This is a genomic window from bacterium (genome assembly GCA_036382775.1).
Taxonomy (GTDB): Bacteria; Hydrothermota; Tepidihabitantia; order SM23-42; family JAOAFX01; genus DASVHD01.
The window spans coordinates 1-115,343 of sequence record DASVHD010000035.1 but is presented as its reverse complement, the minus strand read 5'-3'; the positions used below and the strand labels follow the sequence as shown (position 1 = coordinate 115,343).

Here is a 115,343-nt window from a genome sequence, read left to right as displayed (position 1 = left end):
GCGGTTATTACCTGTATACCGGGATGATTACACCGTTCAATGCATCATCGGGCGTGAATTACTGGATCGAATTCGAACCGACCCTCATATTCCCTCCACAGTGGGGCAATAACTCCTCATGGCCGGCGAACAGCCCGGGATGGGGCGATGGCCAGCAGTTCTATTTCAAAAGCGCCTACTTTGGCTATCCGCAATGGGTTCCTGCGTACACTGTTTTCGGCAATTACGCGGAGTCATCTTTTGAGATCTTCGGCTTCCCGGCGATCACCAGCTATATCTGGGATTTCGAGCCAGACCTTCAGGGCTGGACTCACACCAATGGTATTGCATTCCCGGGTGGTTGGGATAGGGTGGCTTATAATTATAAAACGACTTATCCACCTGATCCTGATCTATGGTGCTTGTGGATCGACGCGGATGCGGCAGGAGTAGCTACCGATACGGCTCTATCACCAAGAGTAATGACCCCGGCGAATATGTACCTGTTCAAATGGGGTGCATATAATTATGGCGGTAGCGGATCGTATATTAACGAGCTGAACATGGGGATCAAGTACAAGACCGGTGGGGTCTGGACCGCGGTTCAGCTCAGGCATTATCCGAACGGTTCGACATTCGTGGGCTGGGATTCAGTCGATGTTTCGGCATACGCATCGGCTGATAGCGTCCAGGTTTACGCTTACTTCACTGACTATGATTCCTGGGGCTATTACGCGGCGATCGACAACCTGGAACTCAGGGGCGCGATCGGGCTGCAGCATGACGCGCGGGCCGTTGCGATCAGCGCACCGCCGGCGACCGTTTTCCCGAATACTTCTTGGGCGCCTATCGCCTCCTACCGGAACAGCGGTCAGAACCCAGAGACGTTTGACTGCCGTTTCATCATTGACTCGGCCAACGTCATAATATACAACAACGTGTTCAATGTTTCCCTGGCTGCCGGCGCAGAGACGACCCTTGCTTTTCCTAACTGGGTTGCCGGTCCGGGCGACGGAATCGTCTATGACCTGGCAGCGGTAACGGTTCTTGCCGGCGATTTGAATCCGGGGAACGACTCAACCTTTGGTCAGACCATCACGACGATCGTTTCCAACTGGATCCAGTGCGCCGATATGCCTTCGGCCGAACTCGCGCATGGTACCGGTTATGATCCCGACAACGACATGATCTACACGTTCTGCGGCACTCCGGATGGCGGCTACACTTACACCAACTTCGTGTACCAGTACGACCCGAACACCGACACCTGGGCGACCATGGCCAATGCACCGTACGCGCTCGACTGGATCGATGCGTCATACGTGAACGGCAAGATCTATTGCTTTGGTGGGTTTGCTGGCGGCTCAGCCTTTAACTACAACATGATCTACGACGTTGCGGGTAACTCATGGGCGACCGGTACTGCCATGCCTTTGGCGCGCATGTGCGGCGGTCAAGTTACTTACAAGGATTCGTTGGTTTACATGTTGGGTGGTTCCACCAGTACCGCCCCGACCAATAACGTACAGATCTACAATACCTATACCAATGCGTGGACGACCGGTACGGCATTACCATCCAATTTCCAGATGGGCGGCGTCGCCATAACCGGCGATACTATCTGGCTAGTCGGTGGTTACAATGGTTCATCCGCGTTCTCCAACCTGTACATGGGCGTCATCAATCCATCTGCCTGCGAGACCATTACCTGGTCAACAGGCGTCGCCCTGCCGGTTCCAAACTGCATCAACGGCGCGACCCAGCTGTACCGCAATGGCCAGTGGTATGTCTACCTGGTCGGCGGATTTGAAAACCTGGCGACCGCGACCGCGGCAGCATGGGAATACAACGTCGCGACCGCGACCTGGGCTTCACTACCCGACTACACGTTCCCGGTGGTCAGAAATGACTTCCTGGTCGGACGCGAAGGGAATGCTGAGATCTACGTTTGCGGCGGCGATGATGGCGGTGATTGGACAGGCACGGCTCAGACCTGGAAACTTCAGTGGATGCTGCCTGGCGTGACGGAAAATCCTGATCAGGGCGGTTCAGTGGCGATATTCGGGTTTGCACCCAACATGTCGAACCTGACAAACGGGTACACGCCTATTGCCTATACGACCACGGTCAGCAGCCGGGTATCGTTGAAGGTCTATGATGGTACCGGAAGACTGGTCCGGACCCTGGTTAACAGTCCACGCGAACCGGCAGGCAGCCGTATCGTGTACTGGGACGGCCGGGACGACGGTCAGCGCAGTGTTTCCAATGGCATTTACTTTGTTCGGCTTGAGGCTGAAGGACAGTCAGCGAGCACCAAGCTGGTCGTGATAAAGTAAACAGAGCAAATACACAGGAAGCATAAGACATTCCGCCCCGCATTGTAAAATGTGCGGGGCGGTTTTTTATTTGATCATGACCATTGACATCATATCATATTTTTTTATAATACTATAATCAACCAAAAGGAGGTTGCATGAAAAAAATAGCATTGGTTTTATTGGTGGCCATGATCGTACCCATGCTGTACGGGTATAAGGTCATGCCCGGCGTTACCCGGGGGACCACCGGGACCGTTAACAGCGGTCACGACCTGCCGATATACACGCCGGCCGCACGGCAGAATGTCGTGCTCTTTGTCGAGGACTGGAACGGCACGTTCGGCGTGGCTACCCATCCTGACCCGAACTGGGACGGCGTTCTGACCACGCTGATACCCGGAGAATACGGATGGTTTCAAACCACCGCCTCTCCTCAGGACGGCCCTGACCTGGCGACGATGCAGACCTACCAGATCGTGATCTGGAACTGCTATGATGACTTTTGGACCGATGACGCGCTGACGGCCAATGACCAGACCAATATCGCCGATTACATCACCGGCGGCGGCAAAGTCTGGCTGATCGGCCAGGATATCATATACAGCGGCGTACAATTGTCATGGCTAACGCCGAATTTCCACCTGGCCAGCTATGTCGAGGATTATAACTATAATATCGCGACCGCAGATCTTCTGGGAGAGGCGGAGATCGCCGGCTGGACTTTCATTGCCACCTCGGATTATGTATCCAATCCTTTCTTCTGTGACGATCTCACGCCTGATGCAGAAGCGCATCATGTCATCCTCGACCAGGGCTACAGCGCTTATCCTTCGATCGCGTCGCCGAATACACTGCCGTTGAACACTTCGTTCTGGACGGTTGACGGCCGCAGTCCGAGCTCGCAGGCCGATTGGGAAGGCATGGTCTTGGGCATGCTCACGGCGTTCGGCTATACCGGCGTTCAGGAAAAACCCGTTGACGTAAGAGCATCAGCTTTCGGGTTTGCGCCGCAAACACCGGGTCTGGCAAAGGGATCCACGGTTATTTCTTACGTTGTGATTGAGCCGGGCCGGGTGACGCTTGATGTGTACGACGGATCAGGCAGGCACGTGATAACCGTCATTGACGGCTATCAGGATGCCGGTGTCAGGTCTGCCGATCTTGACGCAAACCAGCTTTCTGACGGCGTTTACATCCTGCGGTTGACCGCGGGAGAAATGACGGCAAGCCACAAGCTGGTCGTCGCGAAATAAGCAAATAATTTAAGATCAAAACCATAGGTAACCGCTTCGCACTATGATCGAATGGATCTGGTGCGGGGCGGTTCATCTCTTTACAAACAGCCGATTTTACGTATAATGTCTTGATGAGAAGGGCGATCGTGTTGATCCTTGACGGAGTGGGTATCGGAGCCCTGCCTGATGCAGAGCGATACGGAGACACCGGCAGCAACACTCTGGCCAACCTGGCCAGCGCCAGCGGCGGTCTGAAACTACCCGTGCTCGAGAACCTTGGACTGGGGAATATCGCGTCCATTGACGGTGTCAAGCGTGTTCCCAGACCGCTTGCCTCTTACGGTAAGATGGCGGAAATATCTCCAGGCAAGGATTCCACGACCGGTCACTGGGAGCTGATGGGGCTCGTTCTTGACCAGCCCTTTCCCGTTTATCCGGATGGTTTTCCGGCCGAGATCATCAAAGAATTCGAGGCACGTATCGGGCACAGGGTGATCGGCAATGTACCGGCATCAGGCACAGAGATAATCAAGACCATGGGCGAGGAACACATTAAATCAAAGAGGCCGATCGTGTACACCTCGGCGGACAGCGTCTTTCAGATCGCCTGCCATGTTGACGTTTTCCCTTTGAAAGAGCTGTACGGGTTCTGCGAGGTCGCCCGGAACCTGCTGCAGGGCGAACACGCCGTGGCGAGGGTCATTGCCCGTCCGTTCACCGGGAAGCACCCTGATTTCTACCGCACACCGGACCGCCGGGATTTTTCGCTGCCGCCTTTTGGTCCCACGCTCCTTGACCTGGCTAAGGATCAGGGATGCGAGGTCATCGTGATCGGCAAGGTCGACAATTTATTCGGGAACCGCGGCTATACCGAGACCTATCACTCGGTCAATAATTTAGAATGCATGGATCATGTTTGTCGCGTGATGGACAGGACATTCAAGGGATTGATCATCGCGAATTTCGTGCAATTTGACATGGATTGGGGACACCGCAACAATATCAAGGGTTTCAAGGATGGCCTGGTTGAGATCGACCGGTCCATCGGAAGATCGGTAGAAATGGTGCGCAAGGACGATATTTTAATGATCACGGCCGATCATGGGAATGACCCGACGACAGTTTCCACCGACCACTCGAGGGAGTTCGTTCCTTTGCTCGCCTATATCCCCGGCCAGGATGGTCGGGACCTGGGCGTCAGAAGCTCCTTTGCCGATATGGCAAGAACGATCGCGCAGTACCTTGGCATCGATGGTATCAAACATGGCGAAAGCTTCCTCCGGTAACGCTGGTTCCTTTCAAAAGGCCGCGAAAGCTCTGGTCAGGGCGGTCAAGAGATCGGACCGCTACTGTTACGCTCCCTATTCTAAGGTGCGTGTGAGCGCCGGATTATACTGCTCGAGCGGCGCGATCTACACCGCGGTCAATGTTGAGAACAGTTCATATTCCCTCAGCATGTGCGCCGAACGGGCAGTTTTGTACAAGGCCTGGTCTGAAGGCGAACGTTCGTTCATGCTCATGCTTGTTTGGTCGCCGCAGATCGATTTCATCACACCGTGCGGCGCGTGCCTTCAGGTATTGGGCGAGCTCGCGCCCGATCTGATGATCGCCACGGTAAATAACCAGGATGAATTCATGTTCTATCCGCTGGCGACCCTGATCGCAAAACCATTCCGGCTGTGACCATGGATTATTTTGTCAGCATCCTGGTGCGCGAACTGACCGAGGACAAGTTCAAGGACCTTGTAAAGCTGCTTGAGAAATTTTCCACGCTCATCGTGCAGGTTGAAAAGGACACGATCGTAGGGCAGACCAATGATCTTAATGCCGTCTATTACATGTTCAAGCTGAAAGAAATATATCCGGAAGCACGTTTTGGATTTTCACAATATCTGGGCCTGGCCAAGGGACTGTCCAAGATCGCAAATTTCGGCGAGATCCTGATATCCGAGGAAATGGAACCGAAGATGATCGAGCTTTTCCAGTTGACATCGCTGGGGATGCTCTCGATCGAGGGTATGAAAAGCCAGATCCTGGTGTGCCGTGTCGATGTGCCGGCAGGCGAGAAAAAATTCCCCCAGCCCCGCGCCCTGGTGTCGCCGATCAAATATGCGCGGTCGATCGAGGGGCTCAAAAACCTCCTGAGCGTCAGCAAGACGGTATTGGTGTACGGGGCCGCGGGCATTGGCAAGACAGTGTTCATCGATCAGCTCATCGAGGAACTGCCGGACCGTCAGGTTTTCCGGACGTGCTGCCCGTCTTATCCAGCCCAGCAGCCGCTGCGGGCGATCCTCGAGATCTGTTCGCAGGTGCTGGGTCTTACCGGGATAAAATCGATCGACGAGCGGCATCAGCATATCAGCAGGAGATTGAAATCACTGGGGATCAAGGACATCGGCACCACGTATCTCGCGATCCTTGATTTCCTCGGCCTCGAAGATGAAGAATCGATCCTGGAGAAACTCGATGTTAAAACGCGCCAGGAGATCATCATCAAAAGCGTCGTTGAAGTGTTAAGGCTGGCATCCTGGGAAAAACCCGCGGTGGTGATCATCGAGGACATCGATACGATGGATGTGTCGTCCGCGGGTTTTATCCAGAGCATGCTGCCGCAGTTGCTCGACGAGGGCGTTGTTTTTATCTTCACCTCGTGCCGCGTGCAGGTAGGAATTGCCGGTTTAAGAGAGTATGAGTTCTCCGAGATCGACCACAAGGAGCTTGAGAATTACGTCGAGAAATCGATCGGCGAGCGGATCAATCTGCCGCCCACCGGACCGCTGCATGTCAGTCAATACATCTCCCTGTACCAGGAAGAAAAACAAGCGTATTCATTTAACCAGTACCGCGGGGAGATGTCATTGGTGAATTTCAGCCTGCCCTTCGCCGACTTCAAGTCGATAGTCAAACGGCGCGTCGAACTGCTCAATGAAAGGAAGGATGCGCTATACGCCCTGGCGATGTTCGGCATTGAGATCGATCCACAGGAATTCCCCGGCGAATACAAGGAACTGCAGCGGTTCGAATATTTTGTCGATAAGAACTATCTCAAGAAGTACGGCACCAAATATATTTTCGTCTCGTCGTTGCTGCACGAAGCCCTATATGAAATGATCCCGGACCGTGAATCACGGCATGCACGGAATGCCGATTACTACCGCCGTCTGGAGGGATATGAAGGGCAAACGGCGTTCCATTATCTCAGGTCCGCCAACTACAAGAAAGCGGTCGAATACCTGCTAAAAGCGGCAAAGGCGGTTTTGAAAAAAGGAGCCTGCAGTTCGGGGATTGCCTATTATGAGCAGGCCCTGGACCTATGCCGCCGGCAAAAAGAGGTTGCGGACCTGGAGATCCTCGTGGCTATTAACGAAGGCCTGGCCGATATCTACCGGGCGCTCGGTGACGAGGAAAAAGCATTGAAATACTACAAGGTAGTCCTGGATAGCTACAAAGAAATCCTACGGGAATGATGTTTTTCCTTGTCTGGCTCATCAGCCAGGACACGATCCAGACCGATTCCTCATCAACGATAACTTACCAGGCGCGCCAGATCACCTTTGACCTTAATAAATCGTTGGTGATCCTGAACGATTCATCGATCATCACCTATCAGGATATCGTCCTGTATTCGGACAGCGCCCATTACTTCATCGACAGCAATCAGCTGCGGGCGTTCGGGGCCTGTCACCTGCGGCAGGTCGATGATTCGATCAAGGGCGACTATCTCGTATACAACATTGAAACAAAGAAGGCCATGATGGAGACGGGAGCCACGCAGATCGACAAGGGATTCATGGCGGGCGAGAAAATATGCTGGGTCAGCAATAAGGAGGTCAATGCGTATGAAGGCCGGTACACGACCTGCAATGATTCGCCGCCCCACTACTATTTTTACTCGCCCCGGATGAAAGTGTACCTCGGCGACATGGTCATTGCCCGTCCCATTTTCCTGTTCATCTATAACATGCCAGTGCTGGTAGCGCCTTTCTGGTTCGTGCCGATCTCGAATAAGCGGAAATCAGGGTTGCTGCCTTTCAAGGTCGGCAATTCTCGCGTGTACGGCAAATACATACGGAGCTTCGCCTATTATCATGTCCTGACAGATTATGCCGATATGACCCTGCAGCTCGATGCCTACGAGAAGAAAGGGATCATGCCGCAGGCTGAAGCGGTCTGGGATTACAATCCTTTCAGCGTTGGTTCCGCACTCGTGACCTATATAAAAGAGACCGATACTGACCGAGTGCGGTACAGCATTGCGGCACGGGATAATTCGCCATACTTCCTGCTTGGTTCCTCATTCAACTGCGATATCAAGTATTCCAGCGATAACCAGTTCCGGTCCGACTACGCTGAGACGACGACCATCTGGGTCGAGCGGGAGATGACATCCACGGCAACGATCAGCCGGGACATCGGCAGTATCAAGAACACGCTCTCGCTGGAACGCCGGATCATATTCCAGTATGACTCGACTTACGATCGATTACCGCACTACACGATCGCCACGCCGTCGCGCAGTTTATTGTCATTTATCACTTACTCGGTAACCGGCCACATGAACCGCGACCGCGCTGCGTCCGGCGATAGCGGGCAGGAAGTCAGCGGCGCCAATCTGCACGCGACCCCGACCGCGCAGCAGAATATCATGGGTTTGTTCACGGTCTCGCCGAGCATTGACATGGATGCGGCGGTCTTTGATGAGGACACTGCGGGCAGCAAATACCCGACCAGATTCGGGTATTCGTGCGGGTTGGGCGTGAACACGACCTTATTCCGGTTGTTCCCGGTCGAAGCCATGGGTATCCACGGGATCCTGCACAAGATCACGCCGAGCGCGGCTTTTTCCTGGACGCCCGATTTCACCGACTACGGGAGGTTCCCAGCGGTTTCCGGTATTCCGCAGTACCGTAAGCAGAACCGCGTGAGTTTCGACCTGAACCAGGAATTTGAGGCCAAGGTCGGCGAAAATAAAAACAAAAAAAACTTCTTAAGAATAACCGCGGGCAGCGCCTTTGATTTTTACCGCGACTCGTTAGACCCGGTCGCATTTAGTGTGAACCTGCCATTGAATCCGTTCCCCAAACCGGTAACGGGTTTTACCAATCGTCTTGAGGGATCATACAATATCTACACCAGGGATTATACTTACACGGCAACGAACGGGCTGCAGATCAAGACCGATAATCTGTCATTGACCATAGGTCAAAGTTACACAAAAGGCGGCCAGTACCAGTTATGGTTCAATGGCGACATAAAACCGACCAGGAACTGGCTGGTCGCATATTCGGGTCGGTATGACTACGAAACCAGAAAGCTCGTGGATTACAGCATCGGCCTGACGAGGAACCTTCACTGCTGGGAAGGCGTGTTCACGTTCAGCCAGCTGGCCGACAGCTGGCGCTACGATTTCAAAGTCCGCATAAAGGAAATACCTGATATCCAGATCGGCCGGGGATTGCTTGGTTACCTGCTGGAGTGACGAAAAAGGTGATCTTTAAGGGGACTATTCGAAAAATTTATCCCGATTATCGACGATCTTCTTTGGCGTAAAAATACTCTGACTCAGGACTTGCAGGCGCATTTGCCGCGCCATCTGCAGGTACCCGGCCATGGATGAATCAAAAGGCACCGCAGTCCGGGCGTCGCAACGAATGATGTATCCGGCCCAGTCTGTTATGAGCGGTTTCGAGGTCTGATTAGGCTCAAGAGCAGCAACGGTGCCGGCAAATTCAACACCGTATTCCCGCTGGATCTGAAAAACATTCTTTACGTCCTTCTGAAATAGGAGAACCGTGTCCTCCGCGGCGACCTGATCCAGCGTTCTGCTGGGTGACAGCAGTGCATAGGTCCGGTCCATGTACTGGGCCAGCTCAGATTTCAATTTTTCACGTTCGTACCGCGCTTTCACGACCAGAAAATTCTGGTTTAAGTCCAAGGTCTTGGCCGGGATCACGGAATCCTGCATGAAGAGATAATATCCGGCCATGCTGTTCATCGGTCCCGCGATCTGCCGCAGGTCATTTTTTGAGAGAAATTTTGACAACTCCTCGGGATCCCGGATCGGAAAGGTGACTTTCGCCGGATTCAATGGATAGCTCTTGTGAACTTCTAAACCGTATTCCTCGGCGGCATTTTCAAATCCATTTGCTTTGACCGCTTCCTTGAACGCCTCGATCCGATCATAGATGTCACCGATCGTTGACGGGGATACCCTGATCATGGATTTAGCTTGGCGGAGGAGCCCTTTTTTGACCCGCTGTATGACTTCAAATCCGGCTGGTCCGGCAATGATGCCTGAGGTCTGACCGTCCTTCAGTTCCTGGTACGGTCCGGCCAGGTGGCCGGGTAATTCGCCGGTATTGTTGAACGAGATCTCGACAATAGTATCATCGGATACTTCACGCGCGACCGAATCAAAATTCTCGCCTTCGTTCATCCGGAACAGGAAATCATCCATCTGCGCTCGCGCATCATTCGTATCGCCGTTTGACGGCACCCGCTCGAAAAACACGTACTTAACGATCTTTGACTCCGGGGTCGTGAACTCATCGCTGTGTTCATTGTAATAGGTGACTACTTCCGCGCTGTCGGTCTTAACGCGAACGCGGAGCTTGAATATAGGCATGCTCACCATGGAAAAAGCGCAAGTTGTCGTTTGTTTTACCGCCGCCATGCTGTCCTCAAAGGGAGATACCCATCCCATGGTCGAAACCAGGGAACGGATCTTCTCCCGCGGCAGTTCACGGCGAATGTTCATTTCGTATTCCTGGAGCCATATCTGGCTTTCCGGCGCCCTGAGCAGGGCGATGTATTTGTTGTAGTCAAATTCCCCTTTTTCATTCCTGAGGTATTCAGACTCGTAGATCTGTCTTGGCGGGTTATTCTTGATTATCGCCCAGACCTCTTCATCCGTGATGAATGCGCGTTCTTTCTGGATCAGTTTATTCCACATGATATCATCCAGCAGCATGGTCCAGATCTCATCGCGGGTGATCCCTTTTTGCGTATTTTCTTTGCCCTGCACGTAACGCGTATAATCGTTGTAGGATATCGGAGAGCCGTCGACAACCACGATGTTGGTCTCGGGGGCGGTCTTGATGCCGGTAATGTCCAGTCCCCACTGGAAGAATATCAGGAGCGCGAACGAGGCCAACGCGACGAAAAGGATCAAGCGCATATTTTTCCTGAAAGTCTGCATCATGGGTGCCTCCGTAGCATGGGGTTATTGTATTCAGATCGCCGCTAAAGTCAAGACGATCCTTGACCGGATGTCCTCACGATAGGTACGTGAAAAAGGGTTAGTCGCCGGGATATTTCTGGTTAATGAGTTTTATGAATTCTTGCTGTTCTTCAGGTGACAGTTCGTATACTTCCTCGTAGGGATCATACTGCTGGGAAGACGGGGTCGGTTTCACGACCTCTTTCGGGGCCGGCCTGAAGAACAGGATATAGCATATGCCGGCGGCGCTGAGCACGGTGGCAGCGATGGGGATGATGATCCGGTAGGGGATGATCCGTACTGGTTTGCACTGGCATATCTTTTCATGGATCGATATTTCGAATTCCTCCCAGTAGGTGGCGGAGAACCTCTCGGTTTCCGCCGGGCTCCAGCATTGGACGCATTGGCTTATGAACTCGTACTCCTCGCTGCACATCGGACAGCTTTCGATATGCTCGCGGATCATCATTTTTTCCTCGGGCGAGACATCCCCGGAAATGAGATCTATTATCTTTTCCTGGATTTCCTGACAGTTCATACTTTCCCCTTAAGTATCGTCTTAAGGTTCTTCACGGCCAGGTGATAGTTCACCTTGACCGTGCTGAGAGGTTTTTTCAGGATCTCACTGATCTCCTGATAGGGCAGATCTTCAAATGCCCGGAGCGTAAAAACCGTCTTCTGAACATTCGGCAATTTCCCGACCGCTTCATAGACCAGTTCCTTCGCGCGTTTACGTTTGTAGATCTCGACCGGATTGTTTTTCGGCGTCTCGATGATATTCTCCTGGATCTCCTCGGTCGGTTTCTGGCGCTTGAGGAAATTAAGGCAGTTATTGACCGCGATCCGGTATAACCAGGTTGAGAATTTGGACCGTCCGTCGAACTTGTTTATGTTCCGGTATGCTTTTAAGAACGTTTCCTGTGCCATATCCCGCGCGTCATCATAATTTTTTACCATCTTGTAGCAAAGATCGTGGATCTTGACCTCGTTTCGCCGAACCAGCTCGTCGTAAGGCTCGACCTCGCCGGTCTTGACAAGTTTAATGATCTCTTCATCGCTTAGCTCCCTGTATTTAGACAAAGTCAGCGTCAATTTGTTTACCTTTTAAGGCCGGGCAATCTGGATGTCACATACCTCAGCAGATCTTCCCGGAGTTTAATGATCGACGCGCCGGTTTTTTGGGCGATGCTCTTGATGTCGCGATATTCCAACGAAAACCGGGGGGCGCGCCCATGATCAGCGATCTTAATGTGGATCGGACCGTAAGGCGTGGACATTTTCAGGAGCCGGCGCGACAGTTTTATCCGTTTTGTAAACCTGAGCCTGATCCCCAGGGTCGTCGTATCGGACAGGAGGATGTCCATGATGCGTTGGTCATACCGTTCGCACAGGATATTGAGCAGGACACCGGGCCGGCTGTTTTTCATGATCACGGGCGTCAAAAAGACCTCCAGCGCACCCGCCTGATAAAGGCGCTCAAACAGGATCTCGTAGTCCTGGGGATTCATATCGTCAATATTGGTCTCGATCGCCAGGCATTCATCACCGATGGTATCCGTTGTCCTGCCCAGAAAAGTGCGCAGCACGTTGGGATAGCCTTTGATCGTTCTCGAGCCGGCGCCCATACCGACCCTGTCATACGACATAAAGATTAGATCATCGGTCGGTTCGGCGATGGTCGATAGGATAGCGGCGCCGGTGGGTGTTACGAGCTCGGCATTGACCGGCATGAATTCCACCGGGAAACCGCGCAGCAGATGGGCGGTGGCGAAATTGAATGCCGGCATCGATCCCTCGCGGGTCTGGATAAATCCCCTTCCCGCTTTGATCGAACGCGTGTACACATGCTCGACCTTCAAGAAATCAATGGCGACAAGGGCGCCCACGATGTCCAGCAGGGTATCGGCATCCGCGAGTTCATGAAGATGAAGATGACGGGTATGATGTACTTTCCTTTCGACGGCAAAGATCCGCCGGATGATAGTGATGGCTGTTTTTTTGATGTGTTGCGGCAGGCGGCTGCGAGTGACCAGGGGAATAAAACGGTTTTCGTTTATCTTCATCCGTATCTCGAACGTGCACATTTTCGCGCTGACTCCTGAACGGTTCACGTTTTTCACGACCAGGTCGAAATCCCCGGCGAACCGCAGTTTCTGCGCGAGGTATTTTTCTGCCACACCGAGGTCAATTAGCGATGCCAGGATCATATCACCGCTGACACCGAGGATCGGATCAAAATACAGCACCTTCATAAGTTGAGGTATTGTATCCATATTCGACCGGATTTCAAGGGATGAGTAACCTTCACATCGATGTCCGCTTCATCATTCGTGATCATCCGCTTCACTGCGGGGGAGACGATAAGGGCGCCCGCGATCCTGGGGCTCGTTTTGATCGTGGCCGGGATCATGATCCAGCGTTATGACCGCCGGGTATCAGGCTAGTATGGTTATTTGAATATCAGGGAAAGAATCAGCAGGATGCCAATGGCGCCGGCAAGGCCGATGATGATGTAGATGTTGCGCGTGAATTTTTTCTCTTTTGTTTCCTGGGCCGCGATGAACTTGATCAGGGAACCGTTAAGCGTCAGGATCCCGGTTTTGGTGTCTTCGAAAAGTTTGATGAGCGATGTATTGCATTCTTTCGTTTCGCTCAGGCTGCAGACCATGTCGTTCGTCGCTTTTTCATAGTGAGTCATCATGGATTTGATCTCTTGCATGCTTCGGTCCGCGGTTGTATTGAAGCTGACGCTCACCTTTTCCAGGTTGCGCGAGATCTCCTGGGACAGGTATGTCTGGTTTTTGTTGAGAGTGGCCAGGGCCGCTTCCAGGTCTTTGAACAACTGCTGCTGCTCGTGGCTGCTCTTTTCGGCGCTCTGCTGGTGCGAGCTGACAGATTTTTGCAGTGTCTCGATGTTACTGCTCAGTGATTTTTGGAGGAGAGCGATGGTTTTTTTCTGTTCATCGGAAAAGATCGTAAGGGATTTGTCCAGGGCTGAAATGATCTCGTCAAGGCGCATGGCCTTGCGGAGCTCGAGGATCACCCTTTCAATATCCTGGACCGTGCCGCCCAGTTTTTCCACCGTGCCGGTGAGCAGCCTTTCGTTCCGATTCAGATCGTCGAGAACCGGCTGAAAATCATATACTTCCGCAGAATCCCTTTTTTCTTCGGATAGAAGCGGGGGCGTCATTACCTCGTGGATCTCATGAACAGGCTTTGCGGCGGGAGCGGGTTTGACCGGTTCTTTTTTCACATCCGCTGCCTTAGCTGGCTCACCGACTTCTTCATATATTTGCGCCATCTTGTCCGAAAACCTTCGGTCTGCCAGCTTTAGTTCCTTAAGGTACTCAATAGCCTGCATGACTTCTTTTTTCTTGCCCAATGCCATCTGCCGCTCGATATAAGAAAAAAGGTAGATCGACGCGTCGCTTTTTTCATCCAGTTCGACCAGCAATTTCGCGATGATAAGGTTGATCTCGAGATTGCCCGGATCGTACCTTAACACCTTTTTGCAGATGCCCAGCGCGTTGCGGTAGAAATTATCATTACGGAAAATATCAATGCCTTTCATGTAGGCATCAACGGCTTCCTTGATGCGGTTGACCTTGATGTACAGATCGCCGAGGTGGTTGAACAGGTTGCCGTCGGACGGGCAGACCTTCACCGCCCGTTCATACTCGACGATCGCTTCCTTGGTTTTCCCCTTGATCTCAAGATCACCCGCGTTCTTTACGATCTGAGTGATCTCCTTGCTCGTTTTATCCGGGATCATTACCATAAATATATTCAAAAAGCCTTATCTGTCAATCGATAGCGTGTGATCAACGGATCTTCATGAGGGATATGATAAAAGCGAATTCATAAGCTCTTTCCCGGAACCGCTCATACCGACCGCTGACGCCGCTGTGTCCGGCACCCATGTTCGTCTTGAAGAGCAGAAGGTTGGTGCCGCTCTTTTGAGCTCTCAGCCGTGCCACCCATTTGGCCGGTTCCCAGTAACCTACCCGGGGATCGTTGAGGCTGGCGGTCACCAGCATGTGGGGGTAAGCCTGAGCGCTTACGTTGTCATACGGCGAGTACGATCGGATATAGAAATAATTCTTTTCGATATGCGGATCTCCCCATTCTTCGTATTCAGTGACCGTCAAAGGGATCGATGGGTCGAGCATGGTGTTGAGGACATCGACAAAGGGGACCTGGGCCACGGCCTGGAAAAACAGATCCGGTCTCATATTGAGCACGGCTCCGATCAACAACCCCCCGGCGCTCCCGCCTTCGATCACCAATTGCCGGCGGGACGTATATCCGCTGTCGATCAAGTGCTCGGCGCAGGCGATAAAATCAGTGAAAGTATTTTTTTTATTCAGGATCTTGCCGTGCTCGTACCATTGCCTTCCCATTTCGCCGCCGCCTCGAACCGCGGCGAGCGCGCAGATGAAACCGCGGTCCAGCAGGCTCAGCTGGGCAGAAGAAAAATAGGGGTCTTCAGAGCTGCCATAGGCTCCATACCCTTCAAGCACCAGCGGGCTTGGTCCATTGCCGCGCGATCCTTTCTTATAGACCATCACGATGGGGATGCCCTTACCGTCCGGTGCGCGGGCCAGGATCCTCTCCGTGATGTATAGTGATCGGTCATATCCCCTGATCAGATCCTCCTTTTTTACCGTTGAAGTTTGATCGGTCATGTCGTAATCGATCACCGTCGTCGGCGTGACGAACGACGAGTAGGTATAACGCACCACGCTAGTGTGATACTCGGGGTTCCGGTTCACCCAGCACGCATAAGCCGGTTCATTGAACTTGATGTAATGCCGGCTGCCGGTCTTAACGTTTATGACCAGCAGCTGCGGCAATCCCTGAATGCGTTCCGAAACGACAACGAAATTCTGGAAAGCATTAATCGCTTCAATGAATATGGAATCGCTGGCCGGCACCATCTCGCTCCATGGGGCGCTGCTGCCGGTGATCGGCGTCCTCATGATCTTGAAGTTCGGCGCCTGGTCATTGGTCATGATATAGAAAAATTTGCCCTGATGTTCAACATAACATTCAATGCCATGCCGGCGGGGTACTATAGTCTTTAAGTATCCTTGCGGCAAATCCGTGCTCAGGCAGCGGATCTCGGTCGTTGTCTTGCTGCCCAGGGTCATCAGCAGGAACTGCCGGCTTCTTGTGATCTTGATGTCCATATAGAACATCGCGTCATCTTCCTGATATAAAAGGCGGTCTTTGCCGTGGCTGAGGATCTGGTGGCGATACAGACGGTAGGGGCGATAAGTCTGATCGCAGGTCATGTAAAAGATCGTGCGGTCATCAAGCGCCCATTCAACATTGTATTCGATCTCCGGGAGCTGATCATGGATCAGGCTGTCTCCGGTCAGATCCTTGATATACATTGTGTACTGCTCGTTCCCCGTGGTGTCGACCGTATAGGCGATCATGGCGTTATTGGGGCTGGGCCGGACCACGCCCAGATCGAAATAGGCATGACCCGCGGCCATTGTATTCTGGTCAAGAATGATCTCCTCACGAGCATCAAGCGAACCTTGTTTACGGCAATAGAGTGGATATTGTTTGTCTTCCACGGTACGGGTGTAATAAAAGCAGTCGCCAAATTTCTCGGGCACGGATTGGTCGGTCTCCTGGATCCGGCCGACCATTTCCTGGAACAAAGCTTCCTGCAGCGATTCGGTTGGTGCCATCACCTGCTGGGCATAAGCATTTTCCGCTTCCAGATATGCGCGGACGGCGGGGTCATCCCGGTCGCGGAGCCAATAGTAATCGTCGGTCCTGATATCGCCAAAAAGCGTGTCCACCTTCGGTGTCCGCTTGGCTACCGGGGCAACGGGACTGCCCTGGTCGCCACCCGCGGCGGTAATGGCCAAGATCATCATCAGGATATGCATGGTGCCTCCTACGAGAGTTTTTTAAAAAAATAAAAGATCAGTGCTGTCGATACCAGATACAACAGGCTCGTGCCGAAAAAAGGAACGGCATAAGTGTAGCGTTCGATCAGCAGTCCGCCGAAACTGGCGCTCAAGCCCCGACCGGCGGTCCAGGCGATGACCAGCAGCGCGTTGGTCAGCGGCTGCTCCTCGCTCCGCACGCGTTCCATCGCATAGTTCGTGAACAGCGGTTGAGCCATGTTCATAAGCGACGCGCGGACGAGAAAAGCCGCGACGGCGAAAGGAAGGCTATGGGTGAGCCCCATGATAATTAAAAAGGGGATGGAAAAAAGCTGGGATAGGACGACCGTCATGATCTTGCCGATCTTTTCAGCAAAGAGGGGAGCCATCAGCAGACCCATGATCATAGCGATCTGCGATAAACTGTAAAAGATACCGATCAAATGCGTAGATAAAGAAAAAACGCTTTTGAAATACAGGTTGATGAACGGTATGCTCAGACCCGCGCCCAGACCGGTGACCAGATTGGGGAGGAACAGCTTGATGATCGTGGCACGATCGGTCGTCAACGGCGCCAAAATGCCGGCATTCCTGACCGCCTGGTTAAGGTCCCTCTGTGACACGCTGGAATCCGGCTTTACATCTCTCATGAGCAAATAGGGGATGATCGCCACAAAAACGAGACCGCCGAATATGTACAACGTGAAACGGTAAGTCGTGATCACCGAAAGGCCTGTGCTTTCGATCAGCCCCGGCAAATATCCGCCAAGAAAGCTGCCAATGACACCGGCGATCAGTGAAGACGCGAAATTTAAACTGAACAGATAGGGCCGTTCCTGGGGGGTCGAATGGCGCATGAAAAACGGCGCCGCGGCGACCTGGAAAAAGGACGTGGCTAGTCCGGATACCAGACCGCCGGTCAACAGGATCGAGTAGCTGGTCGTGGTTACGATCAGGGCATAGGAAAGGACCGAGATCGGGGTCGCTATGATCAGGATCTTTTTTATGGAAAACGACCGGATCAGGGCGGATGCCGGGACCGCCATGATGAGCGTACCGAGCGTCGAAGCGGTTATGATATTGCCGATCCGTCCTTCCGGGAAACCAAGGGCTTTGAGATACAGGTTGAACAGCAGCATGAAACCGGAAAAACCCATCCCCATGAAGAACGTACCGACAAGGAATAATCGGGCGTTCAGTGAGAACAGTTTGAGGTTCTGCCGATAGGTCGCTGAAGCTTTGGTGGTTTTACGAAGGATGTTGTTTAGCAAGGATCAGTCACATACCGCAGTATCGAGGAAGTATATTATGACTTACGGCCGGGATTCTTTTCTCATAACACGCCGAAGCGGGCTCCGAACGAGAGCCGGAAAATGGCATTAGTATTGTCTCCAAGGTCTTCGACGACGATGCCTGGTTCAACGAAAAAATTGGTACGGTTATTGATTGGGAACAAACCACCCATGCCAAAGCGCATCGTGAACGACGTACTGCTGCCGGCAGAGCCTTCATTATCGACGAACATGAATCCCACACCGCCGTGGACATATGGTTCGAACCCACGCATGGGTATGTAGAACAAACCATCAAGTGATGAATTGCAGTTTAAGTAAAATATAGTATTGCCGCCAAAACGTAATTCTGTGACATCCAGTCTGATGCCTATATTCCGGACGGGGTTGCAGACCAATTCGGCGCCGATACCCAGCGCAATATCATTCGAAATATACAGGCTCGCCTTAGGGCCGATCTCAAGCAGGGGCAGCGTTGACCGTCTCAGACTTTTGGCTTCAAGGCACACAAAAGTCGATATTAGTATGAACAATACGATGTATTTTTTCATGGCATCTCCTTGTGGATTATTGTATCCAGAAAATCCCTGATTGCAAGACGGTTCCATCGGGGATCGCGTACTACAGCGCCAGGTACACGGTTGACAGCAAAGCGGCATTACATATAATGGAATATGCCCGGTCGGAAATGGCCGTCCCATCACGGCGCGGAGACGTTGACGCGCGGAACGTGCCGTGATCAGACCGTCAGATCGCTAATGGAACGGGCAAGCTGCCGCAGTTTTTTAAACAGAAAAGTTCCGGCCCGGGTTATCAAGACGATACTCATGGCGGGTACTCACGCGGCGACCGGCGGCAACCTGCAACCTTACTCTATCATCAAGGTGACATCGGCTTCATCCAAGCGGGAGCTGGCGGACCTCTGCGACCAGGATTTCATCGCCCGCGCTCCGGTCGACCTTTTATTCTGCATTGACTGGAACCGGATCAGGCAATGGGCCCAGATCGAATGCGCGCCGTTTTCGGCAACAAGATCATTCCGCCATTTCTGGATCTCTTTCCAGGATACGGTGGTCTGCGCGCAAACGGTTTGTACCGCGGCCGACGCCATGGGTTTGGGTTCAGTATACATCGGCACGGTGCTGGAATGTTTCAGGAGGCTGCGGACCATGTTCCGGCTTCCCCGGTGCGTGTTCCCGGTCGTTCTGGTGTGCCTGGGTTATCCGCGGGGAACCTTGCATCCGCGCAAGAAACTTAGTCCGGAAGTCATCGTCCACAATAACAAGTACCATCGGCTTAAAGCGCGGGAACTAAAGGACGCATTCAATGAAAAATATTCCAACCTGAAGGTGGATATTACCAGCGGCCGTTTAAAGACCATCTATGAGGTATGCGCGAAAGTTGAAGGTGAGCGGTTCGCCAAAAAGTGCATTGAACGTATCCGCAAAACCGGTTATATAAACGCGGCGCAGCGCTACTTTGGACTTCATTACCGGGCGGATATTATGCCTGACAACAACGATGAGTTCATGACGATCATGGAAGAATACGGATTTAAATGGTTCCAGAGCCATTTCTTAAAAAAAACTCAAGCCCGCCAGCCCCGGTTTTCATGACTGAATCCAAACCGCTGGTTCTGACCAAATTGCAGCCGCCGTATGCCCGGGGCCGGATCCTGCGCCGCGAGCGGCTGCTGAACATTCTCAGGAACAACACCGACAAAAAGCTGATACTGGTCTGCGCGGACGCGGGTTACGGGAAGACGACGCTCTTGTCGCAGTTCTGTGAGGAACTTTCTTCTCCTTTTTTCTTTTATAATCTTGATACCCATGACAATGATGTGGCGACATTCCTGCGTTACGTCGCCGAGGGCATGAACCGCCATGCCAGCGGTTTCGGGGAAAGGCTGGCGAGCATTATCCCGTACACGAGGGATGTCCAGATAATCGTGGGCACGTTCATCAATGTGTTCATGGAGAAATTCAAAGATGATTTTTTCTTCATCCTTGATGACTACCATCATATTCTGCATAACCGTGAGATCGCGAGCATGATCGATTATCTATTGCACAACGCACCGGTTAATCTTCACGTGATAATCGCATCCCGCGCCACGCCGCGGCTGAATCTCGACTATTTATCGGCCAAACAGGAGCTCTTGAAGATCGAGAAGGAACAATTGCGATTTACGACAAAAGAGCTGCAGTCCCTGCTGTGGGATGTCTATGGGCTCAAGATCCCGGGCGACACGGTCGGGCACATTGAAGAGCACGCCGAAGGATGGATCACCGCCATTCAGCTCATCCTGCAGAAGCTCAGCGCCATCGGCGGGTCGAGAGCAAGCGAAGCTTTCAACAATTACATAACATCGGGCGAAGATATTTTCAATTATTTCGCGGGTGAAGTATTTGAAAGCCAGCCCGCGGAAATAAGAAAATTCCTCATGCACACCTCGATCCTCGATTTTCTGAGCGTGGACGTGTGCAATCGCCTGCTGCAGACGAGAAGGTCGGAAAAGGTGCTCGGGTATCTGGAACATGAACACATCTTTGTCACGCGGGTCGGCAGCCGCTACACCTGTCATCCGCTGTTCCATGATTTCCTGCTGCGCCGGCTGAGGGAATACTATCCCAGCCGGACGATCAAAAGGCTGTATTATACCCTGGGGAATTTCTATCTGACAAATCGTGAACTTACAACGGCGGTGAGCTATTTCCTGAAAGCCGAGAATTACGGCCGAGCCGCCGGGATCCTGGAAAAGAATTACCGGGTATGGCGGTTCTCCGGCGAATACTCATCATATGTCAGCTTGATCGACGGTTTTCCCGAAACCGTGATCGCCGATTATCCCGGTCTTATCCTGAAAAAAGCCCGGATGCTTCTTTACCTGGGCCGGATCGATCAGGCGATGAAGATCATCAAGCCGATCATTGCGGTCTTTCACCGTCGGGGGAATGTCAGGATCCTCAGTGAGGCTTATTATATACTCGGGTCGCTCTACCTGTATATCGCAGAACCGCAGAGAGCCCTCATCTTATTCAAGAAGGCACTGCGGCTGACGTCCAAGAACGACATCAGGCGCAAGATCGAGATCCTTGTCAGTTTCGGGAACTCATACCGGCTGCTGTCAAAATTTTCCATGACCCAGAGATATCTCGGCGACGCCCTGGCCATTGCCCGCCGCATCGGCGATTTTGAACTTGAGATCCAGGTCCTTAAGAACCTGGCGTACCTGTACTGGGCGATGTGCAATTACAAGAAAGCGGAAGAAGTCTTCCGGGAGATCTTCTCGCAATTCGAGAGCGGCAAGATCTTTTTTGAACTGGGGAAAATGTACGCGGACGCGGCAATGGTGAACATTTACAATTACCACCTCATGGAAGCCGATGCCAATCTCGGACGGGCGCGGGAATTCGCCGACCGCTACAATGACCATTCACACGACATTTATCGGCTTTTCGCACAGGGCGACCTGTACTACGCGCAGCGGAATTATATCAAGGCGATCGAGTGCTACCGCGGCATACTGGGGATGGTGCCGTCAAATGAAAAGCTGTTCAAAATATCGATCCTGCTCAGTATCACCATGACCTATCTCCAGATGGGACGGATCGCCGAGAGCGAAAAGACCATGCGGGAACTGGAACCGCTGCTGACGGCCAGGACACCGCCCGCACCCATGATCGAATATTACCTGGTCGGCGGCGATATCCAGCAGGCAAAAGGGCAGCATCGCGATGGACTGCGATATTATGACAAGGCGTTGAAAAAGGCCGTGCGCTTTGACCAGGCGTACATGCGGATGCGCGCTTTTTACAAGATGTGTGGTACATACCTTGTCCTGAATGACCGCAAGGAGGCCGCCAGCGCACTGGGAAAAGCCGTCACCATCGCCCAGGGCCAGGAATACGATGCGTTCTTGATCTACGAGGGCCATATCGATATTGCGCTTATCGAATTCGGATTGAAAAACGATATCGGCAAGGAATATCTGACGGGCATCGTTGGATCCATAGATAGTTACGAGGCAAAACGGCTGCTCAATACGATCAGCGCAGCCAAAGGAACGGTCGACCTGGATTGCAGTTTTCTCGGCGATCTTACGCTTCGCGACGGGCAGGGCAGGACCGTGACGCCGAACTGGCGTACGAGAAATGCGCGGACCATGTTCGTCTTCCTCGTGGTCAACCAGCAGAACGGTTGCACCAAGGACCAGTTCGTCGACGCGTTCTGGCCGGACAAGGATCTGCATGACGCATCACATAGCCTGCAGGTTGAAATATCGTCATTGAGGAACCTGATCAAGGAAATTAGCAAGACCGTTATCCCGGCGAAGCAGCTGATCGTATACCGGAACCAGCGCTATTATTTCAACCCGGCGTTTATCGTTAAAACCGATCTGCAGCGATTCGACGCGATCGTCAAGGATGCGGAGATGCATGAGAAACTAGACCGTACTTACAGCGTAAGGCTGTATGAGAAGGCGCTGGAAATGTACCGGGGTGATTTCTGTTGCGAGACGATCGATGACTGGACCAGTAATATCCGGTCCTATTACCGCGAAGCGACACTTAAGATCTGCAAAAAAATAGCCGTTTATTTTTATGAAGCCAGAGAATACAATAAAAGCGTCCGTTATTATGCCCGTGCGCTGCAATACGACCCTTATGATGAGACCACCCATATCGGGATCATGAGGTGTTACTCAGCGATGGGTGACAGGAAGGGTATTAGAAAGCAATTTGAAATGCTGTCCAGCAACCTGAAAGAACTGGGTATCGATAAACCATCGGATGAAGCGGCGCAGATCTACCAGAAATCCCTGAAATAACCGCCACTACCTGTTAATACCGTAAAATCCCGAAATTCTGCCCAGTCATGACAATCCTGTGATTATTCTGTGAGGTTCCGATATACAGTAGATCGGAGGTGACACATGATACGATTCATCGCTTGCCTTTTGATCATCAGCATGCACCTTTTTGGTGCCGAGTATGGAAAAATAACAGGTCGAGCCGTGGATAGTGAGACGGGAGATCCCCTGATCGGCGCTAACGTGATAGTTGAGGGTACGGAACTGGGCACCGCGACCGACGAGAAGGGTGTTTATTCCGTGCTGTATGTTCCGGCGGGGACCTATGCGGTTATGGCTTCATACCTTGGATATGATCCCTTTACGTACACGAGCGTGGTGGTGAACGCTGACCAGACCACGGTCCTTAATTTCCGCCTAAGACCGACCATTATCCAGGTCGAAGGCGTGACCTCGATCGCGGTAAGAGAGCCGATCGTCGTTTCCCAGACCCAGACTTCTCGTTCCGTGACTTCGCAGGACATTAGCCGCCTGCCGGTCACGACCATCAATCAGGTGATATCACTGCAGGCCGGAGTCGTGCAAAGCAATCTGGGCACGCATATCAGGGGCGGCCGGAACGAAGAGATCACATATTTTGTCGATGGGATAATTACGAAGGTACCGCAGACCGGCAACGTGTCGGCTGACATGAGCCCGTCAGCGATCGAAGAGGTATCGGTGATCAGCGGCGGATTTGACGCTGAATACGGAGACGCGCTTTCCGGCATCATTAATGTCGTAACGCGAGAAGGCGGTTCAAAACCGTCGGGCAGCGTGCGCTATCTTACGGACCAGTTCCTGGTATCGGACAAGCTTGACAAGTTCAATTGCGGGTACAGCCTCTACGATTTATCAGTGGGCGGTCCATTCCCGCTGACCAGCCGTCTCAGGTATTTTCTGTCCGTCGAACTCATGTCGACCAAGTCCTACCAGGCAGCGCAGTACAAGGTGGAATCTCCGCGTCAAGAATACCGCGGAAACGCCCGCCTTACGTACCTGCTCCCTAATGCCAAAGGCAAGGTGACGGCCTCGGCTTACAATTCCCGCGAACAATGGATCATCTATGGCCCGATCAACGATCCCAAGATGAAATATTTTGCCAATGTTCCCATGAACCGTCAAAAAAACGTGATCGGGTCAATGACCTTCAATTATATGTTATCCGCCAAAACTCTGACATCGTTGAGACTCGGCTACACGAGTTTCCAGCAGATCTTCGGCACGCGCGACTATGCATGGGAATCGGACCATGACCGGAAATGGTACGAGGATTACCGGATGAAAGCCGAACACCTGATCCCATACCTCACAGACCACAGACTGCCGGCACGGCAGGTCATCGTTGACAGCGTAATGCAGTACCATGAAGAGTACACCGACCGTGATGTGCAGGCGCTACGGTATAATCCCTACGGGATCGAGGGGATTTTCTACACGTATGGCGATTTCCGCGTGTGGCGTTACTGGGCGAATGAGGATATGCAGGGCAGATTCGATGTCACTCAATCGATCGGCAAGATCCACGAGTTCAAAACCGGGGGCGACATGATCAAGTACAATATGAGCTACTATGACAATAATCTGCCCTGGGTCAACAATCCGTTCTGGGATTACTACGAACGCTCACCCATCAAGTTTGCGGCTTACGTGCAGGACAAAATGGATTTCGAGGGTCTCATTGCGCGGGTCGGAATGCGCCTTGATTATTTTGATCCCAGGACCTACACCTATGGCGACCCTGGCGATTTCCTGAGTGACACGCTGACCTGGGCGGACAACAGCTATAAGGTATCACCGCGGCTGGGTTTTTCCCTGCCGGTCACGGACCGCATGAAGTTCCGGTTCAATTACGGGCATTATTTCCAGCTGCCGGTGCTCCAGAATCTTTACATGGTCACGGATACGGCGGTCGTCCGGGTCGCGCTCACCCGCGGCAATACCATCATCGGCAACATCTTCATCAAACCCCAGAAGACGATCATGTACGAGTTCGGCCTGGAAAACCAATTGTCGGATGTCCTGGTGTTCGGATTCACGACCTATTTCAAGGATATATACGACCTCTCCCAGATTCGGAAGGTGCCGGCGCTCCCGATCACCTATTTCCAGTACTTCAACGTTGACTACGGTAACGTAAAGGGATTTGAATTCAGGATCGACAAGATCATGTCGAGCATGTGGGCACTGGGCTTAAGCTACACACTGCAATTCGCAAAAGGAACGGCCTCGTTCGCCGGTGAATACTACAATGATTATTACAATTTCCAGATCGACCCGCCGGTGATCGATTACTGGCTGGATTTTGACGAGCGGCACCTGGTAAATGCCAACCTTGATCTCCAGCTGCCCAAGGATTTTATCCTCATCCCGCTGCAGAGCGTGGCCAGTTCGTTCGTGTTCACCTACAATTCGGGACAACCCTACACGCCCACGAACCTGCGCGGTGACCGCATCGGCGATGAAAATTCCGCCCGGATGACGGGGAGCTGGAATGTCGACTGGAACGCATCGAAACAGATCATGGTCGGACCGATCAGCCTGGGTTTGAGCATGATCATTCAGAACCTCTTCAATACCGAACAGGTGATCGCCGTGTATCAGACGACCGGCGAACCCGATAATCATGGCGACCCGGAACCAAGCCTTGACCAATTCGGACCGCTCACGCTCACCAGCACCAGGTATTCGCCGCAGTCCGACTTCAATCACGACGGCGTGGTCGCGGCGACCGAGATGAAGAGCAGCTATATGGACGCCCTGGCTGATTTCTATAACAACCCGGTCAACTACGGTAGTCCGTTTCGGATCCAGCTAGGCGCCAGCATAGGTTTCTAAGTAAGAAACACAGGGGGCTGCCCGCAGGGCAGCCCCCACGCGGTATCAATATTCCGGTAAAACTCCTGTCCGCGAACTGATTCAACGGCATCTTGACAAAAGACGATCCGTATTATAGACTACCCTGGAATACGAAAAGACAATGCTTTATATGAAACCGGAGGATCCATGGCGAAAGATTTGAGATTCTATATCGTCGACGTATTTGCCGAGCAGGAATTTGCGGGCAACCAGCTGGCCGTGTTCATCAATGCCGGCAACGTTCCGGCAAAGGCCATGCAAAAGATCGCGCGCGAGACTAATTTTTCGGAAACTACGTTTATCAGATCTGATAAGGAAAATAATGGCGGTTGGGATGTCAGGATCTTTACGCCCGAAGAGGAAGTTCCGTTTGCCGGACATCCAACACTGGGATCGGCTTATGTCATACAGCAAATGCTGATGCGCCGCAAGGTGAATGAAGTCAAGCTAAACCTGAAAGTGGGGCAGATACCGGTTCAATTCAAGTATCTGGGCAAAACCCCAGGTATCTTGTGGATGAAACAGAACACCCCGGTTTTTGGAAAGTACTTCGATGCGCTTAGGATAGCAAAAGCCCTGGGTATCAAGCCGGCGGCGATCGACCGAAGGTTCCCGGTTCAGGAGGTATCGACGGGCCTGCCCTTTATTATTGCGCCGCTGAAGAACCTTGATGCGGTCAAAAAGGCGATGATGAATATCGGGGATTTCAAAACGCTGATAAAAGGCGCAAAAGCGCGATGCATCCTGGTCTTATGCCCCCAGACCTACAGCAAACAGAATGACCTCAACGTGAGGGTTTTTGCGCCTTTTTACGGCGTTCCCGAGGACCCGGCAACGGGCAGCGCGAATGGATGTCTGGCCGGGTATCTCGTGAAGAACAGGTATTTCGGCACGGATGTGATATCGGTCAAGGTTGAACAGGGATACGAGATCGGCCGGCGTTCGCGATTGTATCTCAAGGCCCGGAACATAAAAGGAAAGATCGAAGTCCTGGTCGGAGGCAAGGTCAGATTGGTGGCTGAGGGAACATTCCTTTAGCTTATTTTCAACTGTGCAATTGCAGATATGCATATATGTGCATGCATCGATATGCGGCAGTTAAGGCGGCCTTGACTTCGAGTTGATATTCTATAGGATAGAAAAAAGGCGGTGATCATGGTCAAAAGGAAGAAGAAGATAACGTTAAACGATGTCTGGAAATTGTTCAAGAAAACACAGGTTATTTACCTGGCGACGGCGGACGGTAAAAAACCACGGGTCAGGCCGGTGACAATGATCCATTATAAACGGAAACTATGGGTGTCGACATCGTCGAGCGACGCGAAAGTGTGTCAGATCAAACGCAACCCGGCAATTGAATTTTGTTTGCTGCTTAAGACAAATAAACACAGTGGTTATGTCAGGGGCAGCGGAAGGGCATTGATCGTAAAGAGCTTGTCAGTTAAAAAAGAACTCTCAGAAGCGATACCATTCTTCAAATATTTCTGGAAAATATACAAAGACCCGAGTTTTTGTTTGCTGCAGCTGAAGCTGAGGCAGATCGAGTATATGCCGTTAGGAAAAATGTCTGCTGTAAGACTAAGCGTGTGATATCCTATGATCAAAAGAGGAATTTCGATGCTGATCCTGATCGCGGCTGGAATTGGCTTTTGCCAGACCAATTGGACAAAGTATCTGAACAACCCGGTGATGACGAAAGATACGACGCTGGCCGGGATCTGGGAGTGGGCCGGGATCGGGCAGCCAACCTGCGTATTCGAGAACGACACGACCAAGATGTACTATGCCGCAGCCGGTGTCGCCTATATCGGAGACTCAATCTTAAGAGGTAGAATAAGTTACGCGTATTCGACCGACAGCGTTGACTGGATAAAAAGGGATCCGCCCATGCCGGTGCTGGATGTGGGATCTCCTGGTGCCTGGGATTCACGCTGGCTGGACACGCCCGCGATCATCCACGATAATAATGGCTACAAGCTTTACTACTACGGTGATTCTTTGTCCGTCGTTTATTCAGCGATCGGCATGGCGACATCGACCAATGGGATAAGCTGGACTAAAGATCCGGCCAACCCGGTCCTGGAAAAGGGCGAACTGATGGGGTGGGATGGCTTCTGGGTCGAGTCACCAGCCGTATTGTACGATTCAGTGTCAGATCTATATGAGATGTGGTACACCGGCGTCGGTTATGGACCCGGTCTGCCGAGCGACTTACGGATCAGCATCGGCCGAGCTACGTCAGGCGACGGTTCTATCTGGATCAAAGATACGTTACATAATCCCGTGCTCGATGTCGGCGCGCCTGGTTCTTTCGATGATGGGTGGGTTTCTGTGCCTGGTGTTCGAAAGACCGGCGGCATTTATGAAATGTGGTATGTTGGGGCTTCGATCGCCGATTATGCAGCTGACAGCACGCTCGATACGTCGCGCGTGGGGTATGCGACCTCGACCGACGGCATTAACTGGATCAAATACGGGGGCAATCCCGTGCTCTCTACCTTTGATCCACCGGTCGATACTGGCGGTCCCTGGGCTCCCGATGTGGTCTTCGACGGCACCGCATACAAGATGCTGTACGAAGCGGTCGGCGGAATATGCCTGGCCAGCGCGCCTGCAAGTTTGATATCGGAAAATAGAAACAGCACATTGCTGCGTGCTGTTGTCGGTCCAACAATTTTTTCACGGGCCGTGACGATCCGCTGGCCATTGACTCTTACTTCGAGCGTCCATGCTACGATCTACAACAGCGCAGGGCAGAGGGTCAGAAGCATTGTTTTTAACGCAACAAAACCGTTCACCTGGCACGGCGAAGACGACACCGGCAGCAGGCTTCCCGGCGGCATTTATTTTGTGACCTTAAGAGCCGGTGATATGTCAACCGCAGCTAAATGCATTTTGTTAAGATGAAGGATGCGGTTGCGGTAGTTATTATTAACAAGGCGGATAAATATCTGCTCATCAGACGGGCTAAAAAAGACGCGTCTGAGGACTACTGGTGTCCGGTAACGGGTGCGGTTGAAAAGGATGAAACCCAGGAACAAGCAGTGATACGGGAGGCAAAGGAGGAACTCGGGATCACCGTAGAGCCGGAAAAAAAAGTCTGGGAATGCCTGACCCATAACAAGGAATACCGGCTGCACTGGTGGGTGGTAAGACACATTGATGATGAGATCAGCGCCAATCCTCTGGAAGTAAAAGAATACCGGTGGGTAAGCGTTCACGAGATGCCGGCCATCGGCAAAATGTTTGATTCCGACCTGGTGTTTTTCCAGGGCATTGCGGTAACAATAGAGAGGGAGCCATGACTATGCTGATCACGATATTATCATTGTCAATGACATGCCTTTTTGGCCAGGCATCAGAATGGTCAGATACATGCCGGCTGATGCTCGCGGTCCAGCCGTTGGGAACGGTCGATACGGTCATTATTAATAATATTATTGAAGGGATAACTTCGTTATATGAAGTCGAGGTCGCGGTCCTGCCCGGCATGGGAATGCCAGGACAAGCCTACTACAAGCCGGGCAAACGGTACCGTGCGGAAAAGATCCTTGTATACCTGGACAGTATTGGTAATTTTGAACGATACACTATGATCCTGGGTATTACGAGGAAGGACATTTCCACGACCAAGGGAAAATATTATGACTGGGGTATTTTTGGACTCGGCTACATGCCGGGCCGCGTATGCGTGATCTCCACGTACCGCCTGGGAAAGAAAAAAGTCTCGGTCCAGAAATTTCATGAACGCCTGGTCAAGGTCGTCAACCACGAACTCGGTCACAACTTTGGTCTTGACCACTGCCCCAACCAGGGGTGTTTGATGGAGGACGCCAAAGGTACGATCAGGACCGTGGATAACGAAACCGGCGAACTTTGTGAAGAATGCAAGGCAAAGGTGCGGACGATCTTAAGCGATCAGGATTAGAATACGCGGACGCTTTTTTTATTTGCCTAATTACATAATTACTTAATAACTAAATTATTCTACCGTTATTTCGCCAGTGCAGCTTCAACCGATATTACCAATGTTTCGTAAAGGTCCGGGGTATACCCGATGCGCATGTCGTAGAACCTGCCCTTTTTATCGATGATGAATAACGTGGGGTAGCCGGTCACGCCATAGAGCTTGTTTATCTCGCCGGCTTTAACATTGACATAATTCAGCTGGAGCGTGTCCATGACCAACAGGGCGTCATCCTCGTTCTTGTCCACGTTCATGCCGATGATGGCGAAAGGCTTGTCTTTGAAACGTTCGGCAACGCGTTTGAGCGCCGGCATTGACCGGATGCACCATGGGCAGTTCTTGTACCAGAAATCAAGCACGACCACCTTTCCTTTATATTTGTTCAGAGAGTGTTTTTTACCCTTGAAATCAACCGCGTTCCAGGCGGGAGCTGATTTTCCAATGATCTCGCTCCTTTTTCTGATCATGTCGTTGATGTACTGTGAATCAGAGACAAATCCGTCGGTCCATTGCGCGACAATGCTTTTCAGTTCGGGCTGAATAATATCCGACCGGGCTTTGACCAGTATTGACTCGGCATCAGCGAGCCATTCTACTGCATGCGCAGGGTCTTCCTCGGCATTGGATACAAAGTTATCGTAAGCTGAATCAGCGGCAAAGTAGATGTCGGCTTCGCTGAAAAAATCCCTCATGGCGGCGAGATCGAACTGGACTACCGAATCCAGCGTGATCGCTGTTTCAGTATGGATGCCGCCGGTACGGTCTTTGATCAGTTTTTTGGATGTCGGCACCATGCCGGCATCTTTGACCCTGAAGACCACCAGCGATGCATTTGATATCCCGTGGATCCGGTCAAGCGGGCTTTCTCGCACGACCGAAAGAGTCACCGTCGAGTCAGAAACCGTTTCGGACTGGGCCCGGTAATGCTCTTTTTCTGCAAATTGGAGCTCGCCGGATCCCCATCCTGCCACTGCCTGTTCGCTGCTGGCGGGCATGGGGATGAACAGGTCCTGGAAATATGTATGTTCAAGCGCCCAGTGGGCCCGGTATGTTCCATTGGGGCTGAGGTCACAGAATGCGTAACTAAATTCCGGTGGATAGTCATCGCGCTCGTTTTCCGGTCGGAGCCGGTAAGGTAACATGACGCCGCTTATCACCACGTGCAGGTCCCTGGCGTCGTTCTGCCTGATCGTCCAGACCGTCATTGTGCCGACGCGGCCATTCTCGGTATTGGACAGGGTCGTGCGGTCCTCGATCGAGTATACCAGCTTAGTGCCAGGCGTCAGATCATACGCCCACCGCAGATCTTTAAAGCCAAGAGTCTCTTGAGCTTGGGCTGCCATGATCCCAGCGCTAAATGCTAAAAGAACGATGTTATTTATTATGGATTTCATTTTTTACCTCGCTGTTGTGATCTCGCTATTATAATCAGCAACACTGAAAAGTAAAGGATGTTATGGAAATATGAAACTTTTTCAATATAATTACGTATAATATTAAAAGGAGCCAAATATGCACTTAATGATCGTAATTGCCACGATCGTATTTTGTCAGGTTCAAACCCAGCCTAAATCGCTGGAAGTGCACTTTACCGCGATAAGTCCCAGGATCGATGGAATTATTGATGAAGTGTGGAACCAGGCTGATTCGGCCTATGATTTTATCCAGTATGAACCCTATGAAATGGAAAAAAGCACTGAAAAAACGGAAGTTTATGTCTTACAAGACCACAGTAATTTGTATTTTGCTTTTGTCTGCCACGCTGACAGCCACGAAATGATAGCTAATCTTACGACCGCGGAAGATTTTATCGCCGTGGGTATTGATCCGTTCGGCAGCAAGACCACGGCCTATTATTTTCTCATCAATGGCAGCGGTATATATGATGACGGGTGGATCCTTGATGACGGCCGGACCATGGACGATTCATGGGATGGGGTGTGGTATTTCGCGATCAAATTCTATGATAATCAATATGTCGCGGAATTTAAAATACCCTTCAAGACGATAAGGTATAAGAACGGTCTTGATCAGTGGGGGATACAGTTCATGAGGTATATCGCGGCAAACCATGAGACTGATTACTGGACCGAGACGCTGCAAAAAGAAGGAGAATTGATCTCGAAGTGGCCGGTCATGACCGGCGTTGACCCGCGGGTGCAGGGATACAATTTTGAGCTGTATCCTGAAGTTTATGTGCGGGACGACCGGCACCGGTCATATTCTGACAGCAGCGGGACCGACAGCATGAAGATCAAACCGAGCGGCAGCTTGAATATCAAGTGGGATATCACGCCGCAGACGACGCTCAACAGCACGCTATACCCTGATTTTGCCCAGATCGAGTCTGATCCTTATACATTGAACCTGAACCGATATCCGACTATTCTCAGCGAGAAACGGCCGTTTTTCCTGGAAGGTAAAGATATCTTCCGGATGTCCGATTTTGGCGAGAATAAGGGGTTTTTCACGCCGCTCCAGCTCTTTTACAGCCGGAGCGTCGGCAAGTCAATGAACGGCGATGCCGTACCGATAATCGGCGGCCTGAAACTGACCAGTAAAACAGAGAACACAAATTACGGGTTACTCGGAGCTTTCACCGGTAAATATGAAAGAAACGATACCCTGTTGGAGACCAATAAAATATACGGCGTCTTTCGCATGAAGCGGCGCTTATTCCAGAATTCAGATCTGGGTATACTGGTCAGCGGAATGCGTGACACCGCAGATAATTATAATTACGCGGTGGGGCTTGACAACGTGTACCGCCGGGGTCCCAACCAGTACATTGCCCAGGCCGCGGTCAGCGACAGCAGCGGCAAAAAGGGTTGGGCAGTGTCGTCCGGCATGTTCGGTTTCTTCGGTCCGTTTCTTGCCCTGGGCGGCGCCAGCGCGATCCATGATTCATTCAACGTAAAATCGATCGGGTTCGTGCCCATGGCCGGCGAGCAGAAGGTCCTGATACTCTGCGGACCATTCAACCAGTTCCAGCGCGGGTTTATCAGCAATATCTACACGGCGCTGGGCGCGGTATTAATAAAAGAAGCCGGCAGTACTGATTGGTCAAAGATCGCGGTTTTGGAGTTCAACCCCAATACCCGTAATGAATGGGGATGCGATCTCTCGGGTTATCTCGGCCCGTATTATGAAGCTGACACGAACTACCAGTACCGTAACGTGAACCTTTCGGCCTGGGGAAATCTAATGGGGCAGCATCTTGAATTCGGCAGCAATTACGGTTACAACTATAATTACCAACGCGGCTTCCTTGCCTACCAGGGATCGAGTTATGCGACCTGCCGCTGGTCGGTCATTGAACACCTGGCCGTGGGAATAGACGCGAATTACTGGCTGGAATGGGATCCGGAAAACACACTCCTGGCAAAGACCATGCGTCTCCGGCCCAACACCAAATTTTACATCACGACGCCCGCGACCATCACTTTGTTCAGCGAATTTATCATCTATGATGAAGCCGGGGATGCCCAAGAGACGCGGCTGGCAGCTGTTCGCACGGGCGCGCTCTTTTCGTGGAACTTCAGCCCCAAGTCATGGATCTATATCGCGCTCAACGATTACCGCGCCGAGGTCGACGAACCAGGCGTGGTCAAGCCAATATACCAGGTCGGCGCAGTAAAAGCAAAATACCTGTTTTATTTCTGATCGCCACCGCCGGTATTCGGCCGGCCGCCAGGGCAAAATCATTCTTGCAATTCAACATGAAGTGTTTATAATCTATTAAAGGAGGTTCGATGAAAAAATTCATCCTGTTTTTTCCGATACTGGCGCTCGCCATCCAGCCGGTCCTGCTGAAAGAAAGCACAGCAATCGGCCATTCCATGGAAGTATATTCTGAGAAAAACTTGTACCACGCATCGTTTACGTATGATACTGGTAATTCCGAGTTCATCCCGATCGCTGAGTTTACCTTATACGACGCCAATAACGCTATTGTCTTTCACAAAAATAATTTTGGCCACACGCTTTTCGATATCGGAGATGACGGCGTTGTTGTGGGGATCGATTATGACGGCCCTATTTCAGGAAAAGGCACACTTCATTTCTATAATGTACAAGGTGCAGAAACAGGCACGGTCGAGATCGGGTTTCTCATGGTCCGGTCTTTTTCGGAGAACGGTGCGGTCTACTGCGTTCATGACGGGATCAACGGCGTGCGTGTTTTTGACAATGCCGGCAAAGAATTGTACAACCTGGGCAAGGCCAATTCGTGCGCGCTCAGCCGTGACGGCGATCTGATCGCTCTGGCGACCGATGACCAGGTCATTCTTTTTAAGTCAGGTCAAGAGATCGGCCGGATACCGATAGGATCCCCTTTTATCCGGCAAATGGTTTTTTCCCGTGACGGGTCGCTTTTTGCGTTCATCGACCGCAAGCTTTTAGTGGTCTACGGCTTGCTTGAAAAAGCCGTCATGTTCAAGCGTGAAGAGATCACTGGGAAACTTGAATATATCTCGGTCGGCATTTCTCATGACAATTCTCTGGTCGCGGTCGGTGAAGACGAGGATCTGGGCCGTGATGTTCAGAACCGGCATGCGCGCGGGTTAGTGAACCTATTGGATCAAAACGGCGATGTCCAGTGGCAGACCGCGATACCTTACAAAACCTGGAACGCGTTCATTCCCATTGTTGCTTTTACCGATGAACAAACCTTCACGGTCACGACCGTGGAAAATGCTTTTGAGTACCGGTTCTAGGGAGGGATCATGAAGATAAAAGGAATATTATTGATTTTCGGTCTGGTCAGCATCATCGCCGCTCAGATGCTCTGGCCGCACCCGCCTCAGAACCAGGTCTGGCCCGTAGGCAATTCATGGGGTATTTTTCAGGACTACGGCGGGAGCCCCTACGTGCACAATGGCGATGATATCATGGTCCCGGCGCTCCACCCGGTAACCGCGGTGAAATACGGTTATGTCAAAGCCATCTGGAACAGCGGCACGTATTACATGGGAATATCGGTCGCCGACTCTGCGGGCGCCGCCTTTTGCTCCGGCTACCAGTATTATCACGTGGACGGCCCTTCGATCCAGGTCCAGGTCGGCGATACCGTTTATGTCAGCGATACGATCGCCCGGATCGTGACCTGGCCGACTGCCGGATTCAATCACAACCATTATTCCAAGAACCGTAATTCCGGGGTGGTGTGGTCAAGCTACGGAGGGTACTACAAGAACCCGCTGACCGAGGTTGCTCCCGACACTGACCGCACGATACCGGTGTTCACCAACGCGGTCACGGGACGCATTTTTGGCATCTGCACCAATCAAACAAACACGTATCTGAACCCCGACAGCATCTATGGCAACGTCGATTTCATCTGCCGGGTCGAGGACAAGATGAATCACAATACGTGGTGGGTAGCCGTGTACAAGCTTGTTTATTCGATCCGCGATACCGTGGGGAATTACGTGATACCGCCCATGCTGAGCGTGCAGTTCTCGGAATCGCTCGATTCCTACACGACGTCGCAGGTAAGAACTATTTACAAGGACGACGGCACGTGCAACAGCAACTGCAACTACGATTCCCTGAACCGGCGCCTCTATTATATTTTCACGAATACGGACGGCGATTCAACCATCGAATATACGGATTCGATGTTATGCTGGCAGACGACGACCGTGCCCAACGGACCGTACTGGGTTAAGGTCGTGGCTAGCGATGAATACGGTAATTCGCGGCCCGAGAGCATGCTGGTCCGGGTCAAGAATCCGGTCGGGATCGAGGAAGCGCGGCATGCGAGCCCGGAATACGGCGCGATCATCACCTGCAACCCGAACCCGGCGCGCGGGAACATTATCGTCAGGATCAACAAGTTTGGCAGCGGCGAAGTAAGGCTGGCGGTCTATGACGCAGCTGGGGAAATAGTAAGATCGCTCGTTACCTCCCATGTCAAAAAGTTCCCGTGCGATGTTTTGTGGGACCGCCGGGATGACCGGGGCCGCCTGGTCGCCGCCGGCTGTTATTTTATCTCACCTGTTGTTGGTACGGTTTCGGGAATGACAAAATTGATCTTGCTGGAATGATCGTCATGTAAGACAAAAAAATTGGGGCCGGGTATAAAACCCGGCCCTTTGCGTTCTTCCGCCTAATCTTAACTAATTCCCTGTCAATTTAAATTGACTTCAATGTTTTTGGGCTTAAGTGATTCTGGCTTCTGAAGAACAATCGTTAGAACACCGTCTTTGTAGTTCGCTTTTATCCTGTCGGCATCGACTTGGGCAGGCAGATCTATGGTGCGCACAAATTTTCCATAGGAACGTTCGAGCACGTGATACGTTTTATCTTTCTTCTCGATTTCCTGCTTTCTCTCCCCAGAGATCTGAAGCATATTGTCGCGCACCGACACTTTGATATCTTCCTTCTGCATTCCCGGGACCTCAGCCTTTACCTCGATCACGCCGTCATGCTCGGCAATGTCGATCAGCGGATGCCACATGGATTCCGTCATCTTCATCTCCTTGCCAAAGAAAGACTCGAAAAGACGGTCAACGTCAGTCCTCATGCTCACTAGATCCCGGAACGGCTCCCATTTGCTTAGATATTTTTCTGACATGGTGCGTCTCCTTTCATCTTTGGATATTTCATCTTCTAACCTTTTGACATCGCGGACGCGGAAAAGTTTAGTTCTACTAAAAGTATCGGTCTTGCGGGAGCCGTTGACAGGGTTTGGTTTTGTGTTTTGGGAGGCTTACGAGGTGATACCCAACAGCGCGCGCAGGTTGCGCGGTATGATGTCCAGGATCTCCAATAGATCGCTATCTTTAAGCTTGGCCTCAAGCTCGGGCGGGAGCCTGTCCGGGAGCTTCTTGCCGACGAGCAATTCCGTTTCATTCTGGGTAAAGGTCGCGCCCAGGCGGATGTGTTGCAAAAAGGCTTTGTTCTCGGGACACACTTTCTGGCAGATCATGCATCCGACCAGACAGTTGTGCCAGGTCGGTTTGATCCAGTCCGGGAACGGGATATCGCCGGACCGTTCAGTATGGAATGTCAAGCATTTTTCGGCCGATATCAGGAACCGGTCATGATGGATCGCGCCGGTGGGGCAGCTCTTGACGCAGACGTCGCATTTATCACAGCGGGGCAGGTGCGAAAGATCGACCCATGAGCCGCTGCCGTCGTCACAGGGGAAGTCGGAGAAAAAACACGCAAGGCGGTGAAAACTACCTTTGTTGAGGATGTAAAAGATATTGTTCCTACCATATTGTCCGACGCCGCTGTGCACCGCTGTCAGTTTCAGCGGAAGTTTTGCCGGAACGAGTTTACGTCGTGCCGGAGTCAGGATTTTCAAAAGCACATCCTCGGCTTTTTTATTCACCTGGTGCCAGTGCAGGTAAGTGGGCGGGACCGTGAACGGATGGGATTCTTTATGCCACGTAAAGACGATCTTTGTTTGCACATCAGGGACCGCGACGATAATAACGGATTGCGCATCAGATAAGAAATTCCGGTAGTTATAGTCAAACCAGGAAAGATATTCGGAGTGAACTTCATCACTGAGCAATTTATCATGGTGCCATTTATTGAGTTCGTCGCCGATCACAGCAAGACGGCCGACCGGAATGATGCCGCCTTCCAGACCATGGGTGCGGAGATGAGAGATGAGTTGTTCATGCATAGATCAAGCCATGGCGCTCAGGTTATGCGTTTCCAGCGTTTTTTCACGATGGCGAGGGGTACAGCGATGAGTTTCTTGCCGCCGGCGCGGACAACAAGGTTTTGGTGCGGCTTCGTACATCCGATATGGCTCATGGGCAGGCCGGAAAAGATCTGATGAAGCTGGCTGACGTCGCCGGCTGAAACTTCGATGATAAAACGCGAATTTGATTCGGCGAAAAGGATAAAATCAGGCCGCCGGACCGTGCCGCGGTACGATACGCGGTCCAGGTCGACATCCACGCCGATGTTACCGCTTAGGGCCATTTCGCTCAAGCCCAGTGCTAATCCGCCTTCCGAGAGATCGTGGCAGGCGAGGATCAGTCCGCGCGTGATCGCCGCGTGGAGTTGTTTGAGGATGAGCGGCGCGGTCTTGAAGTCCACACCGGGAACCCGACCGCCGTGGATGCGCAGGTGCCGGCAGTACTCTGAACCCCCCAGTTCCTCGTATGTATCGCCGATTAAAAAAAGTTCACTGTGATCCTTTTTCAGGTCCATGGTTATGCAGGACTCGACGTCATCGATGACCCCCATAGCGGATATAAGCAAGGTCGGCGGGATACGATGGCTGCGACCATTAGTATCCATCCATTCATTGTTCAGGCTATCCTTGCCCGATATGAACGGCACGCCGAAGGCGATCGCTGTGTCATAACAAGCCTGCGATGAGCGGACGATGTCAGCCAGCACGTCCGGACGTTCCGGCGACGCGAAACAGAAATTATCGAGCATCGCGGCCCGCGCGATATCACCGCCCGCCGCCGTAAGGTTCCGCAGTGCCTCGTCGATCACCGATGCCGCCATGTTATAGGCATCGAGCTTGCCGTACGAGGGATTGATCCCGCACGAAACCACGATCCCCTTGTTCCCGCCGAGTAGCGGTTTAATGACCACCGCATCCTGGGGTCCGTCATGGTCGACGCCGACCAGCGGTTTGATCACGCTGGCACCTTGCACTTCGTGATCGTATTCCCTGATCACCCATTCGCGTGAGCAAGAATTAAGGCTGCCGGCAAGTTCCAGCAGGACCCTTGCGTGATCACGCGGCAGCGGTATCTTGATCCTTTTCGGAGGAGTCATTTTATCAACTGCCTTTTTGGTGGGCATAGGCAAGCCATCGTGTAGAAAATCCATGTCAAGCGTGCAGACATTCTTGCGGCCATAGTTGAGTCTGAGCATTTTGTCGCCGGTGAACGAGCCGATGACGGTCGCTTCCACATTTTCGTCCTGGAATTCTTTTAATACTTTTTTTAGATGCCGGCGGGGCACGGATAGGATCATGCGTTCCTGGGATTCGCTGATCCAGATCTCCCGGGGTGTCAGTCCCTGATATTTGAGAGGCACCTTATCTAGGTTCACCTTCGCGCCCAGGGTTCTGCCCATTTCGCCGACCGAGCTGGACAGCCCGCCGCCGCCGCAGTCAGTGACGCAGTTCACGATCCCCTGATCGCTCACCGGGAGCAGGCAGTCAAGTACGCGTTTTTCCATGATCGGGTTGCCGATCTGCACGCACGATTTCTCTGATTCACTCGACAGTTCTACCGATGAAAAGGTGGCGCCATGAATGCCGTCACGGCCGGTCCTGCCGCCGACCAGGACGATCAGATCATCCCGGCATGGTTTTTTTTCGATACGGTCTTTCCTGATCAGTCCGACCGTGCCACAGTAGACCAGCGGGTTATATAGAAACTCTTCGTCAAAATAGATTGCGCCGCTGGGCGTCGGAATACCCATGCGGTTCCCGTAATCCCTGACCCCCTGGTATACTCCCTTGATGATCCGGCGCGGGTGCAGTATACCCTCGGGTAACCGTCGATATGGGAAATCCGGCGGGCCGAAACAGAAGACATCGGTATTCATGATCGGCTTGGCGCCAAGCCCGGTTCCGAGAATGTCACGGATAACCCCGCCGATGCCGGTAGCGGCACCTCCGTAAGGTTCCAGAGCCGACGGGTGGTTGTGGGTTTCGACCTTGAAGCACACGCCGTAAGTCTCGTCGAAATCGATCACGCCAGAGTTGTCATGGAAAACCGACAGGCACCTGGGGCTGTTGATCTGCCGGGTGGATTTCATGATCGTGTTCTTCAGCAGATTCCTGATCCGTTTTCCGCGGTAAAGTATATTGCCACGGAAGGTCTTGTGCCCGCAGTGCTCGCTCCAGGTTTGCGCGATGGTCTCCAGCTCAACATCCGTGGGCTGGCGGTTCTTGCGGGTGAAATAACGTTTTATGGTCCTCATTTCGGCGAGCGAAAGTGAAAGCCCCATCTCGTCGCTTAGTTTCTTAAGATCCTGATCAAGGCTGACTGTGACGATGCTGAGGCGATACCGTTTATGACGGGACATTTTCTCGTGCGCGTACCTGATGTGCTGGATCAGAGGATTGTAGAGGAATAAACTGGCCAGCTGCTCGATCTTTTTCCGGTACGGCGCATTGAAGCTGCCGGTGATAACATAATTCGTCGCGGTCTTTACCGCGGGCGCTTTAAGGCCGAGGTCGGCGATCGCTTTCTTTATGCTTGCTTCCCGGGGATCGGTGACGCCGGGGTTGAACATTACATCAAAACCGCGGCCCGGTCCGATCGTGAGTTCCTCCACGACCGGGTCGCAGAAAAGCTCGCGGGCTATGCGCCTGGCCTGCTGGCGCGTCAACGTGTCGTCGAGGTAGTAGACATCGCGGACCGCGACCCTGGTGATGTCCCTGGCGCCAAGCGTAATGAAATCCTCTTTGACCGATTTTTCGCGGGGGTCGTTCCTGCGTCTTATTTCGATGCGGTGCATGGCATTAGTCCGTGTAAAAGATCACGAGAAGGCAATTGTGTCGCCGTCACCGGGACCCATCCTTTTCCCTTCGGGTCCGTAACTTCAAGAACAGCACGGTCAGCATTGCCGCCAGCGCGACCCATAGAAAAATTCTAAAATCCACAGCGCGTTGTTTTTGATTCACCTCAGTTGGTTGCGCTCCGAAAAAGGTCTTTTTGATTCTTCACCTCCTTCAGAAGTTCCAGGGCTTTCAGGACAAACGGGTCGTCCGGCAAGCCAATGCGGTAACGTTCTTTCTGACCCCATAGATTGGCGAAGATCTCTTGTTTCAAACGCTGGGCGAAGATCGTCTGTATCGAATCGAACTGCGCGTCGGTAAAATCAACCTTTTTGGATTTGAGGAAGGCGGCGAATTCTTCAAGGACCGGGCCATCGACCTTGAAATCCCTGGTGATATTTTTATGGGAGCCCGTGTAATCGATAACAAAATCAAAGAACAGACCTTTGGACCAGACATCGATTTCCAGTTTGGTCGGTTGAAGAGGTTCGATCGTGATGTCCGGGGTGATGCCGCCCTTGCCGTACACCTTGCGTTTGAGGGGACCGACGGTCGTGTAGACTGCCGTCGTATCTATGACTTCGGTGGTGCCGGTGTCATTTTCGTCAAACGGTTTGTCAATACACCGTCCTGAAGGCGTGTACCAGCGGGCGGTGGTGAGCTTGAGTGCACCGCCGTCCTCAAGGGGGTTCAAGGTCTGGACCGATCCCTTTCCGAAAGTCCTGGTCCCGATGATCAAACTCCGGTCCCAGTCCTGGAGTGCGCCGGCAACGATCTCGGACGCTGAAGCGGAACCACCGTCCACGAGCGTGATCATGGGGAACTCGCCATATTCATACGTTTTCAACGATTTGAACGTGCGCTGGGGTTCTCGCCGGCCGCGCGTGGTGACGATATCCTTGTTCTGGGAAAGGAACAGTTCGCTGACCATGACACCTTCCTGGAGAAGACCACCCGTGTTCAACCGCAAGTCAAAGACTATTTTTTTCGCGCCATTGGCAAACAGCGAGTCGAGCGCTTGTTTGAGCTCGGCATCAGCGGTTCTTGAGAAAGTGGCGAGATACACATAGCCGATATCGGGGGTGAGCATGCCATAATACCGTACCGCTTCCAGCTTGATGACCGCGCGCGTGAGCACGACATCGAACGGTTCGGCGATAGCCTGCCGCTGGATCGTCAGCCGCACCTTGGTGCCGGGTTCGCCGCGGATCTCATGCACTACAACCTCGACGTTCTTGCCCTGGGTCGGTACGCTGTCGATCATGGTGATATTATCGCCAGGGATCAAGCCCGCCCGGTAAGCGGGCGTTCCATCCAGCGGGGATACGATCATGATCTTCTCATCGCGCTTGCCGATCTGGGCTCCGATCCCGCCAAATTCACCCTCGGTAGAAGTGCGCAGGTCTTCATAGTCGCTCTTTGACAAATAGACGGTGTGCGGATCGTTCAGCGACTTTATCATGCCGTTGATAGCGCCGTGCAGCAGCGAATCAGAGCTTGCCGGGTCGACATAACTGTCCTCGATATCTTTAAGGATCCGGTTGAAGATCCTGAGCAACTGATAAGTTTCGGTGCCGGCCCACAGTCGGCTGCCGATAAATATCCCGCATATCAGGGATACCAATAATAACGGAATAATTATCTTCTTCATGATGGGTGCCCCTTTCTGTTCAGAAGGTCCTGAACATGCCTTAATACTTCATTTTTCAATTCCTCAATGGACCTTTCGCCATCGAGGACCTTGATCCTTTTCTTGGCTCGCCGCGCCAACTGCAGGTAAGCGTGGCGTACTTTCTGGTGATAACTGTCGTCTTCGCGCTCCATGCGGTCATGATCTTTTCCCCGCTCATGGCGCCGGGATGTGTCGATGTCCACAAGAATCGTAAGGTCGGGCGTGAGACCGGCGCTGGCAAACCGGTTCAGGATGCGCATCAGCCGTTCGGGAAGCCCGCGGCCGCATACCTGGTAAGCATAGGTGGAATCCGAGAACCGATCGACGATCACGACCTTTTTTTGCTGCAACGCCGGCAAGATCCGGTCATGCACGACCTGACTGCGGGCGGCCAGGAACAGCAAAGCCTCGCATTTGGGATGGACTTTAAGGTCTGGGTTAAGCAATATGGAACGGATTACCTCACCGATATCGGTTCCTCCTGGTTCCCGGACAAATTCATAGGGGATGCCTTTTTCGTCAAACCACTGTGCCAGGTTCTTCGCTTGCGTTGTCTTGCCTGATCCTTCGACGCCTTCGAACGTGATCAACAGACCCCGTTTCATGGGATCCATCGCCGGAGCATGTTATTTGCGTTTCTTTTTTGGATGCTTGCGTACGGCGAGCGGTGTGTGCTTCGTGCCGTATTTAGCAATGTAATCTTCGGTTTTCTCGCGGCATATATTGTCCGGGAACTGAACCGGCGGCGATTTAAAGAAATAACTTGAAGGTTCGACAATAGAACCGCTCAGTTTGTTGTCAAGCGCCAGCTTGGCGCACCGTATGGCGTCGATCACTACGCCCGCCGAGTTCGGCGAGTCCCACACTTCAAGTTTCAACTCGATGTTCAATGGTACGTCGCCAAAAGTCCGGCCTTCCAGTCTCATATGCGCCCATTTCCGGTCGGTGAGCCACGCGATATAATCTGAAGGTCCGATGTAGATGTTATCCGCGCCGATATTGTATTTAAGCTGCGATGTCACGGCCTGAGTCTTTGATATTTTTTTCGATTGCAGGCGCGAGCGCTCCAGCATATTCAAGAAGTCGGTATTACCGCCGACATTAAGCTGGCTGGTACGTTCCAGCTTCACGCCGCGGTCTTGGAACAGGTTGACCAGCACGCGGTGCAGGATCGTGGCGCCAACCTGTGATTTTATATCATCGCCCAGGACCGGCAGTTCTTTTTCGACGAACCTTTTGTGCCAGTATTTCTGGCTGGCAATGAAAACCGGGATGCAGTTGATAAGGGCGCAGCGCGCGGTCAGGATCTGTTCCACGTACCATTTTGTGGCTTCCTCGCTGCCGACCGGCAGGTAGTTGATGACTACATCGGTCTTGGTCTGTTTGAGCAGACCGACAATATCCGCGGTCGGACCTGGAGCTTTCTCAATGATCTGGGAAAGATAATAGCCCAGCCCGTCGTGGGTCATACCCCGGACCACGGGCACATTCATCCGCGGTACCGTGCAAAATTTGAACGTATTGTTTGGTTTTGTGTAGATCGCCTCAGTCAGATCTTTGCCGACTTTGTTCTTATCAATGTCAATGCCAAACGTGAATTCGATATCATTGATATGATAGCCGCCCAGGCGGGTGTGCATGATGCCCGGGATAAGCTGATACTCTTTGGCATGCCGGTAATAATGAATGCCCTGAACCAAACTCGATGCACAATTCCCAACACCAATTATTGCCACTTTGATCTTACCCATCATGTCCTCCTTAACATCCATAATTGTATCGATTTTTTGAGTAAAGTCAATGCCTGGGTTTGCCCTGAAATATTGACACAATGGGGATTTTAAATATAATTTGGTTATGGCTAAAGGGCTGGTCATAATCCCAAGTTATAATGAAGCCGTGAACATCCAGAAGATCATTAACCGGATCTTATCGGTTTCTGACCAGCTGGAAGTCCTGGTCATCGATGACAATTCACCCGATAAAACAGCACTGATCGTCGAGGAACTAAGTAAACACAATCCCAGAGTCCATCTTATCCGGCGTCCCCGGAAATTGGGACTGGGCACGGCTTACGTCGTCGGTTTCGCCTATGTTCTGGAAAGAAAATATGATTTTGCGTTCGAAATGGACGCCGATTTTTCCCATGATCCCGGCGATCTGCCGCGTTTCATCGAACTGATGGATCGGTTCGACCTGGTCATTGGCTCGCGGTACGTTGATGGTGTCAGCGTTGTCAACTGGCCCATGAAGCGCTTGCTGCTATCATTTTTTGCTTGCTTTTTCGCCCGGCTGGTCATTGGAATACCCATCCGTGATCTGACCAGCGGTTTCAAATGCTACTCAAGAAAAGCGCTGCAGAGCGTAAACTGGAGGAAGTTCAAGGTCGACGGCTATGGCTTTCAGATCCAGAGCGTTTTTGCAGTGCGTGGTGCCGGACTCCCCTTTAAGGAGATACCCATCATCTTCGTGGAACGCCGGGCTGGTATCTCTAAGATGTCAAAAAAGATCATTTGGGAAGCTTTCTGGTTGGTCTGGAAGCTGAGACTTGTTCGGATTTTCAACAAACGATGGCTCTCGACATAATCATCGTCAACTACAATTCAGGCAGGTATCTTTCCGCATGCCTTGAATCCCTGGATAAAACAACCTTTGAACAGCAAAAAAAAATTTTCGTATTTGACAATGGCTCAAGCGATTCCAGCGTGGCCCAGGCGAGGGAACATCTTGCCGGTCCCGCCGTAGGATACATCATGTGCAAGGCCAATATCGGGTTCGCGGCTGCCGTCAACAAGGTCATTGCCCGGACGCACGGAGATCTTATTCTCCTGGTGAACCAGGACATGATCGTTCTGCCCGGTGCGGTCGATGGATTGGTCCGCTTCATGGAACAGCACCCGCGTTGCGGGATCGCGGGCGGTGAGATCCTGAAACCCGACGGCTCCCGCCAGCTGACCTGCCGGAGATTTCCGGGGTATTTCAATGTCCTTTTTGGACGGCGTTCCGTGTTCAACCGGTGTCTCCCTGCCAATCCTTTTTCCCGTCGTTACCTGTACTCGGACCTTGATTACGCGCGACCGCAAAAGGTCGATTTTCTTGAAGGGTCTTTATTATTGATACGGCGGAAAGCCCTTGATGATTGCGGTGCGCTTGATGACCGTTTCTTCATGTATCTGGAGGATGCGGACCTCAGTTACCGGCTGCGCGAGCACGGTTGGGAGACCTGGTGGGTGGACCGCGCCTATGCGATCCATTTCCGCGGGGAGAACACGCGCAAGGAAAATATCCATCCGATGATCCACCATTCCCGTTCGTTCTACACTTTCTTCAACAAGCACTACCGTCCCGGTGTTCTGTTACGTCTGGCTATGAAGCTGGCACTCTGTGTCCGGCTCGGGTATGTGATCTCGACCGAATCGGCAAAGGCTTATTTGAGATGACCGCTCTGATACTACTGATGGCGATCAATATTGCGGTCAGCCCCGCAAGTTTCACGAATTATGATTATTACTATGACCTGACCGGCAGGGATTCGCTTATCTACGGCGCGGCCAACGGCGGGCTGGTCAAATATAACACGCGCCGCGAAAGCTTCAGCGTACTGACAAGCCTGGACGGGTTCCGCGTGAACCGCCAGAACTGCGTCGCGCTCGACAGCACGGGTTTTATCTGGTCGGGGAGCGAACTTGGTCTCGCTCAGGTCGACACCGCCTTTGACGCGATCAGGAATTATCCGATCGACTGCCTCCCCTGTTCCAGGATCAGCACGGCCTATTGCCGGCGCGACACGGTCTATGTCGGGACGACCGACGGACTGCTGCGCATAGTGCAGAACGGAACGCCGGATGATTTCACCGATGATTCACGCCTGAGCATATATATAGAGCACGGCCTGCCGTCGAACTCGGTCACATCGATCTGCACTGACGACAGCTCGGTATGGGTAGGTACGGACCAGGGGCTGGTCAGGTTCACGAAAGACTTCTACGATACGTCCATGTATAATCTTAACGCGATCAGGATCAACACCATCCAGATCGCGGATACGAATATTTACGCCGGCACAAACAACGGGCTCTACCGGTTCTCAGGTGATCATTTTGACACGCTGTTGAACAATAAGGTCCTGGACATAGGTGTGAGTGGCGACTCCCTGCTGCTCGCCATGGATTCATCGAGACAGGTGGGGGTTTATCATGAGGGTGTGCTTACCATCATAAAAGACAGCTTGCCTTACCAGGCTAAGGTGTGGTCGATACTGGTCATGGATTCATCCTGGTATTGCGGTCTGGGGAACAACCGGGACCGGGATTATTACGGCGAAGGCATTGGTCAATATGACCGCGCCCGTGCTTGCTGGGTGTTGCACAAAGGCAATTGCCCGGGATCGAACCATATTAGCTGCATCACGGCTAACAGCGAAGGCGTTTTCGTGACCCATGGCCACCGCTCGTCGATGTCAAGGGGATTCAGCTGGCTAAAAGATAATGGAGAATGGGTCCGGTTCGTGCGTGATTCGGTCGTTCCTTTCAACAACATTCACCGATGCGTCACGGCGCCGGACGGCCGCGTATGGTTCGCCAGCAATCCGATCGAAAGGTGGGTTCAGACGGGCGATACCATGATCGCGTTTGCCATGGATCCGGAAACCGGTGAATGGGCCTATATCCCGCTTGGCTACAAGAACATGGACCATACAACCGGTGTCTGGGATATTGAATCAGACGAGCATGGCAACTTGTTCATATCACTGGCCGGACAGACAGCCGACCGGTGCTGGATCGTCGATTCGGCATTGTCGAACGCTTACGCGCTGGCGCCAAAACAGGAAGGCTTTTTCTGCGAAACGGCAATCGACAGCGCCGGCAAGGTCTGGCGCACGATCAGCGAACAGCCCGGTGGCCTGGTCGTTACGGACACAAAAGGCACGCTTTTTAATACCGGTGATGATTCATATATCGTGTATGATACTCCTGGTGGTTATACGAAAAATCTTAGGGGTATTATCGTTGACGGCAATAATCACGTATATATTGCGTCGCCGGTCGGTTTGATCGTAGATGACTCATTGTTCAGCCTTGTCTCGGCGATCTCCTCGCAGGATCTGTTCGACGTCGAAATCGATTCCGAAGACAGGGTATGGATCATGGCGCGCGACGGCATCTACTGGTATGAACCTCTGACCGGCCTGATCGACGGCATTACCTACGATGACATCGGTGCGTACGTTGACTTTGACACGACGGACAAAGAAGTGATCCAGACCCAGGGTTTTGAATACGATCCTGCGCGCAACTGTTTCTGGATCGGCGCCGAGACCGGTCTGCTGAAACTGGAAATACAGGTAGATTCGCAGCCTGATCTGGACAGCGTCGTGATCTATCCCAATCCGGTGATCGGTCAAAGCCGCGTCCGGATAAGAAATTTGCCCGCGGACGCCTTGGTCAATATCTATTCGATCGCCGGCCGCCGCGTCGCGGAAGATCTTGTGCCCGACAGCATGTTCGGCGAAGTGGTATGGGACCTGCCGTCCGGCATGAGCAGCGGATTGTATTTTGCTCTGGTTAGATCAGGTCAGGGCCGGCGTGTTTACAAATTCGCCGTGGTGCGGTAAAGATCATTTTGAAAGGTCCTTCGCGGCCCGGCGTCGGGTATGGGCATCCCGGAAAAAATATTCCCCATGCATGAATACAGCGTCACCAGATCACTCGTCGAACTGTGCGTCCAGGAAGCAAAAGCTCATCGACTGAAGCGGGTGTCGCGCGTCAAGGTCATGGTCGGGAAATTCACTAACTTTTCACCTGATTCCATCCGTTTTTATTTCGATTATCTAAAGCCGGATACGGTTTGCGCCGCCGCCGATATTTCTTTTCGTGAAATACCGATACGGATCAAGTGCCGCGACTGCGGGCATGAAAGCACGATCGAAGAACCGGTCTTTCTATGCCCGGATTGCGGAAAGTCCGATCTTGAGATCATTTCCGGCCGGGAGTTCTATATCGAATCGCTCGAAGGCGAGTGAAATGCCGCACAACGGGAAAGCAAGCGGAGATTGCCGCACGTACATTTAAGAAGGAGGATCTTTTATGAAAAAGATCACGGTTTTAAAACCAATTCTTGTTTCGAATAGCGAGCGGGCAAAAGAGAACCGGAAATTTTTTGACCGGTCCGGCAGCCTGGTCGTCAATATTATCGCCTCGCCGGGCGCGGGTAAGACGTCGATAATAGAAGCCATCGGCCGGAGGTTGAAGAAGGATTACCGTATCCTGGTCATCGAGGGGGATATAAAAGGTTCGCTGGACAGCAGCCGTATCAAGCGGTTGGGCATTGATACGATCCAGATCAACACGGAAACCCAATGCCATCTTGATGCCTTCATGACCGCACAGGTGCTGGCCCGGATTAAAAAACATTACGATCTTATCCTCGTGGAAAACGTCGGCAACCTTGTCTGCCCTGCCGAATTTGAGATCGGCGAAGACTTCAAGATGGCCATTTTATCGACGCCGGAGGGTGATGACAAGCCATTGAAGTATCCGCTCGTGTTCCATGTGGCGCGCGCGATCGTGATCAATAAGTGCGATCTTTTGAAACATGTCGATTTCAGCCTGGCAAAGGCGCGGAAGGCAATAAAACAATGCAATCCCCGCGGCCTGCTCTTTGAGGTTTCTGCCAAGACCGGCGCCGGCTTTGCTCCCCTCACGAGGTTCTTGATCAGCCGTATGCAGGCAAGAAAACCGCGTTAAGACAATTTTGGTCAATGAAAAAAAGGCTGAGGATCCACATCCAGGGTATTGTCCAGGGCGTGGGTTTCAGGCCTTTTGTGTACCGCACGGCGCACGATCTCGGTCTTGCCGGTTTTGTCCGCAACACCACGGCCGGCGTGGACATCGAAGCCGAGGGAACGGCGCCCGCTCTGGCGAGATTCCTGGATCGGTTGATCGAGCTCAAGCCGCCGGCCGCGCGGATCGATGAAATCACGAAGATCATTCTGCCCCTGTGTCACGACAAGGAATTCAAGATCCGCAAAAGCGTGGCCGCGCAGGGGTTCACGCAGCTTTCTCCGGACATTGCCATGTGCCGTCAGTGCTTCGAAGAATTCTCGCGCCCATCGGACCGGCGCTACCATTTCCCTTTCATAAACTGTACTAATTGCGGTCCCCGGTATGCCATCATCCAGGCCGCGCCGTACGACCGCAGCCGGACGTCGATGAGACGTTTTAAAATGTGCGCTGACTGCGCAGCCGAGTTCGAGAATATGGGGGATCGCAGGTTCCATGCCCAGCCCGACTGCTGCTATGTCTGCGGACCGGCCTTCGAAATACATGCCATGAATGGCAAGGTCTTGAAGACCGTCGATCCCATTGTTACGGCGGCGGAACTTCTGAAGCGTGGCCGGATTATCGCGGTCAAGGGGATCGGCGGGTTTCACATCGCTTGCGATGCGACCAATCGGCATGCCGTACAAAAACTACGGCGTTTGAAACATCGCCCGACAAAACCCTTCGCGGTAATGGCCGCACTGCGCGATGTACCCGGAATCGCGCGGGTCAACGAAATGGAACGGACGGTCCTGGTGTCTCCGGCCGCGCCCGTGGTGCTGCTTGAGAAAAGGCACCGCCTGGTTTGTGACGAGGTGGCGCCGCAAAATCCCTATATCGGCGTGATGCTGCCCTATGCGCCGGTTCATCACACGCTGCTTAAGGCCGTGCCATACCTGGTAATGACCAGCGGGAATATCCAGGACGAGCCCATTGTCATCGACGACCAGCAGGTCAGACAGAAACTGGGCAGGATCGTTTCCGGGTACCTCACGCATGACCGGGCGATCATCAACCGCTGTGATGATTCGGTGGGCTTGGTCCTGCCGCGCCATGGGTTTTCAATTATCCGCCGTTCACGGGGTTATGTGCCGGTGCCTGTTCAATTGCCGCTCCGCGTCAAACCTACCCTGGCCATGGGCCCGTTGTTAAAAAACACGTTTACCCTTGCGCATAAAAAGGATGCCTATGTATCGCCGCATATCGGCGACCTTGATAATCTCGAAACGCTTGATTTTTTTAAGGAAATGATCCGGAAATACAAACGGTGGTTCAAGATTGAGCCCGACCTTATCATCCATGACCTTCATCCCGATTATATGTCGACCAGGGTGGCGCAGAGCTTGAAAGGCAGGAAAGTCGGCGTCCAGCACCACATCGCCCATATTGCTGCCTGCCTTGGCGAGAATAACGTTCAAGGGCCGGCGATCGGCATCGCTTTTGACGGTACTGGTTACGGTCTGGACAACAGGATCTGGGGCGGTGAGTTCTTTGTGGGCACGATGAATGACCTGCAAAGGGCTGCACACCTGGAATACCTGCCCTTGCCCGGTGGCGAGGAAAGCATAAAAAAACCGTTCCGTATCGCTCTGGCTTATTTGTACAAAAACGGATTGGCCTATCCCGCCGTGTTGGCTGAATTGGCACGCGGCCAGCAGACCGCGATCGAACGGATGATCGATACCAAATACAATCTTGCCTGGACATCGAGTATGGGCCGGCTGTTTGATTGCGTTTCTGCGATGCTCGGCCTGCAAAAGGAGATAACCTATGAAGCCGAAGCCGCGATCAGGCTGGAACATATTGCCGGCAGAGGGGCGGCTGGATCCTATCCATACGAGCTGGTCGCGAATGAAACGATCATGGTTAAAGTTGCGCCATTGCTACGAGCGATCCTGAGCGATATTGAGAACGGGGTCAAGGCGCCGGTCATATCAGCCAGGTTCCATAACACGGTCGCAGGGTTTTCGCTTGACATCGCGCGGAAACTGCGTAGACTATACGGCATGAACAGCGTAGCATTGAGCGGCGGTGTTTTCCAGAACCGATACCTGCTTGTCATGATGGCGTCAGTGTTGAAAAGGGCTGGTTTCAAGGTCTACCTGCACAAGTATTTACCGACCAATGACGGCTGCATCTCGTACGGTCAGGTGATCTATGGTAACAGATAGGATGTCGGTTTTCGAATTTGCGTTTTGGCATTTATTTGGTATTTGGAATTTAAAATCATGTGTTTAGCTTTTATCGGAAGGATCGAAGAGATAAACGGCGAGATGGCGGTCGTGGAGATCATGGGCGTGCAGCGGGACATATCCGTGGTCCTGGTACCAGAAGCGAAAAAGGGTGATTATGTCATGGTCCATGCCGGATTCGCCATCAACACCATTGATGAAAAGGACGCAAAGGAAACTGAGGCTTTGTTAAAACAAGTGCTGGAAGCATAGTTCACTTAAACTATAATGAAAAAAATAAAAGGGAGGTCATAAATGGGCGTATGTTTGTTGATGGTCCTCATATCGTTCCCCTCCACATTTGGAGGAAAGGGCATTTGTCGCGTCAAAAGCGCGGATATCGAATGGATGCTGGACGCGAGGTCAATACTCGTGATCAATCTGGATGCGGAAGGATACCGTTATGATTATGACGATACCCTGTTTGATTATGCGTCGGGACGGCTCGGCATCGCCTATACATCCACACGGTGGCTTGAGGTGTACACGCTGTGGCGAGCGCACGGCGAAGGTCAGGCGCAGGTACCTGTGACCGGATCGGAATTTACCGGCGACCTCGGCGATATCGATTTCGGGGCAAAGGCCGTATTGAAAAAGATGAACAACTCATACCTGGGCGCGGACATGGCGCTTACGCTCCCCATCGGCCGCGACCCGTATTCCAATGACGGACTGATCTTGTATCCCAAGTTATTGGCAACTTATGATATGGGCGACAATTTCTATCTCATGCCGATCCGGTGGCACCTGAACCTTGGTGTGCCGCTTGGCCGGCAAGGATTGTCCGAACACTTCCCCTTGACCTTCGGGTTTGCCTGGGAACTGCCTTCAAAGTGGTTCACCTATTTCATGGAATTGACAAAGAACCACGAGCGCGACTGGAACTGGCGGTTCACGCCTGGTTTGCGTTTTCACCCCTTCTACCGAATAAGCCTGACCGCCGCGGCCGACCTTGGCCTGACAAGTGACTACCGTTTGCTGGGCGCCAATGTCGGGGTATCCCTTAACTCGTCGCTGATCAAGGAACGCGAGGTAATGCCGACCGGCGTTATTGCCGGCGAGATACGCGACAAAAACACAAACGAACCCCTACCAGCGTATGTTAAATTGATTGAGATCTCTGAGATCGCGTCATCGGATGACGAATACGGCGTGTATAAACTAATGGGCATACCAAAAGGCGTGTACACGCTGAGAGTGGAATCCGAGAATTACAATGGGCAGAGCCGCGTGGTCGTCGTCGACCCGGGCGAAGCGTCGGTCGTAAATTTCTTCCTTGACCGGTCCAGTGTTTATTTCAAGGGGCTGGTTGTTGATGGACAGACCGGGGGAGCGGTCGATGCGGCAAACCTGACCATTGACGGCAAGACGATGACGCAGGCTCAGACCAACCTTGACGGTTCATTCAGTGAACTGCTGATCCCTGGTGAGTACACGGTCAAGGTCAGCAAAGAGAACTACGTTTACTTTACCCAGCCGTACGTGATCACTCAGGATCGGTTCGACACGATCCAGCTCAGGCCCGTGGAGGTCGTCAGCGCCGTGCCCGAAGCCATCGTCCATTTCGATGTTGACGACGCCAATATCAGGGATGACCAGAAACCGGTGATCGATTCCATTGCCGAATTCTTGAAAATCCATCCCAAGGTTAAATGCGAACTGCGCGGTCACGCCGATCCGTCCGGGAATATGGACTATAACCTGACTCTCTCTCTCGCCCGCGCCAACAGTGTCATGGACTATTTAGTGAAAGCTCACGGCATAGAAAAGGAGAGGATCTCTACCCTCGCGTTCTCCAAGACCAAACAGATAAAGGAAAAGAGGGAATTGAGCCGGAGAGTTGAGATCTTCTTGGTGAAATAAGAAAAAGAATAGGTCCTACAGGACTTATAAGACTTATAGGACCTATAACAGAGCTTTTGTTATTTTTGGCAGGATCTCGCCGGCTTTACCATAAAGCGCGACGTTGACCGAATCACTGACCGGCGTTGGTTCCAGGTTGATCTCGATCGTACGCACTTTGTTCTGGCGGGCGATCTCAGGTATGAAGGCGGCCGGCCAGACAACGCTGGATGTACCGATGATCAATGCCGCATCGGCCGAGCGGTTCAGGAACGAAACCGATTCTTCCCAGATATCTTGAGGGATCGGCTCACCAAACCACACAATATCGGGTCTGAGCGATCCACCGCAGCTTAAGCAGGTCGGGAGCTTTTCTACCCCATTCCGGATCGAATGATCGGTCGTTTTCCCGCAGCCAAGACACCGGGCACGGAATATATTGCCGTGCAACTCCAGGATCTTCATTGAACCTGCTTGCCGGTGAAGATTGTCGACGTTTTGAGTGAGCAGCAGGAAATCTCCGAATTTTTTTTCAAGTTCGACCAGGGCGAGATGAGCGGGATTGGGCCGCGCGTCCAGGATTATGGACTGACGCCAGTGATACCATTTCCAGACCAAGCCGGGGTCGCGGCCGAACGCTTCGGACGTTGCCAGGTCGGTCGCCGAATAGTTTTTCCACAAACCATCCTTGCCCCGAAACGTCGGGATGCCGCTCTCCGCCGAGATGCCGGCACCGGTTAGGACGAAGAGCGAATTGGACGTTCGCAGGATCTCAACGGCTTGCTTGATCCTGTTAGTTGTAGTATGATCCATCGGAAAATCCGAAATCCTAAACTCTAAATCCTAAACAAATTTACATCTCGTTATACGGTAATCGGCATCGCTGCTCGTATCGTATTTCGTTTTTCGGCATGGGTTATTTTGCCGTATAACAATGCCGTTTAACGATACGGGCTGCTATGACGTACAACGATTAACAATGGCATGTATTGAGGATTTCGTGCTTAGAATTTGTAATATATCCCTATCTTCCCTGGTTCCGAATCAAGGTTGATGTTCGGGGTTTTGGTGAAGACCGCCACGTTGATCACTGAGACAATGCGGTCAATGATCAGAAAACCGCTCACGAAAGAGGCGCGGCGCAGGTCCTCGCGGCCGGCCTTCCGGCGTTCCCAGTACTTGATACGGCTGCTGAGCGTGTCCCATGACCAGGAATCATCGCCGGAATAAGCGTTCTCCGCGATATATTCCTGCTGCCCTACCGGGTCATTCGGGTAATAATAACTGGCGTCGCGTTCCACCTTGAGATTATAGTCATCCGACGAATCGAAGTCTTCAATGATGTTGTAATAATCTTCATCGCGCTGCAGGGGGTTGGCGCCGGCGTGGCCTACGGCGAACGCCTGCGAGGAGAACATGGTCTTGTGCCCGAAATAATTGAAACCCACGTACGACGACCAGAGCGAACCCTCGACGATGAAAAAGACCCGGGCTTCGGTGCGCCGTCCGGTCAATAATTCGCCCCACCCCGGCAGGATCGCGGAGGCGAGGATCGGGTTCATTGATTGGAAAAGGATGAGTGATATCTGCAGCATTTCATGCCTCCTTAATGTGATAAACTCTAAATCCTAATATCGAAATCCTAAATAAATTCTAATACAAAAAATCCTAAACACGGATGCCGGATTCTAAAGCAACAATTCATTTAAGCACCGCGAATTTCTTGAACTTCACTTCTTTCTTGCCGCCGCTATTGACCTCGACCCGGACCAGGTAGATGCCGTTCGATTCATTGGTGAAATCGAACTCGACTTCATTGTATTCGTTGGCCGTGACGCGCGCTGGTTTGACGCCACCGATCTTGCGGCCCGATATATCAAGGATATCGATCTGCACGTCGGCGTTCTGGTACAGATAGAACCGGACGCGGCCATGATGCGTAACCGGCGACGGATAGATGTAGAAGTTCCCGAGCAGTACATGACTGGTCGGGATCGCTCCCAGCTGACCGTCAAACGCGCCCCAGTTCTTGGGGGTATTCATGTACCCGCGCCATGAGGATCGGGTGGCTGGGAAGTCCCAAACGTAAAGCACGCCGGAATCGGAAGCACAGGCGATCTCCAGCGTACCGTCACCGTCCAGGTCAAACACCGCGCCGGGCGAGGAAAAGCCGCCGTTGCCAAAGAGTGGTGAATACGCCGATTTCTGCTTTAGATCATTGATGATCTCAAGCGTGCCGCTGGCGATCGAATCAACCGGCCCCAGTCCATAAAAAATCTCTTCCCGGCTGTCGGTCGAATCGATATCCACGATCAGCAGCGGGTACTGAATATTCTGTTCAGTATACAGGGGATAATTGTTCTCGCTCGTGCCGTTGCGGTTACAGACGAACAGGGTCTTTGTGCTGTTGGGCGATATGATCTCAAGGTACCCATCGTGGTCGAGGTCGGCCAGACCGGGCGTGTAATACATGGTCGAGTCGATCCAAATTTCGAATTTTTCTTCCAAGCTATCCGCGCCGTAAATGTAGATCGTACCGTTGCCGTTCACGATCACGGCTTCCGGTTCGCCGTCGCGGTCCATATCGCCGCTCACGGGCGAGGAATAGCTGATCAGGTTGTGCTGGGAATTTGTGAATTCCTTGACCACGCCTTGTTTGTTGACCAGCCAGAACCGGCCGTCCGAACCCAAAAGGCCGATCGTCCCTGCATCCTTGTCAAAGACGCAGGGTGTGGAAAGGATGGCGGTATTCAAAAAGATCGGAAAAGGCGCGATTGCGCTGCCGTTTTTATCCAGGCAGTAAAGCCGGCGGTCCATGCTGCCGAAGATGATCTCAAGCGCGCCATCGTTATTAATGTCAAATAATAACGGAGCTCCCACGATCCCATCCTGCGCCAGGTATGGGAATCCGTTCAATGTGTCGAGCGTCGCGCCATCAAGAGCAAAGAGCTTGAGGTTCGATCCGAAAACGATATCCTCTGCAGAATCCCCGTTGATATCGCCGATCGCCGGGAAGGTCGTTATCGGTTCGAAGAAGCGCGCAGTATCCATGGGAACACCTGTACTTCGGTATGTATGGATATAACCGCTCCTGGTGATGACGACGATCTCCAGGCTGTCGTCATGGTCAAGATCACCATAGGTTGTTGCCAGGATCTGATGGTGCCGGCGCACCGTGACCGGGAACCCCGGCTGGTAGATGTCATAGTCCAATGAAAAGTTCATCAGCGTGTCGCGCCGCGAGTTGATGAAAACATCGGTCAGGGACTTGCCGTAATAAGAGTCCGAATTGGGGTTGGTAAAAGGCCCGAAATGGTGGTTCGCCTTCCCCGAATCGTCGATAAAAAATGCGTCATAACCAGAGCCGTACTGCTCAAGCGAATCGTAATTGTAGTAGGCGTCAAAATGCTGGGTGCCGTCGGCTTCCTCTAGGTCAACACCCTTATGATGGGGGTTGATCTGAAGCATGTTGTATGGGTAGTTGGCAGCGATGATGTTTTCGTCGATATGCCAGACCAGGATACCGCTGCCGGGTAGGAAGAAATCGAATTCGCCATAGTCAATATAGACCGGCACTCCGCCTTCAACATCGACCACGATCGTGTCCTTCTGTTTGATGTCCTGCTGGCGGTTCTCCATGAGGTAATATTCGGTCGCTGAGATCGGGATCTTGATCATGGTCTGGCCGACCACGCCGTACTGGGTCGTGTCGATCTCGGACGCCCGCAGCGTAAGTAATGATTCCGGCGTGTTATATGACGGCGGGTTGACCCAGCCCATGAAATACCGCGGCCAGGCGCTCAGGTTAACGGGCAGGGAACCGCTGGGCGCGCCCACGCTGGGATTGCCGGCCCAGCCGCCGAAGCACATTAGATCCCACGCGCCCACGCCGCTTGAATTGTAGTAAACATCGTATAGATCCGGCAGTCCAAGAATATGGCCGAATTCGTGGGTGGCCGTGCCGAGCGAACCATTCATATAGTCTTCGACGCGCGCCATCTCCGATAGAAGGCTGACTTCGCATTCGACCGTGTCCGCGCCACCGTCCACGACAAAGAAAGGTTTACCCAGGTAGAATTCAAAAGCCGCCGGCGGTATGGTCGCCGAAGGGATGTCGTGGAACCGGGCAAAGTTCGCGCTTATCTGCCAGAGCGTGCCGGCGTGGAAAACTATGATATCGTCGTACTGGGAGAAATCAATGGATCCGTCCTGGTCTGCGGCGGCAATGGCATCGGCGGCGATGCGCACCATCCCCATTTCCATGGCGTAGGAATTGTAGACCGCGAAGATTAAGTCGCCGACGTACTCAAGGCGTTCGAACCCGCTGTAATATTTCATTTTGTGGGGCAGCTGATAATTGTTGATCGGACCGTCCGGTTTCACGTCGTATTCCACGACGCAATCCCCGAATGAATTGACCTTGTAATAGTTACTGATGAACTGCAGCTGGTGCTGGAAATAGCTTTTGGTGTGCGGCGGATCATAGAACAAGCCGTCGTCAGGCGTGCCGAACCCGACCAGGTCCATTTTGCCGTTGCCGGTGGTCGACGAATCATCGTCCTCGACGAACTCGACCTTGAGCACCAGGATTTTAAGGTTCTGCCGGCCCTTGAGCGGCGGTTTCATGGCGAACTGCCTGAACAGGTCAAAGTTCCTGAATTTCCCGGGAGCACCGGTCTGGGTACCTCCCAGGGTTTCGATCTTGAGCTGGAGATTCGGGATGGGCGGTTCGGGTACGGGTTGACCCGTATGATCATTTCTTGTGAGCACGACCCTTTCCCCAAAGCATAAAATACCCAGCAAGACAAGCGTCAAAAATTTTCTCAAAATTACCCCCTTAAATATTTATGATCGTGGAATGCAAACAATGCGAGAAACATAATACTTTATAGATAAATTATATTCACGCTGACCATCATGTCAAGGGCATGATATTGGGGATCGCGCGGATTGCCATCACTGGTATTCGTCCCAGCTTTTGATCTTGAGCTCGCTCAACGGCACCCGGCTGATGGCTTCCACGAACCTCTTGGCGAGCTGGAGGTTGGTGATCAGCGGAACATCCGCGTCGACCGCCTGTCTTCGGATCAGGTAATCGTTTTCCAGTTCCTGTTTTTCGATGTTCTTTGGGATGTTAATGACAAGGTCGATCTTTTGCTCCGCGATATAGGTCATGGTATTGGGCTCGGCACGCTCCAGGGGCCAGTGCAGCCTGATGGTCTGCAGGCCTTTACTTTTCAAAAAATCGGCTGTGCCCCTGGTTGCGTAAAGCTTGAACCCCATATTGCTCAAAAGCCTGGTATATTCCAGGAACTCAGCCTTGCTTTCGATCGCGCCCGTGGATAAGAGGATGGATCTCTGGGGCAGCCTGAACCCGATGGCGATAAGGCTCTTCAGGAATGCTTCGTTGAAATCATCGCCGATGCAGGCAACCTCGCCGGTCGAGACCATTTCCACGCCGAGCACCGGGTCCGAACCCTTCAACCGCGTGAAGGAGAACTGCGAGGCTTTAACGCCGATGTAATCTAAGTCAAACGAGGAACGCTCGATGCGCGGCACGTCATGACCCAGCATGACCCTCGTGGCAAGGTCGATGAAATTTATCTTGAAGACCTTGGAAACGAAGGGAAAGCTCCGGGATGCGCGCAGGTTGCACTCGATCACCTGGATGTCGTTGTCCTTGGCGATGAACTGGATGTTGAACGGCCCCGTGATGCTCAGCGCGCGGGCGATGTTTCGCGTGACCATTTTTATGCGCCGCATCGTTTCCAGGTACGTACGCTGCGGCGGCAGTACCATGGTCGCGTCGCCCGAATGCACGCCGGCGTTCTCCACATGTTCGGATATGGCGTAGCAGTATACCTCGCCCTTCCGGGCAATGGCGTCGATCTCGATCTCCTTGGCCGCCGTTATGAACTTGCTTATGACCACGGGGTGGTCTTTGGTAACCAGCGACGCCTTTTTGAGATACTCCCTGAGCTCTGCGCTCGATAGGGCGATGCTCATGGCCGCGCCGCTCAGTACATAGCTGGGCCTGACCAGGACCGGATAGCCGACACGGTCGGCGAACCGCTGCGCGTCACGGATGCTGCTCAATTCCCGCCAGGCCGGTTGCGCTACTTTTAGTTCATCCAAAAGTTTGGAGAACTTATGCCGGTCCTCGGCGCGGTCGATATCACGCGGGCTCGTGCCCAGGATCGCCACACCCTGCCGCGTCAGCGGGAGCGCGAGGTTGTTCGGGATCTGCCCGCCCATGGAAATAATGACACCGAGCGGTCTTTCCTTTTCATAGATATCAAGTACCCGCTCGAAGCTCAGTTCCTCGAAGTACAGCTTGTCGCAGATATCGTAGTCAGTGCTGACCGTCTCCGGATTGCAGTTCACCATGATCGTCCGGTAATGAAGGTTCTTGAGGGTCAATACCGAGTTCACGCAGCACCAGTCGAATTCTACCGACGAGCCAATGCGGTATGCCCCGCCGCCCAGGACAGCGATCTGTTTTTTGTCATCAAAGGATATATCGTCCTCGCTGCCATGATAAGTCAGGTACAAGTAATTGGTCCGGGCCGGGTACTCGGCTGCCAGCGTATCGATCTGCTTCACGCGGGGAATGATCCCCCACTGTTTACGCTTCTTACGGATCGTAAGCTCATCGCTATTGAGCAGCTCGGCGATCTGTTCGTCGGAAAAACCCTTTTGCTTGGCTTCGTTCAAAACCTCGCGCGGGATCGTGGCGGTTGAAAATTTCTGCAACCTTGACGCGAGCGTAACGACCGCGCGGATCTTTTGCAGAAAGAAGGGATCGACGCCGGTCAATTTGTAGATGCGGTCGATGCTAAAACCCCTTCTGATGGCTTCGACGATCGCGAACATTCTCTTGTCGGTCGGCGCGCGAAGCTCCGCGGTCAGGCCAGGGAACTTGAGGTCGTTGCAGACCAGGCCTTTCAGCCCGATGTCAAGCATGCGGATCGCTTTCTGCAGAGTTTCTTCGAACCCCCGGCCGATCGCCATGACTTCGCCGACTGATTTCATCTCCGAACCGATCTGGCGCGTAACGCGTTTGAATTTTTGCAGGTCCCAGCGCGGGTATTTCACGACAATGTAGTCGAGCGCCGGTTCAAAGCATGCCGCTGTCGCTTTGGTTATGTTGTTCTCCAGTTCGGTCAGGCTGTACCCTAAGGCCAGTTTCGAGGCGATGAACGCCAGGGGATACCCTGTTGCCTTTGATGCCAGGGCTGAACTGCGGCTTAGCCGCGCGTTAACTTCAATGATGCGATAATCCTCGGAACCCGGGTCCAGGGCGAACTGAATATTGCATTCGCCCACGATACCCAGATGACGGATGACCTTGATCGCCAGCGCGCGTAGTTTGAAATTCTCCGAGGCGGTGAGAGTCTGAACGGGCGACACGACGATCGATTCGCCGGTGTGGATCCCCATTGGGTCGATGTTTTCCATGGAACAGACGACGATGCAGTTGTCGTGGCAGTCGCGCACCACTTCGTATTCAAGTTCCTTCCATCCGCCAAAATACTCCTCGATCAAGACCTGGTTGGTGTGCGCGAAAGCCCGCTTGACAAGGGACTTCAATTGTTTCTGTTCGTACGCGACGCCTGAACCCAGTCCGCCCAGGGCATAGGCGGACCGGCACATGACCGGGTATCCCAAGCGGCGGGCGCACGAAACGGCTTCAGCAGTGCTCGATACGGCGCTGCTGGCTGGTGTCTGCAGGTCGATTTCTTTTAGTTTTTTAACGAAGAGATCCCGGTCCTCGGTATTGCGGATCGCATCGACCGGTGTGCCGAGCACCTTGATCTTGTGTTTTTGAAGCACGCCGGAATCATGCAGGGCGATGCCAACGTTCAACGCGGTTTGGCCTCCAAAGCTGAGCATGATGCTGTCGGGCTGTTCTTTTTCTATAACCTTGGTGACAAAGTAAGTGTCCAGCGGCAAGAAATAAACCTTATCGGCAAGATAATCCGATGTCTGTATCGTGGCAATGTTCGGATTGATCAGGACGGTCTTGATGCCTTCTTCCTGGAGCGCTTTTATCGCCTGGCTGCCCGAGTAGTCAAATTCGCCGGCCTGGCCGATTCGTATGGCGCCTGACCCCAGGATCAGGACCTTCTTCGTATCCGATCTGCTCATTACGTGCATGCTCAGGTCTCAATCCATCGCGCGCAGGAACATATCAAACAAAAATTCAGTATCATCCGGACCCGGAAACGCTTCAGGATGGAACTGGGCGCCGAAGAACGGTTTGGAGATATGGATGATCCCCTCGTTCGTGCGGTCGTTATTGTTATAGAACCATGTCCGCCAGTCCTCTGACAGAGTGGTATCGTCGATCGCGTAGCCATGGTTCTGAGACGTTATGTAACACCGCTTCGAACCCACCTCAATGCAGGGTTGATTCTGGCTGCGGTGACCGTATTTTAGTTTATAGGTCCGGGCGCCGCTGGCAAGTCCCAGGATCTGGCTGCCCAGGCAGATCCCCATTATCGGGATGTTCTTTTCGATCGCCTGGCGCACGTGTTCGATCGTTTCGTGACAGCGCGTCGGGTCGCCGGGGCCGTTGGAAATGACAATGCCGTGACAATTTTCTCTCATGATATTGTAGTTCCACGGTACGCGCACGACCGTGATATTCCTGCGCAGGAAGGATTTGATGATGTTGTTTTTAACACCGCAGTCTATGATAATAACGCGTTTCTTGCCCTGGCGGTAGAGAACTGGTTCCTTGATGCTGACCTCCGCGACCAGGTTGCGCTTATTGGGGTCGGTATACGGGACGGTGGGCCTGGCGGAAACGATCTTACCCAGCATGGTTCCCTGCTCGCGCAGCTTTTTGGTGATCATGCGCGTATCGACGCCCCAGATACCGGGTATGGATTCGTGTTCCAGCCACTCCGGCAATGACATGCGCGCATTCCAGTGCGAATACACATCGGGCTGGTTGGTTATCACCAACGCTTCGACCTGGACTTTCGAGGATTCGAAAAACTCAAGGATCCTGTTTTCATCCATCGTTCTGCCGGGAACGCCGTAGTTGCCGATGAGGGGATAGGTCAGGACAAGGATCTGACCGCGGTAGGAAGGATCGGTGAGGCTCTCGGGATAGCCGACCATACCCGTGTTGAACACGACCTCGCCGGCCACGGATCTGCTGGCGCCGAACGAATAGCCTTCAAAAGCCGAACCGTCTTCCAACAGCAGCGTTGCTCTGCGCAGCTTGCCTTGATGGCCGTGCCGTGCACTCATTTTTCTTAAAACCTTATCCGGTACTGATATTCCATGCCGTATTCACCGGTATCGTCCCTGCGGATCAGTATCTCGTTGCGGTCGTCGATAAAATACTCGACGTTGAATTCATTGTCGAAATCGGTGATGTCGTAGGTGTAGGTGATGAACAGGTTCCTGGAGATGTACTTGCCGACCGTGAGCTTGGTTTTTTCATCCGTCTGGAAGAGCGGCGCGTCGATGCGGAAATAGTCAAGCCCGGTATAGGCGCGGATCCGGCGGGAAACATCGCTTTCCAGCCAGGCGAGCAGGCTTCTCGGCAGCACATCGCTCATGTACGAACCCTGCTGCATCGATTCGAGCTCGCGCCACGTGATGTTCAGGTTAAGGTAAGTGACGATATCCTGCTCGGTGAAAATACCCTCGGGTTCGGTGAAAAATTCGAAGATCGGCGAAGAGATCGGTCCGAAGAAATGGAGTTTTATCTTGATCTCTGCATTTGACTCCTGGGAGCGTTCGTGGGTGTTCATTTCCGCCCAGATATCGAGTTCCGGGTCGATCATTTCGGCCTCGGGAACGAAGATCACGTTGCCTTCGGTGATCGTGAGGGCGTGGTTGAGCCAGTAATACGTTCCGCGTTTTGTCTCGAGAGAACCGGTGATGTATAGCGGTCCGTGCTCCTTGATGATGTAGATCTCGCCGCCGAATTCGATGTCCGCATCGCGGTTGCGGAGCCAGATATTGCGGTCGCCGCTGATCTTGATGTTCATGCGGTAGTTGTCGGGTTTCTTTCCCACGTCCTCCACGATCTGCATGCCGAATTCCACGGGGACGACCCCCTCGCTGACATTGATGTTACCGTTATAATAGGGAATTAGATCCTTAATGCCGATGGAAAAATTGCCCGTGCCTTTACCGTAAGCATAAGGCACGTAGTGACCGGGCGCGTTGCGAAAACTGAAGTCGAAATTCAAATTTCTGACCCTGAACCGCGGTTCCAGCTTCACGAACCCGCTGCCGGTGACCGGCGCACTGTAAATGCGTCTCGTGTCCGAGCTTGCATAGACAATGCCCTGCATGGACTCAAAATATATCATCCGGCCATCGAACCTGATCTTTGCCTGCACCGAGTCGAATTCATCGCCGATGATCTTGATACCGAACCGGCCGTCCGTGATCGTGCCGTTGCCGGTAAGCGCGAAGTCATCGAAGGTGCCGGTGAACCGCACCGAGCCGTTGAGCACTCCATCCGGGTTCTGCAGCATATTTTTCAGGAAGGGGAATACCCAAGTTCTTAAATTCTCGCATTGCACGCTGAAATCGGATGCCGCGTTCGAAACCAGCCCGCGTCCGCTCACCCGCTGGCCGTTGTCGTCGACAACAGTTAGCGATTCTACTGCGATGCCATTGCTCTTAAACGCGCCTTTCAGGGCGATCGATCCGTTCGCCAGGCCCAGAAAATCGATGGCGCGGGCATCGAGCAGGACCGTATCCTTGTGCAATGAAGCGTTCAGTTTGCCGGCGATCAGTACTTTCAGGTTCAGAGCCCGGCCCACTTGGGCGAGATCGATGCCGGAAAGGCGGAGTTCGGTCGGCGCAATGGAGCCGGAGAATGTTCCGCCGCATATCGCGAAATTGAAAGCGCCGATCTTCTTTTTCAGTCCGTCAAACATGATCGGTTCAATGCTGGCCATGGACAAGCCGCGATACCACAGGTCGAGCTGCGTGACCGTGCCTTGAAGATCATTTCCGAGTTCACCGGCTATGATCAGGCTGTCGCTGGCTTTCCGGCCAAGGATCGAAAACCGATTGTGCTCGACCCTGAACCCGAGCGTATCCAGTGCCATGTTTTTGTACGAAATTGCCGTGGCCCGGAGTTCCAGCAGCGGGATCGTGTCGCCATACGTGAACCGCGTCGCCTTGAAGGCGAGATCGTTGCATGCGATATCGAACAGGGAGAACTGCCGTCCGGCAATATCCGCGCTAAAGGTCATATGCCTTACTTTTTTCCAGTCGCCCCAAACAACGGCCTGGCCTGACAGCGAGCCCTTCATGGCGAGAAAGCGGTTCCAGCGGTCGACCGCGAAATCATCAAGTTTCACAAGCAGGCTGCACTGCGGCCAGACAAGCCCGCTTAAGCGGAGCCGCTCCTTTCCTTCCCGGACATACAACGAATCAAGGTAGACCGCGGTCCCGGAACGGTAGCCGAACAAAAAGAGCGAGTCCACGGCAATGCCGCTGTCGCTGGTGGAGTTGATGAAGCCGTTAAACTTGTTGTCCTGGTATCCGGCAAAACCGTTGATCAAGAGCGGTTCGCGGCGGTTCAACAATAGCGCGGCATTGAGGTTGCGGAAATTCGTTTCCATATCCCAGTGTTTGAGATCGAGGAACCGGATCTGAGCGAAGAAGCTGCCCTGGAGCATTTCGCCGTCAAAGGCATTGATTATTATCGTATCGCCCAGGTAAGTGGTCTCGAACTTGAATCGGTCCGCTGGATAAAATCCGGCACAGTCTCCGCGGAGTTCCGGCTGGAACCGGCCGTCGGCGTAGGCGATAGCGCCCTGGCAGTTGACCGTGCCCTTGTAGAGATCTAACTTTTCGAGATCGATCTCCATTTTCTTTATAATCCCATTGAACCGCCGGTTGACCATGTCCAGATCGGCCTGACCGTCGATGAGCAAACCCTTGCCTTTCAATTTCAGCGAGCGGATCGCAATATTCCTGGAACTGATCGTCGCTGCCGCATTAAGAGACGTGACGGAGATCGGATAATTCCGGCTGGTAAAGCTGAGGTTCATCGTGCTTACGTAGATCTTTGTTCCCACAAAATCGATGAAGATCAGTCCGGAGATCCTTTCCGTGACATAAGGCGAAACGTTATCATATATGACCGTGCCATTCTTGACATTTATGCGCAAGCCGAGGTACAGGTTAGGGAAACGGAACCCGCCGCCGGCGCTTGTACTCTGTTTCTTCTGGGTGATGTGAACGGTCGGTTCGAGCAGGTTGATCTCAAAAAATGTCGGCAGACCCAGCCGCCGAAAAGACAAGCGGTAATTTATCTCGGCATAGTTCCCATAAGCGCTGTCCGATTCCGAGATCTTCACGTTATAGCCGTCGATCCGAAAACCGCTGAGAATATTGCCCTGCATTTCCTTGTAGGTTATCGTAATATGGGCGTTACGCTCGATAATGTCGACCGTCAGTTTGCCGAAATTTATGGCCTTGACGACGATGCCCATGGCGATGATTACCGCGGCGATAATGCTCCACACGATCACTCGTTTCAAAGGGAATTTCCCCTTTTCTTTGCCGGCTGGAGCGGTGGTAACGAGCCCTTTATTGATATCTTGTACCATGGTCGTGCGATTTAGAAAATGTGATAGATACCGACATAGATCTGGGGCCGACGTTCACCGTTGACCGCATTTAGCGGAAAACCCAGGTCCGCGCGCACCGGACCGATCGGCGAATAGTACCGAAGGCCGAAGCCGGCACTGAATTTCAGGTAATCGCTGTTCTGCACGTTGAAAGTGTTGTCAACATATCCAATATCCAGAAAACCAAGTACTCCGGTGCTAAGAGGCAGGTGGATCCGGTATTCCAGGTTATAATTGATGATCACGTTGCCGTAGTGGGTGCTGTCGATGGCCAGGCTGTCCGGCCCGATCGATTTTTCATCATAACCCCGCACTGAATACTGGCCGCCGATCGAATATTTCTCATCGGTCGCCAGATTGCCGGTGGAGATCATCATTCCGACCCTCAGCCGCTGGGCGATCGTGGTGAAATATATTGATTTGAAAAGACGCAACTCCATTTCCGGCCGGATGTAATCGTTGCGCCCACCCAGTATGCCACCTGCGTATTCGATGAACGGCGTGCAGTACAGTCCGCGTTTCGGGTTGAAAAATTCATCGCGGTAATCCGCCATCAGTTCAAGCTTGATGCTGTTGGTAATGCCCTTTGCCGTGTCGACATCGGTGGTGCGGGCCATATAATCGACATACTTGTATTTATTGGCAAAGGTGACCTGGATGTGATCGGTGTATATCTTTGAAAGCCGGATCTCACCGCCGGTCGTCTTGCGCACGTATGCCTTGGTGTCCTCGCGCCAGTAGAACGGCAGCAACGTGAGCGTCAGCCTGGCCGGTGTGATGTTGGGAACTATGTAGCGGCCTTCCAGCTTAGCCTCCCATGCCCGTTCGGTCTTTATACGGAATGACGGCCGGATCAAGAACCGGTGGCCGATATTGAATAGGTTGAGTTCCTCGATACCGAAGGAGACCAGGAAACTTGGCGGGATCGTAACGCCGAAACCAAAATTGAGGATCCGTGATTTGAGCTCGCGGATATTGAAGATCAATTCAATGCTGTCCGGCGATATGGTCAGCATCTCGACATCGACCGTGCCGAAAAATGAGAGACTGTAGATCCGGCGTTGACTGGTGCGTATCTTCGACTTGCTGTAGGGGTCGCCCTTCTTGAGCGTGATCTCGCGCCGGACCACGTCGGGGTTGCAGACTTTAAGGCCCCGGATCGTGATATCCTTTATATAATATATCGACCCTTTGTTAATGCTGAAAACAAGCGCTCCGGAATCAGCCAGGACCGAGGTGGAGACCTTGGCCAACGCGTAGCCCTTATCCAGGAGATAGTCGCGGATCCCGGTCTCAGAATCCTTGATCTTCAGTTGAATAAAGAAATCCCGCGGCTTGATCTTAAGGAGTCGTTTATATGCCTTGTACGTATCGCCTTCAAAGACAATCCGCTGGATGCGCGGCCGCCTTCCCTCCTGGACAGCAAAGGTGATGTTGACGCCATTGGAATCGATCTGGGTGCCGGTCATAACCCTGGTGTCGAAGAAACCGTGGTTGTAATAAACGCGGCCGATGCGGTTCGCATCAAAGGTTAGATTGATCTCGTCAAAGGTTTCTTTTGTTTTTGAAATTATGGCGTTATACAACACCCGGCTGGGGATCGAAGCGTTCCCAGTAAATTCGACTTTTTTTATGGGGGCTGATAAGATTACGAGGACAAGGAGGAAGTTACTCAACGGTCTTAAAGCAGCAGTCTGCCATTTTCAATAAATGGTTTGCCGTCGAGCCAGACGTAAGGTTTCCTCACGATGCCGTCGAGGTGTATACACGCTTTGTTCTTTCCGCCGAAACCCAGGTTGTTGCCAAAGGCGACATGGATCGTGCCGAGCACTTTTTCGTCTTCGAGCACGTTGCCCGTGATTGCGGCTTTGTAATTCGTACCGATGCCCAGTTCGCACAGGATTCGTTCTTTCTTGCCGTATTTCTTGAAGATGGCCGCGATCTCCCAATTGCCGCTGACATCCTTTATCTCACCGTGCTTGATCTTCAGGCGGACCGGTTTTTTTAAAAATCCCAGGGGCGCGAACGAACCGTCGATCACGACAGTTCCGTTCGACTTACCCTCGACCGGTGCCGCGTAGGCTTCACCTGCCGGCAGGTTGGAGAACGCTTTAGGTTTATTAATGATCCCGGTGTCCGGATCGCCGGTCCGGTTCTCGACGCTCAATTCCAGGTGTGTGCCGAGTTTTGTCTTGATCAGAACGTGCCGGGCCTGGGTGAGCGCCTGGCTTGCCTTGTTAGCCAGGGCGCTGATGCGCCTGTAATCGGCATCCAATGCCCGGATCATCAGGTCCGGCGTGATCCCGGGCATGGTCGCGCCGCGTGCGCCATGAGCGCAGGCCTGGATCCGGGCCTGCGTGTGCGTCAGCGAATGGCTGGTCGGCGCCACGAATACGTCGCAGTTTCGCATGAGCTCGGCGATCAATGAAGGCGGTTCTTCGCCGTGGATCTCGCGAGGTAACATCTCCACCATGATGGGGTCAGTGACCGCCTTGGCCGCATTGAAAAGCGCGTAGCCGATCTCGCGGCACGGTTCATCGATGATAATGACAAATCGCTCACCTTTTTTTACTGATAGACACTCCTTGATGACTATTTCGGCCGGTCGTTTGAGTCTTTTCTGCAGTTTTATGTCCATTTTTGATCTGTTTTTTTGACTTTAGTTTGAGCCGCGGTATTACCAGCGGAAATGGGCGAAAGCTTTGTTGGCTTCGGCCATCTTATGGACTTCTTCCCGTTTCTTCATGGCCGTTCCTTCGTTCTTGCTGGCCGCGATGATCTCCTGCGCCAGTCGGTCCTGCATGCGATGCTCGGCGCGTTCCCGGGCAGCCCGGATTATCCATTTTATGGCCAGGCTTTCCTTTCGGTTCGGCCTGACTTCCATGGGGATCTGGTATGTCGCTCCGCCGACCCTTCTCGGTCTGACCTCGAGCAGCGGTTTCACGTTGCTGAGCGCGCGCTCGAAAACCGCGAGGCCGTCTTCTTTGGTGATCTTTTCGATCTGCACCAGTGTGTTAAAAAGGATCTTCTGCGCAGTCCCCCGCTTGCCGCCCCATTGCAGGTTATTAATGAACTTACTGACCAGGATACTGTTGAATTTCGGATCGGGTTGGATCCTTCTTATCTGTGCCCGTCTTCGACGTCCCATTGAACCTCCTTAGGTTAGTTCGGTTAGGTGGCAGCGGCGGCGGCCGGGGTTTCTTTGGGCCGCTTTACGCCGTAGAGAGAACGGCTCTTTTTCCTGCCTTCGACACCAGCCGCATCGTATTTTCCGCGAACGATATGATACCGGACGCCTGGTAGATCCTTTACCCTGCCGCCACGCACGAGCACGATCGAGTGCTCCTGCAGATTGTGACCCTCACCGGGTATGTAGGCGGTCACTTCGTAGTGGTTGGTCATCCTTACTTTGCAAACCTTGCGCAAGGCTGAGTTGGGCTTCTTCGGAGTGGTCGTGTAAACCCGCGTGCATACGCCGCGGCGCTGTGGATTGCCAGTCAGTGCCGGAGCCTTGCTCTTGCTCTTCTGTTGTCTCCTGCCCAGCCTTATCAGTTGATTGATCGTTGGCATTTGCCTCCTTTTGGCAAAGAATGATTACAGGGATGAAAAAATAGATTATCCCGATTTACGGGACAGCGATGAACAAATTACACAAATTTGGCTGTAATTTCAGCCTGTAATCAGCAACCATAATTATATATAAATAATATTATTAGTCAAGGGAGATTTTCCCAACATTTACTCCCTCCTCCTTGATGGCAGCATTAAAAATTAAACCCTCACCTTATTCCTCTCCCTTAAAAAGGGAGAGGGTAGGGGTGAGGGATAACTGGTGTCCCCGTGGAATGGAGGATAAAGGTGGGGGTGGTGGATAATTATTGACAGGATATCATCCAATGCATATAATTACATAGCAAGATTGTGTTGGAGGTACAAATGGCCAGTCTGTTTCTTGTATTACTGATCTCGGCGCAAAGACCGGGCGCCTGCTTTATGTTGATTCCGCCCTCAGCCAAAGCCACGGGCATGGCTTACGCTTGGACCGCGATCGCGGACGACGCTTCGGCGAACTACTACAACGCGGCCGGCCTGGCGTTCATTGACAGATGGTCAGGAACTGTTAATTACTCAAGCTATTTGCCTGGTTTGCATGATGGGATGAAACATATTTATATCGCATGGGTTAAGCGTCTGGATACAAAGTCCGCAATTGGCTTTGATATTATCTATTTTGATACAGGATACCGATCTATGTATATGCCTGAATATGATGGATATTTCAGTTATCGTATTACACTCAAGGTGAATTATGCCCGGAAATTTTCAGAAAATATATCAACGGGGTTAGGATGCAAATTAATTTATGATCACCTGATGGCAGATTGGGTAATAGCTAAAATGCCGGAGCTCGGGATCGAATCAGGCGGTACAGGTACATCATTTGCGTTTGATTTCAATATTCTTTATAAGATCAAACCGTATTTGTCCATGGGGTTAGTTTTTCATAATCTTGGTCCTGATATATCATATACCGAATCCGGCTCGAGCGATCCGTTGCCGCTTTTAAGCAGGTTAGGTTTAGCCGGTAAGCTGTATGAGTCTGAATATTTATCAATAACCTTATCAACCGAAATGACCAAGATTCTCGTTGGGATGTTTGCTAATTCTAACAACAGTTTTGGAGAGAACCTGAAATATGAATTCAAAGAAGCTTGGAAAGCGATAGGTTTGGAAGTTAATTATTTTAAAATGCTTTCCCTGCGCACCGGTTATTTCTATGACTATGAAGGACAACGTATTGGATGGACATTTGGCGGAGGGATCAAGGTGCTGAATCTGGAGATAGATATCGGGATCGATGAGGATGTATTTGATTTTGAAACCCAAAACCGAAAACTGTCGTTGACGTACACTTTTTAGTCTTTGGGTTGTGTCATACCCGCGCAGGCGGGTATCCAGTATTTTCTTGGATTCCCGTTGGAATCTGTCCTGTATATAGATATGGGACGGGAATGACATCTTTGTTTCACCCTCCCCTTTATCCCCTCCCATCTAGGGAGGGGAGAGGTTGTGCGGTCACCTATCGACTGAGGGGGTATCATCGGCATCTTTTTATTATCACCGTAATCTTATGAGTAATTGACTATGAATCACTTTTAAAGTATAATACTGGATGAAAGAAATTTTGGAGGAATTAAAGAAATTATCCAGGGATTGTAACAAACTGACCAAACTGCTCAATTCATACTCCAAACTGATGGAAAAGCCAGTCGACAATGTCTACCTGCGCGAGAAGAAAATCGCCGAAATATCGAAGCTTTTTGCCGAAATTCCGGATAGCCAGCTCAAAGCCGACCTGAAAACCTGGTATTCAAACGAAAACAAGGAACAACAAAAGCATAAGGACGACTTCAAGTTCGAATTCGGTGAGAAATTAAAGGAGATGTTCAAAAAAGACAACATTGCGGTCCGTGGCCAGTATCCTAAATTGCGCATTGCGATCTTTACGCTGGTGATCAATTTTGAGTTCGGCGAAGCCGAGCTGTTTTTCGGACCCGAGGTGGAAAAGATCAAGGGTAAGATTCCGTTACAACCCCAGTCAGTCTACGAGGCGGTCAAGAAATACCACAATACCTTGATTCCTAAAAAATTCGATGGGCAGGAGTTTTATAACGGCCTTTTAACGGCTTATAAAAAGAGATTAGCGTATGCCGGTAAGAACATGGGCGACAAAATGCTGATCGTGGATGTCCTGCACGGGTACGTGCTTTTACAACAGCCGGAAAAATTCTTCGAAGACCCGCGCAAGGAGCACTTCCGCGAGTACCCGCGGAATACGCTGAGTTACATGTTCTATCTTTTAAGAAAATCAGGCATTGCCGACAAAGGTATCCGTTTTTACGTCGCGACCTTTGACGCGACCACAGAAAGAAAAAGCGCACTCTGGGTGCCGGACAATGACGAGGGAGACGGTACGTACTATTCGTATATTTCTTTCTTATGAACGTTCATTTTCTTGTCATTGCGAGGAATCCCGAGATTATCGAGGGAGACGAAGCAATCTATGGAAGGAAAAGACACCAGATGAGATTGCTTCCCCTCGTTCCTCGGGACTCCAGATATTCCCCCCCCACCTTACCCTCCCCCTCGAGGGGGGAGGAAAAACGAGGGGGTGTAAGGTTGCGCACAAAGAGTGCTCGCAATGACGACATTGAGGTGATTGAATGGACCAGTTAGATCCCATTCTCGCAAAAGCCATTATCCATAAGCTCGGAAGCTTTGGCACGCCGCCCGAATTCGGCATCCAGCACTTCAGCGTCGGCCTCGAGCAGTATCTCAAGGCCATGGAAACGGAATACTTAGACGGGATCCTGAAGTGCAACCTGTCTTCGTTCAAACTCATTACTGGCAATTACGGCGGGGGGAAGACGCATTTCCTTTATTTAATGCGCGACCTCGCCTGGAAGCACAATTACGTGACCAGCTATGTCAGCCTGAGCGCGACCGAGTGCCCGTTCGACCGTCTGGAACTGGTATACAAAAAGATCGTGGCGAACATCACGCTTCCCCTGAAGACCGAGGAATTGCTTAAACCCTGGGAGACCGGCATCGAGGTGCTGCTGAGAAAGTGGCACCAGCGCGTTCGGGACGACCGGAAGTTTCTGTCGTTCGTTAAAAATCTGGAGAGCACGAGCTTCACCAACGCGGTCAAAGCCGCGCTGCTCAATCTCGACAGCGATGACGAGGAAGGATTCAGCGCGCTTGTACAGTGGCTCAAGGGCGAAGATATCCCGCGCGAACTAAAGCTTCAGCACCGGATCTCGGAGCGCATCGACCGCACGAGCGCGTTCCGCATGCTCAGGAGCCTGATCCAGCTCGTGAACGTGCTCGGGTTCAGCGGTTTGATCTTCCTGTTCGACGAGGCAGAACGGGGCATGAGCATCTCGTCGGCAAAGGACAAGCGGCGCGCTCTGGATAACCTGCGGCAGATCGTCGATGAGTGCGGCAATTCGCGCCTGCCCGGCGCCATGTTCTTCTACGCGGTCCCGGACGAGAACCTTCTCCTGGAAGGAAGCGGCGGGGTTTACGAAGCATTGAAACAGCGCCTGCGCAGCAGCTTTACCAAGGTCAACCCCATGGGCGTGAAGGTGAACCTGGAAGAGATCGGCATGCCCGCCGAAGCGTTCCTGAGGAATTTGAGCATGAAACTCAAGACGATCTTCGAAAAAGCCTATGCATATACTTTCGATGAAACCGTGCTGTCCAATTCCGTTCACAACATGGTCCAGGCGGCACTCGAACTGCAGGTCCTGGACATCAGTTACCGCCGGATCTTCGTGGTTACCATCATCGACGCGTTCTTGAAGATCCGGGAGACGAATGCCGAGATCGACAAGAACGCCAGCCGCGTCATGATGCGCAGCACGACTAAAATGTTGACTGACAAAGAAAAGGAAGAAGTTGAGCGAGAAGAATTCTAGCCGCCACGTCGTAGCCCACAACATATTCGGCGAAGGACTGGTCTTGGAGACGCGGTGGGACGGCGTCCAGTCCCGCGTGAAATTTCGGAGCGGTCTGTGCCTGTGGCTGCCCACGAAATGGCTCAAGCCGCTCTCGATTACAAACAAGGACATCCAGCTTGACGAGATATCATCGAAGCGGATCCTCGAGGCCTTTCGCATGGGCGTGGTTCCCCACCAGGATATCGAATATTTCACGTTCGGCCGGGACATAGAATTGCGGACCCTTCAAAGACACCTGGACGACCTCAAGCAGGGACAGGGAGATCTGTGCATGATCGAAGGGGTCTACGGCGCCGGAAAATCGCACCTCCTTGAATTTATCCGGCACCAGGCGCTCAGGCAGGGGCTCGTCACGACGATCTGCGAACTGCACGTCCAGGAGACCCCTCCATACCGGCCTAAAAAGGTCTATCATGAGTTGGTCTACAATCTCAGATATATCAAGGATGGCTATGAACGCGGATTCCGCGACCTGCTTGCCGAACTGGCGTCGGTCGAGATCAATGATCACTGTTTCCTGACGCCGGTGTTGAAGCGGGTCAGGGACATGGAAGGGGACGATGCCGGAGTCAAGAACGAGGTTTTCTGGCAGTGGATCGAAGGCGAATCGACCAAGAACTACGCAACCGACCGCTCGGCGCCGTTCCGGGTTCGGGGTGGCCAGGTCATTCCGGCTTTGTATGATTTTTCGACCGCAGCCGATTTCTACTGCTATATCCTCAGTGGCTTGAGCTACGCGATCCATGCGGCGGGTCTGGGCGGGCTGGTCATAATCATTGATGAAGCGGAAGAAATAAACCATGTCTGGGAATATTATTTGAAGGAACGCGGCATGAATTTTCTGCAGGGATTGATCGGCGTCGCGCGCAACGATGCCCAGCTAAAAAAGGTGAACGGCAATCTGATCCATAACCAGGTCAGGCCGACCCCGTACCTGTACAAAGACGCGCACTTGTTCCTGGTACTCGCGACCACGCCCCAGGAACCCAACCGGCTTGCCCAAGGGGCTGGTCCCGGAAACATCATTCAGCTTAGAAAGTTCAGCCGGCTTGAATGCGAATTATTATTCGATAACCTGCTCAAGGTTTACCAGTGCGCCTACCGGGCTTTCAAGATCGATCCGCCGACCAGCGATTCGATTCTGAATTCGGCCCTGAAGATCAACAAGGAAGAACTGCGCGAGTTCATAAAATTCTCGGTCGAGGCGTTCGACTGGGTGAGGTTTAATAAAGATACGCAGAAGCCGCAGAAATAAAAGAACGCAAAGAACGCAGAATAATAACACCGCAGAGGACGCAGAGAAAAAAATGCGCGGAGAGTGCAGAAGATGACACCGGAAGAATTAAAAAACGCGCTTAAAAGGACCTGGACACCTTTTTTCAGCCGGTTCGGCAGTTTCACCGCGGTCCAGGAAATGGCGATCCCGCGCATTCTGGCCGGCGAGAACGCGGTCGTCATTTCACCGGCGGCGACCGGCAAGACCGAAGCCGTGATCGCGCCGGTACTGGAAAATATCATCGCGGAAACCGTCACTGATAAGGACCCTTCGCTCCAGGTGCTATACATATCGCCCACACGCGCGCTGGTCAATGATCTGTTCCGCCGGCTTGAAGATCCGGTCTCTTATTTGGGCAAGAGCATCAGCCGGAAAACCGGCGACCGACCGCGTATCGATCCATCAGACCTGCCGGTAATATTACTGACTACACCCGAATCATTCGATTCAATGATGAGCCGCCATCCGGAGATATTCAAGGCGCTAAAATACGTTATCCTCGATGAGATCCATCTTCTGGACAACACGCCGCGCGGGGACCAGCTCAGAGTGCTGCTGAACCGCCTGCGCAGGGTAAGGTCCGGGCTCCGCTACTGCGCCTTATCCGCGACGATCGACGATGTCAGGCTGGGGGAGAGGTATTTTCCAGACCCGGTAGTTTGCCTGTTGAAAATGCCGCGGGAGATTGAGTATAAGCTCGTGCCGGCTTTGAAGTTCATTTCAGAACTGTTCGGAGTGGTCAAGGAACGGGGGTTGAAAAAGGTCCTGGTATTCTTTAACGCGCGCAGTTTTGTCGAAGGGTTCTCGCAGAAGCTGAACCGGCCGCCTTTTGACGGAAAAGTGCTCGTTCACCACGCGAGTTTGCCCAAACCGCGGCGCGAAGAGGTGGAAAAGGCCATGAACCAGTCGGACCGGGCAATGCTGCTTGCCACCTCCACGCTGGAACTTGGGATCGATATCGGCGATATCGACTGCGTCGCGCTGTACCGGCCTCCTTACACGGTATCGTCGCTGCTCCAGCGTGTGGGCCGCGGGAACCGGCGCAGCAACACGCTTTTCGCGTTGGGCGCTTATACTAATTCCTGGGAGCAGATCCTGTTCGATGTTTTTTTTAACTGCGCGCGCAGCGGCCTGCTCTATGAGAGACAATACCGGCCTTTGCTGTCGGTGATACCCCAGCAGATCTATTCATATCTATACCAGCGGCGCCGCATCGGCACGACGCTTAAAAACATCAACCAGGTGCTATGCGACCCAGCGCAGGGTGGGTTTTTCGATGAACCGACCGTGAAGAAAATATTCTACAAGCTGATGGGCGACGGCGTCGTAAAAGAGGGCAGACCCGGCATCTATTTCGTGACCAGCGCGATCGAGAAAAAGATCACGTACGGCAAGATCCATTCTAATATCAACGAGAAATCTTTCGGCGAATACGATGTGTTCGATATCGCCCAGGGCGCGCTGGTGGGAAGGATATATTACGTGCTGGAGAAGTTCATCCTGGGAGGTAAGTGCTGGGAAAAGGTCAGCGTGAGCGAGGCGGACAAAAAGGTATACGCGCGGTACGCGGGCAGCGCGCCGGCAGTCACGAAGATATTCGAGGGTAAGGGCGCGGGGAACTACAGTTACCAGCTATCGGTCGTTCTCAAGCAGCACATCTTTCCCGACCTTGAGCCCATGGAATTCCCGTTCGCCTTTGACGGCAGGAACAGTCATATTTTTCACGTGATCGGATCACTGTACAGCTACCTCATCGCGGAGGCGCTGATGGCCGAAGGCAAGGACGTGATCGAAGCCGAAGGAAAGCTTTTGACCATAAATAGCTTCAAACTGGAAGACGGCGGTTTCCCGGTGCCCAAAGAAGAAACGATCCGCAGGATACTTGCCGAAAAGACGATGCTATTTGAGGATGCCCTGGGCAGCGGCGCTTTTTTCTATGACCTGCCGGTCGAGTACCAGATCGAGGATCACTGGAGAAACCTGGACATCAGCGGACTGCTTGAATTCCTGCGTAAAGTCAGGATGAAGGAGATCGATCCTGAACTGCTGAAGTCGGTTATCGAGCATATTACGGCAAAAACATAGTAGTGAATGAGTGTTGACTCTTCTTTTTTAATCCCCCCCCCACCCTAGCCCTCCCCCTCGAGGGGGGAGGAAAAAGGAGGGGGTGGAGAATATTGGGCCCCCCCAAGCCCTCTTGACAAAACTTAAATTGTGCTTATAATACGCATAGTAGGTTTTAAGATATTTGGGTCTGATCGGGCTTAAAGAGGAGGTGGTGCTGGAAGCCCAAACATACGTGATACGCTAAACAAGGGCTTTGCCGGTTGTGCCTGAGAACAACCGTTGTCCCAATAAAAAAATAAGCTTTAAAAGCAGCGGCCAGATATACTGTTCATAGTATGTGAACAGGTCATTTACAACTGGATCGGGCAACTGCAAAAGCAAGAACAAAAAGGAGTAGAAAAAATGAAGACATTTATAACCTTCGCATCGTTGATCGCAGTGGCATTAATCGCCGGCTGCGGCGGCGCCGAGCTGCTCAACGCGCCGGAGATCAATACCGTGATTATGGGTGAGACGTCGGTGACGGTCGTCTGGACCGTGGATACGACGATCGAGAATAGCACGGATTTCAACGGCTACAACGTGTACGTGGCCACCGATTCCACCACACTCCTGGTCGAGAGCGCGGAAGATCTCAGTGCGTTCAACGCGACCCCGATCACGACCAATTCATACGAGATTACGCCACTGGCGCAGGACAGCGTTTACTATATCCAGGTCCGTACTTTGAATACCGACGACAAAGCCGGCGATTACAACGCGACAAAGCCGTTTGTGACGGCTTCGCCGAGACCCGAGTTCACGGTAACCGTGACTCTCGAACTCGCGCCTGGTAACATGAATGAACCTGGTTGTGGACTGACATTCGCCACCGGCGCACTGGTTGATGAAACCAATGATGAATTTCCTGGTGCTGATGTGTTCTTCGAGAGGTTCATTCAAGGCGGCGAAGAAACACTCCAGGTCAATTCTGCTTCACGGCGCCCCAATGGAAGAACGACCTTGATGCACAGCTACGGTCAGATGGAATTGGACAGCCTGTCCGAGCTGACGCCGGGGGATCTCATTGACGATCATGTTCCGTTCATTGTCGGCGACCTCATCGGTTTCGTGACTGAGGAAGAGAACTACGTAAAACTCCATGTCGATGCTTATGATTCGACCGGAGCGACCGTTGACGTCACCTACGCCTACCAGGATAATGCCGGAGTGCCGATACTTATCGCGAAATAAGACGATAACCAAAAACAAAAAAGGGGCGGCTTTGCCGCCCCTTTTACTTTTGCAAAACGACCTCTCCCGCTGCATTGTCATTCCCCCCTGCTTCCGCAGGGGTAAACTTGTCCCCGCAAAAGCGGGGAACGGGAATCCAGAAAAAACAGCTATGGATACCCGCCTGCGCGGGTATGACACATTATGAATATGTGGTCGAACCCGATATGCTCAGGTCTTTCAAATCGTATTTTCTTTGATCCAGTGTAGGTAGCTCTTCGAACCCCGTTTGATGTCCCAGCTAACGATCTCCGGCACTTCGTAGGGATGATGCCTCAAAATGAACTCTTCCACTTTTTTATAATTCCTACTTTTTGTCTTAATGAACGCGCCCCATTCACGCGCGCGTTCGGTTTTCTTCTTCCAAACATAGAGCGAATCAAGCTCGAACATGCTGCCGCAGGCGGCCAGTTTTGCGGCGATTAGCATTTTAATTATTTTAACGGCCGTCTTTTTATTCGGGAACGTCGAGTATATTATTATGAAACCGTCAGGCATTAAATGTGTTTTTAGATTTCCCCGGGAGGTTTCAACGGCCTTTAATCAGAGACAAGGCTTCAGCCCGGGTCGCGGCTGAACGCATGGCGCCGCGGATCGCGGAGGTCACGGTCAGCATGCCGGATTTTTTCACGCCGATCATGGACAGGCACAAGTGTTCGGCTTCGATCACGACCAGCACGCCCAGAGGTTTTAGATTCGCCATTAAAAAATCAGCGATCTCATGAGTCAGGCGTTCCTGCATCAGGGGTTTTTTTGCCATGATATCGATGACTTTAACCAGACTGGAAAAACCTGTGATCCGGTTATCTTTGGGAATGTAGACAACATGCGCTTTGCCCAGGAATGGCAGCAGGTGATGTTCGCATACGGAATAGAACGGGACGTCCTTGATGATGATCATCTCATCTTCGTTCTTGGTCCGGTATGTTTTAAGTTCCTTTTTCGGGTCCTGTTTGATGCCGGCAAAAATGTCCTCGTACATGTCAGCGATCCGGCGCGGCGTGTCTTTAAGTCCGTCGCGGTCAACGTCTTCGCCGATCGCTTCAAGGATCGCGCGGACCGCTTTTTCGATCTTTTTCTTGTTCATTTACGCGCTAACGTCGTGGATCCCGGTTTTTTTATCTTTATCAAAGAGAATCTGGTCGATTTCTTCGCCGGTCATGATCTCTTTCTCGAGCAGTTTTGCGGCCAGCGTTTTGAGTTTCTCGATATTTTTGGAAATTATCTGCTCGGCGATCGTTTCGGATCTTTCCACTAATTTTTTCACTTCCTCGTCGATCTCCCGGGCGGTTTGCTCTGAATAATCGCGGTGCATGCCGATCTCGCGGCCCAGAAATATCTCTTCCTGTTTTTCGCCATAGGTCAGAGGCCCCAGCTTATCGCTCATACCCCATTCGCATACCATTTTGCGGGCAAGTTTGGTCGCTTTTTCGATGTCATTGCCTGAGCCGGTCGATAGATCGCCCAGGATCAATTTCTCGGCGACCCGGCCGCCCAGCATATAGGCGAGCTGGTTGAAACAATAGGTCTTCGAATAGGTGCGCCGTTCGTCAATGGGCAGGGCCTGTGTCACGCCGAGGGCCATGCCGCGAGGGATAATGGTGACCTTGTGGATCGGGTCCATGCCCGGGAGGAATTTCGACACGAACACGTGCCCGCATTCGTGGCATGCGGTCAGCTTTTTCTCGTCATCGGAGATGATCAGGCTCTTGCGTTCAACGCCCATGAGGATCTTGTCCTTGGCATCCTCGAACTCGGCCATGGAGATTTTCTGCTTGTTGCGCCGCGCCGCCAGTAGAGCCGCTTCGTTGCACATGTTCGCAAGGTCGGCGCCGGAAAATCCAGGTGTGCCGCGCGCCAGGACGTCAAGGTCCACGTCGGTATCAAGCGGGATCTTGCGCGTGTGGACTTTCAGTATCCCCTGACGACCGCGGATATCAGGCCGGTCAAGCACGACCACGCGGTCAAAGCGCCCGGGTCTCAAGAGCGCGGGATCAAGGATATCAGGGCGGTTCGTGGCCGCCATCAGGATTATGCCTTCGTTGACCACAAAGCCGTCCATCTCGACCAGGAGCTGGTTTAGCGTCTGCTCTCTTTCGTCGTGCCCGCCGCCGAGACCGGCCCCACGCAGCCGGCCGACCGCATCGATCTCGTCGATGAACACGATGCAGGGCGAATTCCTTTTGGCCTGTTCAAAAAGGTCGCGAACCCGCGAAGCGCCCACGCCTACGAACATCTCTACGAAATCCGAACCGCTGATCGATATGAATGGGACGCCGGCTTCACCGGCAACCGCGCGTGCCATGAGGGTTTTACCCGTGCCGGGTGGACCGAGAAGGAGCACGCCTTTCGGGATGCGGCCGCCCAGCCTGGTGAATTTGCGCGGTTCCTTTAAAAATTCTATGACTTCCTGCAGCTCCTGCTTCGCCTCTTCGACACCCGCGACATCGTTGAACGTGGCGGACGGCTTGTTCTCCAACATGATCTTGGCCCGGCTCCGCCCGAAACCAAGCGCCCGGTTCTGCCCCGACTGCATCTGCCTTAAGAAAATGACCCAGATGGCGATGACCAAAAGCCAGGGGATTATGCCGGCGACGATCTCGAACCATGAGGACTTCTGCTTGGCCACGATCTCGACATTGCCCTTGAGCAGCTCATCCGTGAGCTTGGTATCTTCGAACGGCATGAGCGTTACAAATTCGGTGAACGTTCCTTTGTCGATCTGGAGCATGTTTTTGAACGTCCCTTTGATCGACCGCTCGGTGATCATGACCTTGCCTATGTTCTTACTTCTGAGTTCCTGGATGAATTTGGAATACGGTATATCAGCAGCCTTTTCGCTCCGGGATAGCAGATACTGGACGCCGATCCAGACGACAATGATCAGGACCGTCCATAAGATCACTGTTTGCAGAGCCCTTGTCCGTGTGGGCGGTTTATTAGCCATCATACACTCCTATATACCGTAAATTCCGGTATTGATTTTCATAATCAAGCCCATATCCCACGACGAAGACCGACGGGATGGTGAACCCCACGTAGGTCAGGGGTATCTCGGTCCGCCGGTTCTCCTTTTTATTCAGCAATGCGCATACGGCCAGGCTGCGTGGCTGGCGCGTCTTCAAATTCTCAAGGATGTAATGAAGCGTGCATCCCGTGTCCACGATATCCTCGACCAGGATGACATCCCGGTCCTCGATATTAATGGACAGATCGGCGCTGATCTTAACGATCCCCCGCGAGGTCTTGCCGCTGTAGCTTGAGATCGCCAGAAAATCGAGCTCATGCGGTATTTCCAGCTCCCTGAGCAGGTCCGCGAGAAATACGAACGCGCCCTTGAGTACACCAATGAGCACGGGGTTCTTACCCCGGTAATCACTGTTGATCAGCGCTCCGATATCCTTGACTTTTTTTATTACATCTTCCTCTTTGATCAAGACATTCACAAGTCACCAGTAGAAAACGTTTTGTTGTTCTCCCAATGTACGCCCGGACTGCACGCTTGACGCCCGGTATCCAGAGGATCCCTTTCTGGTCGGCCAGTACAATGATCCCCGGCCGTCGGTCCTGGGGCACGCGGGCCGCGCTCAAGATCTTTTTCAGCGCGATCCTGCCGCGCGCTCCTTCAAGCACGTCACCCGGTCTTCTACTCCTGACCACCATTGGCAACGCCAGCTTGTCGAGGTCAAATACCTCGTTTCCGGCAATGCGTTTTGAAAGATCGTAATGCCGTACGGTCCGCGACTTGATCCGGCATCCGCCGGGCAGTAGGATTTTTCCGCGCAGGCCCAGTGTCCTTTCAAATGCCCGGTTTTGACCAGCCCTGCCGATCACGATAAGACCATGATCGCGCTGGGCGTACATGCCTTTCGGCAGAATTATCTTTTTGCCGCTCTCTTTAGCAATTAGACCGGCAATCGCGTCAATGTGTTTACTCTCGTAACCCGCAAGGTCCCCGCAGAGTGACTTGATCACAAGGCGGAGCGCCCGACTACGCACTGGCATAGTATAACGCATAAGCCGGCTGGTGTCAAGGGCAGCACCGCTTTGGTGCTGCGTGACGACGCGTTTTAGCGCCGATTCGGCTTTTTGCTGAAAATATGCTTCATCGCGCCGCAGTAGTTCGATCTGGTTGCGGATATGCTCATGCAGTCGCGGGTTGATGGTTTCCAGCAGCGGGATGACCTTGTGGCGAAGGAAATTGCGGCGAAACGACAGGCGGCGGTTGGACCGATCGGTCGCGGATCGCAGTTTATTCTGCCGGAGATAAACGATGATATCCCTTTTGCGTACGGCGATAAGGGGCCGGATGAACGGCAACCGGACCGCTGGTATCGCCATCAGGCCGGTTGCGCCGCTGCCCCGTAAAATATTAAGAAAAAATGTCTCCACGACGTCATCAAGGTTGTGTCCCAGGGCGATCCGGTCGGCTTTAACCGCGCGCGCGCGCCGGATCAGGGCCTGGTACCGGGATTCGCGGGCCTCGCCCTCGATCCCCAGCCGGCCCTTGCCGGCGTCGACCTTGATGCGGATGACCTTGCCGGGTATGCCGTAGATATGCGCGTAGTGCCGGGCCAGCTTTTTTTCGCGGCTGATAGCCCGTTCCGACCGCAGACCATGGTCAAGGTAGACCAGCGACATTGCGACCTTATGACCGTACAGCCGGTGCAGAGCATCGAGCAGGCAGACCGAATCAGGGCCCGCTGAGAACGCGATCAGGATCTTTTTAGCTCGCGACAGCATGCGTTCATCCCGCACTGTTCGATCCACCATGTGAAGAAATTCTGAGGTTGGACCTATGACCCGTGGAATTAAGCCCATAGCCGGATATTATATTCGGATTTGGGGCTATAGCAATGAAGATATGCCGGCAAGCCGTGTGCCAAGTGACACGGCAACAAAAATTGCGGATTGATTTCAGGTTATTTTGGCATACAATGTCATCAGGGATGATCATCCATGGGACCTGATCGACAGCGGTTTTTGTCACGCCGGGTGCTTTATTTAATGGCGCTGGTATTCGTTGCCGCTTTTGCCGTGCGACTGGTTTATTTAACCGAAATTTCCAGGGCACCGTACTTTGACGATCCGGCGGGCGATTCCCGTGTTCTTTTAGACCAGGCGCTGGATATTTTAAAAGGGCATCTCCTGGGCGAAGGAGTATATTTCTACAGTTCTCCGCCATACCCATATTTCATTGCCGCGGTCCTCGCGCTTGCAGGCAGGAGTTTTTTCATCCTGGGTTTGATCCAGATCGTGATCGGTTCCCTGAATTGTCTTCTGATCTTCATGCTGGCATGGAAGGTCACGGACGGCAGGACTGGTTACGCGCTGATCGCCGGAATTTTATCCGTACTTTACGGTCTGCTTGTTTTCTTCGACGCCGATATGCTCATGATCTTTGTGACGCTCGTATTTGTTGATCTGTGCCTGTTGTTCCTGACCGCATATGACCGGTCATCAAGGGGCTGGCACGCACTTGCCGCGGGCGCATGTTTAGGCGCAGCCGCGCTGGACCGTACTAATATCCTTCTTTTCCTGCCCGTGGCGTTATGGTTCGTGGCTGGAAGGTTTTCAACAAAATTATCCGCCTGGAAATGGAAGCCGGCCATCTTACTACTCGCCGGCGCGATAGGTTTGATCCTGCCCTTTACAGTCCGGAACGCGCTGAAGGGACATGATTTCATGCTGGTTTCGTCGAACGCCGGGGTAAATCTTTTTATCGGCAACAACCCGCAGGCGGTCGGCGCCTTTTACCTGCCGCCGGGGTCCGGATTGTCGAATTATGACCTTGGAGGATCGGCCAGCGCAGCCGCTGAAGCGCAAACCGGCCGGGCGCTTAAACCATCCGGGGTGTCGTCGTTCTGGGCATCAAAAGCATTTTCCTTCATCCTTCACCATCCGGGCCGGGCGCTCGGATTGTTATGGCGTAAGATCACTTTGTTCTGGAACTCATATGAAATACCCAATAATCTTGATTTCTATTTCATCCGCGCTCATTATGCGCCGGTTTTAAAGATCACGCTCATCGGTTTCTGGCTGATCGGTCCACTGGCGCTGACGGGTATTCTCATGCGGATAGTCCGGGGCCTGAAGACCGCAGAGAAGCTTTTACTCGCCTTTTTGATCACTTACATGCTGTCGGTGGTTGTATTCTTTGTCACCGAACGTTACCGCGTGCCGGTCGTGCCAGTCCTTATCGTATTTACGGTGCTGGGAGCGCGCGACTTCCTGGAGCTTGTCCGTGCCCGTTCTTACCGAACGCTGGGACTTGCCATAGTGGTGCTGGCGGCGTGTTTTGCACTGGTCAACTGGCCGCGGATCCAGTTTGATTATGAAAGAATGAGGAGCATCATCGGCTCGCGGTACCTCACCAGAGCGCTTGAGGATCCTGGGTCGCGGGAACAAGACCTGAAAGCAGCCATTGTTGAACTGAAATGGGCGCTCGAACTTGATCCCGCCGACCCGTACGCGCGTTATGAACTTGCACGGGCTTACGCAAGCCTGGGGTATTTTTCGGGCGCCATCCAGCAGCTTGAGTTCGTGCTCAAGATCGATCCTCAAAGAAAGCCGGCGGCAGAAGCGTTGGAAGCGATGCGGTTAAAGTTTCGCACGACCGGCGATCTAGTCGGTCCGGGATCGATCCCCCTGACGCCCTATGAAAAAGGTTTTGAACTGGAGAACAAACATTTATACGTACCGGCGCAGATAGCATACCGGGAGGCGATCAACGATGAACCATGCCATGTCCAGGCTTATAATAACCTGGGGCGGCTTTTATTCCAGCTCGGTAGATCTGATCAGGCGCTCAGCGTGCTGTCCGCCGGGCTGAGGAAGATCCCCAACAGCGTTGTCCTGTTGTATGATCTGGGTATTGTTTACTTCAAGACCGGTCAGCGCGGCCGGGCACGGCAGTCATGGCAGCGCTGTCTGGAAATTGAACCGGACAACACTTACGCTAAGGAAGCAATACGGATGCTGGGGGAATCCCATTAGAAACTCAGGGGATAATTACATACGCTTAATAAACTGGTGGGCACCAAAGAGCGTTGCTGTTTCTAACGGGATGCAATAACGGTGTAATTAAGCGGTCGGGCTGAGCCGGTTACGGATGAATTCAGCCCTTTTGATATCACGTTCATGCTCTTCAAGGATCTCACCATAATGCATCTGGAGGTTCCCTGGTCTCGAAATAAGCATTATCTCATTGACCGTATCGATGCTGATGTCGGTGATGACGCCCGTACCGATACCGAGCCGGACCGCTGAAAGCAAGTTCAGCACCTCGTCCGTGCTCAGGATTTTTGCATATTTTAAAATGGCAAGGCTGCGCAGGACCTTGTCCTCGAACTCAAAACGGGCCTTGGCAAGGATCGCGTCGCGGGTCTTTCTCTCGACATCGATGATCATGTGGGTGAATTTTGTCAGCGATTCGATCAGGTCTTCTTCTTTCAAGCCCAGTGTGTGCTGGTTCGAAATCTGGAACAGGTTGCCCTTGATCTCGGTGCCTTCCCCGTAGATACCCCGCACGGCCATGCCCAGGTTAACCGCGCCCTTGAGGATCTTATCGATCTCGTTCGTGAAGACAAGCCCGGGCAGGTGGAAAAGCACTGACGCGCGCATGCCCGTGCCGATATTGGTGGGGCAGCTTGTCAGGTAGCCGTAGGTTTCATGGAACGCGAACCCCAGGTTTTCGCCCAGGATCTCTTCGATCTTGAAAACTTCGCTTGATATATTGAGCAGATCCAGCCCGTACGACAGGCCCTGGATGCGCAGATGGTCTTCCTCATTGACCATGATGGAGATAGTGCCGGTTTCATTCAGGAAAACGGCGGATGGACGGTTCGCTTTCAAGAATACCGGTGAGATAAGATGACTTTCAAGCAGGGATTCCCGTTCCAATGGCGATATCTTTTGCATGTAAAGGTACTGACCGGTGGCGTTGGACTTGATGATATTGTTAACGAGCTCCAGCAGCCGGTCGTTGTCCCGCGGTTTCATTTTTATCTCAAAAGGCAGGCTTTCGAGGTTGCGTGCGATCCGGATGCGGGATGATACTACGATCTCCCGTTCTTCGTGGCTGTGGGTTATGCCGTTGCCGGGAACGAGCCAGCGGATGTTGTTTAGCATTAGTTATCGCTGGTGTTTATGCCCAGCGCTTTTAACTGGTCGCGGATCTTGGCCGCTTCTTCGTACGCTTCACTCTCGATCGCCTTTTTCAGTTCCTCGCGTAGTTTGAAGATCTCCATGCCTTTGTGTTCGCCCGGCTTGGCCCGGCGTCCGATGTGCCGCTCGCTTTCCTGGATCTCCTTGATAAGGTGCCGGATATGAGGTTCGAACGTGTGGATGCAATGGCTGCAGCCAAAACGTCCGACCCGCTTGAACTCGGCCAGCGACAGGCAGCACACGGGGCAGATGACCTGCTCGTCCTGCGCGGTCTTTTCTTTGAGCAGCTTCTGCAGCGTTTCGATCGGCGACATTTTTTTGCTTGCGACCAGCCCGCGTTTTTGCGCGCATTCCAGGCACAGCCTGAGCTCGCTGATCTTCCCGGATACGACGTCCTTGAAAAAGATCGATGCCGGTTTTTTCTTGCAATCATCGCAGAGCATGTTCAGAGCTCCTTATTCCTTGATCGGGAAAAGTTTTCCATCGCGTAAAGTATACACATCGGTGCCGGCCTTGGCAATATCCAGCGAATGCGTGACAAGGATGATCGTTCTGCCATCATTCTTTAGATCGGTCAGAACGCCGATCAGTTTACCGGTGTTCTCGTCATCGAGGTTGCCGGTCGGTTCGTCGGCAAGCAGCACGCGCGGGTTGTTGACCAGGGCCCGGCAGATCGCGACGCGCTGGCGTTCACCGCCGGACATTTCCTCGGGAAGCCTGCTTCTTTTGCTGCCCAGGCCGAGTTGTTCAAGCAGCCGCTGGGCTTTTTCATAGATGGCAGAAGCGGGGTTGCGGCCGTTGACCAGGGCCGGCAGCGCGACGTTTTCCAGGGCGCTGAATTCGGGCAAAAGATGGTGAAACTGGAAAACGAAGCCGATCTTTTCATTCCTGATCCGGGACAGATCCGCGGCATTATGGGAGAACAGGTCGATGGAATCGAGTGTGACTTTCCCCCGGTCCGGCGTATCAAGGCTCCCCAGGATATTGAGGAGCGTCGATTTGCCGCTGCCGGATGGACCGACAATGACGACGAACCGGCCAGCATCCACCGACAGGTTTATGCCCTTGAGCACCGGGATAGTTTCATTTTTAAGATAATAAGTTTTGTGGATATCCTGCGCGGACACTACCGGCATCTATTCGTTCCTGAGGGCTTTGACCGTGACAAGGTTGGCCGCTTTGAACGCGGGGTAAATTGTCGCTAGAAAACTGACAAGGCAGGAGGCGATGGACACGGCAAAGAAATCCGCAGCCGACATCTCCACCGGCAGTTTTTGAATGAAGTAGACATCGCCCGGCAGGTTGAACTGGTACTGGTTCAGGACGATGCATGCCAGGAGGGAAAAGGCGATGCCTCCGGCCGTGCCGATTACCCCCATGATCGTGCCCTGATAGATGAAGATGCGCATGATCTGGGCCGGCGTGAAACCGAACGACCTCAAGATCCCGATCTCTTTTGTTTTTTTCTTCACGATGCTGACGAGCGTACCGATGATATTGAAACCAGCGACCAGAATGATGAGGGCGAGCACGATGAAGGTCACGATCTTTTCCAGTTTCAGCGCCGCGAACACGGAGCGGTTCGAATCGATCCAGTCCTGCGCGGTGTACGGGTAGCCCAGCTTTTTCTCAATGATCTGGGAGTAACGCGGTGTTTTGTAAACATCGTCGACGCGAAGCTCGATCCCGCTGATGGTGTTGCCGAGCTCGAAGAGCGACTGGACATCGCGGATATTCATATACACGATGGTCGCGTTGTAATCGTACATCCCGAGGTCGAAGATGCCGCGGAGAACCAGCTTCTTGGACCTGGGCAGCAAGCCGAGCTGATCGCCGAAGGGCGAGGTGATGATAATGGTGTCGCCGACCGAGGCTTTGAGCGTATGGGCAAGGTCGATGCCGATCACGCACCCCTTATCGAGATCAAAGATCCCGTCGATGATATTCCTGCCGACCGCGACGATCTTCTTTTCCTTTTCGGCATCGACGCCCCGGATGACAACGCCATCCATGTTGGCTTTATGCCGGATGAGCGATTTGGCAAGGATAAATGGCGCCTGCGCCTGCACGAACTTGAACGTGGAAAGCGTGTCAAGCAGCGGTTCGTAATTTTCGATCGTCTCATTGAAGTACTTGCGGATGATGATATGCGGCGCGCCGCCCAGGATCCGGCGCCGGAGCTCGTTCTGGAAGCCGTTCATGATGGACAGCGTGATCAGCAGCGCGCTGACGCCGACGAAAACGCCGCCAATGGCGATCACCGCGGAGAAGGACAAAAATCCATGTTTTGCTTTCAGGTAGCGGCGTGCGACAAAGAGCTCGATATTCCGGTTCACAATTCCTTACGCATCTGGGGGAACAGGATCACGTCCCGCAAAGACGACTGGCTCAGGAGCACCATGCAAAGGCGGTCAACGCCGATGCCCAGGCCGCCGGTCGGCGGCATGCCGTATTCCAGGGCTTCCAGGAAATCCTCGTCGATCTCGCCGATGCCTTCTTCTTTTTGCTCGAGTTGTGCCTTGAACCGCGCGCGCTGTTCCACCGGGTCGTTGAGCTCGGAAAAAGCGTTGGCGAGTTCGGATCCGAACATCATTAATTCAAAGCGCTCGACAACATCCGGATCGCTCCGGTGCGCTTTTGCCAGCGGCGAAATGAGCTTCGGATAGTCAATGACGAATGTCGGTTCGGTAATGTCCTTCTGGACAAGTTCGCTGAAAAGCTTGTCGATCTTGGCGCCGGGGGTCATGGTTTCCGGTTTCAGCCCGATACCCGTGCACACGCGGTCGATGTCCCGGCTGGCTGCCTTCAGAATATCAAGACCGGTCTTCTGATTCAGCGCATCGACATATTTCAGGCGTTTGAACGGCCGGGTAAAGATTACGGTTTTATCCTGGAACTTTATGGTCCGGTCCGGCAGAAGGTTGTCGACCAGGTATTCAAAAAGCGATTCCACCATTTCCAGGACGCCTTCGTAGTCGGTGTATGCCTGGTACGATTCCAGCATTGTGAACTCGGGGTTATGGAGCCGGTCCAGGCCTTCATTCCTGAAATCCTTGCAGAATTCATAGACCTTTTCAAATCCGCCCACGATCAGCCGCTTAAGGTAGAGCTCGTCGGCGATCCGCAGGTACATATCCTGGTCGAGCGCGTTATAAAAGGTTTTGAACGGCTGTGCCGCGGCCCCGCCGTAGATGGGCTGCAAAACCGGCGTTTCGACCTCGATAAATCCCTGGCCATCGAAAAATTTCCGCATCAAGGACATGACCATGGTCCTTTTCTTGAAGATCTCCTTGACCTCAGGGTTGGCGATCAGGTCAAGGTAACGTTTGCGGTAACGGATCTCAATGTCCGTAAGCCCGTGCCATTTTTCCGGCAGGGGACGCAGCGATTTTGACAGCATCAGATACTCTTCGACCACGATCGTTATTTCACCCGTCTTGGTCTTGAATACTTTGCCTTTCACGCCGATGAAATCGCCGATATCAAAATTATCGAAAAGGGCGAACTTCTCGCCCAGGTCCTGCTGGCGCAGGTATACCTGGAGATTATCGGTTTCATCCTGCAAAGTGCAAAAAACGGTCTTACCGTGGCCACGCACCGCGACGATCCTGCCCGCGATCGAAACGGCCTGCTGGGATGAGGTGAGGTCATCAAAGCGCGATTTTATTTCGGAAAATTTATGCGTTCGGTCAAACCGGTAGGGATAAGGATTGATCTGCATTTTTCTTAAGTTTTCGATCTTTTTTAGACGTTCTTCCATGGGGAATAATACCGCAAATCATTGAAAAGTCAAGCGCGAGCCGATGTTTGATTGTTCAAATTAGGTAAAGATGTAGCCGCAGGCTTTAGCCTGCGTTTAAATATCTTGAAAATTCAAGATGACACGCACCTTAAAAGGTGCGACTACATTAACTACATTAACTCCATCATGTTTTGAACAATTACCCGTGGGCGTTGCCATTGACAACAAGGCAGGGAGTGTTATAATTTACCGGAGGACGAAAATGAAACTCGAAAACATCAAGATGCCGGGATTTAATACTTCACTGATGGGCGTGATCAAGGGCGTGCTGGATCATTATCAATTTAAAATAAGCGATGCGAAGGCTTTCAGCGGATCAGGCCATGCTTTTCTCATCAATGTACACGAGGTGATCTGTCCCAGCGGACCGTACTGCTGGAAGCGAGATGGGTTTGTCAAACTGGTGAAAAATCTCGGACTGGAAATGATCGATCTTGGCTTTATTAGTGCAGAAAGCAGTGCTGAAGATCGGCGAAAATTGGAGCAGTCGGTAATAGGATACCTGGACAAAGGCGTACCGTGTTCGGTCGAAAATATGGATAACCAGATCATCTATGGTTATGAAAACGATAAGTTACTCCTGGTGCAGCCCTGGGGAAGCGAGGTCGATATTACACCACCGGCACTCACCTTCGGTACCTGGCAGGAATTCGGCAAGGAGATACACGCGAATTTTTACGCCTTCAAAAAGATTGACAAAAAGGACGATACGATTATCATCAAGGAAAGTCTTATATACGGGGTGGACCTTTTTGAAAATCCAAGCAAATATAGCTGGGAAAAATACCGGATCGGTCTTGCTGCCTATGATAACTGGGCGCAGGGGGTGGAAAATGGGCATGGTACTGAGCACGGCAACTGGTGGAACGGGATGGTCTGGTCAGAATGCCGGAACATGGCTTCGGCGTATCTCGCCGAGATCGCAGGAACCTTGACCGGTAAACCATCCAAGGCGGCAACGCATCTGAGCAGTATGTATAAGGACATTGCTTCCAACCTGGCGAAGATCAGCGATAAGAAAATGGCAGCGCCCGACAAATTACAGATCATCAAGGAGTTGAAGGTTCAGGAAGAAAAAGCAGTGAAGGGCATAAAGGAATTGCTAGCTGTACTATAGTAAACGAATCAACGATGAAAAAGAGCAGTTCGGTAATGCTGTTTTTGTCGGTGTGCATACTGTTACGCTGCAGCCCTGCTTTTGTCCCTCATACCGATTCGTACCAACCCTGTTCAGAATGGGAAATTGAAGAGTACAAAAAAGCCAATGTATATGTTTTCCCTGATGATATAAGAGATAGCTTGAATAAGTATAGAGATACGGTGGTCGCATGGCCCGGAATAATTCAAGCGCATAATTTCGCGCCGTATGAGGACAGGGTAGATTTGGAACTTGTTCTTGAGCACCATTATTATGATTGGCTCGAGGATTTCAGCATTCAGAGGGAAAAAATATTCCTTTCTCCGCGTGGGGAGGGTCTATTCTACGCGATATGGCCTTTAAAAAAGGATGTCGATATCGAAGAATTTGATAAATCTGTTCTTAACGGCGACCTGGTCATTGTTTATGGTTATCCTGATACCATTTTTTCAGACAGCACCATTATGGTCAGGTCCACCTATATCCGGTCATTTCTAGAGAATTATTTCCGCACCGATATTATGGATTATGGACGTGTTTATGAACCAATTACAAAGATACTCCTTAAACCACGGCAGGAGCATGGTTTTGGCGAAATGTGCTGTATGGGTTGTTTGGGTTTAGCTGGATTCAGCGCGATTGCCAGCTTGTCTTTCCTGGATTTTGGCGATGAAATTTTGGGCGTATACTGGGCGTGCGGTGCATTGACCATTGGCGGAGGGATGTTTTCCCGCGATACCTGGGCTCCGGGACCATCATTAGCGATCCCCATGGCGCTTGGGTTAGGTGCTTTATCATATTATGACTTTGCCTGTGGTGATGAGCGTTCAGATACTGAACTGTTTTTTGTTAATGCCCTGGCTCCCATGGGGATAGCCTTTGTGGGGGGGATCAGCGCAGCGATTTTTCCGTCTTACGCATTTAAAGAGTCCAAGAAAGTCAGCTTCCAAACTCAACAGAATGGTATAAAAATCTCAATGAGATTTTAGCAATACTTACGAGCTGTCCGCCAATATGTTGGCAACCTGGCGAAGATCAGCGACAAGAAAATGGCCGTGCCCGATAAAATCAAGATCATAAAGGAGCTTAAGATTCAGTAAGAAAAAGCAGTGAAAGGCATTAAAGATCTGCTTGCGATGCTGTAGCGAAAAGTCTTTAGGTCATTGATAATTTTATGGCGTAGGGGATAACAAAGAGATCTATCTTATCTTCACGATTTTCTGAATAATTTTGTTGTCGATTTGAATGAAGTAGACGCCTGGCTTGAGTCTGTCGGACATCGCAATCCTGCCGGTGATGTCAAAGATTTTGTATTTTTTATTCTTTGGCAATCGTAGGGGACCGCTAAGGATTGTGGCGCCGTAACTGGTTTTCAACACAGTATTATTTTCCTCTTCCACTCCATAATCCGGAGGAAGGCTGATTACGATGATATCCAAACCTGTGCCGAAACCATAACTATTCCCAACTGCATAGACATTGCCGTTAGGATCACGAATGATTGACAAAGCCTCATCGTCACCGTTTCCCGGTCCATTATATCTATAAACCCAGTTTGCATTACCGGAAGTTGTTAGACTGAGAACCGTAATATCAGATAAGGTGCCGGTATCATAACTGCCTCCAGCAGCATAGATATTACCGTCTGCACCGTAAATGATAGAACTAGCCCAAGCATTATAATCCCCCGATCCATTATAACGGTAAACCCAATTAGTGTCACCGTTATCCTTAAGACTTATAACCGTTAGGTCAGCTGAAAAAGCACTATTGTAGGTGTACCCTGCTGCATAGATATTGCTGTCGGCACCGTAAACAACGGAGTATGCAATGTCAAACCCATTGCCTTGACCATTGTACGTGAAGATCCATCTAGGCAGACCCCAAACATAAGTATCCATACTGATGACCAAAAAATCATAGGAGGTGCCCATGCCACCGCTATATCCTGCGACATAAATATTGCGGTCAGCGCCGATATCAAGTGATAAAATTTCGTCCGGATCATTCCCCGGTCCGTTATATCGATATACCCAGTTGGTATCACCGCTGGTGCTTAAGTCAATAATGACGCCATCATAGTATGTCATATCGCCCATGCTAAGACCCGCGGCACAGATATGAGGAAAAGAGCGCACATAATACTTAATGCAACGAGCGATATCGGTACTATTTCCCGGTCCATCATAACAGAAGATCCAGTTAGCATTACCAGTAGTGGTCAGACTGATAACCGTCAAATCCGAATTATAGTAAGTCTGGTAGCTACCCCCTGCGGCATAGATGTTGCCATCGGCACCGTAATCAATGGCATAAGCGCAATCAATATCATTCTCTGGTCCGTTATAACGGTATACCCAATTGGTATCACCGGTGGTCGTCAGGCTGATCACAATAAAATCCCAGTCGGTTCCGCTCCCGCAACTGCCTCCTGCCGCATAGATGTTGCCGTCGGCGCCGTAGACAACTGACGTGGCAATATCATCAGAATTCCCCGGTCCGTTATACCGATAGACCCAATTAGTGTCACCAGTATTCGATAGGCTTATAACTATGAAATCATAATATGTACTGTCACCTATGCTACCCCCCGCTATATAGATATTACCATCAGCACCATAGATAGTAGATCGGATTTCATCAGTGCTATCACCTGGTCCATTATACCTGTATATCCAGTTTTCTCCCTGGGCGAGAAGAATGAAGGGTAAAAGCATACCAATAGCAAATTCCATGATATTGTACGTCTTCATAACTGTTCCTCATTTCATTATAAGTCATATCATTGGAAAATCAAGGGTAAAGATGACAGTACAGGGGAGTGATTTTTTGGTCACTCCCCTTATTGTTGTATGTCCCAGATTTGCCACACTTTCTTACCAAAAAACCGAATCTGGCATAATAGATTAATAGTTCTATTTATCGTACTCACGTGCTGCATGCATCATTTCCGCAATATTCCTGGTTATTATTGTTTACCTTACAACAATTGCTTTTACTGTTGTACTATACGGTCCGCATATGGCTTTGATAAAATAAATACCGGAAGGGAGTTGATTGCCACGAATATCGGTCATTCGCCAATTAACAGTACCCTCTTGTTCTGGTAAGACCATTTCATTGATCTTCTGCCCAAGGGTATTATAAAGATACAGCATAGTCTTTAGTGATTTGCACATGCAATACTGGAGTTTTATATTACCCTTACTTATTGGATTTTGCAGGATCCGCAATTCAATATTGGTTAACCGTTCACTTGTTTCATTCATTTCAAATAGCTGATTGTTAAAAATCTGTAAGCCTATATCATAGAAAGGAAAAAATATGTATGAAGACAACGCTGCCAGGTCACTTGAAGGATACGGCACATGATAATAACCAACTTCTTCTGGAGATGCTGGGTTTGATACGTCAACGACCATCATATCCCAATAACCCAAAACATATGCATAATTGTCGCTGACTGCAACATCCCAGGCTGTCATCATGGGCGGAAGATACGTACCGATCACGCGTGGATGAGAAAGGTTATCTATGTTTACTATTTGTAGACCATTGCTCATCGACGCGATATAAGCTAATGTACCGTGTTTGACAATTCGATAGGCGCTAGGAACGTCACAGTGATCGACTTCATTAGGATTCGTAGGATCTGTGATATTCAGGATGCGCAAACCTGAATCCCCTGTTGCAACATAGGCATATGGGGGATCGACGACTACATCATTTACCAAGGCTGGGAACGAATAAGAACCTACCTCAAAGGGGTTGGCGGGATCTGAAATATCCAGAACGCACATTCCGGAATCAAAATCCGCCACATAAGCATAATTACCTGCGACATCGATTCCCATAGCATCACCAGGAGTATCATAATTGGTTACGATTGTTGGATTAGCGGGATCAGCTATATTTATTATTTGAAGATCTTCAAAGCCGCCTGCAACATAAGCGTAGGAACCTTCTATTGTCATAGCTTGAGTATAACCCAAACCGTAACAGCGACCTATTTCATAAGGATACAGGATATTTGATTTATCAATGATTGCAAAACAATCACGCTGACCCGCAAGATAGACATATTGACCATCAATATAGATCGCAGCTATAGAACCAGGGGTATCATAATTACCGATTTCCAATGGAGTTGTAGGATCAGTACAGTCGATTATCCGCAATCCATCCACGCTGTTCGGCAGATACGCATTAGAGCCTGAAACTGTTACGTTGTATATGCTATGTGGAGACCAGAAGTTGCCAACTTCATATGGATTATAAGCATCTGCTACATTAATGATTCTTAATCTGCCATCAGTAAGATAAGCATAACCATTTTGAATTTTTACAGTGGTAGCGGAACCAGGCGTATCAAGTTCACCTACTAGTGTGGGATTTGTAGGATCAGAGACATCGAAGATAAGTAGGCCATTATAACTGTGCGCAACGTAAGCATACGATCCGGAGACAGCCACACTATACGCGAATCCCATAGTATTGTAGCCACCTATTAACTGTGGGTTTGTGGGATCCAGGACATCAACGATCATTAATCCATTGCAATCAACAATGTAGGCATATCCATTAACAACTTCAACATCACACATCAAACCCGATGTGTAGAATTTACCAATTTCAAAAGGATTGGCTGGGTCAGCAACATTTATTATACGCAGACCTGAATCAGCATCGGCCACATATGCATATATACCAGATACAACTGTTACACCCCACGCATAGTATGGCGTATGGTATACACCCAGTTTATAAGGGGCCGAGTCATTAAAGACGTTCCAGATTTCAAGGTCATATCCGTATCCGTCGACGATGTACAATCTTTGCGTATATCGCTCAAAAAATATATCTTCAATCTCACCACGTACACGGATAGCATCGGAAATCTTGCATGGTAATGACGGGTTTGTAATGTCGACTATGTATATCCCACCTCCAGAACTGCAGTATGCGATATTTTTCACTGAGTCATACGCAACAGCATTACTGGGACCAAAAGGCCAATTGCTAACAAATCGAACGTTTAGAGAATCAAACTCAGAGCGATTAGGCTCATTAGTGGCAAAAGGTCTCGCAAGTGAAAAAGTCGCCCTTATTATAATTACAATCATAATAATTGATTTTGTGAGTAATGATTTCATTCTACGCACCTGGTGCTATCATTATTATAAATACTAATGACTATGTGTCAAGGTGTTAATCCACAAAACTTGTTTTATCTTGATTATTTGTCTGACCGGCGGTTGAGCAAGTCAATGAACCGCGGATCGACCTCAAAACCGATGCGGCGCATCATCTCAACATCCTGCCAGGCGCTCATTATGTCGCCGGTCTGGTAAAACACATAAGCCCGCAGGCGGTAAGCTTCGCCGTATGAGGGGCTATAATAGATCGCCCGTGACAGGTCGGCAAGTGCCATAGCGAGGTCGCCGCGCGCCTGGTGCACAAGGCCACGGTTGTAAAAAGCTTCGGTACACTGCGGATCGAGTTTAAGCGCGCTCGTGAAATCAGCGATCGATAGTTCGTACTTCCCTTGATCAAAGTAGAGCATGCCACGGTTGTTATACGATGCCAGGTTACTCGGGTTCAAAGCGATCGCCCGGTCGAAGTCAGCCAGCGCCAATTCGAATTTGCGCTGGTCATAATAAAGAAGCCCGCGATTGTTATAGGCGCCTGCGAACTTGGAGAATATCGCGATGGCGCGGCTATAGTCAGCCAGCGCGCCATCAAAATTCCCTGTTACGGTGTAGACCATACCGCGGCTGTCAAAGGCGCGCGCGTAATTACTGTCGAGAGCCAGGGCGTTTGTTAAATCCGCTATCGCGCTGTCATAGCGACCAAGGTTATAGTTGGCGTGCCCCCGGTTATAGAATGCCAGAGCATTGCGGGGGTCAAGGGTTATCGCATTATTGAGATCGGCAAGCGCTGATTTGAACTGGGCTGTATCAAGGTAGTATTTGCCGCGATTGGTATAGGCGATGCTCAGGTCAGGATACTTTGCGAGCGCGTCGTTCCACAGGGTTAAGCTCGTGCGCCAGACCCGGCAACGTGCGTTCGTCACGATGCCGAAGAGGCCAGTAACGACGACCAACGCTGCTATCGCCAGGGATCGGGTCAAAACCGGGTTTCTTGCTAACCGCTGGCCAAAATACTGGCCTGCCGCGGCCAGGGCAAGGATAATACCCAGGATCGGCATGTACGTGAACCGGTCAGCCGCGGGCAAGCCCTGGCGGACAACGCTGAGCGCGGGTAGAATGGTTATGAGAAAGAACAATACCCCATATGCAATGCGCCGGTTATAACGGAAAAGCAGGTAAACCAGGATGATCAATACCACGATGCCAAGTGCCGCTGCGGCGTTAGGGAGGAAGGTCTTATAAGGCGCGATCAAGGGATAAAGACATGATAATTTTATTGGCAGGAAGATCTTTCCCATGTAGAAGATGAGTTCCCGGCCGACCACGCCCGGCAATTCAAAGAGCGACTGCATCGACCAGACCCGCGTGCGGTCAAGCGCGTGCTGACCGATAGTGGCAAAGATGCCGAAAACAACGGCGATAGCGGCCAGCGGCAGCTTGTTGAGCCAAGCCCGGGCCGTAATGCGGCTTTCGCGGAAATGATCGTACAGCAAAAGGATAAAGGGCAAGGTCATTGCCGCTGGCTTTGAACCGAGCGATAGGAGGAATGCCAGTATCATCAGAACATAATAAAGAATGTTCCGCCGGCGAGCATAAATAATATAAAGACCTATGGCGGCAAGGTAAAAGAACGCGTACATGACGTCTTTCCGTTCTGTTGCCCAGGCTACGGATTCCACTTTAAGGGGATGGATTCCGAACAGGAGCGCTATCGCCAGCGCGGCTTTAATGTTCTTGCTTAAATACAGTGCCAGCGCAAAGACCAGAATGCAGTTGAAGAAGTGGAAGAGCAGATTAGTCGCGTGGTAAAGCCGCGAATCTTGCCCCGCAAGACGGTATTCGATCATGAATGACAGGAGGGGCACAGGGGTGTAAGCGCCGATATAGAGCACAGTAAAGATGTTACCGATGTTTTCCCACGAAATGCTTTTTATCACCGGGTTGTCGGTGACGTATTTGTCATCATCCCAGTTGGTAAAGCCGTTGTTAAGACAAGGCCAGTAAGCAGCGAGAAGCACGCCCGCGATGATTGCGATTGAAAGGACGATTGGTATTTTACCAAGACGGCGGGAACTCACGTTTTCGCGCTTGTCTGTGCGCATTGCCGCTAATTGTATACACATCGCGATGATCAGTCAATACACCCCCCTTTTTGTCATTGCGAGGAATCCCGTTTCCTTAATATTCAATAGAAAGCGGGAGACGAAGCAATCTCGGATAAAAGATATATAACTGGGATTGCTTCGCACAAGGATCGCTCGCAATGACACAAGGACTGGGATTGCTTCGTCCCGCACTACTTATGCGGGACTCGCAATGACAAAATTGTTGACACATGGATTATATTCGTTATACTCCGTCATGAAGGCCGGTTTCCTGCAGTTTTGTCCGGTGTTCGGCGCGAAACAGCATAACCTCGCAAGGATCAAGACGCTGCTGCACGGCACTTTGGCGGACCTGGTCGTGCTGCCGGAGCTGTGCAGTACCGGGTACCTTTTTTCCGATTGGGACGAGCTGGAAGGGTTCGCTGAAGGCCTGGACGGCCCGACCACGATGTTCATGGTGTCGCTTGCCCGGGAGATGAATTGTGCCTTCGCGTACGGTTTTGCCGAGGCCTGGGGGAGCACGATCTATAATTCGGTCGCCCTGGTTTCTCCGGAGGGGGTGATCGGCGTTTACCGGAAAGTACATTTATTCATGGATGAAAAATCGCTTTTCACCGCCGGCAACGAAGGTTTTCGAGTCCTTACGCACGCCGGCGTTGCTTATGGAATGCTGATCTGTTTTGACTGGATCTTCCCCGAGGCCGCGCGTACCCTGGCGCTGAAAGGCGCGCAGGTCATACTTCACCCCGCCAATCTCGTGCTGCCGCATTGTCCGGGCGCAATGGTCACGCGTGCCATCGAGAACCGCGTGTTCATCATAACGGCTAACCGGACCGGTGCGGAGGAACGGGCGGGCAAGGAATGCCGGTTCATTGGTCAAAGCCAGGTAATTGCTCCTGACGGAAAAGTCCTGGTCCGCGCCCAGGAGGATGAATGCGTTAAAATAGTTGACATCAACCCGGCGCAGGCGAACGACAAGAATATTACACCTTCAAACAATTTATTCGAGGACCGAAAACCGGGTCTTTACGGGTGTTGATCAGGGTGTTGTTTTTTTAGCGCTTCCAGAAATTCCGGTTTTACCGGATAGCCAACTTCCAGGAGCCTTCTAACATCTTGCCAGGCCTTATCATTATTTCCAATTAAAAAATACACGACCGCGCGGTTGTATATGGCATTGTTATTGAATGGGTCGATGACCAGAGCATGGTTATAATCGTCCAGCGCGGGATCGAACTGCCCCAGCGCGCTGTATGCATTACCGCGGTTGACGTAAGCATCAACAAGTTTTTGATCGATCTCCAAGATTCTGAAATAGTCCGCGATCGCGCCGCTGAAGTCGCCGATCTTTAACAGCAAGTTGCCACGGCCAAGCAGGGCCGCACTGAACCCCGGGTTGATGTCCAGGGCGCGGGTGTAATCAGCGACCGCCATTTTCATGTTGTCGGCATCAGCATACGCCTGCGCTCTCATTGTATAAGCATGAGGAAAATCAGGATATTTTTTTATAACATCAGACCAAAGCGTTATACTGTTTTTCCAAACCCGGCAACGGTTCATGGATGTGACAACGAAGAGCGCGATTATTACGACGATCGCTGCTGCTGGCAGGAACTTAAGCGATCCCGCATGTGAGGAACTTATTTTTCGGTATATCCAGGCAATGGCTTCGGCGAATATCAGGATAAGCCCGATCGATGGGATGTAGGTATAACGATTAGCGGCGATCTCGGGTCCGGCGACCGGGATGAACTGCAATACCGGCAAGATCGTAAGGAGAAAGAAAAGACACCCGAACGCGATCATTTTCGAGCGTCTGCTGGTCACTATGACCAAAACAGCAATAATGATCACAATAATAGGAGCCAGCCAGAATTGCCATGGCATTTTACTTACGATCGTCATGGGGAAGGGATAAAGCGGCGAGAGTCCGATAGGGAGGATAGTTTTACCGATATAAAATAGCACGACATAACTCATGATGAAGATATTCTTCAAGAATGGGAATGAATGGCCGGGCAGCGTTTTCTGCGCTGAGATCGCGATCACGGTGAAGAAAACGGCAAGAACAAGATAAGGCAGTTTGTTAATGATGATAACACGGCCGCGCCGGTTCTGGAAATAGTCGAACAGCAGGAGCACAAAGGGCAGCGTGGCGGCGACACCCTTGGCGAATAATGCAAGCACAAAGCATGCCAGCGAAGCGAAATAAAGCAACAGGCGCGCGCGCCCGGTATAATAAATATACGTGATGATCGCCAATAAGTAAAAGAACGCGAATAGCACATCTTTCCGCTCAGCGATCCAGGCCACTGATTCGATGCGCAGGGGATGCACTGCGAAGATCAGGGCCGCAATGAAGGCAACCCAGGAATTTTTTGATAACAGAGACACGAGCCAGAGCACGAGCAAAGCGTTGAGAGCATGCAGGATAATGTTCAACGCGTGGTAAGGCATGGGGTTATCCTTGAACCGGCCATGCTCAGCGGCAAATGACATAAGCGTAAGAGGAATATATGTCCCGCAGTAGTACCGCGTAAAAAGTCGGCCGATATTTTGAAGGGAAAGATGCTGGACTGATTGGTTGTTGGTCAGCAGTTCAGGGTCATCCCAGTTCACGAAACTGTTGCTCAGGCAGGGGTAGAATGATATAAATGTAATTACAGTAACGGCAAGGATAAAGGCCGGTTTCAGGTATCGCGATTCAGTCAATTAGGACTTCGGTTTTACATTCAGCATCTTTTTTGCCAGGCTGATGCTGTTTTCGAGTATGTAATCCTGCACCTTATCATCGGAGTGGTAGCCCGAGGTCTTTGTCGTGGTCTGGCGGATCACGACGACATCCACTTCCTCGGTCTTTTTGTTCTCGATCGTGATATTTCGCAGCTCAGGCTGGCCGAGCTTTTTAAAAAGATCGAACTCATGCTTGGCGATGATAACGGTGTAGAAATACGGATACACCGTTGATTTCACGGTATTGATCGATATCTGACCCTGGACGCCGATGAATGCCTCGGGCGCGTCAGTGAATTTGACCAGCATTCTGGTGTCATGGGGGAAAGAACCGGTCTTGGTCTTTCCGATCTCAAGAAAAGGAGCTACCTTCAGCGAAGGGTCTTTGGTTATGACCGGCAGGTTGATCAGGCGCCTTACGACCGCTGTTTTTACATCCATGTTATTCGGCATCCACGCGCTCTTATTGCCGCTGACGAACAGCCCGGCGAACAGGATGATGGTATCGATGACGGCGACCGTCAGGCCGAAAGGCAGGATCCCGTTCTTCCCGACCAATGCCGGCGCGAGGACCGAGAAGAGAAAGACGGCGCTGAATATCAAACCGATGAAGCAGCCGATCCCGGCACTCTTGAATTTTTTTATCTTCTGACAGTGTTGATATACCAGTTCGATCCTTTCCGGGGTGACTTCTTCCCATACGTACTCTGACGAGGTTTCGCTCTTTATCGAAACGCCTTTGATGAGATTGATCAGAAAACATCCGATCAAAAAGGGAAGACCGATGAAAAAACTGCGTCCTGTTGTCTGCAGGGCATAGCCGATCATTACCAGAAGGAACGACAGGATGTTCCTTAACCGGGGTGAGATCTTATCGAGAATGATGTAGGTTTTTTCTTGGTCCATTGTTAAAGTGCGCTCCGGAGCATGATCATTGCGCAGTAGTCTGCGTGATGACCGACGCGCTGTTGTTCATTTTCCAATACAGGGGGCAGGCACCCTTGCAGATCGTGAACTTGTGGCAGCTCTTGCACTCGGCGGGCGCGTAATCGGCTTTCTTGAAATACGCGAGCATCGGCGATTCCCAGATACTTTTAAAGCTCCGCTTCAGGAGCGAACCCACGGGCTCCCGCCATGACGAACAAGGGAGCACGTTCCCCATCGGATCGATGCTCAGCAGTCCCGTGACCGCGGCGCATGATTTATTGCCAAGGCCGTGCGCGATGGAATTGAAGAAACACATGGGAACCGGCGAATACCACAGGAATTTCATTTTTTCGCGACCGGCCAGATCTTTGAGTTTTAGCACAATATCGCCGATCTCTTCGTATGGCACCCACAGGTCCTTCTTGGATGACGCGGTCCCGCACGGGATCAGCAAGTTCATGGAAAGACGTTCCAAGCCGATGCTTTTTGCCAGCATCAGTATCCTGTCAAGGTGTCCGATATTCGTTCTTGAGACCGTGGTATTGGTATGGACCGGGATTTCCGCGGCAAGGAGGTTGCTTATTCCTTTGATCGTAGCTTCGAACGAACCCTTGTGCCCGGTGATCATTTCATGGAGGTCCTGGTCCGGACCTTCAAGGCTTACCTGGGCGCTTGACAGGCCGGCTTGTTTCAATTCATTGACCACGACCTCGTTGAGCATGGTGCCGTTGGTGATCAGGTTTGTCCAGAGCCCGGTCTTTGACGCGTAGCGGACAAGATCGAAGATATCTTTGCGCAGCAGCGGTTCACCGCCCGTGAAGCTGACCGACGGGACCCGGGCTTCATTGTAGATCTTGAACAGGATCTTTTTCAGGTCCGAGGTCTGTAATTCGCGGCAATCACGTCTGCCAACGTAGCAAAATTCGCAATTCAGATTGCAGCGGTAGGTCACCGCGATCTCGGACAGCACCGGGTAGTCGTTGATGTCGCCGGTGAATTCATAGTAAGTTACGGCTTCACGCTTTTCATTGTCCCTCATGCATCCGCTGACCATAGAACGCAGGTCACAGAAAAAATAATGGATCTCGCGCCTCTTGGTTTCGGTGTTGCCGACCATGTCCAGCAGCTTGCTGATCGTGTTGCCCTTGAGCAGGTAATCAAGGATGGCAAAACCCGAACTGTTGAGACGGTGCGCCTGGTTGGGGATAAGGATCAGGAGCTTATCGACCTCGCGGACATAAACGTAAGGTTTTATTTTCCTGACAAACTCATCGATCCAATCCAACTGGAAGGTTTCTTGTGCCTTTGGTATCTGCATCCCTTCTTCACCGCTCCCTTTCACCTCTTCTTTATTTTTCACCTTGCTCCTCCGCTCACGCAGGCCGAGTGACAGGCTGAATGGCAGGCTGAGTGGCAAGCCGAATGGCAGGCCGAGTGACAGGCTGAATGGCAGGCGTCATGGCAGGCGGTGTGCACGTAACAGGCGCTGTGGCACGCGTCGGACTGGATAAAGTTCGAGTAATTCTTGATCGGCTCACCGTAGATCACGAAGGCGTTTTCCATCCGATCATAATATGCGCTGTTCCCGAACGGTCTTTGCCTGAGGTAATAATAGTATTCCTGGTTGTTATACTTTTCGTCGACCGGTTCTGGTTCGGACGCGCCGAATTTTTCGGTATAATATGCTTTCGTCGCATCCAGGTCGCAGTCCCAGGCTTTGGATGAAACGCTCTCCACGATCTGGGTGACTAGCGCTTTTAAGCCATCCTGGTCCAGCGTACCGTCGCTTTTCACGGCGTCCAGGAACGCTGATTCGTAATACCGCAGGTCTTTTGGTCTCTGCACGACCTCGATCTTCATCGGTTCAGTTGTTACGATCTTGATCGCGCCGGTTTCCTGGAGTTTTGACGAAAGGATGGTGAGGATCTTGTTCACCGGATAATCGAGGAGCAGGACCGCTTCCACGAGATCGAGCTTGGCGACCTTGCCTGATTTGCGGAAGCTGGCAACTTCGATCTTGGGCGGTATCCAGTCATCGCGCAGCCATTTCAGGGATGTGACCTCGGCGTATGCAGCCTTAATGGACCTGGCTTTCTTGTTGGAATAAAAAAGATAGGGGATCAAAGAAATAACCATATAGATCAGCTCAGTAGGTATGACGAATTTTCTCTCCCTTTCCAGCTGGATATTGACCTTGCCGAATTTTTCGGTATTGAAATATGAGGCTGGAACGTACTGCTGGATCAACATCTTTTCTTCGGTCTTTAAGTTGTTCTTGTGGATCCGGACCGTGAAGTATGATTCTCCCTTGTAATCCTGTTTCAGATAGGAAAGCAGGTATTTTTCGTTCATGAATTTTTCGGTTCTAAAACCGTAATCATCCGGGTTGATCGTACTGCGCGTCACCGGGATTGGGTAATAGACATAGACCGTGTAGTGCTCCAGTGGTTCATCCCACTGGGGCGGTGCCCAGTGCAGGACGACAAGGTCGCCGAACTCGCTCTTGGTCGTCCCGAGGTTTTTGCTCAGCCCCAGGTCGCCGCCGAAATGTATGATGAACGTCAGGTCACCGGGACCATAGCCGCGACCCTTAGCAAGGACGATGTCGTACTTACCGCCGCCCATGTCGCTGATCTCCAGGGGATATACGTTGTTGTACTCGTCGAAAGCGTACGAACCTTCGTAATCAAAGAACGGTTCGACCGAGACGCCCATGAGGTAAAACGCATGCATCTGTCCCGAGAACACTTCATAGCGGATCTTGTAAACAAAATCCGCGCGGCCATCCTGCGTCAGCGCGACATCGACCTCGACCCACTGGAGGTCAACTGAGAGAGATGCCAGGAACAAGAACAAAATCATGATTTATGTAAATCCTAAATTCGAAACCCTAAATCCTAAACAATATCTAAATCCTAATTTTCTAAACTTTCTTATTTTGTTAATTTTGGGTTTTAGATATTCGAATTTGTTTAGGATTTCGATATTAGTGCTTAGGATTTGATTCATGTCAGTGTATGAATCTTATTTCGATGCTTCCACCCTTGCTCTCAGCAGGTCAGCCTGGCTGCTAATAAAGCCAGCATAAGCCTGTTTGGCGTTGGACCAGCAGGTCTCGTCCGGGAAAGAACCGACTATGCCCTGCCATACAAGAATATAAACCTTCTCCAGGACTTCCTTGGCATTGCTCTTGCCGCATGATTCAAACTGCGCCACAACGGGCACGGGCAGAAAAACCGGGGTCGGTCCGGCCGTGACTTCGGTCTGCGCGCCCAGGAACTTTACTTCCAGCTCTTCGATTACGTCGAGGTGCACGCGGATCGCGTTAATGACCGAAGCAATAGAAAAGTCGGCCGTGGAGAATTTCATTATCAGTAAGTTGTTCTTTATTTCACCATAAGGCAGATTCATTATTCCTCCTTTCATGAGGGGAACACATTATATTGAAGCCTTAGGAATAATCAAGAGGATAAAAAAATCCCTCAACCGCGCCTAAAAAAATATCCTCCCCCTTTTAGGGGGAGGATAAAGGTGGGGGTGAAGTAACTCGCTTAAATTTCTCTGTTAGGTCTTATTCGGGTATATCAACCGGTGGCGCGTCAGCTGGTTCCTTAATGATATAGGGCAGGCCCCAGGCATGAGAATAATAGGTGGCGGTCGAATCGCCGAAAAGCGTCTGCCAACCCACAACATCGATCGCGCTGTGCCGGACCGCGGGCGTGGTAATGACCGAGTCATCCGCGATCACCCAGGTGCGGCTGAACGTCGTGGTATTGTCACGGAAGAACGGTTGGCGCCAATGATGTTTCAGGCCATGACCCGGTTTATGCCCGGCGCCGTGGTGCAGGAAAGCCCAGGTCGAATCGCCTACGGCGCTGCAGGTAACCGTGACCAGGACCGTATCACTGGGGTAGAAGGTCGGCAGTTCGTTTTTTGCAAAATAGGTTTCAGCGCTGTTGACGACAAAGGTATAATTACGCGAAGCAACGTGCGCGGTAACCTCGGTAATGGTAACGGGATTCGCCGTCCCCAGCGTGTACAGGTCAGCAACGGTCAAGCCGGCGATGTGCCATCCGCTTTCGTCCCGGTAGCATTTGACCTTTCTTATCACGGTATCGCTGATCGCCCGGTTCAGGACCGGACCCAGCGGGTCATTGATAACAAAGAAGCCGTAACCAGGTGGTGTGCCCTGAAAATAAGCGGTGATCGTGATATCCGCGCTGTCACCGTTGACGACGATGTCAAATTCGTGGGATACCGGCCGTTCGATCCAGCGCACCCACTTGGTGAAAAACGGGAACGTATCGGCCGAGATCCAAGGATTGCTGACCGAAGACGGCGAAGCCGTGCTGTCGTCCGCAGTCTGGACCGCGCCCTCGCCAACAAACCAGGAGTCTTCCAGCAGGGCCTGGATATCAGCCTCATCATTTCCCTTGCATCCGGTACTGACAATGCTGATCATTATTGTCAGAAAACCAAGCAATTTCAACACCTTCATGTATCCTCCTTTTGTTTTTGTTCCTCTCGTTTAATATGACGAAACCAAGTGCGTAAAAGGTTTAACACCAGATAGCGTACGATTGGATTATATGCAGGTAGATAATAATGTCAATAATGCCTGTGCCCCTGATTCTATTAAATTTTCTGTCATTCCCCGGTTTAAGCGGGGAATCCAGGCAAACTTGACAGGCAGTGCTTTATACGATATAATGCGATGTAAATTAGAAAGGAACAAGCCACCCTCTTCAATTGCTTGATGCAATGGATTTGTAGAGGGGAGTCTACTTGAGGAGGAAAAATGAATAACCTATCAGAACCTAGCGAAACAGAGAATCACCAACTACCTGACATAATAACTTTTCTTGAAGACTACAATGATTTTGCAGTAAAGGCAAGACCATTTATAATAAATGTAATTGCTGAAAGGCATCGGCAAACAGCAGATGTGGATGAAAAGAAACTTCTTCATACTCTTGCTTTGGAGCAATTCGGTTTTCTCATAGAAACTCTTAATGGATTTTTTGTTGCAGCCTCAACTAAAGGGGCAATTGACCTTTATGGCATTTTGGATAAATCACAGACAACATTGATTCAGAGAATTCAGCAAATAGATAATGCTCAATTTTTCAATGCACTTACTCATAATTTACGTGATGCTCCTAGAGAGATTTTGAATGAAATAAAGATCCATTTTGAAGAAATGACCGAATTCATGCGCAGTAATGCTGATGCCAATAAATATATAGAGGAGTTTACAGCAAAATTGCGGCATAAGTTCTTGGTGTACCGAGGGGATGATGATGATGTCCATGCTCTCTTGTCGCCAGAATGCGAAAAAGCATATTCGCAAAAAGATTTTATAAAAGCTTTACCACAATCTACAGAAGGATGGAAGGAGGATATGGATTGGATGGTTAGGAGGGCAGATGCAATTGAGAAATTTATTTGCAGCCTCATTGATACAATTATTTACAGGCTAAAGGAAAAAGAAGAGAAGAAGGATTAGAAAATCAACTCAGGCAGGGCATTCTGTCTATAATTGAAGCAGTGGATAATTTGAAATAGTCACGAATTGCGTTGTCAATTCTTATTTTCTATAATCGCACAACTTCACCCAATCGCCGTGTGTATCTCGGATATCCCAAAAACGCCAGCCGTTGACGGTTTTGCGGTCAACGATCGCCAGCGCCGCCGCGGTCGGCCCATTGTTAACTCGTTTGCCGAACTTTGTGTTGCCGTTTGGCGTTGGAGTTGCGGAGGCTGAAATCAACCTTCAGTTGAGTTCCCAACGCCTGTGCAATCTGTACAAGCTTCATCATGGTGAAGTTGACATCGGCACGCAGCATTCTGGTTATATAGGCACGTGAGGTACCGAGTTTTCGAGCTAATTCAGCGCGGCTGATCCCTTTGGTCTTCATGATCATTACAATTTCTTCAAGGAGGTCAAGCTTAAGTCCTTCAAAAATGAATTCAGCATCTTTTTCCAAACCTTCAAGGAATTTGTATTTCTCTAAATCGATGGCCATTATTCACTCCTTTGCTTTAAATATTGTGCTCTCATCTCTTTGGCTTTTTTAACCTCAATTTTCAATCTACTTCCAGGTTTGTCCGCACCATGCGTGCACACGACAACATTGTTTTTGTCAAAGAAACAGAAAATACGCGCACTACACGGATGATGGACCTTAAATACATATATACCATCACCTTCATGACGAAAAAGATCAGGGCCGTGAAGTATCCCCGTATCCGCCATGTGCTTCATTAAAGCTTTCATTTTTTTCTTGGAACGCTCATCCAACAATTCAAGATATTCGATTACTTGCGATCTTCCATCTTCGACCAACGCCACCACGGTTTTCTTAGCTCCTTTATAAAGTTCTTTTAAAGATAGCATGTTAACCTATAAGTTAACAATTGTCAAGAGGTAAGATATCTCGAAATATCATGTATTTTTGATGCGTAAATCGCTGGTTTTATAAGTTAATAGTAAAAAATGATAGAAAGACATATTTCTATTGAAACCTCCGTTCATTTATAGTTTCGCATACTATTCAATGTCCCGATATATTATTCTACTTTTTTGATGATGAATATTAGCCAATTCATGTGTCTTGTCAAGGATACGTGTTGAACCATTGTTAAATGTAGTGCTTACGCGAAGGGATAATCAAAGATGAGATTGCCGCGCAAAAGATCGCTCGCAATGACAAGATTATAGAATGGATTCCCGCTGGAGTTTACCCCGTACCCGATACGGGGCGGGAATGACGGGAGAAAAAATGAGATTGCCGCGCACAAGGATCGCTCGCAATGACGGGTTCACTGGGGGGAGAGCAAGGGATTTATTGACTTTGGAGTTTTTTGGCGTATACTCTGCTAATTATGATTGACCTGAAGACATTGCGCGAAGATCCTGACCTGTTGCGCGCTGCCATAAAGAACCGCGGGGACAAGATCGACCTGGAAGAAATAATCCAACTCGACGTGAAACGGCGCCAGGTCATCACGCGGATCGACAACCTGAGGAAGGACCGGAACGATATTTCCGAGGAAGTGGGAAAACTGAAAAAACAAGGCAAAGACGCTGCGGCTCTGATGGAAAAGGCCAAAAAGACCGGTGAAGAGATCAAACAAGCAGAGCAGGAATTCAAGGGCATTGAGGCCAAGTTCAATGAGCAGGTTTCTTTTCTGCCCAATATCCCGCACGCATCCGTGCCGGTCGGGCATGGCAGCGAATCCAATGTCGTTGTCCGGGGCTTGAAGGAACCGCCGAAATATGATTTTAAGCCGTTGCCGCACTGGGATATCGGCGAGGGGTTGGGCATATTGGACCAGAAAAGAGCCGTTAAATTATCCGGTTCTCGTTTTATTCTTTACACCGGTATCGGCGCCCAGCTGGAACGCGCGTTGATCAATTTTTTCCTGGACACGCACACGACCAAGCACGGTTACAAGGAAATAATGCCGCCGGTACTGAACAATACTGACAGTTTATACGGTACGGGCCAGCTGCCCCGGCTCGCGTCGGAAATGTACAAGTGCGAGGTCGATGATCTTTACCTCATACCCACAGCCGAGGTGCCGCTGACCAACATGCACCGCGAAGAAACGATCCCGGAAAAAGAACTGCCGATCTGCTACGTGGCATACACTCCCTGTTTCCGCCGTGAAGCCGGTTCCTACGGCAAGGAAGTGCGTGGTATCACCAGGGTCCACCAGTTCAACAAGGTCGAGCTCGTGAAATACACCACGGTGGAGACCGGGTATGACGAGTTCGAAAAATTGCTGGACGATGCCGAGGATATCGTGAAATTGCTCCAGCTGCCGTACCGGATATTGCTGCTCTGCACCGGTGACATGACCTCGGCTTCGGCCAAGACCTATGACATTGAAGTTTACGCGCCGGGCATGGGCGAATGGCTGGAAGTGTCGTCGGTTAGCTGTTACGAGCAGTACCAGGCGCGCCGCGCCGGTATCAGGTACCGTAAGACGACCGGCGGTTCGGATTTTGTTTATACCATAAACGGGTCGGGTCTTGCCACGCCCAGGGTTTTTATCGGCATCCTGGAACACTTTCAGACCAAAGACGGCAGGATCAAGATACCTGACGCGCTCCAGCCTTATATGAACCGGGAATATATTGAGTAAGTTGCACTACGCATTAAATTCTAAATCCGAAATCCTAAATTCCGCTTCGTGTCGAATCCTCACCATGAGACATAAACAAATCCAAAATTTTAAAACTCCAATATCAAAACTGAGGGAAAGAAATCACAATGCTTGATTACATCAGGAGTTGGCTGGCAGGCGTGCAGACAAAATATAACGTGAATCCGCTTGTTTTCGGCGCTATATATCTTATCAGCGTACCCTTTTTCTGGATTTCCATCTACAAGATCATCGCCGGATTGAAGAATAAAAAACTAAGCCAGGTCAGAACCTTTGCCGTGATCCTGGGGTTTGCGATCATCGCGCCGTTTTTTTACGTAGCGGCGTTCGGCCGCAACTTGCCGGTCTGGTTCTGGGCGTTTACCGTTGTGATAATAGGATACAGCGTATACTCCACGTTGTTCAGGCTCAGGGCAGGAAAGAAAAAATAATCAATTTCACCCTCCTCCCTTACTCCCTCTCCCTAACGGGACACCAGTTATCCCTCACTCCTACCCTCTCCCTTTCTAAGGGAGAGGAAAAAGGTGAGGGTTTAGTCTTTAATGTCGCCTACAAGGGAGGGGTATTTTGCATTAAACCAGCCTTGACATATATTGTCCAATTTGTATACTGTTCTTTATAATTATTGCAGGGAGTAATCATGAAAAAATACAGCCGACGGGATTTTCTTAAGATCAGCGCCAGCGCGGCTGCCCTGGCGATCCTGCCCAAGGTTTTTTTTGCCGCCAAAAAAGAGATCAAGAAAGGTCCGCTGGTCGGCGTAGCCAGAGGCAAACCGGCAAAACTGGTCAAAGCCGCGATCGATGCGATCGGTGGCATGGAAAAATTCGTGGCGCAGGGCAGCAGAGTACTGATTAAACCTAACATCGCCTTCGCTGCCAATGCCGAGAGCGGGGCTACGACCAGTGCCGATATCGTAAAGCAGGTAGTCGAGCTCTGTCTTAACGCCGGCGCCGCCACGATCGTGATCGGCGAGCATACGATCGCCAGCGCGGAACTATGCGCGAACAAGTCGAACATCCGTTCGGCGATCGTTGATGAAGAGAAAGTGAGTTTGCTGCTGTTCACGAAAAAGCGGCAGTTCACCGAGACCACGGTTGCGGCCGGCAAGGTTCTGACAACCGTGGAGATCGCCAGCGAATTACAGAAGGTCGATGTCATCATTAATCTACCGGTCGCGAAATCACACTCGGCGACCGGCGTGAGTCTCGGGATGAAAAACCTTATGGGTTTGATCTGGGACCGCAACTTTTTCCACTATACGGATCTTGACCAGACGATCGCCGAGCTTGCCACTGTGATAAAACCAGATCTGAACATCATCGATGCCACGCGGGTTCTGACCGATGGCGGCCCGGGCGGTCCGGGCGAGACCGCGGTCCTGAATACCGTGGTCGCCTCTACCGATATCGTCGCGGCTGATTCGTATGCGGTCGGCCTCACGCCCTGGTACGGCAAGTCTTTCAAGGGTACAGAAGTCAAGCATATTATCGCGGCTGCCGAGCTGGGCGTGGGTGAAATCGATACTGCCAGGATGGACATCAAAGAGATAAAGGTATAAAGAAAAAAGGCCTAGGTCTATGGGTTTGGAGGTTGGACAAAATTTGAAAGTCAAAAAACATCGGATCATACGATGGGCAGTTCAGCTGTTTTTTTTGGCGCTGTTCATTTTCTTTTTTATTCAAACCAGCTATATATCATTAATTAATTCACCGCAATTCTTTTTCAGTTTTGATCCTTTGATATTGGTCATAACCAGCATTGCCTTCCGCGCGGTCATCGCGGCATCTCTATTGTCGATCGTGATCCTTGTCGGCACGCTCGTTTTCGGCCGTTTCTACTGCGGCTTCGCGTGCCCTCTGGGCACGCTCATCGACCTTGCCGACCGATTGACCGGTGAACAACCGGCAGCGATTACGAGCCGGCAATTTGACGCTGTCAAATATCTTGTGCTTGTTTTTCTTGTTGTTACCGCAGTCCTGGGGAGTTCTTTTCTGCATTTCTTTGACCCGCTCGTTATTACTGAGCAAGCGCTGACCCTTATTGCATATCCGATCACAACGTTCTTTACTTCCGTAGTTAGTTCGGTGCAGCCCGCGGTTTTCCGGGAAGGCGTGATTACCCTGTTGAACCTGTTGGTGATACTGGGAGCAGGGTTTTTCGTGAAGCGCGCCTGGTGCCGGTTTGTCTGCCCCCTGGGTGGATTGCTGGGTCTGACCGCACGAGTGTCACTGTTCAAGGTGAAATTGATGGATAAATGCACGAAGTGCGGCGCGTGCGAAAGTGTCTGCCCGGTCAACGCGATCGACGCTCAGAATTTGAAGATTGACTCAGGCGAATGCATCGCCTGCCTGCGCTGCGTCTATACCTGCCAGGAAAAAAGTGCGCAATACGGTCTTAGGCTGCAGCCCGTCGGGTTCAGCGTGACCAGGCGTCAGGTTTTAGCCGCGGGTGTTGCCGGAATCGTATTGGTGCCTTTGAGCAGGACTCTTTTGTACGGCCGGCTTGAGGCTAGGCTGATCCGGCCGCCTGGCGCGGTCCCTGAACCCGAGTTCCTGAACGCCTGCGTGCGTTGCGCAACGTGCATGAAGGTCTGCCCGACGAACGGTTTGCAGCCATGCTTGTTTGAAGCCGGACTTGAGGGCTTATGGACACCGCGTTTGGTCCCGAGGATAGGCGGCTGCGAAAAAAATTGCAGCCGGTGTGGCCAGGTGTGCCCGACCTCAGCCATCCGGAAACTGAGCCTTGAGGAAAAAAGTTTTGCGCGGCTTGGGACCGCCGTGATCGACCGGTCACGTTGTATTGCCTGGGAACAAGATAAGGTCTGTTTGATCTGTGATGAAGCCTGCCAGTACAATGCCATAACCTCGCGCACCGAGACAATACAAGGCGTCAGGCTGACCAGGCCCTACGTGGACGAACGCATCTGCATGGGCTGCGGGATCTGCGAATCGCGGTGCCCGTTAGATGGACGCTCAGCGATCGAAGTGTATTCGATGGGAGAGGAAAGGAAACGCACGCAATTCTACGTTACACCGGAAAAAAGGCGGCTGCGGGACAGCACGCTGATCAAGGATGATATACCATCCGGCTTTATACTCAAATGAGTTAAACCGCTATTTCCGGAACGTCTTTAAACCACCGCCCTTTATATAAGCCCATGACATGCCACCGGTATTGTGCACGCACAGGATCCCGCCTTTTGCATCCAGTCCGACGACCCCGCATCGGCAGCCCACTTTGTTCGCATAAGCGATGATATTACGGCCTGCCGCGGCCGCGGGCCTGCGGCTCATCGCCTGCACGGCGCGGAACGCGATGAGATGCTGCATTATCGATTCGCCGTGGCCGGTCGCCGACGCACCGCCGCGTTCGTCCGCGTAGGTGCCACCGCCGATCACAGGCGTGTCGCCGACACGTCCGGGCAGATGCAGCGAAATGCCGCCTGTCGATGTGCCGACCGCTATCATGCCGCTTTTGTCGAGCGCCACCACGCCGACCGTGCCGTAGAGCTCGGCGATCTCGTTCAGCCTGGTAAAATAACTGCTCACGCCTTTTGCCGATGGCAGTTTGCGTTTGACCGTAAAATCAAGTTTAGCACGCTGCCTGGACCATGTGGCTTTGCGCTCCCTGGTCACGGGATTGTAGTACTTGATGCCCATCAGCCGGGCAAAGCGCAAGGCTCCTTCCCCGCATAAGAGCAGGTGGTCGGTTTTTTCCATGACCAGCCGCGCGATCTTCACCGGATAGCGGACATTCCTGATGGCTGCGACCGCGCCGAATTTGAGATCGCTGGTCATGACCGACGCGTCCATCTCGATCTCGCCGGTCAGACTGAGAGTGGAACCGGTTCCGGCGTTGAAAATGCGCGAATCTTCCATACTCATGACCGACGTTGTCACGGCGTCCAACGCTGAACCGCCGTTCTTCAATATCCCGTAGCCGATCTTGAGCGCTTTAACCAGCCCCTGTTCACGGCGCTCGGCAAAGCTTAGGCCGCCGGCGCCGCCATCCGCGATGATCACTGGTTCTGTCATGTTTGCCTCGCTATTTTACCGATCCTGGTAAATGTTTTATCATGCAGGACAATGAAATAAAGTCCGGCGCTGACCGGATGACCGTTAAGGTCGGTGCCATCCCATGATATCTGCTTGTTATGGATCGCATCATAACCGAATTGCCTGACCAAGCGGCCGCTTACGGATAATATTTTCACGACCGGCTGCAGTGAATCGGGATAATCCAGCACAATGGCGCATTCATCTTGGAAAGGATTTGGTATCGAGTATGGCGCCGCGTATTCTTCAATCGAAAAATGATAAAAAGCGCTGAGGTCGCCGGTATTTCCGTATGCATCGCAGGGCCGGACTGCTGCCAGGTAATCGCCTTTTAGTTCGTTGAAAACGAAGATCGTCGTGTCGATAAGACCAGAGCGCAGTTGGCGGCTATCGATCAATTCCTGGATCGTGATATCGTCGATATAGCACCCGCCGTTATTTGTGCTGGCATTTGTGTGGTACTCGATATCTATCGGATATGTTCCCGCAGGCAGGAGGATACGGCGGTCTATCCAGCCGTTCGAACTGCCATAATAAGATTCTGCCGGACCGGTACCGAAGCGGATGATGATCGAATCCTTCATGTCTTCGGTTCGATATTTCATATAAAGGCTGAGTAATCCCGCGCCAGGCAACTCGATCAGCTGTCTTGTCGTCATGCTTGATGCCAGGTTGCTGGCGTTGCCCGAAAAGAACGAGAAAGAGCCTGAATGAGCCGTATCAGGATTGAGCGTGAAGCCGTCAAGCTGCCACTGCGATGTGTCTTCGGCGTCATCTTGAAAAATGGACACGGTGTCGGTCATCAGCATTGCCGTATAAATAACATCGGCAAGGTCATAAGAATCATACCAGGATGATCGGTAATTATTGCCGGTGACCGCAATACTGGTGATGGACGTAGGTTCTGGCCTGATATCGTCCTGGTCATAGAACCAGTTAAGGAAACTCTGCCATTGCGACTGGTTCCAGGTAAGCGGGCGGTAGTAAGAATACAGCTGCTTGAACTGTTCGTAATACAGCGGGAACCAGATATCAAGTCCCGAGATGCCGGCATATTGAGCCCCCCAATATTCGGACCGCAGGATGATTTTGGCATAGACTTCATGTAGGTCATTGATTTGCGGTCGGCAAAATGCCGCATTGTTCAAACCATTCAGTAGATCACCATAATCGACAATATCGTCGTCCGGGCTGGGCGTAGAACCGATGAACGGGATCGTCTGGACCGCGTCCCTGACGTTAATGATATTTCCAGCGGGGCGGCCGTATTTGCATGTTTCATATAACGCCGCGGTCTTTTTCGTAAGATCATCGATGTATTCCAGGTCAATTGCGGACATCGAAGCGGGCTGGATCGATCCGTAGCGGTCCGCGCAAAACTCGACGATCGCTGCGGCCACGGTCTTTTCATTGTCGCCGGCGTGGTTGGATACGGACTGAAGCAAAATATCATATGGAAAACCCGCGATCGGCCAGTTGGTTTGGGCAGCGACCATGACCTTAGCGTGATCCATTACTTCACGGGCGACCTCAACCTGCTGCATCAAGCAGGCATCGAACGCGATGATGTTGATCTTCTTGCCGGTAGCCTCGTACGCGTCTTGCAGCGCCTGGCGCAGGTCTCCATTAGCAATGGACATCTGAGC

The 115,343-nt window shown here is 51.7% G+C and carries 89 protein-coding genes (1 of these 89 running past the window's edge); 41 read left to right on the top strand and 48 right to left on the bottom strand.

Annotated features, from left to right (window positions below; all coding sequences use genetic code 11):
• The 6 genes from VF399_08095 to VF399_08070 form a co-directional block, all read left to right on the top strand.
• A protein-coding gene (locus tag VF399_08095; protein HEX7320302.1) for a FlgD immunoglobulin-like domain containing protein crosses the window boundary here: on the top strand, nt 1–2,315 show its 3' portion. The gene continues 442 nt to the left of window position 1, outside the view; the window shows 2,315 of its 2,757 coding nt (coding positions 443–2,757); its start codon lies beyond the left edge, outside the window; it ends in the stop codon at nt 2,313–2,315.
• Nucleotides 2,316–2,452: 137 nt separating this feature from the next.
• Nucleotides 2,453–3,550 (top strand): T9SS type A sorting domain-containing protein, encoded by a 1,098-nt coding sequence (locus VF399_08090; protein HEX7320301.1) that lies wholly within the window; start codon nt 2,453–2,455, stop codon nt 3,548–3,550.
• 110 nt (nt 3,551–3,660) lie between these two features.
• Nucleotides 3,661–4,818 (top strand): phosphopentomutase, encoded by a 1,158-nt coding sequence (locus tag VF399_08085; protein HEX7320300.1) that lies wholly within the window; start codon nt 3,661–3,663, stop codon nt 4,816–4,818.
• Nucleotides 4,796–5,215, top strand: a complete 420-nt coding sequence (locus tag VF399_08080) for a cytidine deaminase (protein ID HEX7320299.1) — start codon at nt 4,796–4,798, stop codon at nt 5,213–5,215. Before VF399_08085 ends, VF399_08080 begins: the two co-directional genes overlap by 23 nt.
• 2 nt (nt 5,216–5,217) lie before the next feature.
• Nucleotides 5,218–6,999 (top strand): AAA family ATPase, encoded by a 1,782-nt coding sequence (locus tag VF399_08075; protein HEX7320298.1) that lies wholly within the window; start codon nt 5,218–5,220, stop codon nt 6,997–6,999.
• On the top strand, nt 6,996–9,011 hold the full coding sequence (locus tag VF399_08070) for a putative LPS assembly protein LptD (protein ID HEX7320297.1): 2,016 nt from the start codon (nt 6,996–6,998) through the stop codon (nt 9,009–9,011). The genes VF399_08075 and VF399_08070 overlap by 4 nt, the downstream gene beginning before the upstream one ends.
• Nucleotides 9,012–9,035: 24 nt before the next feature.
• Here VF399_08070 and VF399_08065 read toward each other — a convergent pair whose 3' ends face one another.
• The 4 genes from VF399_08065 to larC all read right to left on the bottom strand — a co-directional run bounded on the left by VF399_08065 (nt 9,036) and on the right by larC (nt 13,003).
• Nucleotides 9,036–10,733, bottom strand: coding sequence for a peptidyl-prolyl cis-trans isomerase (locus VF399_08065; protein ID HEX7320296.1), 1,698 nt, complete (start codon nt 10,731–10,733; stop codon nt 9,036–9,038).
• A gap of 97 nt (nt 10,734–10,830) precedes the next feature.
• The gene (locus tag VF399_08060) at nt 10,831–11,289 is read right to left on the bottom strand and encodes a zf-HC2 domain-containing protein (GenBank protein HEX7320295.1); all 459 of its coding nucleotides are present in this window, start codon (nt 11,287–11,289) and stop codon (nt 10,831–10,833) included.
• Complete coding sequence (locus VF399_08055; protein HEX7320294.1) at nt 11,286–11,831, bottom strand: sigma-70 family RNA polymerase sigma factor; 546 nt, start codon at nt 11,829–11,831, stop codon at nt 11,286–11,288. Before VF399_08055 ends, VF399_08060 begins: the two co-directional genes overlap by 4 nt.
• Before the next feature lie 17 nt (nt 11,832–11,848).
• Nucleotides 11,849–13,003 carry a nickel pincer cofactor biosynthesis protein LarC gene (gene larC, locus VF399_08050; protein HEX7320293.1) on the bottom strand — a complete coding sequence of 385 codons (1,155 nt, stop codon included), beginning with the start codon at nt 13,001–13,003 and terminating at the stop codon, nt 11,849–11,851.
• Between the two features lie 60 nt (nt 13,004–13,063).
• Here larC and VF399_08045 point away from each other — a divergent pair, with 60 nt between their 5' ends.
• Nucleotides 13,064–13,195 carry a hypothetical protein gene (locus tag VF399_08045; GenBank protein ID HEX7320292.1) on the top strand — a complete coding sequence of 44 codons (132 nt, stop codon included), beginning with the start codon at nt 13,064–13,066 and terminating at the stop codon, nt 13,193–13,195.
• Between the two features lie 5 nt (nt 13,196–13,200).
• Here the strand turns inward: VF399_08045 and VF399_08040 are convergent, their stop codons facing one another.
• The 4 genes from VF399_08040 to VF399_08025 all read right to left on the bottom strand — a co-directional run bounded on the left by VF399_08040 (nt 13,201) and on the right by VF399_08025 (nt 18,500).
• Nucleotides 13,201–14,541 carry a hypothetical protein gene (locus tag VF399_08040; protein HEX7320291.1) on the bottom strand — a complete coding sequence of 447 codons (1,341 nt, stop codon included), beginning with the start codon at nt 14,539–14,541 and terminating at the stop codon, nt 13,201–13,203.
• Nucleotides 14,542–14,572: 31 nt separating this feature from the next.
• On the bottom strand, nt 14,573–16,657 hold the full coding sequence (locus VF399_08035; protein ID HEX7320290.1) for a S9 family peptidase: 2,085 nt from the start codon (nt 16,655–16,657) through the stop codon (nt 14,573–14,575).
• Nucleotides 16,658–16,665: 8 nt separating this feature from the next.
• Entirely contained in the window at nt 16,666–17,928 is a 1,263-nt protein-coding gene (locus VF399_08030; protein ID HEX7320289.1) for an MFS transporter, read from the bottom strand.
• Between the two features lie 62 nt (nt 17,929–17,990).
• Nucleotides 17,991–18,500 (bottom strand): hypothetical protein, encoded by a 510-nt coding sequence (locus VF399_08025; protein HEX7320288.1) that lies wholly within the window; start codon nt 18,498–18,500, stop codon nt 17,991–17,993.
• Between the two features lie 123 nt (nt 18,501–18,623).
• Here VF399_08025 and VF399_08020 point away from each other — a divergent pair, with 123 nt between their 5' ends.
• The 8 genes from VF399_08020 (at nt 18,624) to VF399_07985 (ending at nt 29,588) form a co-directional block, all read left to right on the top strand.
• Entirely contained in the window at nt 18,624–19,565 is a 942-nt protein-coding gene (locus tag VF399_08020) for a nitroreductase family protein (GenBank protein HEX7320287.1), read from the top strand.
• Complete coding sequence (locus VF399_08015; protein ID HEX7320286.1) at nt 19,562–22,780, top strand: BTAD domain-containing putative transcriptional regulator; 3,219 nt, start codon at nt 19,562–19,564, stop codon at nt 22,778–22,780. Before VF399_08020 ends, VF399_08015 begins: the two co-directional genes overlap by 4 nt.
• Before the next feature lie 105 nt (nt 22,781–22,885).
• Nucleotides 22,886–25,639, top strand: coding sequence for a TonB-dependent receptor (locus tag VF399_08010; protein HEX7320285.1), 2,754 nt, complete (start codon nt 22,886–22,888; stop codon nt 25,637–25,639).
• A 168-nt stretch (nt 25,640–25,807) separates the two neighbouring features.
• The gene (locus tag VF399_08005; protein ID HEX7320284.1) at nt 25,808–26,698 is read left to right on the top strand and encodes a PhzF family phenazine biosynthesis protein; all 891 of its coding nucleotides are present in this window, start codon (nt 25,808–25,810) and stop codon (nt 26,696–26,698) included.
• 117 nt (nt 26,699–26,815) lie between these two features.
• Nucleotides 26,816–27,250 carry a pyridoxamine 5'-phosphate oxidase family protein gene (locus VF399_08000; GenBank protein HEX7320283.1) on the top strand — a complete coding sequence of 145 codons (435 nt, stop codon included), beginning with the start codon at nt 26,816–26,818 and terminating at the stop codon, nt 27,248–27,250.
• Nucleotides 27,251–27,256: 6 nt separating this feature from the next.
• Nucleotides 27,257–28,567, top strand: a complete 1,311-nt coding sequence (locus tag VF399_07995; GenBank protein ID HEX7320282.1) for a FlgD immunoglobulin-like domain containing protein — start codon at nt 27,257–27,259, stop codon at nt 28,565–28,567.
• Nucleotides 28,549–28,965, top strand: coding sequence for an NUDIX hydrolase (locus VF399_07990; GenBank protein HEX7320281.1), 417 nt, complete (start codon nt 28,549–28,551; stop codon nt 28,963–28,965). The genes VF399_07995 and VF399_07990 overlap by 19 nt, the downstream gene beginning before the upstream one ends.
• A complete protein-coding gene (locus tag VF399_07985) occupies nt 28,962–29,588 on the top strand; it encodes a zinc-dependent metalloprotease family protein (GenBank protein ID HEX7320280.1) in 627 nt (208 codons plus the stop codon). The genes VF399_07990 and VF399_07985 overlap by 4 nt, the downstream gene beginning before the upstream one ends.
• 65 nt (nt 29,589–29,653) lie before the next feature.
• On the opposite strand, the gene VF399_07980 is transcribed toward VF399_07985, so the two are convergent.
• A complete protein-coding gene (locus VF399_07980) occupies nt 29,654–31,021 on the bottom strand; it encodes a TlpA disulfide reductase family protein (GenBank protein HEX7320279.1) in 1,368 nt (455 codons plus the stop codon).
• A 118-nt stretch (nt 31,022–31,139) separates the two neighbouring features.
• Here VF399_07980 and VF399_07975 point away from each other — a divergent pair, with 118 nt between their 5' ends.
• From VF399_07975 to VF399_07965, 3 genes are all read left to right on the top strand, one after another.
• Nucleotides 31,140–33,290: a DUF5916 domain-containing protein gene (locus tag VF399_07975; GenBank protein HEX7320278.1), complete on the top strand. Its 2,151-nt coding sequence runs from the start codon at nt 31,140–31,142 to the stop codon at nt 33,288–33,290.
• Between the two features lie 89 nt (nt 33,291–33,379).
• A complete protein-coding gene (locus VF399_07970) occupies nt 33,380–34,342 on the top strand; it encodes a hypothetical protein (protein ID HEX7320277.1) in 963 nt (320 codons plus the stop codon).
• A gap of 9 nt (nt 34,343–34,351) precedes the next feature.
• The gene (locus VF399_07965) at nt 34,352–35,674 is read left to right on the top strand and encodes a hypothetical protein (GenBank protein HEX7320276.1); all 1,323 of its coding nucleotides are present in this window, start codon (nt 34,352–34,354) and stop codon (nt 35,672–35,674) included.
• A gap of 83 nt (nt 35,675–35,757) precedes the next feature.
• Here the strand turns inward: VF399_07965 and VF399_07960 are convergent, their stop codons facing one another.
• The 6 genes from VF399_07960 to VF399_07935 all read right to left on the bottom strand — a co-directional run bounded on the left by VF399_07960 (nt 35,758) and on the right by VF399_07935 (nt 43,545).
• A complete protein-coding gene (locus VF399_07960; GenBank protein HEX7320275.1) occupies nt 35,758–36,204 on the bottom strand; it encodes an Hsp20/alpha crystallin family protein in 447 nt (148 codons plus the stop codon).
• Between the two features lie 135 nt (nt 36,205–36,339).
• On the bottom strand, nt 36,340–37,266 hold the full coding sequence (locus VF399_07955; GenBank protein ID HEX7320274.1) for a 4Fe-4S double cluster binding domain-containing protein: 927 nt from the start codon (nt 37,264–37,266) through the stop codon (nt 36,340–36,342).
• Nucleotides 37,267–37,283: 17 nt separating this feature from the next.
• Entirely contained in the window at nt 37,284–40,082 is a 2,799-nt protein-coding gene (gene purL, locus VF399_07950) for a phosphoribosylformylglycinamidine synthase subunit PurL (GenBank protein HEX7320273.1), read from the bottom strand.
• A gap of 167 nt (nt 40,083–40,249) precedes the next feature.
• Nucleotides 40,250–41,773 (bottom strand): S41 family peptidase, encoded by a 1,524-nt coding sequence (locus tag VF399_07945; protein ID HEX7320272.1) that lies wholly within the window; start codon nt 41,771–41,773, stop codon nt 40,250–40,252.
• Nucleotides 41,770–42,399, bottom strand: a complete 630-nt coding sequence (tmk, locus tag VF399_07940) for a dTMP kinase (GenBank protein HEX7320271.1) — start codon at nt 42,397–42,399, stop codon at nt 41,770–41,772. Before tmk ends, VF399_07945 begins: the two co-directional genes overlap by 4 nt.
• Nucleotides 42,400–42,420: 21 nt before the next feature.
• Nucleotides 42,421–43,545 (bottom strand): inositol-3-phosphate synthase, encoded by a 1,125-nt coding sequence (locus VF399_07935; GenBank protein ID HEX7320270.1) that lies wholly within the window; start codon nt 43,543–43,545, stop codon nt 42,421–42,423.
• A gap of 106 nt (nt 43,546–43,651) precedes the next feature.
• On the opposite strand from VF399_07935, the gene VF399_07930 reads away from it, so the two are divergent.
• From VF399_07930 to VF399_07895, 8 genes are all read left to right on the top strand, one after another.
• A complete protein-coding gene (locus VF399_07930; GenBank protein HEX7320269.1) occupies nt 43,652–44,380 on the top strand; it encodes a polyprenol monophosphomannose synthase in 729 nt (242 codons plus the stop codon).
• A complete protein-coding gene (locus VF399_07925; GenBank protein ID HEX7320268.1) occupies nt 44,365–45,234 on the top strand; it encodes a glycosyltransferase family 2 protein in 870 nt (289 codons plus the stop codon). The genes VF399_07930 and VF399_07925 overlap by 16 nt, the downstream gene beginning before the upstream one ends.
• Nucleotides 45,231–47,408, top strand: a complete 2,178-nt coding sequence (locus VF399_07920) for a T9SS type A sorting domain-containing protein (protein HEX7320267.1) — start codon at nt 45,231–45,233, stop codon at nt 47,406–47,408. Before VF399_07925 ends, VF399_07920 begins: the two co-directional genes overlap by 4 nt.
• A 39-nt stretch (nt 47,409–47,447) precedes the next feature.
• Complete coding sequence (gene hypA, locus VF399_07915; GenBank protein HEX7320266.1) at nt 47,448–47,816, top strand: hydrogenase maturation nickel metallochaperone HypA; 369 nt, start codon at nt 47,448–47,450, stop codon at nt 47,814–47,816.
• A gap of 64 nt (nt 47,817–47,880) precedes the next feature.
• Complete coding sequence (gene hypB / locus VF399_07910) at nt 47,881–48,540, top strand: hydrogenase nickel incorporation protein HypB (GenBank protein HEX7320265.1); 660 nt, start codon at nt 47,881–47,883, stop codon at nt 48,538–48,540.
• A 14-nt stretch (nt 48,541–48,554) separates the two neighbouring features.
• Entirely contained in the window at nt 48,555–50,786 is a 2,232-nt protein-coding gene (gene hypF, locus VF399_07905) for a carbamoyltransferase HypF (GenBank protein HEX7320264.1), read from the top strand.
• 57 nt (nt 50,787–50,843) lie between these two features.
• A complete protein-coding gene (locus VF399_07900) occupies nt 50,844–51,059 on the top strand; it encodes a HypC/HybG/HupF family hydrogenase formation chaperone (protein HEX7320263.1) in 216 nt (71 codons plus the stop codon).
• A gap of 42 nt (nt 51,060–51,101) precedes the next feature.
• Nucleotides 51,102–52,709, top strand: a complete 1,608-nt coding sequence (locus VF399_07895; protein HEX7320262.1) for an OmpA family protein — start codon at nt 51,102–51,104, stop codon at nt 52,707–52,709.
• A gap of 42 nt (nt 52,710–52,751) precedes the next feature.
• On the opposite strand, the gene VF399_07890 is transcribed toward VF399_07895, so the two are convergent.
• The 10 genes from VF399_07890 to rpsL all read right to left on the bottom strand — a co-directional run bounded on the left by VF399_07890 (nt 52,752) and on the right by rpsL (nt 68,878).
• On the bottom strand, nt 52,752–53,501 hold the full coding sequence (locus VF399_07890) for an NAD-dependent deacylase (protein ID HEX7320261.1): 750 nt from the start codon (nt 53,499–53,501) through the stop codon (nt 52,752–52,754).
• A 191-nt stretch (nt 53,502–53,692) separates the two neighbouring features.
• Nucleotides 53,693–54,283, bottom strand: a complete 591-nt coding sequence (locus VF399_07885) for a hypothetical protein (GenBank protein HEX7320260.1) — start codon at nt 54,281–54,283, stop codon at nt 53,693–53,695.
• 106 nt (nt 54,284–54,389) lie between these two features.
• The gene (locus VF399_07880; GenBank protein ID HEX7320259.1) at nt 54,390–57,515 is read right to left on the bottom strand and encodes an immune inhibitor A domain-containing protein; all 3,126 of its coding nucleotides are present in this window, start codon (nt 57,513–57,515) and stop codon (nt 54,390–54,392) included.
• 129 nt (nt 57,516–57,644) lie between these two features.
• Nucleotides 57,645–60,836, bottom strand: coding sequence for a carbamoyl-phosphate synthase (glutamine-hydrolyzing) large subunit (gene carB / locus VF399_07875; GenBank protein HEX7320258.1), 3,192 nt, complete (start codon nt 60,834–60,836; stop codon nt 57,645–57,647).
• 18 nt (nt 60,837–60,854) lie between these two features.
• Complete coding sequence (gene carA, locus VF399_07870; GenBank protein ID HEX7320257.1) at nt 60,855–61,949, bottom strand: glutamine-hydrolyzing carbamoyl-phosphate synthase small subunit; 1,095 nt, start codon at nt 61,947–61,949, stop codon at nt 60,855–60,857.
• Between the two features lie 5 nt (nt 61,950–61,954).
• On the bottom strand, nt 61,955–65,287 hold the full coding sequence (locus VF399_07865; GenBank protein ID HEX7320256.1) for a translocation/assembly module TamB domain-containing protein: 3,333 nt from the start codon (nt 65,285–65,287) through the stop codon (nt 61,955–61,957).
• Between the two features lie 11 nt (nt 65,288–65,298).
• The gene (locus tag VF399_07860) at nt 65,299–66,984 is read right to left on the bottom strand and encodes a BamA/TamA family outer membrane protein (protein ID HEX7320255.1); all 1,686 of its coding nucleotides are present in this window, start codon (nt 66,982–66,984) and stop codon (nt 65,299–65,301) included.
• Between the two features lie 5 nt (nt 66,985–66,989).
• Nucleotides 66,990–67,946, bottom strand: coding sequence for an aminopeptidase (locus VF399_07855; protein ID HEX7320254.1), 957 nt, complete (start codon nt 67,944–67,946; stop codon nt 66,990–66,992).
• 39 nt (nt 67,947–67,985) lie between these two features.
• On the bottom strand, nt 67,986–68,456 hold the full coding sequence (gene rpsG / locus VF399_07850; protein ID HEX7320253.1) for a 30S ribosomal protein S7: 471 nt from the start codon (nt 68,454–68,456) through the stop codon (nt 67,986–67,988).
• Nucleotides 68,457–68,479: 23 nt separating this feature from the next.
• Nucleotides 68,480–68,878, bottom strand: a complete 399-nt coding sequence (gene rpsL, locus VF399_07845; GenBank protein ID HEX7320252.1) for a 30S ribosomal protein S12 — start codon at nt 68,876–68,878, stop codon at nt 68,480–68,482.
• A gap of 366 nt (nt 68,879–69,244) precedes the next feature.
• Here rpsL and VF399_07840 point away from each other — a divergent pair, with 366 nt between their 5' ends.
• From VF399_07840 to VF399_07815, 6 genes are all read left to right on the top strand, one after another.
• The gene (locus tag VF399_07840) at nt 69,245–70,228 is read left to right on the top strand and encodes a PorV/PorQ family protein (protein ID HEX7320251.1); all 984 of its coding nucleotides are present in this window, start codon (nt 69,245–69,247) and stop codon (nt 70,226–70,228) included.
• A 253-nt stretch (nt 70,229–70,481) separates the two neighbouring features.
• Nucleotides 70,482–71,312 (top strand): hypothetical protein, encoded by an 831-nt coding sequence (locus VF399_07835; protein HEX7320250.1) that lies wholly within the window; start codon nt 70,482–70,484, stop codon nt 71,310–71,312.
• 220 nt (nt 71,313–71,532) lie between these two features.
• The gene (locus VF399_07830; protein HEX7320249.1) at nt 71,533–72,789 is read left to right on the top strand and encodes a BREX system ATP-binding domain-containing protein; all 1,257 of its coding nucleotides are present in this window, start codon (nt 71,533–71,535) and stop codon (nt 72,787–72,789) included.
• Nucleotides 72,770–74,086, top strand: a complete 1,317-nt coding sequence (locus VF399_07825; protein ID HEX7320248.1) for a BREX system ATP-binding domain-containing protein — start codon at nt 72,770–72,772, stop codon at nt 74,084–74,086. The genes VF399_07830 and VF399_07825 overlap by 20 nt, the downstream gene beginning before the upstream one ends.
• Before the next feature lie 72 nt (nt 74,087–74,158).
• Nucleotides 74,159–76,192: a DEAD/DEAH box helicase gene (locus VF399_07820; GenBank protein HEX7320247.1), complete on the top strand. Its 2,034-nt coding sequence runs from the start codon at nt 74,159–74,161 to the stop codon at nt 76,190–76,192.
• A 384-nt stretch (nt 76,193–76,576) separates the two neighbouring features.
• Nucleotides 76,577–77,407, top strand: a complete 831-nt coding sequence (locus VF399_07815; GenBank protein HEX7320246.1) for a fibronectin type III domain-containing protein — start codon at nt 76,577–76,579, stop codon at nt 77,405–77,407.
• 219 nt (nt 77,408–77,626) lie between these two features.
• Here VF399_07815 and cutA read toward each other — a convergent pair whose 3' ends face one another.
• Genes cutA through tilS form a run of 5 tightly spaced genes read right to left on the bottom strand, consistent with a single transcriptional unit; the run spans nt 77,627 to nt 82,219 of the window.
• Nucleotides 77,627–77,944 (bottom strand): divalent-cation tolerance protein CutA, encoded by a 318-nt coding sequence (cutA, locus tag VF399_07810; protein ID HEX7320245.1) that lies wholly within the window; start codon nt 77,942–77,944, stop codon nt 77,627–77,629.
• Nucleotides 77,945–77,975: 31 nt separating this feature from the next.
• Nucleotides 77,976–78,533 (bottom strand): GTP cyclohydrolase I FolE, encoded by a 558-nt coding sequence (folE, locus tag VF399_07805; GenBank protein HEX7320244.1) that lies wholly within the window; start codon nt 78,531–78,533, stop codon nt 77,976–77,978.
• Complete coding sequence (ftsH, locus tag VF399_07800) at nt 78,534–80,393, bottom strand: ATP-dependent zinc metalloprotease FtsH (protein ID HEX7320243.1); 1,860 nt, start codon at nt 80,391–80,393, stop codon at nt 78,534–78,536.
• Nucleotides 80,386–80,892 carry a hypoxanthine phosphoribosyltransferase gene (gene hpt / locus VF399_07795; protein ID HEX7320242.1) on the bottom strand — a complete coding sequence of 169 codons (507 nt, stop codon included), beginning with the start codon at nt 80,890–80,892 and terminating at the stop codon, nt 80,386–80,388. The genes ftsH and hpt overlap by 8 nt, the downstream gene beginning before the upstream one ends.
• Nucleotides 80,822–82,219, bottom strand: a complete 1,398-nt coding sequence (gene tilS, locus VF399_07790; protein HEX7320241.1) for a tRNA lysidine(34) synthetase TilS — start codon at nt 82,217–82,219, stop codon at nt 80,822–80,824. Before tilS ends, hpt begins: the two co-directional genes overlap by 71 nt.
• 186 nt (nt 82,220–82,405) lie before the next feature.
• On the opposite strand from tilS, the gene VF399_07785 reads away from it, so the two are divergent.
• Entirely contained in the window at nt 82,406–84,442 is a 2,037-nt protein-coding gene (locus VF399_07785; GenBank protein ID HEX7320240.1) for a tetratricopeptide repeat protein, read from the top strand.
• A gap of 87 nt (nt 84,443–84,529) precedes the next feature.
• On the opposite strand, the gene VF399_07780 is transcribed toward VF399_07785, so the two are convergent.
• Genes VF399_07780 through lysS form a run of 5 tightly spaced genes read right to left on the bottom strand, consistent with a single transcriptional unit; the run spans nt 84,530 to nt 89,372 of the window.
• Nucleotides 84,530–85,576 (bottom strand): protein arginine kinase, encoded by a 1,047-nt coding sequence (locus VF399_07780; GenBank protein ID HEX7320239.1) that lies wholly within the window; start codon nt 85,574–85,576, stop codon nt 84,530–84,532.
• A complete protein-coding gene (locus tag VF399_07775) occupies nt 85,576–86,055 on the bottom strand; it encodes a UvrB/UvrC motif-containing protein (GenBank protein HEX7320238.1) in 480 nt (159 codons plus the stop codon). The genes VF399_07780 and VF399_07775 overlap by 1 nt, the downstream gene beginning before the upstream one ends.
• 12 nt (nt 86,056–86,067) lie before the next feature.
• A complete protein-coding gene (locus VF399_07770) occupies nt 86,068–86,748 on the bottom strand; it encodes an ABC transporter ATP-binding protein (GenBank protein ID HEX7320237.1) in 681 nt (226 codons plus the stop codon).
• Nucleotides 86,749–87,948 carry an FtsX-like permease family protein gene (locus VF399_07765; GenBank protein HEX7320236.1) on the bottom strand — a complete coding sequence of 400 codons (1,200 nt, stop codon included), beginning with the start codon at nt 87,946–87,948 and terminating at the stop codon, nt 86,749–86,751.
• A complete protein-coding gene (lysS, locus tag VF399_07760; protein HEX7320235.1) occupies nt 87,945–89,372 on the bottom strand; it encodes a lysine--tRNA ligase in 1,428 nt (475 codons plus the stop codon). The genes VF399_07765 and lysS overlap by 4 nt, the downstream gene beginning before the upstream one ends.
• A 244-nt stretch (nt 89,373–89,616) precedes the next feature.
• Between lysS and VF399_07755 the strand changes: the two genes are divergently transcribed.
• Both VF399_07755 and VF399_07750 read left to right on the top strand, forming a co-directional pair.
• Complete coding sequence (locus tag VF399_07755) at nt 89,617–90,531, top strand: hypothetical protein (protein ID HEX7320234.1); 915 nt, start codon at nt 89,617–89,619, stop codon at nt 90,529–90,531.
• A gap of 14 nt (nt 90,532–90,545) precedes the next feature.
• Nucleotides 90,546–91,541, top strand: coding sequence for a hypothetical protein (locus VF399_07750; protein HEX7320233.1), 996 nt, complete (start codon nt 90,546–90,548; stop codon nt 91,539–91,541).
• Between the two features lie 210 nt (nt 91,542–91,751).
• Here VF399_07750 and VF399_07745 read toward each other — a convergent pair whose 3' ends face one another.
• From VF399_07745 to VF399_07735, 3 genes are all read right to left on the bottom strand, one after another.
• Nucleotides 91,752–93,305, bottom strand: coding sequence for a hypothetical protein (locus tag VF399_07745; GenBank protein ID HEX7320232.1), 1,554 nt, complete (start codon nt 93,303–93,305; stop codon nt 91,752–91,754).
• A 222-nt stretch (nt 93,306–93,527) separates the two neighbouring features.
• Nucleotides 93,528–95,705 carry a hypothetical protein gene (locus tag VF399_07740; protein HEX7320231.1) on the bottom strand — a complete coding sequence of 726 codons (2,178 nt, stop codon included), beginning with the start codon at nt 95,703–95,705 and terminating at the stop codon, nt 93,528–93,530.
• A gap of 83 nt (nt 95,706–95,788) precedes the next feature.
• A complete protein-coding gene (locus VF399_07735) occupies nt 95,789–97,804 on the bottom strand; it encodes a tetratricopeptide repeat protein (protein ID HEX7320230.1) in 2,016 nt (671 codons plus the stop codon).
• 259 nt (nt 97,805–98,063) lie between these two features.
• Between VF399_07735 and VF399_07730 the strand changes: the two genes are divergently transcribed.
• Entirely contained in the window at nt 98,064–98,846 is a 783-nt protein-coding gene (locus tag VF399_07730) for a nitrilase-related carbon-nitrogen hydrolase (protein ID HEX7320229.1), read from the top strand.
• Here the strand turns inward: VF399_07730 and VF399_07725 are convergent.
• The 6 genes from VF399_07725 to VF399_07700 form a co-directional block, all read right to left on the bottom strand.
• Nucleotides 98,834–100,519 carry a tetratricopeptide repeat protein gene (locus tag VF399_07725; GenBank protein ID HEX7320228.1) on the bottom strand — a complete coding sequence of 562 codons (1,686 nt, stop codon included), beginning with the start codon at nt 100,517–100,519 and terminating at the stop codon, nt 98,834–98,836. The two genes, VF399_07730 and VF399_07725, sit on opposite strands and share 13 nt — an antisense overlap.
• On the bottom strand, nt 100,520–101,446 hold the full coding sequence (locus VF399_07720; protein HEX7320227.1) for a hypothetical protein: 927 nt from the start codon (nt 101,444–101,446) through the stop codon (nt 100,520–100,522). It lies immediately after the preceding gene.
• Between the two features lie 25 nt (nt 101,447–101,471).
• Nucleotides 101,472–102,827 (bottom strand): radical SAM protein, encoded by a 1,356-nt coding sequence (locus VF399_07715; GenBank protein HEX7320226.1) that lies wholly within the window; start codon nt 102,825–102,827, stop codon nt 101,472–101,474.
• Complete coding sequence (locus VF399_07710) at nt 102,824–104,329, bottom strand: hypothetical protein (protein HEX7320225.1); 1,506 nt, start codon at nt 104,327–104,329, stop codon at nt 102,824–102,826. The genes VF399_07715 and VF399_07710 overlap by 4 nt, the downstream gene beginning before the upstream one ends.
• Before the next feature lie 162 nt (nt 104,330–104,491).
• Nucleotides 104,492–104,878, bottom strand: coding sequence for a hypothetical protein (locus VF399_07705; protein HEX7320224.1), 387 nt, complete (start codon nt 104,876–104,878; stop codon nt 104,492–104,494).
• 160 nt (nt 104,879–105,038) lie between these two features.
• Complete coding sequence (locus VF399_07700; GenBank protein ID HEX7320223.1) at nt 105,039–105,965, bottom strand: hypothetical protein; 927 nt, start codon at nt 105,963–105,965, stop codon at nt 105,039–105,041.
• A gap of 300 nt (nt 105,966–106,265) precedes the next feature.
• Here VF399_07700 and VF399_07695 point away from each other — a divergent pair, with 300 nt between their 5' ends.
• Nucleotides 106,266–106,973 carry a hypothetical protein gene (locus VF399_07695; protein HEX7320222.1) on the top strand — a complete coding sequence of 236 codons (708 nt, stop codon included), beginning with the start codon at nt 106,266–106,268 and terminating at the stop codon, nt 106,971–106,973.
• A gap of 202 nt (nt 106,974–107,175) precedes the next feature.
• On the opposite strand, the gene VF399_07690 is transcribed toward VF399_07695, so the two are convergent.
• Nucleotides 107,176–107,493, bottom strand: a complete 318-nt coding sequence (locus VF399_07690; protein HEX7320221.1) for a helix-turn-helix domain-containing protein — start codon at nt 107,491–107,493, stop codon at nt 107,176–107,178.
• Nucleotides 107,493–107,864, bottom strand: coding sequence for a type II toxin-antitoxin system RelE/ParE family toxin (locus VF399_07685; GenBank protein HEX7320220.1), 372 nt, complete (start codon nt 107,862–107,864; stop codon nt 107,493–107,495). Before VF399_07685 ends, VF399_07690 begins: the two co-directional genes overlap by 1 nt.
• Nucleotides 107,865–108,352: 488 nt before the next feature.
• On the opposite strand from VF399_07685, the gene serS reads away from it, so the two are divergent.
• The 4 genes from serS to VF399_07665 all read left to right on the top strand — a co-directional run bounded on the left by serS (nt 108,353) and on the right by VF399_07665 (nt 112,746).
• Complete coding sequence (gene serS, locus VF399_07680) at nt 108,353–109,618, top strand: serine--tRNA ligase (protein HEX7320219.1); 1,266 nt, start codon at nt 108,353–108,355, stop codon at nt 109,616–109,618.
• Nucleotides 109,619–109,746: 128 nt separating this feature from the next.
• On the top strand, nt 109,747–110,070 hold the full coding sequence (locus tag VF399_07675; protein ID HEX7320218.1) for a hypothetical protein: 324 nt from the start codon (nt 109,747–109,749) through the stop codon (nt 110,068–110,070).
• Between the two features lie 209 nt (nt 110,071–110,279).
• Nucleotides 110,280–111,200 carry a DUF362 domain-containing protein gene (locus VF399_07670; GenBank protein HEX7320217.1) on the top strand — a complete coding sequence of 307 codons (921 nt, stop codon included), beginning with the start codon at nt 110,280–110,282 and terminating at the stop codon, nt 111,198–111,200.
• Nucleotides 111,201–111,243: 43 nt separating this feature from the next.
• Complete coding sequence (locus VF399_07665) at nt 111,244–112,746, top strand: 4Fe-4S binding protein (protein ID HEX7320216.1); 1,503 nt, start codon at nt 111,244–111,246, stop codon at nt 112,744–112,746.
• Between the two features lie 9 nt (nt 112,747–112,755).
• On the opposite strand, the gene VF399_07660 is transcribed toward VF399_07665, so the two are convergent.
• Both VF399_07660 and VF399_07655 read right to left on the bottom strand, forming a co-directional pair.
• Nucleotides 112,756–113,676 (bottom strand): isoaspartyl peptidase/L-asparaginase, encoded by a 921-nt coding sequence (locus tag VF399_07660; protein ID HEX7320215.1) that lies wholly within the window; start codon nt 113,674–113,676, stop codon nt 112,756–112,758.
• Nucleotides 113,673–115,343, bottom strand: a 1,671-nt coding sequence (locus tag VF399_07655) for a clostripain-related cysteine peptidase (protein ID HEX7320214.1), incomplete at its 5' end; no start/stop codon positions are given. The genes VF399_07660 and VF399_07655, both read right to left, overlap by 4 nt.

What these genes read in the sequence shown, in the direction of transcription:
- VF399_07965 (HEX7320276.1), top strand. Translation starts at nt 34,352, where the DNA reads ATGAAGATAAAAGGAATATTATTGATTTTCGGTCTGGTCAGCATCATC.
- VF399_07690 (HEX7320221.1), bottom strand. Translation starts at nt 107,493, where the DNA reads ATGGCCATCGATTTAGAGAAATACAAATTCCTTGAAGGTTTGGAAAAA.
- VF399_07700 (HEX7320223.1), bottom strand. Translation starts at nt 105,965, where the DNA reads ATGAAGGTGTTGAAATTGCTTGGTTTTCTGACAATAATGATCAGCATT.
- VF399_07945 (HEX7320272.1), bottom strand. Translation starts at nt 41,773, where the DNA reads ATGAAGAAGATAATTATTCCGTTATTATTGGTATCCCTGATATGCGGG.
- VF399_07670 (HEX7320217.1), top strand. Translation starts at nt 110,280, where the DNA reads ATGAAAAAATACAGCCGACGGGATTTTCTTAAGATCAGCGCCAGCGCG.
- VF399_07675 (HEX7320218.1), top strand. Translation starts at nt 109,747, where the DNA reads ATGCTTGATTACATCAGGAGTTGGCTGGCAGGCGTGCAGACAAAATAT.
- VF399_07925 (HEX7320268.1), top strand. Translation starts at nt 44,365, where the DNA reads ATGGCTCTCGACATAATCATCGTCAACTACAATTCAGGCAGGTATCTT.
- VF399_08065 (HEX7320296.1), bottom strand. Translation starts at nt 10,733, where the DNA reads ATGATGCAGACTTTCAGGAAAAATATGCGCTTGATCCTTTTCGTCGCG.
- VF399_07890 (HEX7320261.1), bottom strand. Translation starts at nt 53,501, where the DNA reads ATGGATCATACTACAACTAACAGGATCAAGCAAGCCGTTGAGATCCTG.
- VF399_07995 (HEX7320282.1), top strand. Translation starts at nt 27,257, where the DNA reads ATGATCAAAAGAGGAATTTCGATGCTGATCCTGATCGCGGCTGGAATT.
- tilS (HEX7320241.1), bottom strand. Translation starts at nt 82,219, where the DNA reads ATGGTGGATCGAACAGTGCGGGATGAACGCATGCTGTCGCGAGCTAAA.
- rpsG (HEX7320253.1), bottom strand. Translation starts at nt 68,456, where the DNA reads ATGGGACGTCGAAGACGGGCACAGATAAGAAGGATCCAACCCGATCCG.
- VF399_08045 (HEX7320292.1), top strand. Translation starts at nt 13,064, where the DNA reads ATGTCCGCTTCATCATTCGTGATCATCCGCTTCACTGCGGGGGAGACG.
- VF399_07770 (HEX7320237.1), bottom strand. Translation starts at nt 86,748, where the DNA reads ATGCCGGTAGTGTCCGCGCAGGATATCCACAAAACTTATTATCTTAAA.
- VF399_07990 (HEX7320281.1), top strand. Translation starts at nt 28,549, where the DNA reads ATGCATTTTGTTAAGATGAAGGATGCGGTTGCGGTAGTTATTATTAAC.
- lysS (HEX7320235.1), bottom strand. Translation starts at nt 89,372, where the DNA reads ATGGAAGAACGTCTAAAAAAGATCGAAAACTTAAGAAAAATGCAGATC.
- VF399_07885 (HEX7320260.1), bottom strand. Translation starts at nt 54,283, where the DNA reads ATGCTGCAGATATCACTCATCCTTTTCCAATCAATGAACCCGATCCTC.
- VF399_08000 (HEX7320283.1), top strand. Translation starts at nt 26,816, where the DNA reads ATGGTCAAAAGGAAGAAGAAGATAACGTTAAACGATGTCTGGAAATTG.
- VF399_07835 (HEX7320250.1), top strand. Translation starts at nt 70,482, where the DNA reads ATGAAAGAAATTTTGGAGGAATTAAAGAAATTATCCAGGGATTGTAAC.
- VF399_07820 (HEX7320247.1), top strand. Translation starts at nt 74,159, where the DNA reads ATGACACCGGAAGAATTAAAAAACGCGCTTAAAAGGACCTGGACACCT.
- VF399_07960 (HEX7320275.1), bottom strand. Translation starts at nt 36,204, where the DNA reads ATGTCAGAAAAATATCTAAGCAAATGGGAGCCGTTCCGGGATCTAGTG.
- VF399_07785 (HEX7320240.1), top strand. Translation starts at nt 82,406, where the DNA reads ATGGGACCTGATCGACAGCGGTTTTTGTCACGCCGGGTGCTTTATTTA.
- ftsH (HEX7320243.1), bottom strand. Translation starts at nt 80,393, where the DNA reads ATGGCTAATAAACCGCCCACACGGACAAGGGCTCTGCAAACAGTGATC.
- folE (HEX7320244.1), bottom strand. Translation starts at nt 78,533, where the DNA reads ATGAACAAGAAAAAGATCGAAAAAGCGGTCCGCGCGATCCTTGAAGCG.
- VF399_07920 (HEX7320267.1), top strand. Translation starts at nt 45,231, where the DNA reads ATGACCGCTCTGATACTACTGATGGCGATCAATATTGCGGTCAGCCCC.
- VF399_07735 (HEX7320230.1), bottom strand. Translation starts at nt 97,804, where the DNA reads ATGCGCACAGACAAGCGCGAAAACGTGAGTTCCCGCCGTCTTGGTAAA.
- VF399_07695 (HEX7320222.1), top strand. Translation starts at nt 106,266, where the DNA reads ATGAATAACCTATCAGAACCTAGCGAAACAGAGAATCACCAACTACCT.
- VF399_07985 (HEX7320280.1), top strand. Translation starts at nt 28,962, where the DNA reads ATGACTATGCTGATCACGATATTATCATTGTCAATGACATGCCTTTTT.
- VF399_07815 (HEX7320246.1), top strand. Translation starts at nt 76,577, where the DNA reads ATGAAGACATTTATAACCTTCGCATCGTTGATCGCAGTGGCATTAATC.
- carA (HEX7320257.1), bottom strand. Translation starts at nt 61,949, where the DNA reads ATGAGTGCACGGCACGGCCATCAAGGCAAGCTGCGCAGAGCAACGCTG.
- VF399_07745 (HEX7320232.1), bottom strand. Translation starts at nt 93,305, where the DNA reads ATGAAGACGTACAATATCATGGAATTTGCTATTGGTATGCTTTTACCC.
- VF399_08075 (HEX7320298.1), top strand. Translation starts at nt 5,218, where the DNA reads ATGGATTATTTTGTCAGCATCCTGGTGCGCGAACTGACCGAGGACAAG.
- VF399_08080 (HEX7320299.1), top strand. Translation starts at nt 4,796, where the DNA reads ATGGCGAAAGCTTCCTCCGGTAACGCTGGTTCCTTTCAAAAGGCCGCG.
- VF399_07955 (HEX7320274.1), bottom strand. Translation starts at nt 37,266, where the DNA reads ATGCATGAACAACTCATCTCTCATCTCCGCACCCATGGTCTGGAAGGC.
- VF399_08015 (HEX7320286.1), top strand. Translation starts at nt 19,562, where the DNA reads ATGACTGAATCCAAACCGCTGGTTCTGACCAAATTGCAGCCGCCGTAT.
- VF399_07730 (HEX7320229.1), top strand. Translation starts at nt 98,064, where the DNA reads ATGAAGGCCGGTTTCCTGCAGTTTTGTCCGGTGTTCGGCGCGAAACAG.
- hypB (HEX7320265.1), top strand. Translation starts at nt 47,881, where the DNA reads ATGAAAAAGATCACGGTTTTAAAACCAATTCTTGTTTCGAATAGCGAG.
- rpsL (HEX7320252.1), bottom strand. Translation starts at nt 68,878, where the DNA reads ATGCCAACGATCAATCAACTGATAAGGCTGGGCAGGAGACAACAGAAG.
- tmk (HEX7320271.1), bottom strand. Translation starts at nt 42,399, where the DNA reads ATGAAACGGGGTCTGTTGATCACGTTCGAAGGCGTCGAAGGATCAGGC.
- VF399_07755 (HEX7320234.1), top strand. Translation starts at nt 89,617, where the DNA reads ATGAAACTCGAAAACATCAAGATGCCGGGATTTAATACTTCACTGATG.
- VF399_08010 (HEX7320285.1), top strand. Translation starts at nt 22,886, where the DNA reads ATGATACGATTCATCGCTTGCCTTTTGATCATCAGCATGCACCTTTTT.
- VF399_08070 (HEX7320297.1), top strand. Translation starts at nt 6,996, where the DNA reads ATGATGTTTTTCCTTGTCTGGCTCATCAGCCAGGACACGATCCAGACC.
- VF399_07895 (HEX7320262.1), top strand. Translation starts at nt 51,102, where the DNA reads ATGGGCGTATGTTTGTTGATGGTCCTCATATCGTTCCCCTCCACATTT.
- VF399_07705 (HEX7320224.1), bottom strand. Translation starts at nt 104,878, where the DNA reads ATGAATCTGCCTTATGGTGAAATAAAGAACAACTTACTGATAATGAAA.
- hypA (HEX7320266.1), top strand. Translation starts at nt 47,448, where the DNA reads ATGGGCATCCCGGAAAAAATATTCCCCATGCATGAATACAGCGTCACC.
- cutA (HEX7320245.1), bottom strand. Translation starts at nt 77,944, where the DNA reads ATGCCTGACGGTTTCATAATAATATACTCGACGTTCCCGAATAAAAAG.
- VF399_07865 (HEX7320256.1), bottom strand. Translation starts at nt 65,287, where the DNA reads ATGGTACAAGATATCAATAAAGGGCTCGTTACCACCGCTCCAGCCGGC.
- VF399_07900 (HEX7320263.1), top strand. Translation starts at nt 50,844, where the DNA reads ATGTGTTTAGCTTTTATCGGAAGGATCGAAGAGATAAACGGCGAGATG.
- VF399_08025 (HEX7320288.1), bottom strand. Translation starts at nt 18,500, where the DNA reads ATGAAAAAATACATCGTATTGTTCATACTAATATCGACTTTTGTGTGC.
- VF399_07685 (HEX7320220.1), bottom strand. Translation starts at nt 107,864, where the DNA reads ATGCTATCTTTAAAAGAACTTTATAAAGGAGCTAAGAAAACCGTGGTG.
- VF399_07750 (HEX7320233.1), top strand. Translation starts at nt 90,546, where the DNA reads ATGAAAAAGAGCAGTTCGGTAATGCTGTTTTTGTCGGTGTGCATACTG.
- VF399_07660 (HEX7320215.1), bottom strand. Translation starts at nt 113,676, where the DNA reads ATGACAGAACCAGTGATCATCGCGGATGGCGGCGCCGGCGGCCTAAGC.
- VF399_08035 (HEX7320290.1), bottom strand. Translation starts at nt 16,657, where the DNA reads ATGCATATCCTGATGATGATCTTGGCCATTACCGCCGCGGGTGGCGAC.
- VF399_07970 (HEX7320277.1), top strand. Translation starts at nt 33,380, where the DNA reads ATGAAAAAATTCATCCTGTTTTTTCCGATACTGGCGCTCGCCATCCAG.
- serS (HEX7320219.1), top strand. Translation starts at nt 108,353, where the DNA reads ATGATTGACCTGAAGACATTGCGCGAAGATCCTGACCTGTTGCGCGCT.
- VF399_08020 (HEX7320287.1), top strand. Translation starts at nt 18,624, where the DNA reads ATGCCCGGTCGGAAATGGCCGTCCCATCACGGCGCGGAGACGTTGACG.
- VF399_07780 (HEX7320239.1), bottom strand. Translation starts at nt 85,576, where the DNA reads ATGCTAAACAACATCCGCTGGCTCGTTCCCGGCAACGGCATAACCCAC.
- VF399_07830 (HEX7320249.1), top strand. Translation starts at nt 71,533, where the DNA reads ATGGACCAGTTAGATCCCATTCTCGCAAAAGCCATTATCCATAAGCTC.
- larC (HEX7320293.1), bottom strand. Translation starts at nt 13,003, where the DNA reads ATGAAGGTGCTGTATTTTGATCCGATCCTCGGTGTCAGCGGTGATATG.
- VF399_08090 (HEX7320301.1), top strand. Translation starts at nt 2,453, where the DNA reads ATGAAAAAAATAGCATTGGTTTTATTGGTGGCCATGATCGTACCCATG.
- VF399_08005 (HEX7320284.1), top strand. Translation starts at nt 25,808, where the DNA reads ATGGCGAAAGATTTGAGATTCTATATCGTCGACGTATTTGCCGAGCAG.
- VF399_08060 (HEX7320295.1), bottom strand. Translation starts at nt 11,289, where the DNA reads ATGAACTGTCAGGAAATCCAGGAAAAGATAATAGATCTCATTTCCGGG.
- VF399_07855 (HEX7320254.1), bottom strand. Translation starts at nt 67,946, where the DNA reads ATGGACATAAAACTGCAGAAAAGACTCAAACGACCGGCCGAAATAGTC.
- VF399_07710 (HEX7320225.1), bottom strand. Translation starts at nt 104,329, where the DNA reads ATGATTTTGTTCTTGTTCCTGGCATCTCTCTCAGTTGACCTCCAGTGG.
- VF399_07775 (HEX7320238.1), bottom strand. Translation starts at nt 86,055, where the DNA reads ATGCTCTGCGATGATTGCAAGAAAAAACCGGCATCGATCTTTTTCAAG.
- VF399_07720 (HEX7320227.1), bottom strand. Translation starts at nt 101,446, where the DNA reads ATGGACCAAGAAAAAACCTACATCATTCTCGATAAGATCTCACCCCGG.
- VF399_07975 (HEX7320278.1), top strand. Translation starts at nt 31,140, where the DNA reads ATGCACTTAATGATCGTAATTGCCACGATCGTATTTTGTCAGGTTCAA.
- VF399_07840 (HEX7320251.1), top strand. Translation starts at nt 69,245, where the DNA reads ATGGCCAGTCTGTTTCTTGTATTACTGATCTCGGCGCAAAGACCGGGC.
- carB (HEX7320258.1), bottom strand. Translation starts at nt 60,836, where the DNA reads ATGAGCAGATCGGATACGAAGAAGGTCCTGATCCTGGGGTCAGGCGCC.
- VF399_07930 (HEX7320269.1), top strand. Translation starts at nt 43,652, where the DNA reads ATGGCTAAAGGGCTGGTCATAATCCCAAGTTATAATGAAGCCGTGAAC.
- hypF (HEX7320264.1), top strand. Translation starts at nt 48,555, where the DNA reads ATGAAAAAAAGGCTGAGGATCCACATCCAGGGTATTGTCCAGGGCGTG.
- VF399_07980 (HEX7320279.1), bottom strand. Translation starts at nt 31,021, where the DNA reads ATGAAATCCATAATAAATAACATCGTTCTTTTAGCATTTAGCGCTGGG.
- VF399_07740 (HEX7320231.1), bottom strand. Translation starts at nt 95,705, where the DNA reads ATGAAATCATTACTCACAAAATCAATTATTATGATTGTAATTATAATA.
- VF399_07935 (HEX7320270.1), bottom strand. Translation starts at nt 43,545, where the DNA reads ATGGGTAAGATCAAAGTGGCAATAATTGGTGTTGGGAATTGTGCATCG.
- purL (HEX7320273.1), bottom strand. Translation starts at nt 40,082, where the DNA reads ATGCACCGCATCGAAATAAGACGCAGGAACGACCCCCGCGAAAAATCG.